General features: G+C 63.3%; 92 protein-coding genes, 1 tRNA gene, 1 pseudogene and 2 riboswitches (2 of these 96 running past the window's edge). Of the genes and pseudogenes, 40 read left to right on the forward strand and 54 right to left on the reverse strand.

Annotation, left to right across the window (positions count from 1 at the left end; genetic code table 11):
* Positions 1 to 362 carry the 5' end (the start) of a D-alanyl-D-alanine endopeptidase gene (gene pbpG, locus KZJ38_RS14240; RefSeq protein ID WP_219796553.1) on the reverse strand. The gene continues 829 nt to the left of window position 1, outside the view, so only the first 362 of its 1,191 coding nucleotides appear in the window; its start codon is at positions 360 to 362; its stop codon lies off the left edge, out of view.
* Between the two features lie 801 nt (positions 363 to 1,163).
* Between pbpG and KZJ38_RS14245 the strand changes: the two genes are divergently transcribed.
* Positions 1,164 to 1,751 carry a phasin family protein gene (locus KZJ38_RS14245; protein WP_219796555.1) on the forward strand — a complete coding sequence of 196 codons (588 nt, stop codon included), beginning with the start codon at positions 1,164 to 1,166 and terminating at the stop codon, positions 1,749 to 1,751.
* 513 nt (positions 1,752 to 2,264) lie between these two features.
* Here KZJ38_RS14245 and lpdA read toward each other — a convergent pair.
* The 3 genes from lpdA to aceE form a co-directional block, all read right to left on the reverse strand.
* Positions 2,265 to 4,082 carry a dihydrolipoyl dehydrogenase gene (gene lpdA, locus KZJ38_RS14250; protein ID WP_219796557.1) on the reverse strand — a complete coding sequence of 606 codons (1,818 nt, stop codon included), beginning with the start codon at positions 4,080 to 4,082 and terminating at the stop codon, positions 2,265 to 2,267.
* Positions 4,083 to 4,300: 218 nt separating this feature from the next.
* Complete coding sequence (gene aceF / locus KZJ38_RS14255) at positions 4,301 to 5,989, reverse strand: dihydrolipoyllysine-residue acetyltransferase (protein ID WP_219796559.1); 1,689 nt, start codon at positions 5,987 to 5,989, stop codon at positions 4,301 to 4,303.
* A gap of 81 nt (positions 5,990 to 6,070) precedes the next feature.
* The gene (gene aceE / locus KZJ38_RS14260; RefSeq protein ID WP_219796561.1) at positions 6,071 to 8,770 is read right to left on the reverse strand and encodes a pyruvate dehydrogenase (acetyl-transferring), homodimeric type; all 2,700 of its coding nucleotides are present in this window, start codon (positions 8,768 to 8,770) and stop codon (positions 6,071 to 6,073) included.
* 275 nt (positions 8,771 to 9,045) lie between these two features.
* On the opposite strand from aceE, the gene fixL reads away from it, so the two are divergent.
* From fixL to KZJ38_RS14290, 6 genes are all read left to right on the forward strand, one after another.
* Positions 9,046 to 11,562, forward strand: coding sequence for an oxygen sensor histidine kinase FixL (gene fixL / locus KZJ38_RS14265; RefSeq protein WP_219796563.1), 2,517 nt, complete (start codon positions 9,046 to 9,048; stop codon positions 11,560 to 11,562).
* The gene (fixJ, locus tag KZJ38_RS14270) at positions 11,559 to 12,203 is read left to right on the forward strand and encodes an oxygen response regulator transcription factor FixJ (protein ID WP_219796565.1); all 645 of its coding nucleotides are present in this window, start codon (positions 11,559 to 11,561) and stop codon (positions 12,201 to 12,203) included. The genes fixL and fixJ overlap by 4 nt, the downstream gene beginning before the upstream one ends.
* 432 nt (positions 12,204 to 12,635) lie before the next feature.
* Positions 12,636 to 14,033, forward strand: coding sequence for a DUF3300 domain-containing protein (locus KZJ38_RS14275; protein ID WP_219796566.1), 1,398 nt, complete (start codon positions 12,636 to 12,638; stop codon positions 14,031 to 14,033).
* A 21-nt stretch (positions 14,034 to 14,054) separates the two neighbouring features.
* Positions 14,055 to 15,026: a DUF2950 domain-containing protein gene (locus KZJ38_RS14280; protein ID WP_219796568.1), complete on the forward strand. Its 972-nt coding sequence runs from the start codon at positions 14,055 to 14,057 to the stop codon at positions 15,024 to 15,026.
* Positions 15,027 to 15,399: 373 nt separating this feature from the next.
* Positions 15,400 to 16,257 (forward strand): bifunctional methylenetetrahydrofolate dehydrogenase/methenyltetrahydrofolate cyclohydrolase FolD, encoded by an 858-nt coding sequence (gene folD, locus KZJ38_RS14285; RefSeq protein WP_219796570.1) that lies wholly within the window; start codon positions 15,400 to 15,402, stop codon positions 16,255 to 16,257.
* Positions 16,258 to 16,639: 382 nt separating this feature from the next.
* Complete coding sequence (locus tag KZJ38_RS14290; protein WP_219796572.1) at positions 16,640 to 18,745, forward strand: M3 family metallopeptidase; 2,106 nt, start codon at positions 16,640 to 16,642, stop codon at positions 18,743 to 18,745.
* Between the two features lie 150 nt (positions 18,746 to 18,895).
* Here KZJ38_RS14290 and dinB read toward each other — a convergent pair whose 3' ends face one another.
* Positions 18,896 to 20,119, reverse strand: a complete 1,224-nt coding sequence (gene dinB, locus KZJ38_RS14295) for a DNA polymerase IV (protein ID WP_219796577.1) — start codon at positions 20,117 to 20,119, stop codon at positions 18,896 to 18,898.
* A gap of 144 nt (positions 20,120 to 20,263) precedes the next feature.
* Here dinB and KZJ38_RS14300 point away from each other — a divergent pair, with 144 nt between their 5' ends.
* Positions 20,264 to 20,962 (forward strand): aspartate/glutamate racemase family protein, encoded by a 699-nt coding sequence (locus tag KZJ38_RS14300; RefSeq protein WP_219796579.1) that lies wholly within the window; start codon positions 20,264 to 20,266, stop codon positions 20,960 to 20,962.
* A 151-nt stretch (positions 20,963 to 21,113) separates the two neighbouring features.
* Complete coding sequence (locus KZJ38_RS14305) at positions 21,114 to 21,485, forward strand: hypothetical protein (RefSeq protein ID WP_219796581.1); 372 nt, start codon at positions 21,114 to 21,116, stop codon at positions 21,483 to 21,485.
* Between the two features lie 65 nt (positions 21,486 to 21,550).
* Here the strand turns inward: KZJ38_RS14305 and KZJ38_RS14310 are convergent, their stop codons facing one another.
* From KZJ38_RS14310 to KZJ38_RS14320, 3 genes are all read right to left on the reverse strand, one after another.
* Complete coding sequence (locus KZJ38_RS14310; protein WP_219796582.1) at positions 21,551 to 22,039, reverse strand: hypothetical protein; 489 nt, start codon at positions 22,037 to 22,039, stop codon at positions 21,551 to 21,553.
* Positions 22,040 to 22,051: 12 nt separating this feature from the next.
* A complete protein-coding gene (locus tag KZJ38_RS14315; protein ID WP_219796584.1) occupies positions 22,052 to 23,089 on the reverse strand; it encodes a hypothetical protein in 1,038 nt (345 codons plus the stop codon).
* 290 nt (positions 23,090 to 23,379) lie between these two features.
* On the reverse strand, positions 23,380 to 24,018 hold the full coding sequence (locus KZJ38_RS14320; protein WP_219796586.1) for a LysE family translocator: 639 nt from the start codon (positions 24,016 to 24,018) through the stop codon (positions 23,380 to 23,382).
* A gap of 101 nt (positions 24,019 to 24,119) precedes the next feature.
* On the opposite strand from KZJ38_RS14320, the gene KZJ38_RS14325 reads away from it, so the two are divergent.
* Positions 24,120 to 24,971 carry a LysR substrate-binding domain-containing protein gene (locus KZJ38_RS14325; RefSeq protein WP_219796587.1) on the forward strand — a complete coding sequence of 284 codons (852 nt, stop codon included), beginning with the start codon at positions 24,120 to 24,122 and terminating at the stop codon, positions 24,969 to 24,971.
* Between the two features lie 100 nt (positions 24,972 to 25,071).
* On the opposite strand, the gene KZJ38_RS14330 is transcribed toward KZJ38_RS14325, so the two are convergent.
* A tRNA-Met gene (locus KZJ38_RS14330) sits at positions 25,072 to 25,148 on the reverse strand.
* Positions 25,149 to 25,431: 283 nt separating this feature from the next.
* Here KZJ38_RS14330 and xth point away from each other — a divergent pair.
* Complete coding sequence (gene xth, locus KZJ38_RS14335; RefSeq protein WP_219796589.1) at positions 25,432 to 26,208, forward strand: exodeoxyribonuclease III; 777 nt, start codon at positions 25,432 to 25,434, stop codon at positions 26,206 to 26,208.
* Positions 26,209 to 26,288: 80 nt separating this feature from the next.
* On the opposite strand, the gene ntrC is transcribed toward xth, so the two are convergent.
* From ntrC to glnA, 3 genes are all read right to left on the reverse strand, one after another.
* Complete coding sequence (gene ntrC, locus KZJ38_RS14340) at positions 26,289 to 27,818, reverse strand: nitrogen regulation protein NR(I) (protein ID WP_219800336.1); 1,530 nt, start codon at positions 27,816 to 27,818, stop codon at positions 26,289 to 26,291.
* A 156-nt stretch (positions 27,819 to 27,974) separates the two neighbouring features.
* Positions 27,975 to 29,117 carry a nitrogen regulation protein NR(II) gene (gene glnL, locus KZJ38_RS14345; RefSeq protein ID WP_219796591.1) on the reverse strand — a complete coding sequence of 381 codons (1,143 nt, stop codon included), beginning with the start codon at positions 29,115 to 29,117 and terminating at the stop codon, positions 27,975 to 27,977.
* 265 nt (positions 29,118 to 29,382) lie between these two features.
* Complete coding sequence (glnA, locus tag KZJ38_RS14350; RefSeq protein WP_219796593.1) at positions 29,383 to 30,798, reverse strand: type I glutamate--ammonia ligase; 1,416 nt, start codon at positions 30,796 to 30,798, stop codon at positions 29,383 to 29,385.
* Between the two features lie 465 nt (positions 30,799 to 31,263).
* Here glnA and KZJ38_RS14355 point away from each other — a divergent pair, with 465 nt between their 5' ends.
* Positions 31,264 to 31,728 carry a rhodanese-like domain-containing protein gene (locus KZJ38_RS14355; protein ID WP_219796594.1) on the forward strand — a complete coding sequence of 155 codons (465 nt, stop codon included), beginning with the start codon at positions 31,264 to 31,266 and terminating at the stop codon, positions 31,726 to 31,728.
* 112 nt (positions 31,729 to 31,840) lie between these two features.
* Here KZJ38_RS14355 and KZJ38_RS14360 read toward each other — a convergent pair whose 3' ends face one another.
* The 4 genes from KZJ38_RS14360 to KZJ38_RS14375 all read right to left on the reverse strand — a co-directional run bounded on the left by KZJ38_RS14360 (position 31,841) and on the right by KZJ38_RS14375 (position 35,892).
* Positions 31,841 to 32,677 (reverse strand): competence/damage-inducible protein A, encoded by an 837-nt coding sequence (locus tag KZJ38_RS14360; RefSeq protein ID WP_219796595.1) that lies wholly within the window; start codon positions 32,675 to 32,677, stop codon positions 31,841 to 31,843.
* 51 nt (positions 32,678 to 32,728) lie between these two features.
* Positions 32,729 to 33,568, reverse strand: a complete 840-nt coding sequence (locus tag KZJ38_RS14365) for an EI24 domain-containing protein (protein ID WP_219796596.1) — start codon at positions 33,566 to 33,568, stop codon at positions 32,729 to 32,731.
* 240 nt (positions 33,569 to 33,808) lie between these two features.
* Positions 33,809 to 34,810, reverse strand: coding sequence for a sterol desaturase family protein (locus KZJ38_RS14370; RefSeq protein WP_219796597.1), 1,002 nt, complete (start codon positions 34,808 to 34,810; stop codon positions 33,809 to 33,811).
* A gap of 68 nt (positions 34,811 to 34,878) precedes the next feature.
* Positions 34,879 to 35,892 carry a YVTN family beta-propeller repeat protein gene (locus KZJ38_RS14375; RefSeq protein ID WP_219796598.1) on the reverse strand — a complete coding sequence of 338 codons (1,014 nt, stop codon included), beginning with the start codon at positions 35,890 to 35,892 and terminating at the stop codon, positions 34,879 to 34,881.
* A 583-nt stretch (positions 35,893 to 36,475) separates the two neighbouring features.
* On the opposite strand from KZJ38_RS14375, the gene KZJ38_RS14380 reads away from it, so the two are divergent.
* Positions 36,476 to 38,680, forward strand: a complete 2,205-nt coding sequence (locus KZJ38_RS14380; RefSeq protein ID WP_219796599.1) for a YadA family autotransporter adhesin — start codon at positions 36,476 to 36,478, stop codon at positions 38,678 to 38,680.
* A 257-nt stretch (positions 38,681 to 38,937) separates the two neighbouring features.
* Here KZJ38_RS14380 and hrpA read toward each other — a convergent pair whose 3' ends face one another.
* Entirely contained in the window at positions 38,938 to 43,071 is a 4,134-nt protein-coding gene (gene hrpA, locus KZJ38_RS14385; RefSeq protein ID WP_246641475.1) for an ATP-dependent RNA helicase HrpA, read from the reverse strand.
* On the opposite strand from hrpA, the gene KZJ38_RS36540 reads away from it, so the two are divergent.
* The 4 genes from KZJ38_RS36540 (at position 43,051) to proP (ending at position 47,425) form a co-directional block, all read left to right on the forward strand.
* The gene (locus KZJ38_RS36540; RefSeq protein WP_246641476.1) at positions 43,051 to 43,428 is read left to right on the forward strand and encodes a hypothetical protein; all 378 of its coding nucleotides are present in this window, start codon (positions 43,051 to 43,053) and stop codon (positions 43,426 to 43,428) included. The genes hrpA and KZJ38_RS36540 overlap by 21 nt on opposite strands.
* A gap of 101 nt (positions 43,429 to 43,529) precedes the next feature.
* On the forward strand, positions 43,530 to 44,909 hold the full coding sequence (gene argA / locus KZJ38_RS14390) for an amino-acid N-acetyltransferase (protein ID WP_219796603.1): 1,380 nt from the start codon (positions 43,530 to 43,532) through the stop codon (positions 44,907 to 44,909).
* A gap of 44 nt (positions 44,910 to 44,953) precedes the next feature.
* Positions 44,954 to 45,229: an oxidative damage protection protein gene (locus tag KZJ38_RS14395; protein WP_134195193.1), complete on the forward strand. Its 276-nt coding sequence runs from the start codon at positions 44,954 to 44,956 to the stop codon at positions 45,227 to 45,229.
* A 726-nt stretch (positions 45,230 to 45,955) separates the two neighbouring features.
* Complete coding sequence (gene proP, locus KZJ38_RS14400; protein WP_219796605.1) at positions 45,956 to 47,425, forward strand: glycine betaine/L-proline transporter ProP; 1,470 nt, start codon at positions 45,956 to 45,958, stop codon at positions 47,423 to 47,425.
* 106 nt (positions 47,426 to 47,531) lie between these two features.
* On the opposite strand, the gene KZJ38_RS14405 is transcribed toward proP, so the two are convergent.
* The 10 genes and pseudogenes from KZJ38_RS14405 to KZJ38_RS14450 form a co-directional block, all read right to left on the reverse strand.
* Positions 47,532 to 47,879, reverse strand: a complete 348-nt coding sequence (locus tag KZJ38_RS14405) for a PRC-barrel domain-containing protein (RefSeq protein WP_219800337.1) — start codon at positions 47,877 to 47,879, stop codon at positions 47,532 to 47,534.
* A gap of 232 nt (positions 47,880 to 48,111) precedes the next feature.
* The gene (locus tag KZJ38_RS14410; protein WP_219796607.1) at positions 48,112 to 48,603 is read right to left on the reverse strand and encodes a metallophosphoesterase family protein; all 492 of its coding nucleotides are present in this window, start codon (positions 48,601 to 48,603) and stop codon (positions 48,112 to 48,114) included.
* A 5-nt stretch (positions 48,604 to 48,608) separates the two neighbouring features.
* Positions 48,609 to 49,184, reverse strand: coding sequence for a TMEM175 family protein (locus KZJ38_RS14415; protein WP_219796609.1), 576 nt, complete (start codon positions 49,182 to 49,184; stop codon positions 48,609 to 48,611).
* A gap of 159 nt (positions 49,185 to 49,343) precedes the next feature.
* A pseudogene (locus tag KZJ38_RS14420) lies at positions 49,344 to 49,691 on the reverse strand (cupin domain-containing protein); the annotation flags it as partial.
* 16 nt (positions 49,692 to 49,707) lie between these two features.
* Complete coding sequence (locus KZJ38_RS14425) at positions 49,708 to 51,108, reverse strand: FAD-containing oxidoreductase (protein ID WP_219796613.1); 1,401 nt, start codon at positions 51,106 to 51,108, stop codon at positions 49,708 to 49,710.
* A gap of 237 nt (positions 51,109 to 51,345) precedes the next feature.
* Positions 51,346 to 51,552 (reverse strand): hypothetical protein, encoded by a 207-nt coding sequence (locus KZJ38_RS14430; protein WP_219796615.1) that lies wholly within the window; start codon positions 51,550 to 51,552, stop codon positions 51,346 to 51,348.
* A 229-nt stretch (positions 51,553 to 51,781) separates the two neighbouring features.
* Positions 51,782 to 52,411: a glutathione S-transferase gene (locus KZJ38_RS14435; protein ID WP_219796617.1), complete on the reverse strand. Its 630-nt coding sequence runs from the start codon at positions 52,409 to 52,411 to the stop codon at positions 51,782 to 51,784.
* Between the two features lie 215 nt (positions 52,412 to 52,626).
* Complete coding sequence (locus tag KZJ38_RS14440) at positions 52,627 to 53,730, reverse strand: hypothetical protein (protein WP_219796619.1); 1,104 nt, start codon at positions 53,728 to 53,730, stop codon at positions 52,627 to 52,629.
* A 159-nt stretch (positions 53,731 to 53,889) separates the two neighbouring features.
* A complete protein-coding gene (locus KZJ38_RS14445; RefSeq protein WP_219796620.1) occupies positions 53,890 to 54,291 on the reverse strand; it encodes a type II toxin-antitoxin system HicB family antitoxin in 402 nt (133 codons plus the stop codon).
* Between the two features lie 65 nt (positions 54,292 to 54,356).
* Positions 54,357 to 54,539 carry a type II toxin-antitoxin system HicA family toxin gene (locus KZJ38_RS14450; RefSeq protein WP_219796622.1) on the reverse strand — a complete coding sequence of 61 codons (183 nt, stop codon included), beginning with the start codon at positions 54,537 to 54,539 and terminating at the stop codon, positions 54,357 to 54,359.
* 693 nt (positions 54,540 to 55,232) lie between these two features.
* On the opposite strand from KZJ38_RS14450, the gene KZJ38_RS14455 reads away from it, so the two are divergent.
* The 7 genes from KZJ38_RS14455 (at position 55,233) to KZJ38_RS14485 (ending at position 62,997) form a co-directional block, all read left to right on the forward strand.
* On the forward strand, positions 55,233 to 56,372 hold the full coding sequence (locus KZJ38_RS14455; RefSeq protein WP_219796624.1) for a LacI family DNA-binding transcriptional regulator: 1,140 nt from the start codon (positions 55,233 to 55,235) through the stop codon (positions 56,370 to 56,372).
* Positions 56,373 to 56,654: 282 nt separating this feature from the next.
* Positions 56,655 to 57,674, forward strand: coding sequence for an ABC transporter substrate-binding protein (locus KZJ38_RS14460; RefSeq protein ID WP_425518358.1), 1,020 nt, complete (start codon positions 56,655 to 56,657; stop codon positions 57,672 to 57,674).
* Positions 57,671 to 58,495, forward strand: coding sequence for an ABC transporter permease (locus KZJ38_RS14465; protein WP_219796626.1), 825 nt, complete (start codon positions 57,671 to 57,673; stop codon positions 58,493 to 58,495). The genes KZJ38_RS14460 and KZJ38_RS14465 overlap by 4 nt, the downstream gene beginning before the upstream one ends.
* Positions 58,496 to 58,527: 32 nt before the next feature.
* Positions 58,528 to 59,538, forward strand: coding sequence for an ABC transporter permease (locus KZJ38_RS14470; protein ID WP_246641477.1), 1,011 nt, complete (start codon positions 58,528 to 58,530; stop codon positions 59,536 to 59,538).
* The gene (locus KZJ38_RS14475) at positions 59,535 to 60,677 is read left to right on the forward strand and encodes an ABC transporter ATP-binding protein (protein ID WP_219796628.1); all 1,143 of its coding nucleotides are present in this window, start codon (positions 59,535 to 59,537) and stop codon (positions 60,675 to 60,677) included. Before KZJ38_RS14470 ends, KZJ38_RS14475 begins: the two co-directional genes overlap by 4 nt.
* A gap of 60 nt (positions 60,678 to 60,737) precedes the next feature.
* Positions 60,738 to 61,565 (forward strand): phosphodiesterase, encoded by an 828-nt coding sequence (locus KZJ38_RS14480; RefSeq protein WP_219796630.1) that lies wholly within the window; start codon positions 60,738 to 60,740, stop codon positions 61,563 to 61,565.
* A gap of 229 nt (positions 61,566 to 61,794) precedes the next feature.
* Positions 61,795 to 62,997, forward strand: a complete 1,203-nt coding sequence (locus KZJ38_RS14485) for an MFS transporter (RefSeq protein ID WP_219796632.1) — start codon at positions 61,795 to 61,797, stop codon at positions 62,995 to 62,997.
* Positions 62,998 to 63,209: 212 nt separating this feature from the next.
* Here KZJ38_RS14485 and KZJ38_RS14490 read toward each other — a convergent pair whose 3' ends face one another.
* The 3 genes from KZJ38_RS14490 to KZJ38_RS14500 all read right to left on the reverse strand — a co-directional run bounded on the left by KZJ38_RS14490 (position 63,210) and on the right by KZJ38_RS14500 (position 64,245).
* The gene (locus KZJ38_RS14490) at positions 63,210 to 63,773 is read right to left on the reverse strand and encodes a ferritin-like domain-containing protein (protein WP_219796634.1); all 564 of its coding nucleotides are present in this window, start codon (positions 63,771 to 63,773) and stop codon (positions 63,210 to 63,212) included.
* A gap of 84 nt (positions 63,774 to 63,857) precedes the next feature.
* Complete coding sequence (locus KZJ38_RS14495) at positions 63,858 to 64,019, reverse strand: DUF1328 domain-containing protein (RefSeq protein ID WP_012400904.1); 162 nt, start codon at positions 64,017 to 64,019, stop codon at positions 63,858 to 63,860.
* Between the two features lie 49 nt (positions 64,020 to 64,068).
* Complete coding sequence (locus KZJ38_RS14500) at positions 64,069 to 64,245, reverse strand: DUF1328 domain-containing protein (protein WP_219796636.1); 177 nt, start codon at positions 64,243 to 64,245, stop codon at positions 64,069 to 64,071.
* A 286-nt stretch (positions 64,246 to 64,531) separates the two neighbouring features.
* Here KZJ38_RS14500 and KZJ38_RS14505 point away from each other — a divergent pair, with 286 nt between their 5' ends.
* A complete protein-coding gene (locus tag KZJ38_RS14505) occupies positions 64,532 to 64,675 on the forward strand; it encodes an entericidin A/B family lipoprotein (RefSeq protein ID WP_219796638.1) in 144 nt (47 codons plus the stop codon).
* A 149-nt stretch (positions 64,676 to 64,824) separates the two neighbouring features.
* On the opposite strand, the gene KZJ38_RS14510 is transcribed toward KZJ38_RS14505, so the two are convergent.
* From KZJ38_RS14510 to KZJ38_RS14530, 5 genes are all read right to left on the reverse strand, one after another.
* Complete coding sequence (locus KZJ38_RS14510; RefSeq protein WP_219796640.1) at positions 64,825 to 65,607, reverse strand: DUF4397 domain-containing protein; 783 nt, start codon at positions 65,605 to 65,607, stop codon at positions 64,825 to 64,827.
* A gap of 469 nt (positions 65,608 to 66,076) precedes the next feature.
* Positions 66,077 to 66,994 (reverse strand): EamA family transporter, encoded by a 918-nt coding sequence (locus KZJ38_RS14515; RefSeq protein ID WP_219796642.1) that lies wholly within the window; start codon positions 66,992 to 66,994, stop codon positions 66,077 to 66,079.
* Positions 66,995 to 67,271: 277 nt separating this feature from the next.
* A complete protein-coding gene (locus KZJ38_RS14520) occupies positions 67,272 to 67,529 on the reverse strand; it encodes a pentapeptide MXKDX repeat protein (protein ID WP_219796644.1) in 258 nt (85 codons plus the stop codon).
* Between the two features lie 99 nt (positions 67,530 to 67,628).
* On the reverse strand, positions 67,629 to 68,405 hold the full coding sequence (locus KZJ38_RS14525; protein WP_219796646.1) for a molybdopterin-dependent oxidoreductase: 777 nt from the start codon (positions 68,403 to 68,405) through the stop codon (positions 67,629 to 67,631).
* A 10-nt stretch (positions 68,406 to 68,415) separates the two neighbouring features.
* On the reverse strand, positions 68,416 to 69,090 hold the full coding sequence (locus KZJ38_RS14530) for a cytochrome b/b6 domain-containing protein (protein ID WP_219796648.1): 675 nt from the start codon (positions 69,088 to 69,090) through the stop codon (positions 68,416 to 68,418).
* 161 nt (positions 69,091 to 69,251) lie between these two features.
* Positions 69,252 to 69,409, forward strand: a riboswitch (TPP riboswitch).
* 91 nt (positions 69,410 to 69,500) lie between these two features.
* On the opposite strand from KZJ38_RS14530, the gene thiC reads away from it, so the two are divergent.
* From thiC to KZJ38_RS14555, 5 genes are all read left to right on the forward strand, one after another.
* A complete protein-coding gene (gene thiC / locus KZJ38_RS14535) occupies positions 69,501 to 71,447 on the forward strand; it encodes a phosphomethylpyrimidine synthase ThiC (protein WP_219796650.1) in 1,947 nt (648 codons plus the stop codon).
* 289 nt (positions 71,448 to 71,736) lie between these two features.
* On the forward strand, positions 71,737 to 71,949 hold the full coding sequence (locus tag KZJ38_RS14540; RefSeq protein ID WP_219796652.1) for a glycine zipper 2TM domain-containing protein: 213 nt from the start codon (positions 71,737 to 71,739) through the stop codon (positions 71,947 to 71,949).
* Positions 71,950 to 72,170: 221 nt separating this feature from the next.
* A complete protein-coding gene (locus KZJ38_RS14545) occupies positions 72,171 to 72,734 on the forward strand; it encodes a hypothetical protein (RefSeq protein WP_219796654.1) in 564 nt (187 codons plus the stop codon).
* 329 nt (positions 72,735 to 73,063) lie between these two features.
* Positions 73,064 to 74,662: an L-lactate permease gene (locus KZJ38_RS14550; protein WP_219796656.1), complete on the forward strand. Its 1,599-nt coding sequence runs from the start codon at positions 73,064 to 73,066 to the stop codon at positions 74,660 to 74,662.
* Between the two features lie 225 nt (positions 74,663 to 74,887).
* The gene (locus KZJ38_RS14555) at positions 74,888 to 75,880 is read left to right on the forward strand and encodes a DMT family transporter (RefSeq protein ID WP_219796658.1); all 993 of its coding nucleotides are present in this window, start codon (positions 74,888 to 74,890) and stop codon (positions 75,878 to 75,880) included.
* 170 nt (positions 75,881 to 76,050) lie between these two features.
* Here KZJ38_RS14555 and bamC read toward each other — a convergent pair whose 3' ends face one another.
* Positions 76,051 to 77,337, reverse strand: coding sequence for an outer membrane protein assembly factor BamC (gene bamC / locus KZJ38_RS14560; protein WP_219796659.1), 1,287 nt, complete (start codon positions 77,335 to 77,337; stop codon positions 76,051 to 76,053).
* A 397-nt stretch (positions 77,338 to 77,734) separates the two neighbouring features.
* On the opposite strand from bamC, the gene KZJ38_RS14565 reads away from it, so the two are divergent.
* Both KZJ38_RS14565 and KZJ38_RS14570 read left to right on the forward strand, forming a co-directional pair.
* A complete protein-coding gene (locus KZJ38_RS14565) occupies positions 77,735 to 78,148 on the forward strand; it encodes a DUF2844 domain-containing protein (protein WP_246641478.1) in 414 nt (137 codons plus the stop codon).
* 126 nt (positions 78,149 to 78,274) lie between these two features.
* A complete protein-coding gene (locus tag KZJ38_RS14570) occupies positions 78,275 to 79,519 on the forward strand; it encodes a DUF3443 domain-containing protein (RefSeq protein WP_219800340.1) in 1,245 nt (414 codons plus the stop codon).
* A 66-nt stretch (positions 79,520 to 79,585) separates the two neighbouring features.
* Here KZJ38_RS14570 and KZJ38_RS14575 read toward each other — a convergent pair whose 3' ends face one another.
* Positions 79,586 to 80,710, reverse strand: a complete 1,125-nt coding sequence (locus tag KZJ38_RS14575; RefSeq protein ID WP_219796661.1) for an OmpA family protein — start codon at positions 80,708 to 80,710, stop codon at positions 79,586 to 79,588.
* 112 nt (positions 80,711 to 80,822) lie between these two features.
* Positions 80,823 to 82,976 (reverse strand): YadA family autotransporter adhesin, encoded by a 2,154-nt coding sequence (locus KZJ38_RS14580; RefSeq protein WP_246641479.1) that lies wholly within the window; start codon positions 82,974 to 82,976, stop codon positions 80,823 to 80,825.
* A gap of 420 nt (positions 82,977 to 83,396) precedes the next feature.
* Here KZJ38_RS14580 and KZJ38_RS14585 point away from each other — a divergent pair, with 420 nt between their 5' ends.
* A complete protein-coding gene (locus KZJ38_RS14585; protein WP_219796662.1) occupies positions 83,397 to 85,292 on the forward strand; it encodes a glycosyl transferase family 1 in 1,896 nt (631 codons plus the stop codon).
* 195 nt (positions 85,293 to 85,487) lie between these two features.
* Here the strand turns inward: KZJ38_RS14585 and KZJ38_RS14590 are convergent, their stop codons facing one another.
* The 5 genes from KZJ38_RS14590 to KZJ38_RS14610 form a co-directional block, all read right to left on the reverse strand.
* Positions 85,488 to 85,718, reverse strand: coding sequence for a hypothetical protein (locus tag KZJ38_RS14590; RefSeq protein ID WP_219796663.1), 231 nt, complete (start codon positions 85,716 to 85,718; stop codon positions 85,488 to 85,490).
* Positions 85,719 to 85,931: 213 nt separating this feature from the next.
* Positions 85,932 to 86,588 (reverse strand): hypothetical protein, encoded by a 657-nt coding sequence (locus KZJ38_RS14595; RefSeq protein WP_219796665.1) that lies wholly within the window; start codon positions 86,586 to 86,588, stop codon positions 85,932 to 85,934.
* A 152-nt stretch (positions 86,589 to 86,740) separates the two neighbouring features.
* A complete protein-coding gene (locus tag KZJ38_RS14600; protein ID WP_219796667.1) occupies positions 86,741 to 87,508 on the reverse strand; it encodes an amino acid ABC transporter ATP-binding protein in 768 nt (255 codons plus the stop codon).
* Positions 87,508 to 88,185, reverse strand: coding sequence for an amino acid ABC transporter permease (locus tag KZJ38_RS14605; RefSeq protein WP_219796669.1), 678 nt, complete (start codon positions 88,183 to 88,185; stop codon positions 87,508 to 87,510). The genes KZJ38_RS14600 and KZJ38_RS14605 overlap by 1 nt, the downstream gene beginning before the upstream one ends.
* An 82-nt stretch (positions 88,186 to 88,267) precedes the next feature.
* Positions 88,268 to 89,047 carry an amino acid ABC transporter substrate-binding protein gene (locus KZJ38_RS14610; RefSeq protein ID WP_219796671.1) on the reverse strand — a complete coding sequence of 260 codons (780 nt, stop codon included), beginning with the start codon at positions 89,045 to 89,047 and terminating at the stop codon, positions 88,268 to 88,270.
* A 312-nt stretch (positions 89,048 to 89,359) separates the two neighbouring features.
* On the opposite strand from KZJ38_RS14610, the gene KZJ38_RS14615 reads away from it, so the two are divergent.
* A complete protein-coding gene (locus KZJ38_RS14615; protein WP_219796673.1) occupies positions 89,360 to 90,226 on the forward strand; it encodes an alpha/beta fold hydrolase in 867 nt (288 codons plus the stop codon).
* A gap of 94 nt (positions 90,227 to 90,320) precedes the next feature.
* Here KZJ38_RS14615 and KZJ38_RS14620 read toward each other — a convergent pair whose 3' ends face one another.
* The 3 genes from KZJ38_RS14620 to KZJ38_RS14630 all read right to left on the reverse strand — a co-directional run bounded on the left by KZJ38_RS14620 (position 90,321) and on the right by KZJ38_RS14630 (position 92,196).
* Positions 90,321 to 90,635 carry a HigA family addiction module antitoxin gene (locus tag KZJ38_RS14620; protein ID WP_219796675.1) on the reverse strand — a complete coding sequence of 105 codons (315 nt, stop codon included), beginning with the start codon at positions 90,633 to 90,635 and terminating at the stop codon, positions 90,321 to 90,323.
* Between the two features lie 71 nt (positions 90,636 to 90,706).
* Entirely contained in the window at positions 90,707 to 90,985 is a 279-nt protein-coding gene (locus KZJ38_RS14625) for a type II toxin-antitoxin system RelE/ParE family toxin (protein WP_219796677.1), read from the reverse strand.
* Positions 90,986 to 91,491: 506 nt separating this feature from the next.
* On the reverse strand, positions 91,492 to 92,196 hold the full coding sequence (locus tag KZJ38_RS14630) for a glutathione S-transferase N-terminal domain-containing protein (RefSeq protein ID WP_219796678.1): 705 nt from the start codon (positions 92,194 to 92,196) through the stop codon (positions 91,492 to 91,494).
* A gap of 389 nt (positions 92,197 to 92,585) precedes the next feature.
* Between KZJ38_RS14630 and KZJ38_RS14635 the strand changes: the two genes are divergently transcribed.
* Genes KZJ38_RS14635 through KZJ38_RS14650 form a run of 4 tightly spaced genes read left to right on the forward strand, consistent with a single transcriptional unit; the run spans position 92,586 to position 97,028 of the window.
* Positions 92,586 to 94,961, forward strand: a complete 2,376-nt coding sequence (locus KZJ38_RS14635; RefSeq protein WP_219796680.1) for a TonB-dependent receptor — start codon at positions 92,586 to 92,588, stop codon at positions 94,959 to 94,961.
* Between the two features lie 27 nt (positions 94,962 to 94,988).
* The gene (locus KZJ38_RS14640) at positions 94,989 to 95,711 is read left to right on the forward strand and encodes a MotA/TolQ/ExbB proton channel family protein (RefSeq protein WP_219796682.1); all 723 of its coding nucleotides are present in this window, start codon (positions 94,989 to 94,991) and stop codon (positions 95,709 to 95,711) included.
* The gene (locus tag KZJ38_RS14645; RefSeq protein WP_219796684.1) at positions 95,708 to 96,109 is read left to right on the forward strand and encodes an ExbD/TolR family protein; all 402 of its coding nucleotides are present in this window, start codon (positions 95,708 to 95,710) and stop codon (positions 96,107 to 96,109) included. Before KZJ38_RS14640 ends, KZJ38_RS14645 begins: the two co-directional genes overlap by 4 nt.
* 13 nt (positions 96,110 to 96,122) lie before the next feature.
* Positions 96,123 to 97,028: an energy transducer TonB gene (locus KZJ38_RS14650; RefSeq protein ID WP_246641480.1), complete on the forward strand. Its 906-nt coding sequence runs from the start codon at positions 96,123 to 96,125 to the stop codon at positions 97,026 to 97,028.
* Positions 97,029 to 97,162: 134 nt separating this feature from the next.
* On the opposite strand, the gene uvrA is transcribed toward KZJ38_RS14650, so the two are convergent.
* Positions 97,163 to 103,093: an excinuclease ABC subunit UvrA gene (gene uvrA, locus KZJ38_RS14655; protein ID WP_219796685.1), complete on the reverse strand. Its 5,931-nt coding sequence runs from the start codon at positions 103,091 to 103,093 to the stop codon at positions 97,163 to 97,165.
* An 876-nt stretch (positions 103,094 to 103,969) separates the two neighbouring features.
* Here uvrA and KZJ38_RS14660 point away from each other — a divergent pair.
* Together KZJ38_RS14660 and KZJ38_RS14665 are read left to right on the forward strand one after the other, a co-directional pair.
* Entirely contained in the window at positions 103,970 to 104,251 is a 282-nt protein-coding gene (locus tag KZJ38_RS14660) for a DUF3303 domain-containing protein (RefSeq protein ID WP_219796687.1), read from the forward strand.
* A 113-nt stretch (positions 104,252 to 104,364) separates the two neighbouring features.
* Positions 104,365 to 104,610: a hypothetical protein gene (locus KZJ38_RS14665; RefSeq protein ID WP_219796689.1), complete on the forward strand. Its 246-nt coding sequence runs from the start codon at positions 104,365 to 104,367 to the stop codon at positions 104,608 to 104,610.
* Positions 104,611 to 104,692: 82 nt separating this feature from the next.
* Here KZJ38_RS14665 and KZJ38_RS14670 read toward each other — a convergent pair whose 3' ends face one another.
* From KZJ38_RS14670 to KZJ38_RS14700, 7 genes are all read right to left on the reverse strand, one after another.
* Positions 104,693 to 105,607, reverse strand: coding sequence for an ABC transporter ATP-binding protein (locus KZJ38_RS14670; RefSeq protein WP_219796691.1), 915 nt, complete (start codon positions 105,605 to 105,607; stop codon positions 104,693 to 104,695).
* Between the two features lie 61 nt (positions 105,608 to 105,668).
* Complete coding sequence (locus tag KZJ38_RS14675; RefSeq protein WP_219796693.1) at positions 105,669 to 106,772, reverse strand: ABC transporter permease; 1,104 nt, start codon at positions 106,770 to 106,772, stop codon at positions 105,669 to 105,671.
* A gap of 76 nt (positions 106,773 to 106,848) precedes the next feature.
* Positions 106,849 to 108,840: an allophanate hydrolase gene (atzF, locus tag KZJ38_RS14680; RefSeq protein WP_219796695.1), complete on the reverse strand. Its 1,992-nt coding sequence runs from the start codon at positions 108,838 to 108,840 to the stop codon at positions 106,849 to 106,851.
* Positions 108,831 to 112,445 (reverse strand): urea carboxylase, encoded by a 3,615-nt coding sequence (gene uca, locus KZJ38_RS14685; RefSeq protein WP_219800346.1) that lies wholly within the window; start codon positions 112,443 to 112,445, stop codon positions 108,831 to 108,833. The genes atzF and uca overlap by 10 nt, the downstream gene beginning before the upstream one ends.
* 8 nt (positions 112,446 to 112,453) lie before the next feature.
* The gene (locus tag KZJ38_RS14690; protein WP_219796697.1) at positions 112,454 to 113,110 is read right to left on the reverse strand and encodes an urea amidolyase associated protein UAAP2; all 657 of its coding nucleotides are present in this window, start codon (positions 113,108 to 113,110) and stop codon (positions 112,454 to 112,456) included.
* Positions 113,111 to 113,121: 11 nt separating this feature from the next.
* On the reverse strand, positions 113,122 to 113,877 hold the full coding sequence (locus tag KZJ38_RS14695) for an urea amidolyase associated protein UAAP1 (protein ID WP_219796699.1): 756 nt from the start codon (positions 113,875 to 113,877) through the stop codon (positions 113,122 to 113,124).
* 57 nt (positions 113,878 to 113,934) lie between these two features.
* Positions 113,935 to 114,067, reverse strand: a riboswitch (guanidine-I (ykkC/yxkD leader).
* Between the two features lie 443 nt (positions 114,068 to 114,510).
* Positions 114,511 to 115,343 carry the 3' portion of an isopenicillin N synthase family dioxygenase gene (locus KZJ38_RS14700; RefSeq protein ID WP_246641481.1) on the reverse strand. The gene runs 232 nt beyond the window's last position, so only the last 833 of its 1,065 coding nucleotides appear in the window; its start codon lies off the right edge, out of view — the gene reads right to left on this strand; it ends in the stop codon at positions 114,511 to 114,513.

Here is a 115,343-nt window from a genome sequence, read left to right on the forward strand (position 1 = left end):
GGCTCGAAGGCGACGCGGCGGACCACCGTGTGGTGACGCCCGTTCATCGTGTAGCTCACGCGCTTTTTCTTCGAGACGGCGCGCGGCGCGTCGTCATCGTCGTCGCGCTTTGCGGCGGCGACTTTCGCGCCCTTTGCCGACGCGCGGCTCGAAACCTTCGCGGCCGGCTCAGCGGCCTTCTTCGATTTCTTCGTCGCCTTGGTGGACTTCTCGGACTTCGCCGACGTGGCGGTCGAGGCGGCAAAGACATCGACCGGCATTGCGGATGCCGCTGCGATGACCATCGAGGCGGCCACCGACAACGCAGTGCTGAGCGCCGCGCCGTGCATCACTTTCAGTGACGAAAACATGTCGGTTTTCATTGGTGTTCTGGGGGTAAGGCGGCAAGGAATTGTCCGCCAGTGTAGTGAATCAACGAAAAATTAGCAAATTTAAGCACTTATCGACACTCTTTAAACTGAGTTGTAAGCCTCGATTGCCAAAAAACAATGACCGGCGCGACTTTCATCGAAAAGATCAATCAACCAAACAAACCGGTGGCGCCGTCACATGCCGGAAACGATTTCCACGCATAACGGCAGATTCACACACGACTTGATCAGGGGAAGTACGGTCGCGCACTCAACAAGTCGAGTACTTCAGACGAAGCGCTCGTGTGTTTCGTAGGCGGCGCGCGGACGCCATATCAGCCTGTCAAGCCACCACTCTTCAGCAACCACTACAGACCGGCGCATCGCGCATTCGACCGGGATGGAGATTTAACGTTCCGCCACAGTTTTGGTTTACGCCGCGATTCTACCGCGACCTCCGAAGGTTGTTAGGTAACTCACGAAACAGGGCATCGTTGCGTCAATCTTCACAGGAATCCGCACTGTCGCGGTGCAATGACTCAATGAGCATGCGAATTTGCAACTCGGCAAACGCTTCATAACGTATTGTTTTCTCGATAAATTGTCAGCATTGTGCGATGCACAAAAAATACTTGACAAGGATAGGCACTGTCCTAAAATGGAACCCATTGTTGCGACGCACAATCACCATCTCCTTGATCAGTGCGGCGTAACGCTTCGATCGGCCTCATTGTTTTGCGGCAGGTTCCGATCCAGAAATCATTAACCCAACTCGGTCCGCGCCAGACGGACCGGTACTTCAGGAGCGTAAACATGACTCTGCTGACCCCTGAGCAATTCGCTGCAGCCCAGAAAGCCAACCTCGAAACCCTCTTCGGTCTCACGAACAAGGCATTTGAAGGCGTGGAGAAGCTGGTCGAACTGAACCTGCAAGTCGTCAAGTCGACGCTCGCGGAAAATCAGGAAAACGCACAGCGCGCACTGTCGGTGAAGGACGCGCAAGAACTGCTCGCGCTGCAAGCGAGCCTCACGCAGCCGGTCGCCGAGAAGGTTCTGTCGTACGGCCGTCACCTGTATGAAATCGCGTCGGCTACGCAGGCTGAATTCGCCCGCGTCGCGGAAGCGCAATACGAAGAGCAGAACCGCAAGGTGCAAGCGCTCGTCGACAACGTCGCGAAGAATGCGCCGGCCGGTTCGGAAACCGCTGTCGCCGTGATCAAGTCGGCGATCACCGCTGCGAACACGACGTACGAGACGGTTCACAAGGCCACCAAGCAAGCCGTCGAAATCGCTGAGAGCAACTTCAACGCGGCTGCTACCGCTGCGTCGAAGGCCGCTTCGCAAGCCGCCGCGCAAGTGTCGCGTCAGGCTTCGGCGACGAAGAAGGCAACCGCTGCTTAAGTTGCTTCATAAGTTGCTTCATAAGTCGTTGCACAAACGCACCGCGAGCAATACTGCTGCGCCTTATCAGTCTTCGGGCGCAGCAGGCTTCAATAGATTCAGAATCGGTTTCAACGCATCGGGCTTCGAATGACGCGCCGGCTGAACAAGGTTCAGCAACACGAAAACAGTCCGGCCGGCGCCGCCGTGAGTCAATGAAGATTCTCTGACTGACAGCAAGCATCAGCGCCGCGCAGACTCCGCTGTCGCGGCGAGACGCTCCGATACGTGAAACAGCGTATCGTTACCCCCGGCTACGGCCGGGATTTTTTTGCCTTCTGTCTCGCGTTTTTCGCAGCCGTGAATGCAAATTACGGCGGCAAAAAATGACGGCGCGCCCTGCTTTCGCAGGTGCGCGCCGTTTGGTTTGTGCTTCACGGTTCGTGCTTCAAAATTCTGACTTCACAGCGTGTTGCACGGCAGGTCTACATCGCCCACGCGCGGACCAGCCGCCACGCGAGCCGACTTCCACCCTTACTTCTTGCGCTGCGGCGGCAAATCCGTGCAGACGCCTTCGTACAGTTCAGCCGCCATGCCGACAGACTCGCCCAGCGTCGGGTGCGGGTGAATCGTCTTGCCGATATCGGTTGCGTCCGCACCCATCTCGACGGCGAGGCACACTTCGCTGATCAGATCGCCCGCATTCAGACCGACGATGCCGCCGCCGATCACGCGATGCGTTTCCTCATCGAAGATCAGCTTCGTGAAGCCTTCGTCGCGGCCATTGGCAATCGCGCGGCCCGACGCGGCCCACGGGAACACCGCCTTGCCGTACTTGATGCCTTCGGCCTTGCACTGGTCTTCGGTCTTGCCGGCCCATGCGACTTCCGGGTCCGTATAAGCCACCGACGGAATCTGCAGCGCGTCGAAGTAGGCCTTTTCGCCGTGCGCGGCTTCAGCCGCCACGTGGCCTTCATGCACCGCCTTGTGCGCGAGCATCGGCTGACCGACGATATCGCCGATCGCATAGATATGCGGCACATTCGTGCGCATCTGCTTGTCGACTTCGATAAAGCCGCGATCCGTTACCGCAACGCCAGCCTTGTCAGCGCCGATCTTCTTGCCGTTCGGGCTGCGGCCGACCGCGACGAGCACGAGGTCGTAACGCTGCGGCTCGGCCGGCGCCTTCTCGCCTTCGAACGTCACGTAGATGCCGTCCTGCTTCGCTTCGGCGGCCGTGGTTTTCGTCTTCAGCATGACGTTCGCGAAACGCTTGCTGTTGAACTTCTCCCACACCTTCACGAGATCGCGGTCCGCGCCCGTCATGAGACCGTCGAGCATTTCGACGACGTCGATCTGCGCGCCGAGCGTCGAATACACGGTCGCCATTTCGAGGCCGATAATGCCGCCGCCGATCACGAGCATGCGCTGCGGAATCTGACGCAATTCGAGCGCGCCCGTCGAATCGATGACACGCGGGTCTTCGGGAATGAACGGCAGCTTCACAGCTTCCGAACCGGCCGCGATGATCGCGTTCTTGAACTTGACGACCTTCTTGCCGCCTTCGGTCTGCACTTCCATATGATGCGGGTCGACGAATGCGCCGACGCCCGTCACCACTTCGACCTTGCGCGCCTTCGCCATGCCGGCGAGGCCGCCGGTCAGCTTCTTGACGACGCCCGACTTGAAATCGCGCAGCTTGTCGAGATCGACTTGCGGCTTCGCAAACGTAATGCCGTGCGCGCCAAGCGCCGCGGCTTCGTCGATCACGAGCGCGGTATGCAAGAGCGCCTTCGACGGAATGCAGCCGACGTTCAGACACACGCCGCCGAGCGTCGCATAACGCTCGACGAGTACCGTCTTCATGCCGAGATCGGCCGCGCGGAACGCAGCCGAGTAACCGCCGGGGCCCGAGCCGAGCACGACCATGTCGCATTCGATATCGGCGGTGCCGGAGAAACTGCCCGCTTGCGGTGCAGCCGCCGCCTGCTTCGGCGCCGCTTGTGCAGCCGATTGCGCGGCGGCCGGTTGCGCCGCAGCCGCAGCAGCGGGCGCCGCCGCTTCCGCCGGCTTCTGCGCGGCCTTCTTCTCTTCCTTCGCCGGCGCAGCTTCGCCCGACGTTTCCACGGTCGCGATCACAGTGCCTTCCGACACCTTGTCGCCGGCCTTCACGCGCACTTCCTTGACGGTGCCCGCGGTGTCGCTCGGCACTTCGATCGATGCCTTGTCGGACTCGAGCGTCATCAGCGCCTGTTCTTTTTCGATGACGTCGCCCGGCTTGATATTGACTTCAATGACATCGACGTCCTTGAAATCGCCGATGTCCGGCACCTTAACTTCGACGAGACTCATAAGTGTCCCCTTCTCTTGTTGCCGTGTTGATGAGGGATTGCGGTGCGGCCATTGAACCGGAGGCGATCAGGCAACGATCAGTCCACTATCACGCAGCGAAAAAAACAGGCGCCGCTCCTGCGTTGGAACGACGCTCGTCAACCTGCGTGGCGCACAAGCCAGGTTCAACGGCGCCGGCGCGAACTCGATAAATAAGCTCACGCCGCGCACCGCAAAAATCAAAGAATGACCCGCCGGAAGTCGCCGAGGATCGAACTCAGATACGCGTTAAAGCGCGCCGCTTCCGCGCCGTCGATGACCCGGTGATCGTACGACAGCGACAACGGCAGCGTGAGGCGCGGCACGAACTGCTTGCCGTCCCACACCGGCTTCATGAAGCTGCGCGACAAACCGAGAATCGCGACTTCGGGTGCGTTGATAATCGGCGTGAAATGCGTGCCGCCGATGCCGCCCAGCGACGAAATCGAGAACGAACCGCCTTGCATCTGCTCGGGCTTCAGCTTTCCGTCGCGCGCGAGCTTCGACAGTTCCGTCATTTCCTTCGCGATATCGACGAGACCCTTCTTGTCCGCATCGCGAATCACCGGCACGACGAGACCGTTCGGCGTATCGGCCGCGAAGCCGATATGGAAATACTGCTTGTAGACGAGATTGTCGCCGTCCAGGCTCGTATTGAAGGTCGGGAATTTCTTCAGTGCCGCGACGACTGCCTTGATCACGAACGCGAGCATCGTGAACTTCACGCCCGCCTTTTCGTTTTCCTTGTTCAGTTGCACGCGCAACGCTTCGAGCTCCGTAATATCCGCTTCGTCGTTGTTCGTGACGTGCGGAATCATCACCCAATTGCGATGCAGGTTCGCGCCCGATATCTTCTTGATGCGCGAGAGCGGCTTCGGGTCGATCGGACCGAACTTCGTGAAATCGATCTTCGGCCACGGCAGCAGATTCAGTTCGCCGCCGCCGGCCGGCGCGCCCGCGGCAGCAGCCGGAGCCGCGCGCTGGCCCGTCATCACGCCCTTGACGAACTGCGTCACGTCATCTTGCGTGATACGGCCTTTCGGGCCCGAGCCCTGCACACGCGCCACATCGACGCCAAGTTCGCGCGCGAACTTGCGCACCGACGGCGACGCGTGACTCGGGCGATACGCACCGCCTTCGCCGGCCGGGATCACCGGCGCCTGCGCAAGCGCAGACGGCTGCGCGGCAGCGGGTGCCGCCGCCGGCTTTTGCGGCGCATCGGACGGCGCTTCCGCCGGCTTCTGCGCGGCTGCGGCGGCAGGCGCAGCCGCCGGTGCCGCCCCAGCGCCCGCGCCTTCGATCAATACGATCACCGTGCCTTCGGACACGTTGTCGCCTACCTTGACCTTGATTTCCTTGACCACGCCGGCGGCCGGGCTCGGCACATCCATCGTCGCCTTGTCCGATTCGAGCGTGATCAGCGACTGTTCCTTCTCGACGCGGTCGCCGACCTTCACGGCGATCTCGATAACCGGCACGTCCTTGTAGTCGCCGATATCGGGCACCTTCACTTCCTGCACGGCGCCACCGCCCGCAGCAGCAGCGGCAGGAGCCGCGGCGGGTGCGGGTGCGGCGGCCGGAGCAGCAGCGGGTGCAGCGGCACCGTTACCCTGCGAAGCAGCCGGCTTCGACGGCGCGGCGCCCGCGCCTTCACCGTCGACGATGACGATCACCGTGCCTTCCGACACGTTATCGCCCACCTTGACCTTGACTTCCTGGACGACGCCGGACACCGAACTCGGCACGTCCATCGTCGCCTTGTCGGATTCCAGCGTCACCAGTGACTGCTCTTTCTCGACGGTATCACCCGCCTTCACCAGCACCTCGATTACAGGAATGTCCTTGTAATCGCCGATGTCCGGCACCTTGACTTCGATCGCTTGGCTCATTTGTTTTGTGTCTCCAGGGCCGAGCGCACCCCGCCCGACATCGAAAGCGGAGTGCGCACGACGTCGCCGGAAGGCGACGAGTTAGACGGTCATCGGGTTGGGTTTGGACGGGTCGAGGTTGTACTTCTTCAGCGCGTCGGCCACGACCTTGCGCTCAATCGTACCCTCATCGGCAAGCGCATTCAGCGCTGCCACGGTGACCCAGTAGCGGTCGACTTCGAAGAAGTGACGCAGCTGTTCGCGCGTATCCGAACGGCCGAAACCGTCGGTGCCGAGCACGACGAAGCGCTGCGGCACGAACGCGCGGATCTGCTCGGTCAGCGCGCGAACATAGTCGGTCGACGCGATCACCGGGCCCTTCGCACCCTTGAGCAGCTTCTCGACGTGCGAGAGCTTCTTTTCTTCAGTCGGATGCAGCAGGTTCCAGCGCTGCACTTCATGGCCTTCGCGCGCGAGTTCGGTGAAGCTCGGCACGCTCCAGAGGTCCGCAGCGACGCCCCAGTCGTTCTTCAGCAGGTCGGCAGCGGCGATCACTTCGTTGAAGATCGTGCCCGCGCCCATCAGTTGCACGCGCGGCGCCTTTGCATCGCCCTCGGCCTTGCGGAACGCGTACATGCCCTTGATGATGTCCGCCGCCACGCCGTCACCCTGCGGAATCGCCGGATGCTCGTAGTTTTCGTTCATCACCGTCAGGTAATAGAACACGTCCTCCTGCTCCTGCACCATCCGGCGCAGGCCGTCCTGAATGATCACCGCGAGCTCGTAGCCGAAGGTCGGGTCGTAGTTGATGCAGTTCGGAATCGACGACGCCCACAGCAGCGAGTGGCCGTCTTCATGCTGCAGACCTTCGCCGTTCAGCGTCGTGCGGCCCGCCGTGCCGCCGAGCAGGAAGCCGCGCGAGCGCATGTCGCCGGCCGCCCACGCGAGGTCGCCGACGCGCTGGAAGCCGAACATCGAGTAGTAGATGTAGAACGGGATCATGATCTCGTTGTGCGTCGAGTACGACGTCGCCGCCGCGATCCAGTCCGACATGCCGCCTGCTTCGTTGATCCCTTCCTGCAGGATCTGGCCGGTTTCCGACTCCTTGTAGAACATCAGCTGGTCGGAATCTTCCGGCACATACTTCTGGCCGTCCTGATTCCAGATGCCGATCTGGCGGAACAGACCTTCCATGCCGAAGGTGCGCGACTCATCAGGCACGATCGGCACCACACGCTTGCCGAGCGCCTTGTCCTTCAACAGGATGTTCAGGATCCGCACGAACGCCATCGTCGTCGAGATTTCGCGGCCTTCGCCGGTGCCCTTCAGCAGCGGCTCGAACACGGCGAGTTCCGGCACCGGCAGCGATTCCGCCTTCTGGCGGCGCGCCGGCAGATAACCGCCGAGTTCCTGGCGGCGGGCACGCATGTACTCGAGTTCCTTCGAGCCTTCCTCGAACTTCAGATAGGGGATGTGCGCAATCTCTTCGTCGGCGATCGGCAGACGGAACTGGTCGCGGAACGCCTTCAGCGCTTCCACCTGCATCTTCTTCTGCTGGTGCGTGATGTTCATCGCCTGGCCGGCTTCGCCCATCCCGTAGCCCTTGATCGTCTTCGCGAGGATCACGGTCGGCTGGTTCTTCGCCTCGGTTGCCGCCTTGTATGCCGCGAAGATCTTGTGCGGGTCGTGGCCGCCGCGGTTCAGATTCCAGATGTCGTCGTCGGACCAGTCCGCGACCAGCGCCTTCAGTTCCGGCGTATTGAAGAAGTGCTCGCGCACGAAGGCGCCCGACTCCGACTTGTACGTCTGATATTCGCCGTCGACGACTTCCATCATGCGGCGCATCAGCGCGCCCGACTTGTCGCGCGCGAAGAGCGCATCCCAGCGGCTGCCCCAGACGACCTTGATCACGTTCCAGCCGGCGCCACGGAATTCGCTTTCGAGTTCCTGGATGATTTTGCCGTTGCCGCGCACCGGACCATCGAGGCGCTGCAGGTTGCAGTTGATCACGAACACGAGGTTGTCCAGACGCTCGCGGCCGGCCATGCCGATCGCGCCGAGCGATTCCGGTTCATCGGTTTCGCCGTCGCCGAGGAAGGCCCAGACCTTGCGGCCTTCAGTCTTCGCGATACCGCGCGCCTGCAGGTACTTCATGAAGCGCGCCTGATAGATGGCCATGATCGGGCCGAGGCCCATCGACACGGTCGGGAACTGCCAGAAGTCCGGCATCAGCCACGGGTGCGGATATGACGAGATGCCCTGGCCGCCGACTTCCTGGCGGAAATTGTCGACCTGCTGGTCCGATAGGCGGCCGAGCAGGAACGCGCGCGAGTAGACGCCCGGCGACGAGTGACCTTGCACGAACACGAGGTCGCCGCCGTGATCGGCGGAAGGCGCATGCCAGAAATGGTTGAAGCCGACGTCGTACAGCGTGGCCGCCGAGGCGAATGAAGCGATATGGCCGCCGACGTTGGTGTCCTTGCCCGCGCGCAGCACCATTGCCATGGCGTTCCAGCGCGTGTACGAGCGGATACGGTGTTCGACATCCTGGTCGCCGGGAATTTTGGCCTGATTGGCGACCGGAATCGTGTTGATGTAGGGGGTATTGGCGGAGAACGGCAGATGTTCGCCATGCACACGCGCGAATTCGATCTGCTTTTCGATCAGGTAGTGAGCACGGTTCGGGCCCACAGCAGAAATCACGCCATCCAGCGCTTCGAGCCATTCAGCCGTTTCTTGCGGATCGCTGTCGTCTTTCGAATCAGCGACATACTTCAGTACTTCGTCGGGTACAGCGGACATGCTCGTCTCCTGGATATAGAGGAACGCTCGTGAGTGGACGACGCGGACGAGACACGGCCGCGGCAGTTTCGGCCGATTTTAATGATGCCCACGAGGTCCACGCAACAAAAATTTTCGAATTGCGAGATGCTTTCTCATAATGCGGAAAATTGTTGCGGCGCACCCTGGTTTGACTGCCCATCTGCTGGTACGTCGAGTAGTTTGCTCCTGTTAATGTGACTTTCGCCGCTTTTCTGCGCGATTTCGCACGGACCTGCTGCGCTACAATGCGGTCCATGTTGACCGATCGGCTTTTCGCACGTTCGGCGCGGCCGTCCGGTTCGCCGGCGGATACGTCGCCGTCCCGCTGGCACCACGGACCGTGGTGGTCGAATTCCTATTTGCTGACGCCACTGCTGTCGATCCTGGTGTTCCTCGTCGTAATGAGCCTCATCTTGTGGAGTCTCAACCGGCGCGAGCAGCAGCAGCAGGAAGACACGCTGTATCGCAATGTCGCGTGGGCGCAGCAGCAGATCCGGCTTTCCATGACAGGCGCGCAGGAACAGATTCAGGCGTTGTCGCGCGATCTCGTCACTGGGCGCGCGGACCCGCATTCCTTCCAGGTTTCCACCGCCGACATCATGCAGGGGCATCCCGAGATCCTCTACATGAACTGGTACACGTCCGAGCTGCAGCCGCGCTGGCCGAACACACCGCTGCCGGTGCTGGGCCAGCGCCTCGCCAAACCGAACGACCAGCAGATGGACGAGGCCGTCAAAGCCGCGTTCAACGAAGCGCGCACGACGCGCAGGCAGGTCTATTCGCCGCTCCTCTACGACGATCTCGGCAACGGCTACATCACACTGCAAACGCCGGTTTATCGCGACCGCGAGTTTCTCGGCAGCATCGCCGCGGTGTTCTCGGTCGAAGGCATGTTGAAGCGCGACATTCCGCCCGAGCTGTCCGCGAAGTACAAGATCTCGATCATCGATATCAACAACCGCGAGCTCGCCACCACGTCGACGCGCCCTCGCCTGCCGCGCGACGCGTACTACGATCTGCCGCTCGACCCGCCGGGCCAGGGCATTTCGGTACGCGTCTACGCCTACCCGCAGATGACGAACTTCACGAACAACACGCTCGTGTGGCTCGTCGCGGGTCTGTCGTGCTTCGTGCTGTGGAGCCTGTGGAGTTTGTGGAAACACACGCGGCAGCGCTTCGAGGCGCAACAGGCGCTCTATGCCGAAGCGTTCTTCCGGCGCGCGATGGAAAACTCGGTGCTGATCGGCATGCGCGTGCTCGATATGCACGGCCGCATCACGCACGTGAACCCGGCGTTTTGCCGCATGACGGGCTGGGACGAAATCGACCTCGTCGGCAAGACCGCGCCGTTCCCGTACTGGCCGCGCGATTCGTATCCGGAGATGCAGCGCCAGCTCGACATGACCTTGCGCGGCAAGGCGCCGTCGTCGGGTTTCGAATTGCGCGTGCGGCGTAAAGACGGGTCGCTGTTTCACGCACGGCTGTATGTATCGCCGCTGATCGATAGCTCCGGGCGTCAGACCGGCTGGATGTCGTCGATGACCGACATCACCGAACCGAAGCGCGCGCGCGAGGAACTCGCTGCCGCGCACGAACGGTTCACCACGGTGCTCGAAAGCCTCGACGCCGCGGTGTCCGTGCTCGCCGCCGACGAAGCCGAACTGCTGTTCGCGAACCGCTACTACCGGCACCTGTTCGGCATCCGCCCGGACGGCCATCTGGAACTGGCGGGCGGCGGCGGCTTCGACAGCTCGCAGGCGTCGTCCGATTCGATCGACATGGTCGACACGTATGCGGGGCTGCCCGCCGCCGCGCTGACCGAAAGCACGGCCGATGCGCAGGAAGTGTATGTGCAAGGCATACAGAAGTGGTTCGAAGTGCGGCGCCAGTACATTCAGTGGGTCGACGGCCATCTTGCGCAGATGCAGATCGCAACCGACATCACCACCCGCAAGCAGGCGCAGGAACTCGCGCGCCAGCAGGACGAGAAACTGCAGTTCACGAGCCGCCTGATGACGATGGGCGAAATGGCGTCGTCGCTGGCGCACGAACTCAACCAGCCGCTCGCCGCGATCAACAACTATTGCTCTGGCGCGGTTGCGCTGGTTAAATCTGGGCGGACAACTCCCGACAATCTGCTGCCGGTGCTGGAAAAGACCGCACAGCAGGCGGTACGGGCCGGCATGATCATCAGGCGGATCCGTGAATTCGTGAAACGCAGCGAACCGAAACGCCAGGCAACCCGCGTCGCCGATATCGTCGCCGATGCGGTCGGGCTGGCCGAACTCGAGGCCCGCAAGCGCCGCATTCGCATCGTCACCGATATCCGCTCGCGGCTGCCCGTCATCTACGTCGATCCGGTGCTGATCGAGCAGGTGCTCGTGAACCTGCTGAAGAACGGCGCCGAAGCGATGCACGATGCGCGGCCCGATGCGGTCGATCCGGTGATTCGCGTGATCGCGCGGCTCGAGGCGGGCAATGTATGCATCAGCGTCGTCGACCAGGGTCCCGGTGTCGACGAAGCGACCGCCGAGCATCTGTTTGAACCGTTTTACAGCACGAAGTCGGACGGCATGGGCATGGGCCTCAATATCTGCCGGTCGATTATCGAGTCTCACCGCGGCCGCCTGTGGGTGGTGAACAACGTCGAAGCGGACGGCCACATCACCGGTGCCACTTTCCACTGCAGTCTGCCCATCGGCGAACCCGACGGCCCGAGCAACGGCGGGCACGAGGCGCCGACACCACAAACCGTTACGGGAGAGCTATGAACACCCCAGTCACCACACAGGAAACCGTGTTTGTCGTCGACGACGACGAGGCGGTGCGAGACTCGCTGCGCTGGCTGCTGGAAGCGAACGGTTATCGCGTTCAGTGCTTTTCGAGCGCCGAGCAGTTTATCGAGGCGTGGCAGCCGCATCAGCATCCGGGGCAGATCGCGTGTCTGATCCTCGACGTGCGCATGTCGGGCATGAGCGGACTTGAATTGCAGGAGCGGCTGATCGCGGACAACACCTTGCTGCCGATCATCTTCGTGACGGGTCACGGCGACGTGCCGATGGCCGTCTCGACGATGAAAAAAGGCGCGTTGGATTTCATCGAGAAGCCGTTCGACGAAGCGGAACTGCGCAAGCTCGTCGAGCGCATGCTCGACAAGGCGCGCAGCGAAAGCACCAGCGTGCAGCAGCAGCGCGCCGCAGCCGAACGTCTCGGCAAGCTCACCGCGCGCGAGCATCAGGTGCTCGAGCGGATTATCGCGGGGCGCCTCAACAAGCAGATCGCCGACGATCTCGGCATCAGCATCAAGACCGTCGAAGCGCACCGGGCGAACATCATGGAAAAGCTCAATGTGAATACGGTCGCTGACCTACTGCGCCTCGCGCTGTCGAACAAGCCGCAGCAGGCGCAGTAACGCCGGCGCCTGAGCGCTAGTTTTTCCTCATTTCTGCGCTGTAACGAAGCGGGCCACAGGCCCGCTTTTCTTTTGCCTCTTCCTTTTCCCTTCTCTCTTGCACTCTTCTTTTTTTCGCTCGCGCCAATTCATTAGCTATCCAAACATACTGCGCATCGCGTCGACACCTTGCTTAACAAATGCGCGATAGATATGAGCAGCGCAGGCGAACGTTTTGGCATATCAGGAGTGGAACGTAAAACTTGGTGCCGTATTCATTGACAGTGCTGCCTTTGGCCCCTAATTTTAAATATTCCCTCATCTTCAGGAATGCCTCATGATTGACCGGCATCATGCCGCAGCACTTCGCTCTGCCGTACCCTGTTCAATTACGCAGCGTCGCCTTCTGCTTCAACGTCCGCTTCTTCGTGACCACGCAAGGAGGACATGAACATGAAACGTTCTGGAACACGTCAACGTGAGCTGCTGATGTGCGCGGCGCTCGCCGGCGCACCACTCTTAACCGGCATCGCCGGCATGACAATGCCCACTACCGCGCTTGCGCAGAACGCGGCAAAAGTCTCGAGCCAGCAACTCGATTCGCTGACCGCACCGATCGCGCTTTACCCCGATGCATTGCTCGCGCAGGTGCTGATGGCCGCGACCTTCCCGCAGCAGGTTGAGGACGCCGCGCAATGGTCGAAGTCCAATCCGCAACAACACGGCGACGACGCCGTCAAGGCAGTCGCATCGGAACCGTGGGACCCGAGCGTGCAGTCGCTCGTCGCGTTCCCTCAGGTGCTCGCAACGATGGCGTCCAAACCCGACTGGGTCACGCAACTGGGCAACGCGTTTCTCGCACAGCCGAACGATGTGATGGATTCGGTGCAGCGCTTGCGCAAACAGGCACAGCAAGCGGGCAATCTGAAAACGACCGAGCAGCAGAAGGTGATCGTCGAGCAGAGCACCATTCAGATCGTGCCGGCCAATCCGCAAGTGGTCTACGTGCCCACGTATAACCCGACCGTCGTATACGGCGCATGGCCCTACCCTGCCTATCCGCCTGTGTATATGCCGCCACCGCCTGGCTATGCGATCGCTACCGGCTTCGCGACGGGCCTTGCCTTCGGCGCCGGCGTCGCGGTCGCGAACTCGCTGTGGGGCGGGTTCAACTGGAACAACCATGACGTGAATATCAACGTCAATCGCTACAACAACATCAACGTCAACAACCGGATCAGCACCAACACATCGACAGCGAACTGGAATCGCAACGAGAGCATCAATCGCACGAACGCGAATTTCAACCGCAACACGAATCTCAACAGCGCAAACATCAACCGAGCGAACGTCAACAACGCGAATCTGTCGGCGCAGCGCGATGCCTATCGCGGACGCGATGCATCGCGCCAGCAAGCCGAGCAGGCCTTGCAGAACCGCACGGGACAAAACCTGAGCGGATCGGCAAGCCAGCGGGTCAACAACATCCGCAGCGGCGGCGAGAACACCGGCAACATTCGCAACAGCGCGCAGAACGTGAATCGCGACAACGCGCTGCGCGGCGCCGGCGACGCGGGCACCGCGCGCTCCGACATGCAACGCGGGCAAGCCAGCCGCGATTCGCTCGCGAATAACAGCGGCGGGCGCATGGGCGCGGGCGGCGCGGGCCAGCAGGCCAACGCGAATCGTCTCGGCGCCGACGGCGGCGGCGAACGCAGCTTCCAGGGCGGTGGCGCACAACGCGGCGGCGCCGGAGGGGGCGGGTTTCAGGGTGGTGGTGGATTTCAAGGTGGCGGAAGGCAAGGCGGTTTCGGAGGCGGCGGTGGAGGCCACTTCGGCCGCGGCCGCTGATCATTCGACATGGAGCCCAATATGACCCGTTATCCCGCATCGCGCCCGCAACGCGCATCGAGCGTCGCGCACAGCGCGACATCACACCGTCACGCCGCTGGACATTTCGCGCGCGGCGCGGCCGCTACGCTGATCACCGCGGCCGCTTTGCTGTGCCTCTCGCCTGCCGCGCGTGCACAGGCCGTTTATCCGACCGCCGAGGCAGCCGCCGAAGCCTTCGCTAACGCGCTCGCCATCAATGATCAAACAGCGATGAAGCACGTGCTCGGCAGCAACTTTCCGCGCTTCATTCCGACCACCGAAATCGGCGAAGACGATATCTACGCGTTTCTCGGCCAGTGGGCGAAAGGCCACAAGATCATCGAAGGTCCTGCCTCGCGCAATGGCCGCCCGAGCGCGCATGTCGAAGTCGGCGACAGCGGCTGGACGCTGCCGATTCCTCTAGAGAAGGTCGCGGGCGGCTGGCGTTTCAATACGCCCGCCGCAACCGACGAAATGCTGACCCGCCGGATTGGCCGCGACGAGCGCTCGGCGATTTTGACGTCGCTCGCCTACGTCGATGCGCAGAACGACTACCGCAATCTCACGCAACACTACGCGCAGAAGTTCATCAGCTCGCCGCGTCAGCATGACGGGCTGTACTGGGACACGACGCCGGGCGAAACGGAAAGCCCGCTGGGCCCGCTCGCCGCTACGATGCAGCGGCATATCGCACCGGGCGAGGCATATCACGGCTATCACTTCCGCATTCTCACGGCGCAAGGCACGCATGCGAACGGCGGCGCGCAAAGCTATCTGCAGGACGGCGTGCTGAAGAACGGCTTCGCGCTCGTCGCATGGCCGGCTGAATACGGCAAGACCGGCGTGATGAGCTTTATCGTCAATCAGGATGGGCGGGTGTATCAGAAGGATCTGGGGCCGCGCACGGCAAGTGCGGTCGATGCGATCCGCTCGTACGATCCCGATTCGTCATGGCAGCCGGCGCAGCCTTGACCGCGCGCCGGCGTTGAGTGGCGCCTTGAACGCCGCCCACCGGGCGGCGCAAAGCAGCGACGGTATAATGGTGCAGTGAAATCGCGGCGCAGTTTCTGCGCCGCGTGCGTTTTTCGTGCGACTGTTTCGGCGCGCTTTGAAGATGCTGTAAGCGATGCCGCCGGCACCAGGTTCATGCGTTCGTTGTCGCGTCGACGATGTGACGACGTAACGACCGGACGCGGCGGCGGCAACGCGCTACGCGCCGCACGCTGACGACGCGATGCGCACTTGCGCAACCGCGCCGCGCGCACCGTGCTCGCAGCCGCGAGCGCTCTGCCGAGTCGACCCATCAGCCGCACCCGCTTTGCAAACTGCCCACTCCCAACCGACCATGACAGCCACTCTGATCGACGGCACCGCCCTTTCGAAGACTTTGCGCGCCGATGTCGCGTCGCGCGCCGCCGCGCTGACCGCGCGAGGCCATCAACCGGGCCTCGCGGTCGTACTCGTCGGCGACAATCCGGCGAGCGAGGTCTATGTTCGCAACAAGGTGAAGGCCTGCGACGACAACGGCTTTCACTCGTCGTACGACCGCTATCCGTCGACGATGTCCGAAGCCGACCTGCTTGCGCGCATCGACGAACTGAACCGCGACCCGAAGATTTACGGCATTCTCGTGCAACTGCCGCTGCCGTCGCATATCGACAGCCACAAGGTGATCGAAGCGATCGCACCGGAAAAGGACGTCGACGGTTTTCACGTCGCGAATGCGGGCGCGCTGATGACGGGCAAGCCGCTCTTCAGGCCGTGCACACCGTACGGCATCATGAAAATGTTCGACGCGTACGGCATTTCGCTGAAGGGCGCGAATGCGGTCGTGATCGGGCGCTCGAATATCGTCGGCAAGCCGATGGCGCTGCTGCTGCTCGACGCCGGCGCGACCGTGACGATCTGCCACAGCAAGACGCGCGATATCGGCGCCCATACGCGTGAAGCCGACGTCGTAGTTGTCGCAACCGGTATCCGCAATATTCTGACGGCTGACATGGTGAAGCCGGGCGCAGCCGTGATCGACGTCGGCATGAATCGTGATGATGCGGGCAAGCTATGCGGCGATGTGGACTTCGCGAGCGTCAAGGAAGTGGCCGGCTACCTTACGCCGGTGCCGGGCGGCGTCGGGCCGATGACGATCACGATGCTGCTGGTCAATACGATCGAAGCGGCCGAGCGCGCGGCGGGCAAGCAGTAACGCGAGCAAGGGTGTTGCGCGGTGAGGCGCATCGGGTGCGGCGTCTGGTACCGCGTCTCGTGCGGCGTCGGACGCGGCGTCGGCCCGGCTGCGCCGCGCACGCGGCCAGCATGCCTCCAATCACCGCAACACCGTGCAGCACCGCACGTAGCGTCGCGACCGCGCCGTCACGTTGCGGCGCAAATATGCGTATCCTTGGGTTTGGTCCGGCGGCAGCGCGGTTCTCTTCCCGCTCTTTCGGATCTTTCTGCTGTTTGTCCGGCAGCTGCGGACTGGAAACGGCAGGCGTCGCCCCCATAGTCGAATAACGGGGCGCGACTGCGCCCTGCAAGCGTCAACGTTTGAGTCTATTCAACACATCACGCGACAGACAGGAAGCACCATGTCCACTACCCAATCGACCTCCGACAATCCGCTCCTCGATTTCACCGATCTGCCGCGTTTCGGCGAGATCCGCCCTGAACATGTGACGCCTGCGCTCGACGTGCTGCTTGCCAACGCAACGGCCGCCGTCGATCGCGCGAGCGAACCTGCGACACCGGCGTCGTGGGCCGACATCGTCGAAACAGTCGAACGCGCGACCGAGCCGCTGTCGCGCGCATGGGGTGTGATCGGCCATCTGAACGCGGTTGCGGATACGCCGGAACTGCGCGCGGTGTACGGCGAAAACCTGCCGCGCGTGACCGAATTCTGGTCGAGTGTCGGGCAAAACCTTGCGCTGTACGAGAAGTACAAGGCGATTGCCGCGAGCGGCGACTACGCGACGCTGACCGGCGAGCGCAAGAAGATTCTCGACAACGCGCTGCGCGATTTCCGTCTGTCGGGCGCCGAGTTGCCCGAAGACCAGAAGCCGCGTTTCGCGGAATTGCAGGAGCGGCAAGCGGGTTTGTCGAAGGCGTTTTCCGACCATGTGCTCGACGCCACGAACGCGTACGCCTACATCACCGAAGCACAGGAAGAACTCGCGGGCCTGCCCGAAGATGTGATCGCCGCGGCACGCGAGGCTGCTGAACGCGACGGCAAGCCCGGCTGGAAATTTACGCTGCACTTCCCGTCGTACTTCCCGGTCATGCAATATGCGGAGCACCGGCCGATGCGCGAAGCGATGTACCGCGCGTATGTGACGCGCGCGTCGGAGCTCGGGCCGCAGTACGGCAAGGGCAATCCGGACTGGGACAACACCGCCAACGTCGCCGAGCACCTGAAGCTGCGCGCCGAAGAAGCGAAGATGCTCGGCTACCGCAACTTCGCGGAAGTGTCGCTTGCGCCGAAAATGGCCGAATCGCCGGCTCAGGTCATGGCCTTCCTCGAAGACCTCGCGACGCGCGCGCGGCCGCATGCAGAGCAGGACTGGAAAGAGCTGCGCGACTTCGCCGCCGGCGAACTCGGCCTCGCCGATATGCAACCGTGGGACATGGCTTTCGCATCCGAACGCCTGCGTCAGAAGCGCTACTCGTTCTCGGAAAACGAGGTCAAGCAATACTTCCCCGAAGACGCCGTGCTCAAGGGCCTGTTTAAGGTCACCGAAACGCTGTTTGGCGTGCGCATCCGGCGCGATGAAGCGGCCGCGTGGCATTCCGACGTGCGCTTCTTCCGTGTCGAAAATTCGGATGGCGGGCTCGTCGCGCAGTTCTATCTCGACCTGTATGCGCGCGAAGGCAAGCGCGGCGGCGCATGGATGGACGATGCGCGTACGCGCCGCAAACCGGTGCGTGGCCCTGTGCAAACGCCGGTCGCCTACCTCACCTGCAATTTCTCGGCGCCCATCGGCGGCAAACCCGCCTGCTTCACGCACGACGAAGTCATCACGCTGTTCCATGAATTCGGCCACGGTCTGCATCACATGTTGACGCGCGTCGACGAACTCGGCGTGTCGGGCATCAACGGCGTCGAGTGGGATGCAGTCGAACTGCCGTCGCAGTTTATGGAAAACTTCTGCTGGGAATGGGACGTGCTGAGCGATATGACGTCGCATGTCGATACCGCTGCTTCGCTGCCGCGCGACCTGTTCGACAAGATGCTCGCCGCGAAGAATTTCCAGAGCGGCCTTGGCACGCTGCGGCAGATCGTGTTCTCGATGTTCGACATGAAGCTGCACGTGGACTTCGATCCGGCCGGTTCGGCGAGCGCGAACGATCTCGCGCGCGCGATCAACGAACAGTTCCATGTGATTCCGCAGGCGTCGTTCTCGCGGTGGCCGAATACGTTCAGCCATATCTTCGCGGGCGGTTACGCAGCCGGGTACTACAGCTACAAGTGGGCTGAAGTGTTGTCGGCCGATGCGTATGCGGCATTCGAAGAAGCGGCACAGGCGACAGACGGCAGCGTGCTCGATGCCGATACCGGTACGCGCTATCGCCGCGAGATTCTCGAAGTGGGCGGCAGCCGGCCCGCGATGGAATCGTTCAAGGCGTTCCGCGGACGCGAGCCGAATATCGACGCGCTGTTGCGTCATAACGGCATGACGGAGCAGCCCGCGGCGCATTGAGTCTGCGCATGCAGGATTGTTGAGTAGTAGAAATCGGGGCATTGCGGTGGTCGGCAATGCCCCGGTTTTTTATGTGCGTCCGCGTCTGCGTTCTACGTTATCGATTCACGCCCGACTCCGCTCCACCGCGTGCGTCGCATTTCGACAGAATCAATCCTGACCAGAATCGGGATGGATATCGGCTTCGAGCGTCTCATCGGCCGGCTGATCGTAACCGTTCATGTCTTCGATGTCGCCCACGGTTTCGTAATCGAACAGATCGAACTGGCCATGCTTCGCGAGGCTCTCTTCCTCAAGGCGAACGCCAACACCAAGCAGGCGCACAGACTTGCTGCGCCGCGCGAAGCCTTTTTCGAGCAAGGCGAGCAACGTCGGCAGATGCGTGACATTGCCGACGCACTCGACAGTCGTGCGCTGGAAATCCGCAAAGCGGATTTTCACGAACAGCTTGCGCACCGCCGCGGCCGCGCCGGCTCGCTCAATGCGCGCATCGAGTTGCCCGGCCAGCTCGCGCAGTTCGTTCGCGCATTCGTCGAGCGTATGCAAGTCGGTCACATACGTGGTTTCGACGCTGATCGACTTGCGTTCCTGATGCGCGTGCACCGGGCGCTCGTCGATGCCGCGCGACAGTTCATACAGACGCTTGCCGAACACGCCGAAATGCCGATGCAAATCGACGAGCGGCCATTCGCGCAACTGCGCGCACGTGGTGAGGCCGAACTTTTCGAGCTTGGCGGCCGTGACCTTGCCGACGCCGAAGATCTTGCGCACCGGCAACGCGGCGACGAACGCATCGACTTCCGATGGGCGCACGACATATAAGCCATCGGGCTTATTCCAGTCCGATGCGATCTTCGCGACGAACTTGTTCGGCGCAACGCCCGCCGACACGGTCACGCCGACCGTCTCGCGCACGCGTTCGCGGATTTCCTCGGCCATCAGCGTCGCACTGCCCTTGCACCGATCGGTGTGCGTGACGTCGAGATACGCTTCGTCAAGCGACAGCGGTTCGACGTCGGCCGTGTAGTCGCGATAGATCGCCATGATCTGCCGCGATGCGATGCGGTACTTCTCCATTGCCGTCGGCAGGATCAGCAGCTCCGGACACTTGCGCAACGCGAGCGCCGACGACATGGCCGAGTGCACACCGAAACGCCGCGCCTCGTAGTTGCACGTTGCGACGACGCCGCGCTGTTCGGGTCGGCCGCCTACCGCGATCGGGCGGCCGCGTAACGATGGATCGTCCCGCATTTCGACCGACGCGTAAAAGCAGTCGCAGTCGCAATGAATGATCTTGCGGACAGACGACACGGGCGACGCAGACGGCAGCGGAGCATCGGGCGGATTCAAAGTGTTGACACTGTACAAAAACACAGTAGTTTAAGCAAGCGATGCGCAGCGAATTTTCCGCCCGGCGTACCGGCGGAAAGCGACCCATCCGTACTGCTGCGATCGCATTGCCGCAGCCTATACTCGCCGCTGATCATCACAACAACGCGCAATCGCGCACAAAAGACGATGAAAACTATTGGCGTGATCGGGGGCATGAGCTGGGAGTCATCGACCGAGTACTACCGGCTGTTGAACCGCCACGCGAAAGCGCGGCTCGGCGGCCACCACAACGCACGCAGCCTGATGCTGACCGTCGATTTCGCTTCGATCGAGGCCGATCAGCGCGCGGGCGCCTGGGACCGGCTCGGCGATCAGATGGCCGATGCCGCGCAACGCCTTGAGCGCGGCGGCGCCGACATCGTGATACTGGCGACGAATACGATGCACCGCGTGTACGAGTCCGTCGAGTCCGCAATCGAGGTGCCCTTCCTGCATATCGCCGATCCGACGGGCGCGGCGCTGCGCGCGGCGGGCATCGAACGCGTCGGCCTGCTCGGCACGCGATACACGATGGAGCAGCCGTTCTACGCGGGGCGGCTGCGCGAGCGGTTCGGCCTCGACACGCTCATTCCCGACGACGATGGACGGCGCGACGTGCATCGAATCATTTACGACGAACTGTGCCACGGCGTGATCGATGCGCAATCGCGCAAGGTCTATCAGCAAGCGATCGACGAGATGGCGTCTCGCGGCGCGCAAGCCGTGATTCTCGGATGCACGGAGATCACGCTGCTGATCAAACAGGAAGACACTTCGCTACCCGTCTTCGATACAACCGCACTGCATGCGCAAGCGGCCGTGGATTGGGCAATACAAAACCGATAGATTCACCGGCGGTTAGGGCTCCATTTTTGCATCGGCTGGTTGATAAGGATCACGTATCGATGCGATATACTGCGTCGGCATGTCGAAGCATGCGCCCTACGCTTATCTAAAGCAGGTAAGCGACTGTATTCCGCCCAAGGAGAATCAGACGATGACGACCGACACATCGCCGCAGGCCGCCACACAAACGCAGCAGGATACCCGCGTTGTGCTTCTCGAGCGTATCGTCGATAGCGCGCTCATTGCCGGACATCGGCATGTCGAGCAATTTACGCGGCTCGCCGCATTGGCTCGCGCAATCGCGAACGAACATATCTCGTCTGAAGACCGAATGACGCTTATCAGAGTAATGGAGAATATCGCCCATCATGCTGAACTCGACGCGACGCTTGATGTGGAATTTTTCGGAGGTGTCCGTGCGGGCCAGGTGATTGGACGGATGGTTCGGATGGCGGCCAAGAAAGACACGGTACAGAATGCTTGCGCGGCTAACGGCGCGGATGCGGGTGTTACGAAGCACTAGGAAGCACTAGGAAGCACTAGGAAGCACCAGGAAGCCTTAGGAACGTCTCGATTTCCCGACCATTCCTAATGTTCTGCGCTACCGTCGCCGGTCGACGCGTTGACATCATCATTGGTTTTCGGGCGTGAAACTGCAGGTGTGGCCATCGTGGCGGACACGATCGCTACACCGAGTGCCGCGAAAAGTCCGAGATAAATAGCCCACAATGCCACCCATACGGCCATTTGAGCGCCGCCTTCGGGAAACCAGATCAGCCCTATGCCGTGACGCAAAGTCAGGCACGATACGATCAGGATTACGAAGACAAAGAAAAACGCGATTCCAATCTTTTGCTGTCTCGCTCTCGAACATGTACTAAGCGCGGCAAACGACGTAAGACAAACCAGCGGCCCGATAATCGACGCGACGATATTCAACGCGGGCTGAAAGAAGTTGCTGACCAGCCCGATGTTCGTCAATTTCTCTTGCCACGGTCCGATAACAGTCGCGAACGACGCGAGACCCCATGCTTGCCATTTGGCGAAGAAATCCTGAGACGTTGGTAGTTGGGCCATGATCTGTCCGTGTCAGTCAGATGATGCCGTCGACATTGCCAATGGCTTATCCGTTGAGATTGGCTCGACGGAATAGTAGCGAATGTCCACGCTAGCCAGAACGGCATCGGAGCCGATCGCCACGATCTCGAGCGTCGAAGTCGAGTGTGTCAAGGTCGATGCCGGGCTCTTTTGCAAGTCTTCCAGACCCTCGAAGCTTTGCGACTTCCCAGGCCAGTTTCTCAATGGCATTGCCTCGGAAGTGTGAAATACCATGCGATGCAATTCAGGATCGCGTATTCGCATTGCAAAGTACATGGATTGCTTGTCGGCAGAAATCTTGCCGAACTGGTAATCGCAGGCGTTCCGTACCGCGATCAAGGCTCCGCTTTGCGCGTCGAATTTCGGAACCGACGAAAACTTCATCGCGAAACCAATCAGAAACTCAGCGTTGTTCTCGACCGACCGCATGATATCTTCGCTTGTCAAATACGTCGGGTCTTTCGATGCCGCATGCGCGACGCGCTCGAGATTCGGCAGAAAAGCCGCCACTTCCGTTTCCAGTTCATCGTTCGAGGACAATGCATGCGGAGCATCTGCAGATGTTGAAGCGACACCGCCTGCGTTCGGCTGCGCGGCATCCGCGGACAGCATTCCCTGCGAATTGAAGACTGTTTGAACGTCGACCTTGTCGGGGACTGCCCCATACCAGAGCGGCACCGCGCGGTGAATCGGACTGCCTTCAGCGGACGTGAAATACGAGTACGCGACCTGATCCGGCGGAATGAACGTGCTCAGTCCGACTTCGCTCCAGTTGATGAACAGCGCACGCTGTGGCGTATTGTTGCGGACGCAATGGCAATACGACCTACCGTGGTCATTCTCAGGATGAGTCCAAGACCACGATTGATATTCGAAGACGTATCCGCCTGAACTGTGTCCACCGCCGGTCAACGGATTGGGACACACGTCCCGCCCGTCCGCCATCGTCGGCGGAAATGCGATTGCAGCGACAAAAAGAACCCATGCCTGAATGCACGCCTTTGTGGCCCGGCCAATTCTGATGCTCATGGCGGTCCCCTCACAGTGCTTACTTCGTGTCGCTTATCGTCGATTGATTCGACTCGATAAGTTGCTTAGTTATACAACATGATTTTCACAATAGCGGCATCCGCAGTGAAACGGCATTGTGGATCTGCGCTTATCGAAAAGGACCATTCCGATGCGTTTAAAGAAAACCCGCAGTGAATGCGAATGATCAGATTAGTTGATTATGCAATCAGCATTTTCGTTTTTTGCGCGCATTCGATGCGCAAAACCATTCAGCGGCATCGCAAGCCGTTTTGCATTTGCAAAGAGATTCACATCGGCGTAGCCCAATGCCACGCATCGATACCCATCTTCACACCGAGCACCAACAGCATCAGCCCCATGACCCAACGCTGCACAAGCAGCCAGCGCGGACGGCTCGCGATCAATCCCGCGACGCTGCCCGACGACACGGCAACCAATGCATTAACCGAAGCAAACGCGATGATGAGCGAACCGCCAAGCGTCAGCGACTGCCGCAGCACACTGCCTGTCTGGTAATCGATAAATTGCGGCAGCAACGACAGAAAAATCAGAGCGAGCTTCGGATTCAACAGACTCGTGGCCGCGCCCATTGCAAACAGACGGTGCGGTCCTTCAATCTGAACCGCCGCGATCTGCAATGGCGAACGGCCACCGGGCTTAAGCGCCTGCCAGGCGAGATAAAGCAGATAAAGCGCACCGCAAGCGGCAAGCACACGACACGCACCGGGAATCGCAACAAAAAGCGCCGTGATCCCGAATGCCGCGCCGAACATATAGCACAGGTAGCCGAGCATGACGCCGCCAAGCGATATCAGCCCTGCCCTCGGACCTTGCCCAACCGAGCGCGACATCACATAGACCATATTGGGGCCGGGCGTCACGGCCAGCATGCCGCCTACGGTCAAGAACTCGGTCATCGTTCCCATTTGATTCTCCACCCTGCCATCGAACCCGATGCCAGTATCCGGCCGACCGGCAGACAAGTAAAACGGATTAAACTGAGTGTATTAATCAGATTTTCTGAATTATGAAAAAACTCGATCTCGATGTACTGGAAATGGTTGTGGCGGTCGCCGATACCGGCTCGTTCGCGCGCGCCGCAGAGTCTGTGAACCGATCGCCGTCGGCGGTAAGCATGCAGATCAAGGCAATCGAAGTGGCGCTCGGCAAGCCGCTCTTTACGCGGACCACGCGCGACGTCGTGCTGACGCAGGAAGGCCGGACGCTGGTGGATTACGGCCGCCAGATGCTCGCGATACGCGAGGAAGCGTGGGCGTCGGTGGTTCGCCCCGAAATGCGCGGCCGCGTGACGATCGGTGTCCCCGATGACTACGCGTCGTCGCTGCTGCCCACCGTTTTGCGGAAGTTCGCAGTGGCGCACCCGCGTGTGGAGATCCGCGTGATCGGTCTGCCGAGCAGCGGGCTCATCCCTTTGATCAAAGACAATACGCTCGACCTCGCCTGTTTTACGAAAGCGCGAGGCGTGTCCGGCGAATTCATCCGTTTCGAGCCGATGGTGTGGGCTGCGGCACGCGGCAAGCAGCAGGTGTGGAAGGAACGGCCGCTGCCGATCGCGGTATTCGAGCAAGGAAGCGCCGCCCGGGCGCATGCAACCGCGGCTTTGCAGCAGGCCGGCATCCGCTTCCGGATGTCCTATGAGAGTCCGAGCCTGCTCGGATTGTTCAGCATGGTCGAAGCAGGTCTTGCGGTCGCGCCGCTCGCGAGGTGCAGCGTGCCGAATTATCTTGTACAACCTGGAGAGGCTGAGGGTCTGCCGCCGCTTCCCGAACTGGAAGTGATACTCGCGCGCAGCGCGCGGTCGGCGCGGCCACCGTGTGATTTTCTGGCGGAGCAGATTTTGACGGACTTGCGAGCTTGAGATCGTTGAACGCGAACGTCGCGCCCGTTCGATGCCGAGCCACAGAACAAAAAACCCGCGCGAGCGGCGGGTTTAGCGGTAGAAGCAATGTAGAAATCGTTGGTTGCGGGGACAGGATTTGAACCTGTGACCTTCGGGTTATGAGCCCGACGAGCTGCCAGACTGCTCCACCCCGCGTCAGAGGAAACGGATTGTATAGAAGGGACCCGCAATCCGTCAAATATATTTCAGACTTTTCGTGTACGCAGGCCCGACGAGCATCGGGCCCTCGCTACCAAACGACGACCTCACTGCCTTCGCATGCCGCGCAACGCGCATCTGTCGCCGACAACGCTATCATTCACATCAAGGCCGATCTGCGCGCACCACACGCGCGGACTTCGCGACATCCGATCCGTTGAACGCACGCGTGCGTCCACCGCATCGGACCTCCAAACTTTTCGCCCAGAAAAACACCACAATGAAAATCGCCACCTGGAACGTGAACTCGCTAAAGGTCCGCCAGCAGCACGTGATCGACTGGCTCGAACTGAGCCAGACCGACGTACTCTGTCTTCAGGAACTCAAGCTGCCCGACGAAAAATTCCCGCGCGCCGAGCTCGAGGAAAAGGGTTATCGCAGCTGGTTCGCCGGCCAGAAGACGTACAACGGTGTCGGCATTCTCGTGCGAAACGGCTTGCAGGTGGACGAAGTCGGCGTGGTGCGGAACATTCCCGGTTTCGAGGATCCGCAGCAGCGCGTGATCGCCGCCACAATCGAAGGCATCCGCATCGTTAGCGCGTACTTCCCGAACGGCCAGGCGCCGGGCACCGACAAATTCGCGTACAAGCTGCGCTGGCTCGAAGCCATGCACGGCTGGCTTGCGAGCGAACTCGCGCAACATCCGAAGCTCGCGCTGCTCGGCGACTACAACATCGCGCCCGAGGACCGTGACGTGCACGACCCGAAAGCGTGGGAAGGCCAGAACCTCGTGTCGCCCGAAGAGCGCGCGGCCTTTGCGCGTCTGATCGAACTGGGCCTCGTCGATTCGTTCCGCCTGTTCGACCAGCCGGAGAAGACCTTCACGTGGTGGGACTACCGGATGCTCGCGTTCCGTCGCAACGCCGGGCTGCGCATCGACCATATCCTGCTGTCGAAGCCGCTCGCCGAAAGCTGCACGCATTGCGACGTCGACAAGACCCCGCGCAAATGGGATCAACCGTCCGATCACGCGCCGGTCGTCGCGCTGACTGAATAAGAAGACGGCTCGGTGGCGTGAGCCATCGAGCCGTCTTCAGTGTCAGTCAGCAATGCAAGCGCGGACACGCCGCGCAACCATCACGGTTCGAGATTCAACTCCTGAATCTTGCGCGTAATCGTATTGCGGCCGATACCCAACCGCTCCGCCGCTTCCACTTTGCGCCCACGCGTGAAGTCGAGCGCTTCGCGAATCACCGCGGCTTCGAAGCGGCGCGATAGCTCGTCCATCACATCGGGCGAGTTCTCACGCAGCAACCGCGCGACTTCAGTACGCAGCCCGCCTTCCCATGCGCTCGCCGCCTGCTGCACAGCCGCTGCGACGCCGGTCGCAAGCACCACACCGCCGGCCGGCAGCGCGGCACCGTTTGAACCGACACCGTTGATCGCGGCGATATCCGCAACGCCTCCAGTCGCAGTCGCGACCGCGCTCGTGGCATCGACCGGCGCCTGTTGCGTCGACACGAGATCCGGCGGCAAATCCTTGATCTCGATCGTTTGCGCGGGCGCCATCACGGTCAGCCAGTTCGCGAGATTCTCGAGCTGCCGCACGTTGCCCGGAAACGGCAGCGACGTCATATAAGCAAGCGCCTCGTCCGATACGCGCTTCGGCTCGACACCGAGATCGCGCGCACTCTTCTGCAGGAAATGCCGCGTCAGAAGCGGAATGTCTTCGCTGCGCTCGCGCAATGCCGGCAACCGCAGCCGGATCACGTTGAGCCGGTGGTACAAGTCCTCGCGGAACAGCCCTTGCCGCACGCGCGCTTCGAGATTCTGATGAGTCGCCGCAATCACGCGCACATTCGCGCGCAACGGGTTATGCCCGCCGACGCGATAGAACTGCCCGTCCGACAACACACGCAACAGCCGCGTCTGCAGATCGAACGGCATATCGCCGATTTCGTCGAGAAAGAGCGTGCCATTCTCGGCCTGCTCGAAGCGCCCCTGGCGCATCGCCTGCGCACCCGTGAATGCGCCGCGCTCGTGGCCGAATAGTTCGGATTCCAGCAGATCTTTTGGAATGGCCGCCGTGTTCAATGCGATAAACGGTCCGCTCGCGCGTGGGCTATGTCGGTGCAAGGCACGCGCGACAAGTTCCTTGCCGGTGCCTGATTCGCCGGTAATGAGCACGGTCGCCGCCGAATGCGACAGACGGCCGATCGCGCGAAACATATCCTGCATCGCCGGCGCCTGGCCCAGCATCTCCGGCGTCTCGGTCACGCGCTCGTCCCACGTCTGCTCGCCGCGCATACTTTCGTCGACGGCGCGCCGGATCAGCTCGACCGCCTTGTCGACGTCGAACGGCTTCGCCAGATACTCGAACGCGCCGCCCTGAAACGCGGCTACCGCGCTGTCGAGATCCGAAAACGCCGTCATGATGATGACCGGCAGACCAGGCACGCGGTCCCGCACGGTTTGCAGCAGTTCGAGTCCGGAGCCGCCCGGCATCCGGATATCGGAAACGAGCACTTGAGGACTGTCGTGCTCGAGTGCGCCCGCCGCCTCGCGCACATTCGCAAAGCTGCGCGTCGCGAAGTTTTCGCGCGCGAGCGCTTTTTCAAGCACCCAGCGGATCGATTGATCGTCGTCTACTATCCAGATCGGCTTCATATAGGTCGTCAGAAGTCTCGTGATGCGCGCCACATTCAGTATCGCCTGGAGATCCGCTTAAGCATCCTGCTTAGGGACACTTAAGCATCGCTTAAGCATGCGCTTGTGGCGCTGCGTGTGGTACCGCGTGTGGCGCTGCGTTTGGCACATTAAGGGTTAGCAGTCGAGCGGCAGCAAAATCTGAAACTCGGTATGGCCCGGGCGGCTTTCCACTTCGATCAGCCCTTCATGCTGCTGCACGAAAGTCTGCGCGAGCGTCAATCCAAGACCGCTGCCGTCCTCGCGCCCCGACACGAGCGGATAGAAAATGCGGTCTCGAATGTCTTCGGGAATGCCTGGCCCGTTGTCCACGATATGCAAGTCCAGTGCCAACTTGCACAGCCGTTTCGCAATCGTTACCTTTCGCGCGATGCGCGTGCGCAATTCGATGCGCGCGTCGCCTTGCGAGATGCGTTCGTGCAGCGCTTGTGCCGCGTTGCGCACGATGTTGAGCACCGCCTGGATCAGTTGTTCCTTGTCGCCGCGCAGGTCCGGCACGCTGACGTCGTAGTCGCGCACCACTGTCAGGCCGCGCGGAAACTCCGCGAGGATCACCGCGCGCACGCGCTCGCACACCTCGTGAATATTGACGTCGCCGACAATATGCGGATGCCGGTGCGGTTCGAGCAACCGGTCGACGAGCGTCTGCAGCCGGTCCGACTCCTTGATCACGACCTGCGTGTACTCGCGCAATTCGTCGCGCTCGCGCGCGCCGAGCTCGAACTCAAGCAGCTGCGCGGCGCCGCGGATGCCGCCGAGCGGATTCTTGATCTCGTGCGCGAGATTGCGGATCAGCTGCTTGTTCACCGACGTCAGATCGTGAATACGCTCTTCGCGATCGGTGCGCAAATGCCGCTCGTTTTCGAACAGCTCCAGCAACACGTACTCCTGCGCGCTTTCGAGAAAGCCGACCACCGCATGCACATGCAGCGGCTCGTGCCCCGGCCGCTCGAGCACGGCGTCGAGATGCGTCGCGTTGAAGCGATGGTCCGCAATCGCCGCGATCGTCTCCATCAGTTCGTCGGCATTCGTAAACACATCGTGCCAGGCCATCTGCGTGAGCTGCCGGCGCGACAGCTCGAGCATCGACTCCGCCGATGGATTCGCAAACGCGACGCGCAGCGTGCGTTTTTCCAATACCAGCACGACGGTCGGCAAGGCTTCGAAGCCCGGCAGCAAGCCGGATTCGACAAGCTGCGCATCGTCCGACAACGGCTCGCCGTGTCCTTTTCTTGCCTTGATCAGATTCTTCAGTACCATCTTGCAGTCCGGCGATGATGAGACGATGAGAAAGCGCACGCCTCGTGCGCCGCGAACGTTGCGCGTGGTCCAGCGGTGTAGCGGGTCAAACTACCCGGGTCAAACTACCCGGGTCAAACTACTCGGGTCAAACACCAACAGGTGAAACAACAACGGGTCCAACAACAACGGCCCAACAAAAAAGGGACGGCGGTGCCGTCCCTTGGGTCCTTCGAATCGCGAACGAGGGACGCGCGCTTCGCCTCACGGCGAAGCGCATCGCCGCTTACAGCGAGTAGTACAGTTCGAATTCGACCGGGTGCGTGGTCATACGCACGCGCTGCAGTTCGCCTTCCTTCAGTTCGAGGTAAGCGTCGAGCATTGCGTCCGTGAACACGCCACCGCGCGTCAGGAACTCGCGATCCTTGTCGAGTGCTTCCAGCGCCTGATCGAGGCCGGCACACACGGTCGGGATCTTTGCATCTTCTTCCGGCGGCAGGTCGTACAGGTTCTTGTCGGCAGCTTCGCCCGGATGGATCTTGTTCTGCACGCCGTCGAGACCCGCCATCATCAGTGCCGAGAAGCACAGGTACGGGTTCGCGAGCGGATCCGGGAAGCGCGTTTCGATACGGCGGCCCTTCGGATTCGCGACGTGCGGAATACGGATCGATGCCGAACGGTTGCGTGCCGAGTAAGCGAGCTTGACCGGTGCTTCGAAGTGCGGCACGAGACGCTTGTACGAGTTCGTACCCGGGTTCGTGATCGCGTTCAGCGCGCGTGCGTGCTTGATGATGCCGCCGATGTAGAACAGCGCGAATTCCGACAGGCCGGCGTAGCCGTTGCCCGCGAACATGTTCTGACCGTCCTTCCAGATCGACTGGTGCACGTGCATGCCCGAGCCGTTATCGCCGACCACCGGCTTCGGCATGAACGTCGCCGTCTTGCCGTACGTGTGCGCGACGTTGTGGACGATGTACTTCAGTTGCTGCGTCCAGTCGGCGCGCTGCACGAGCGTCGAGAACTTCGTGCCGATTTCGTTCTGGCCTTGACCGGCCACTTCGTGGTGGTGCACTTCGACCGGAATGCCGATCTGCTCGAGCAGCAGACACATTTCCGAGCGGATGTCCTGGAACGTATCGACCGGTGCGACCGGGAAATAGCCGCCCTTCGTGCCCGGACGGTGACCGGTGTTGCCGCCTTCGAATTCCTTCGCCGACGACCACGGTGCTTCTTCCGAGCCGATCTTGACGAAGCAGCCCGACTGGTCCGCGCTCCACTGGACCGAGTCGAAAATGAAGAATTCCGGTTCCGGACCGAAGAAGGCCGTGTCGCCGAGGCCCGTGCTCTTCAGGTACGCTTCGGCGCGCTTCGCGAGCGAGCGCGGATCGCGTTCATAGCCCTTGCCGTCCGACGGCTCGATCACGTCGCAGGTCAGCACGAGCGTCGATTCTTCGTAGAACGGGTCGATGAACGCGGTGTCCGGATCCGGCACGAGCAGCATGTCCGATGCTTCGATGCCCTTCCAGCCGGCAATCGAGGAACCGTCGAACGCATGGCCGCTCTCGAACTTGTCGTCGTCGAATGCCGACACCGGCACCGAGACGTGCTGTTCCTTGCCGCGCGTGTCGGTAAAGCGGAAGTCGACAAACTTGACGTCCTCGTCCTTGACGAGTTGCATGACGTCGGCCACGGATTTACTCATAACCTATCTCCTGATTAACGAATTCGGCGGGTTTTAGCCGCCGCCCAATCTAGCTGACCCGCTCCCCCGCGTCTACAGGGTTGGTGCGCTTTAATTCGAGATGCGCCCGGGTCGAACGGGACCGATAAAAGCAGCTTCCATGCCACCTTCGCTCCGGTGGCATGCGGAATACGTTTGCCCGTACTGCTGCCGTGAATCGTCGCACGTTTTGCGGGAACTGAGATGACGCTTCGCTTCGGGGCATGCACCATTTGCGTGCAGTCCCGATATCAGCACCCGATCAACGCCTCAATTTGGTGCAATGGTGCAATTTTGCACCTTTATGGAGCGTCTGTTGTGATCGGTGTGGATAAGGGTGTGGCGCAGATGGACAACACTCGGCCTGCAGGTCGATAACGGGCAAACACATGCGCGCGATACACGGCGCGCTAGAATGATCCTTTGGTCCAAAGGAGACTTGCTGTCATGACCACGCTTGAGCAGTTATACGCGCAGGCCGAAAAGCGCCGTATCGACAATCAGTTGGCCTATGCGGGCGCGTTATCGCCCGCCGAGGCGTTCGAGCTCCTCGAACTGGACCCGCGCACACGCCTCGTCGACGTGCGCACGCGCGCCGAACTCGATTGGGTCGGCCGTCCGCTCGTCGGCGACGGCCAGTATGCGCATATCGAATGGACGCGCTATCCGGGCGGCGTGCCGAACGCAGAGTTTCTCGATCAGTTGCGCCAGGTCGCGACGCTCGATACGCCGGTACTGCTGCTGTGCCGCAGCGCCGCGCGCTCGAAGCTCGCCGCCGTTGCGGCCACGCAGGCCGGCTTTACGAAGGCGATGGATCTGCTCGAAGGATTCGAAGGCGACAAAGATAGCCAGGGGCACAGAAAGACCGTGTCGGGATGGTGTTTCCGCGGCTTGCCGTGGATCGGCGCTTGAGGCCCGGTTTCGCGAAGCGATGCCGATGTAGATGCTGATGTTGATATTGATGCGCCTCAAAAACGCATCGCAAGCGTGTGAGTCGATTCACCTCACACGCTTGCCTTGAAGTTCACCGCTGCGGCTTCGCCGACCCGGCAGCCGTGTCTGGTTCGACGATATCCCCACCCAGCAGATGCACGCCTTCGCGCAGCTTGACGAAGGCTGCTGCGACCGCTTCGGGCTCGCCCTTTACCCCCAGATCGATATGGCGCCGCGCATAGACGCCGCCGCGCTCCGCATCGCCGACGCTCGGCAAGCTGAACACGCGTACGCCGGAGAAGTCGTGCTCGATCTTCTCCATCAGCGGTGTCAGCGTCGACTCCGGCAACTCGAACACAAGCAGCGACTTCTCCGCGTGCGGTGTCGCGTGATGCAGATGCGCGTACTTCGTGTCGAGCACCCATTCGATCATCGGCCACGCCATCACCGGGAAGCCCGGCACGAAATGATGGTCGCGAATCGAAAAGCCCGGAATCTTGTTGTAGCCGTTCGGAATGATCGATGCACCGCGCGGATACGTGCCCATATTGAGCCGGTGCAGATTTTCGGGCGAGTCGTAGTCGACGGGCTGCGGCGCATCGGCCGGATGCATTTCGCGAATGCGCTCGCGGATCAGGTCGGCAGCCTCCGGGTGCAGCTCGAGCGGCACCGCGAGCGCCGCAGCCGCGCACTGGCGGGTGTGGTCGTCGGGCGTCGCGCCGATACCGCCGGTCGAAAAGACCACGTCGCCGCTCGCGAAGGTACGGCGCAATGTCGCGGTAATGCGCTCGGGGTCGTCGCCGACATACTCAGCCCAGCCAAGCGACAGACCGCGCGCCTTCAGGAGTTCGATGACCTTCGGCAGATGTTTATCGACCCGTCTGCCCGACAGGATTTCGTCGCCGATGATGATCACGCCAAATGCCATTGCCGCCTCGCGAAAATGAAATGCCCGAATTGAATTGCAGCGCCGGGAACGTCAGCCACGTAAGTAAGGGACTGGCGCCGTGCCGTGCGGCCCCTGCTCTTCCGCGCGCAGACGCTGCAGCGCGCGCAGACAGTAGTAGCCGAACCACAGCGCCGAAAACACAAGAATGAACGCGTAAATCCAGATGGTCGCCGCGGTCATGACCGGAAACAGCACGATGAGCCATACCGACGATGCCCACAACAGCGTCGGCAGCGACCCGAGCAGACCGCTCGCGACGCCGATCAGGAGCAGCGGCAAGCGGTGCCGCCGCACGAGAATCCGCCGTTCGTCGCTGCTCGCGTGCATCGCGAGCGCATCGTAGGTCATCACGCGATAGGTGAGCCAGCCCCACAGCAGCGGCGGAATCAGCGCGAAAAACGGCGGAATCAGCCATAGCGGCAACGTAACGATCAGCACGACGAGACAGACGAACGTGGTCCACAGCGCATGCATGAGGCTGCCGTACCAGGTGCCGCCGTGCCGCATTTCAAGGCTCGCGAACTGCCGCGCGGACAGATACTTGATAACGGCCGGCATCGACAGCGTCGCGATCAGCAGCAGCACCGTGACGACAATCAGCGGAATCGCGATCGCAATCACGATAAACGGCGCGACTGCCGCATGCAGCGATGAAAAGCCGACCCAGTCGAACAGATGGTAGAGCGTGGTCGTAAAGGACCAGGTGTCGAGCCAGCCGCGCGTCGCGCCAATCAGCGTCTGCCACGAAAACCACAGGATCGCGCCCCAGACCACGGCCGCTCCGAGGAACGGCGCCAGCGTCAGCCAGAGCATGCGCGGGTGGAGCACGCTTGTGAGCGCGCGTCCGAACGAGCGCAACAGGTCATTCATGCGAGCGGGTGCCGGTGAAAGAAATGTTGGGGAAAAATGGTGCGAGCGACAACGCGAACGCACAACGCAAAAGCGGTGCAAACGTGGACAGGATAAACCACGCGGTGGGTCGGCGGTAACTGTCGGTGCCGGAACGCGTCCGGCGAGGATGGCGGCGACGACGTACGCTGACGGCGGCACCAGGCGTGTATTGGGAGCCGGGCAGCTCCCCGCGGTCTAGTTTGGAAGAGAACGAAATGCTCAGAGCGCCGCGGCGTCGTTGCCCGACGATGCGCGCCGCTTCGGCGCGAGACGCCTGGCGATGCGCACGAACGCGAGCCAATGCTGCGTGACAAAACCATCGCCGTAGCGGTGACCGTCGAGCTGGTCGCGAATACCGGTCGGCTCCATTTCGCGGTTCCATGACGCGCTGCCGAACAGCATGTCCCACCACGGAAACAGCACGCCGAAGTTGCAGCCGTACTTGAGCCCTTCGTGACCGTAGCCGATCGCATGATGGCGGCGATGGAACGTCGGGCTAACCAGCAGGCGCTCGCCGAGCCAGCCGAAGTACAGCCGAATATTCGCGTGCTGCACGCTTTGCGCGAGATTCGTGATCGCGACGAGCACGACGAATTGCGACGGCGGCACGCCGATAAACAGTGCGATCAGCGCGAAGAAGCACGCCTGCAGAAGATCGTCGAGCAGATGGTTGCGGTCGTCGGACCAGAGCGACATCTGGCGCTGGCTGTGATGCACCGCATGCAGCTCCCACCAGACGCCGATACGATGTTCCCAACGGTGATACCAGTAGCCCGCCAAGTCGAGAACCAGCAGATAAATCACGAACGTGACGATCGGAATGGTCGTGACACCGGGCCACAGATTGTCGATTTCGAGGTTCGCGATATTGTGCAGCCGCAGCCACCCTTGCACTGCGTCGAACATCGGCTGCAGCGCGAAGAAGAAAAACAGGTTCAGGATGCCGAGCTTCGCGATCCACGTGTACAGCACGTCGACGCGCACCGCCTTGCGGTTTTCCCACTTCTCGACCGGACGCAACGCTTCGAGCGGCCGCAGCACCGCGTACATCGCGAGCACCTCGAACACACCGACGATGACCCAGTACAGGCTGTCGTACGTATCTTCGTCGTAATCCATCAGGCCGAAGTGAAACAGCAACGGCTGCACGACGCTTTCGTACAGCGCGGTCTGCAGCGTCGACACTGCGTTATCGAGCGTGGAGAAGATCAGATGGAACATGGTGCTCGCTGTTCGTCAAACCCGTTGTACCGTTGCTGTAACCTGCGCCGCGCGCTGCACACCCCGCACTACGCGCCGTTCGGCGCGGTGACCGGCGCGCGGTCGAAGAAATAGATGCCGTGCGGAGAACGTCCGACGGCGATCGTCTGAATCAGTTTACGCTGTGTCAGATCGATGATGCCGACGTGCTTCGCAAAGCGGAACGTTACCCACAGATAGCGTTTGTCCGAGGAAAGTTCCATGTCGTCGGGACCCGGCAGCAGGCCCGTGATGTCGCCGACGTTCGTCAGTGATTCCTCGTCAATGATGCTGATCGTATTCGCGACGCGGTTCGACACCGCCACATGCCGGCCGTCCGCGAGCGAGCGGAAGTTATGCGCGCCCTTGCCCGTGGGAATGGTCTTCACCACCTTCTGGTTCTTCCAGTCGACCACGGCGACGTAATCGGCGCCCGTCATGCCGATCAGCAGGTACTTGTCGCCGGGCGTCATCCAGAGACCGGCCGGTACCTTGCCGACTTTCATTTTCCACTTCACCGTCTGCGTGGCCAGATCGACCGCGGCGAGTTCGCCCGACACCTGCAGCGTGACGAACACCGTCTTGCTATCGGCCGAGAACGCCATATGGCTCGGCATGACCGCAAGCGGAAGACGCTGCGCGAGCGCGAGGTTATGACCGTCGTAGTGATAGATGTCGAGCCGGTCCAGACGCAGCCCCGTCGTGACGAGCCACTTACGGTCCGGCGAGAAGCCGATCTGGTAGGGATCTTCAATACCTTCGATCCAGCGCTGCACCTTGCCCGACTTCGGATCGACGAACAGCAGGTTGTTCGACACCGAGTTCGCGACGATCAGCGATGAATTGTCCGGCGTCGCCATCAGGTGGTGCGGCTCCTTGCCGGTCGGCACGGTATCGACGACCTGGCGCGTCGCCTCGTCGATCAGGCTCAGCGTCGCTTCGCCGGAATTGAGCACGATGACGTTATTCGCGTGGACTGCCGGGGAGAAGAGGACTGCTGCCGCGGCGAGCGCCGCGCCTGCCGGGAACGTGCTGATCAGGCCGGAGAAGGAAAATTTGCGCATGAAGGTTCACTACTGAAGACAGCCGTCATTGTAGAACGTTTGCGTGTTGAAACGGTTGACGGAGCGCAGGAATTTCCGATTGCGGCGCATGGCCGCAACACCTTGCCCGAAGCGGCTGAAACAGAGAAACGCTGAGTTTCGCCTGCGGATTTCCGAATCGAATCTGTTGTCTGCCGTAAATTCCGATCTTTAAATCGGATTTCATTTAGCTGCATTCGGTGAATCGATAATCATCCTAAATTCCCGACCATAATCTGAAAATTAAAAGGACTGTCTTATTACTTTCGGCCAAACCGGTTTTAAGAGTTTACTCATATCGCGCGCCGCGTGGATTACCCGAAAACCGCTTTCCGATGACCCGTCAGTTCAGGCACAAGCACACAGCGGCGCAAGCCGTTTGCGTGCTGGCCGAACACATCCTGGCGTTTTTGGAGGCGCGAACAATATGCGTAAATCAAGTTTGAACAGCTATATAAAAAGCCGGTACCCGTCTTTAATCCGATCGCCGGAAACCGCACGCGCGTACCGATGCGCGCCCGGCATTCTCATCTTTGCTCAATTGGCGCTCGTGGGTCTCGTTGCCATGACCGCCGCACCCGTTGCGCGCGCCAGCATCCCGGCCGCGCAGTACTACTTCGATGCCGACGGGCTGCAGAGCCCGAGCGATGCGGTCACCGTGCGCTTCGGCACGAAGGCGGTCGCGGCCGGCGCGGGCGCGCACGCGCTCGGCCAGCAGTCGGTCGCGATCGGTTACGGCGCCGGGGTCGCGGACAGCGGCGGGGTCGCGATCGGCAGCAGCGCCAACACATTTGGCCCCGACACGATGGCGCTCGGCAACCAGGCAGTCGCGAACGGCCTGGGCGCGATTGCCGGCGGCATGCAGGCGCGTGCCGAACTGTTATCGACCGCCCTCGGCGCCTACTCGGCTGCAACAGGCGAGACGTCATCGGCCTTCGGTGTGTCATCGAGGGCCGATGGCATCGGCGCCGTTGCGCTCGGCGGCGGCGCGAGCGCAACGAATGGCGATGCACTCGCGGCCGGCCATCTGTCGAGCGCGGCGGGACGCGAGGCGGTCGCGCTCGGCGGCCGCGCCGCGGCGTCGGGTGAACGGGCAATCGCGCTCGGCACCGGTGCGCAAGCCGCCGGCGACCGCGCACTGGCGGCGGGCGCGTCCGCCAGTGCGAGCGAAGACGCCACCGCGTTCGGCACGTCCGCGGCGGCCACGCAAGCGGGCGCGACGGCATTCGGCATGAATGCCGCCGCAAACGGCGTGCATGCCATGGCGCTGGGCAATTTCGCGGGCGCTGCGGGCAACGACAGCCTCGCCGTTGGGGCGTTGTCGCATGCGGAAAATCAGGCAGTCGCGCTCGGCGCGTATGCAAGCGCGAATGCGCGAGCATCGCTCGCATTCGGCCTGAACGCGAGCGCGACGCACGAAAACAGCATCGCGCTCGGCGCCGGTTCCGCGACGACGGTCGGTGCGCGCGCCGGCTATCTGGCGTATGGGCTGTCCGTACCGCAAACATCGGCCGGCGAACTCAATATCGGCACGCGCACGATCAGCGGCGTAGCCGCCGGCGCGACGGATCTCGATGCGGTCAACGTCGCACAGCTCAAGGCGCTCGACAGCAAGATCGACGCCGCGGCCGCGCAACTCGCGAGCACGCTCAGCTATGGGTCCAATGCGGACGGGTCGGTCGATCGCAATAGCGTCGCGCTGGCCGGCGATCCTGCCGGCGGCGGCACGCAGATCCATAACGTCGCTGACGCGCTCGACACGCACGATGCCGTCAACCTGGGCCAGCTTTCGGCGATGCTCGCCGATGCGATCGCCAACGCGCCGGTGAATGGCGGCAACGCGGCAGACAATCCGCTCTTCGCCGCAGCAGGCGACGCCGCAAGCGAAACAGCTCATGCCGGCGGCGCGCATTCGGTCGCGGTGGGAGCGAGCGCCGAGGCGCCATCAGCGCAATCCATTGCGATCGGTGCGAGCAGCCGTGCGAGTGGAACGAACGCGCTCGGAATCGGCGCAAACGCACAGGCGAGCAATGCGGATGCGATTGCGCTCGGCGCGAATGCGCAGGCGAGCGGTACGGACGCGATCGCAGTCGGCGCGAACACGCAGGCGAGCGGTGCGGACGCTCTCGCAGTCGGCGCAAACGCACACGCGAGCGGTACGGACGCCATCGCAGTCGGCGCAAACACGCAGGCTAGCGGTGCGCATGCGGCCGCGTTCGGCTCGAATGCGCAGGCAAGCGGCACCCACTCGGCCGCGCTCGGCGCCAATGCGCTCGCATCCGGCAACCGCGCGCTCGCGCTCGGCGCAACATCTCGCGCGACTGCCGACAACTCGATTGCGCTCGGCTACGGCTCGGTTGCGGACCGCGCAAACAGCGTCTCGATCGGCACCGACGGCAACGAGCGGCATATCACGCACGTCGCGCCCGCCATAGAAGGCACCGATGCGGTCAACCTGAACCAGCTGAATCAGTCGATGAACGGCTCACTCGCGGCGGCCAACCGCTACACCGACGACAAGCTCCGTTCGGCACGGCGCGACGCATACGGCGGCGCGGCGGCTGCCCTCGCGGTCGCTGCCCTACCGCGCGCCGTTTTGCCGGGCCGCGGCATGGTTGCGATGGCGGGTGGTTCGTACGGCGGACAGTCCGCGTTGGCATTCGGCGTATCGCAGCTGTCGGAGACCGGCCAGTGGGCGTACAGCGTGCAAGGCACGGCAAGCTCGCGCGGCGAGGTGGGAGCCGCGCTCGGCGCAGGCACGCATTTTTAGGCGCGTCCCTGCGCCCGGAATTGAATTGATTTGAATTGGTGGGACGGATGCAGGCATGTCCCCATGTGCCTGCATTCTTTGGCGCGATGCCGATGTCGGGATCCATCGGTTTCGCGTCCTTTTTGCGTCCGAATCGGCCTGCCGGTCTTGCGTCGGTCGTGCACCCAACTTGCGCCGGGCTTTGCGAACCTTGCCATAACCGTCTCACCGCAAGCCCCGGCCATGTCGTCTATCGCGAACGCGACATCAGCCGCCCGTCACCGCTGCATCGATTCCCAAACCTTATACAGCCGCTTCACCGAAACCGGCATTGGCGTACGCAATTCCTGCGCGAACAGCGACACGCGCAGTTCTTCGAGCAACCAGCGGAACTCCGCGAGCCGCGCATCCATGACGCCGCCGCGTTGCGCAAGCGCGCGCTGATAGTGTTGCGCGAGTGGCGCGAATTCTGCGAACTGCCGCGCATCGCGCGCCGGATCAGCCTTCAGCTTGTCGATACGTAAGCCGATCCCTTTCAGGTAGCGCGGGAAATGCGTCAACTGTGTGTACGGCGTGTCGACCACAAACCGTTTGCCGATCAGCGCATCGAGCTGGTTCTGCATATCCGCATACGCAGCCGCGAACGGCTTCGCCTGCGCGAGCTTTTTCAGCACCGTCGCGTACTCGCCGAGAATCTGGCCGATAAGCCGCGAGATTTCCTGGGCCAGCAATGTGAGCCGGCTGCGGCCTTCGTCGCGACGCGCGTGGAAGCTCGCATCGTCGTCGGGCAGCGGGTCTTGCAGACATGCGCGGTCGAGCGCGGTGTCGATCAGCTGATCGCGCAGTTCTTCCTGCGTTGCGCGCGCCATAAACTGCATCGCCATTTCGCGCAGGCCCGGCAGATTCTTTTCGAGGTATTTGATCGGCTCGCGCAACTGCAGCGCGAACAGGCGGCGCAAGCCAGCACGATGAATGCGCGCCGCTTCGTCGGGCGAATCGAATACTTCGACGTCGCAATGCGTACCGCGGTCGACAAGCGCCGGATAGCCGAACAGCGTCTGCCCGCGACGACGTACCTCGAGCAGCTCGGGCAGCTTGCCGAAGTTCCACGTCGTCAGGTTTTCGTAGAGCGCGGTGGCAGGCGCGGCAGCGCCGCCGCCGGCAGGCGCCGTGTGCGGCGCGGAACCCGCGCCACTGCCGGCACCACCCGCACCGCCGCGTGCCGCAGCCGATACACCGGGACCCGCCGGCCCAGCGCCCGCCCCGCCGCCGGCGCGGGCACCCGCCCCACGTGCATCCCCACCCCGCCCCAGCGCATCGCCGGCCTGATCGACCAGCGTCGCGCTCGCCGCCAGCTTCTGAAACTGCTGCTGCGCTTCACCACCAAGCTCAGCACGCAACTGCGCGAGATTGCGTCCCATCGCGAGCTGCCGCCCATGCTCGTCGATGATCTTGAAGTTCATGAACAGATGCGCGGGCAAGGTCTCGAGCTTGAAGTCCGACTGCTTCAACGCGACCTGCGTCTCGCCGCGCACGTCGGCAATCAGCGCATCGACGAGGCCACCCGCGCCGAAGCGCGCGCCGTCGCTCGTGCGCTCGGCAAAACCCGCCGCATACTGCGGCAACGGCACGACATGACGGCGCAGCTTCTGCGGCAGCGACTTCAGCAGCAGTTGTGCCTTCTCCTTCACCATGCCGCGCACGAGCCACTCGGCGCGCCGCGCATCGACCTGATTCAGCGCATACAGCGGCACCGCGAGCGTCACGCCGTCGCGCGGCGAACCGGGCTCGAAGTGATACGTGAGCGCCATTTCGATACCGGCCATCGTCAGCCGCTTCGGGAACAGCTCCGTCGTCACGCCCGCCGCTTCATGGCGCATCAGATCGTCGCGCGACAGATACAGGAGGCGCAGCTTGTCTTCGGCCTGTCCGCTCCGGTTCACCTCGTCGCGGTACCAGCGCTCGAATGCGGCGCCGGTATAGATGCCCTGCGGAATCACCTCGTCGTAGAACCCGAAGATCAGTTCGTCGTCGACGAGCACGTCCTGGCGGCGCGACTTGTGTTCGAGCTGTTCGATCTCGGCGAGCAGCTTGCGGTTATGCGCGAAGAACGCAAGCTTCGTCTCGAACTCGCCTTCGACGAACGCGCCGCGGATAAACAGCTCCCGCGCACGCGCCGGATCCTGCTTGCCGAAACTCACGCGCCGCCGGTGGTAAATCGTGAGCCCATACAGCATGGCGCGCTCGAACGCGCTGACCTGCGCCGCGCGTTTCTCCCAATGCGGCTCGGACAACGACTTCTTCAGCAGATGCGCGCCGATTTTCTCGACCCACTCGGGCTCGATCTTCGCGATGCCGCGCGCGTAAAGCCGGCTCGTTTCGACGAGTTCCGCGGCCATCACCCAGCGCCCCGCTTTCTTCGCGAGCGCGGAACCTGGCCACAGATAAAACTTGATGCCGCGCGCGCCGAGGTAATACGGTTCGTCGTCGGCTTTCATGCCGATGTTGCCGAGCAGGCCTGTGAGCAGCGCGAGATGGATCTGCTCGAAGGTCGCGTCCGATTCGTTCAGGCGCCAGCCGTGCTCGCGCACGACGGTCAGCAATTGCGAGTGCACATCGCGCCATTCGCGCAGGCGCAGATGCGATAGGTAGTTCGCGCGACACGCGTCCGCGAGCTGCCGGTTCGATTTCTTGTGCGCGATCGCTTCGTCGAACCACGCCCAGATCTTCGGCCACTGCAGAAACTCGGAACGCTCGTCGGCAAAGCGGCGATGCGCCTGGTCGGCCTGCTCCTGCGCCTCGATCGGCCGGTCGCGCGGATCCTGCACCGACAGCGCGCTCGCGATGATCAACACTTCGCGCAGCGCCTGCTGGTCGCGCGCGGCAAGAATCATGCGGCCCACGCGCGGGTCGAGCGGCAGCCGCGCGAGCTCGCGGCCAAGCGGCGTCAGCGCATTATCGTCGTCGACGGCGCCGAGTTCGTTCAGCAGCTGATAGCCGTCGGCGATCGCGCGTCCGGGCGGCGGCTCGATAAACGGAAACGTCTCGATCGCGGTCAGATGCAGCGACTTCATCCGCAGAATCACCGCCGCGAGCGACGAGCGCAGAATCTCCGGGTCCGTGAAACGCGGGCGCGCGGCGTAGTCGGTTTCCTCGTACAGACGTATACAGATGCCGTCCGCGACACGCCCGCAGCGGCCCGCGCGCTGGTTCGCGGCCGCTTGCGAGATCGACTCGACCTGCAGCTGCTCAACCTTGTTGCGATACGAATAGCGCTTCACGCGCGCAAGGCCCGTATCGATCACATAGCGGATGCCGGGCACCGTCAGCGACGTTTCGGCGACGTTGGTCGCGAGCACGATGCGGCGCGCATTGGACGGCCGGAACACGCGCTCCTGCTCGGCTGCGGAAAGCCGCGCGAACAGCGGCAGGATCTCGGTGTGCGGCGGATGGTGCTTGCGCAGCGCCTCGGCCGCGTCACGAATCTCGCGCTCGCCGGGCAGGAACACGAGCACGTCGCCCGGGCCTTCGCGGCATAGTTCGTCGGCTGCATCGACGATCGCGTCGATCAGATCGCGATCGGTCTCGCGCTGCGATTTCGGGCGCTCGCCACGTTCGGAACGATCGCCGCGCAACGGCGTGCCTTGCGCCGACTTGACCGCCGCGCTTTCCTCGACGACCGGCCGATAACGCATCTCAACCGGATAGAGGCGACCGCTGACCTCGATCACCGGCGCCGGCTTCTCGTCGCTGCCAAAGTGGCGCGCGAAACGCTCCGCATCGATCGTCGCAGAGGTGACGATCAACTTCAGGTCTGGCCGCTTCGGCAGGATTTCCTTCAGATAGCCAAGCAGGAAATCGATGTTGAGGCTGCGCTCGTGCGCCTCGTCGATGATCAGCGTGTCGTACGCCTTGAGCAGCGGGTCGGTCTGCGTCTCGGCGAGCAGGATGCCGTCCGTCATCAGTTTGACCGACGCGCCCGGCGCGAGATTGTCGGTGAAGCGCACCTTGTAGCCGACCACTTCGCCGAACGGCGTGCCGAGTTCCTCGGCAATGCGCCGGCCCGTCGCCGACGCCGCGATGCGGCGCGGCTGCGTGTGACCGATCAGCCCGCTGCCGCCCGCACCGAGACCGCGCCCGAGCGTAAGACAGATTTTTGGCAGCTGCGTCGTCTTGCCCGAGCCGGTCTCGCCGCTCACGATCACCACCTGATGGCCGGCGATCGCGCGCGCGATCTCGTCACGCCGGCCCGAGACGGGCAACGCTTCGGGGAACGTAACCGGCGGGATCGGATTCGGTGCGACGACGCGCGGCTCGCGCGGTGGACGTTGCGGGCGCGGCTGTTGTGACTCGCGGGAATCGTTGGGTGGACGTGGCGACTGCGGCGTGCGTTGCTGCTGCGGCTTGCGCAATTGTTGCTGTTCCGGTGCACGCGGCGGCTGCTGTTCCGGTGCACGCGGCGGCTGCTGTTCCGGCGCGCGCTGCTGCTCCGGTGCGCGCTGCTGTTCCGGCGTGCGCTGCTGTTCCGGTGCGCGCCGTTGCTGCTGCTCCGACGCATGCCGCTGCTGCTCCGGCGCGCGCCGCGACCGCTGGTCCGAACCGCGCCGCTGCTGCTGCGGGCGCGCATCGTCGCGCCGCGCCTCTTCCCGCCCGGCACCGCCGCCACGCGCTGTTTCACGACCGGCTTCGCCGCCGGCTTTGCCAGCGCCTCTGCCAGCGCTTTCGCCAGTGCTTTTGCCAGCGCTTTGACCTGCGCTTTTGCCAGGTGAGTCAGGCAACTTCTCACGTCCCCGCTCAGCCGTGGTTTTCACGTCATCAGCGGCAGGAGTTTTGGGTACATTCGACATGGGGGCGCATTATAATCCCGGGCATGAATTCCCAAACCGACCTCATCCCCGCATCCGCGAGCGCACCGGTCGCCACCGGCGGCGCGATCGCAAGTCCCGCGCAGCACGCGCAATTCGTCGACTGGATGCGCTCGGTAGCCCCCTATATTCACCGGTTCAACAACAAAACGTTCGTTGTCGGCTTCGGCGGCGAAGTGGTGCATCAGGGGCTGCTCAACGCGCTGGTGTCCGATATCGCGCTGCTGCAGGCGATGGGCATTCAGATCGTGCTCGTCCACGGCTCGCGCCCGCAGGTCGAGGAGCAGATGAGTCTGCACGGCGTGCAATCCGAATTCTCGCAGGGTATGCGCATCACCGACGCGCGCGCCCTCGAGTCGGCAAAAGAAGCCGCCGGCGAAGTGCGCCTCGATATCGAAGCCGCGATCAGCCAGGGCTTGCCGAACACGCCGATGGCGCACGCGCACATCAGCGTCGTGTCGGGCAATTTTGTGACCGCGCGGCCGGTCGGCATTCTCGATGGCGTCGATTTCCAGCATACGGGCGTCGTGCGCAAGATCGATGCCGAGTCGATCCGCCATTCGCTCGCAAGCCGTAAGCTCGTCCTGCTGTCGCCGCTCGGCTTCTCGCCGACCGGCGAAGCGTTCAACCTCGCGATGGAAGACGTCGCCTCCGCCGCGGCAATCGCGCTGCGCGCCGACAAGCTCGTGTTTCTGACTGAGACCGACGGCCTCGCCGAAGGCGGCGAACTGATCCGCGAACTGTCGCTCGACGACGCATACAAGCTGCAGGAAAGCGGCGAGGTGCAAGGCGACGCAGGCTTTTATCTGAAGCACTCTATCCGTGCATGCCGCGGCGGCGTCGCGCGCGCACACATCATTCCCTACGCGCTCGACGGCAGCCTGCTGCTCGAACTGTTCCTGCACGACGGCGTCGGCACGATGATCTCGTACGAGAACCTCGAGAGCTTGCGCGAGGCGTCGCCGGACGACGTCGGCGGCATCCTCACGCTGATCGAGCCGCTCGAGACCGACGGCACGCTCGTGCGGCGCGGCCGGCATCAGATCGAGCGCGACATCGACCACTTCTCGGTGATCGAGCACGATGGCGTGCTGTTCGGTTGCGCGGCGCTCTACCCGTACACGCAGGAGCGCATCGGCGAAATGGCGTGCCTGACGGTCTCGCCCGAGGCGCAAAACTCCGGCGACGGCGAACGGCTTTTGCGGCGCATCGAGCAGCGCGCGCGGGCGCGCGGCCTCACACGCATCTTCGTGCTCACCACGCGCACCGAACATTGGTTCCTGAAGCGCGGCTTCGTGAAGGCAACTGTCGACGACCTGCCGGAAGACCGCCGCCGCCTCTACAACTGGCAACGCAAGTCGCTCGTGCTGATGAAGCAGCTCTGAGCGCGGCCTCGACCGCCACCCCTATTTCTCAGGAGAAGCACAGTATGGCTCGCATGGTTCAATGCACGAAGCTCGGCAAGGAAGCCGAAGGCCTCGATTTCCCGCCGCTGCCGGGCGAACTCGGCAAGCGGATTTATGAGAGCGTGTCGAAGGAAGCGTGGCAGGCATGGCTCAAGCAGCAGACGATGCTGATCAACGAAAACCGCCTCAATATGGCCGACCCGCGCGCGCGCCAGTATCTGATGAAGCAGACCGAGAAGTTTTTCTTCGGCGAAGGCGCCGATCAGGCATCGGGCTACGTGCCGCCGTCGCAGGGATAACACAAGGGCCAATACAAGGCCCACTACAAGAACAACACGACGGCTAGCACCAGAGCCAACAGAACGCTAAAAATCACACGCTGCAAGCCCAAAAATCCGCGCGTTTTCGCGCGGATTTTTTTTATTTTTTTACGCCGGACCCCGTACGCTGGCGTGGTTCGTGCGAGGTCTCGAAAAAAAGCCGTATCCCCCGCCCAGCAAGGGATACAGCGCTTCGGTCAGAGCCTTGCCGGACGAGGGGTTTGCACGATCCTCTGCCATCGTGCTAACATGTTCATCGTTTTAACAGCAACTCACCTGCATTTCGCCGTTCGCCCCGGATTAGTAGGATCATTTGCGCGCCCACTCGCCGCACTGTCCGTCTCCGGTATCGAATCGTTTTCATCCGAAGGCTAAGCCTCACCGCTGGCCCTTCAACCGGCGCAAGCAATCGCGGCAAAGCCGCCAGATTGCCCACGCCATCCTGCATCTGCGCCCGCTACGCGGGTTCGCGGCTCCACCGCGAAGCGGATGCAAACCTGCAGCAGTACCTGACCGAGTGCAATTTCGCGACGACCCGCGACGCACAGGGCGCATTGTTTTCTGCGTTCGCCGCGTATGAGGCCCGGATGGATCCAGGGCTTCGCTGGAACCGGTCCCAGGCCGGCCGTCGACGAAACCGCACTTCCCCCAGCACCCGTGGCTCAACGCATCGGCGTTTGGCCGCAGTCATTGGAGATTGACACCTTGACCGCTTCCAGCAACGGCTTCTGGCGAAATAACAATAACGACAATCGTCTTTCGCTCAACGACATCACGATCGTCGACAACAGCCTTCTCAAACGCGCCGTCGGCGCCATGGCGCTCGGCAACGCCATGGAATGGTTCGACTTCGGCGTGTACAGCTATATCGCCGTGACGCTCGGCAAAGTCTTCTTTCCGTCCAGCAGCCCCTCTGCGCAGCTCATCGCCACCTTCGGCACATTCGCGGCCGCGTTCCTCGTGCGCCCGATCGGCGGCATGGTGTTCGGTCCTCTGGGCGACCGCATCGGTCGCCAGCGCGTGCTCGCAATGACGATGATCATGATGGCGGTCGGCACCTTCGCGATCGGCCTGATTCCGAGCTATTCGTCGATCGGCGTCATGGCGCCCGTGTTGCTGCTCGTCGCGCGTCTCGTGCAGGGCTTTTCGACGGGCGGCGAATACGGCGGCGCGGCCACCTTCATCGCCGAGTTTTCGACCGACCGGCGGCGCGGCTTCATGGGCAGCTTCCTCGAATTCGGCACGCTGGTCGGCTATATCTTCGGCGCGGGTACTGTCGCCGTGCTGACTGCGACGCTGTCGCAGGACGCGTTGCTGTCGTGGGGCTGGCGCGTGCCGTTCATGATCGCGGGGCCGCTGGGTCTCGTGGGCCTCTATATCCGTCTGAAGCTCGAAGAAACGCCGGCGTTCAAGAAGGAAGCCGAAGCGCGTGAAGCGGAAGAGAAGTCGCGTCCGAAACAGACGCTCGGCGAACTGCTCGCGCAGCAATGGAAGCCGCTGCTGCTGTGCGTGGGCCTCGTGCTGATCTTCAACGTGACCGACTATATGGCGCTGTCTTACCTGCCGAGCTATCTGTCGGCGACGCTGCACTTCAACGAAACGCACGGCCTCTTCCTCGTGCTGCTCGTGATGGTGCTGATGATGCCGATGACGCTCTTCGCCGGCCGCCTGTCGGATACGATCGGCCGCAGGCCCGTGATGCTGTTCGGTTGCGTCGGTCTTTTCGTGCTGGCTGTGCCCGCGCTGCTGCTGATCCGAATGGGCACGGTGCTGCCGGTGTTTGCCGGCCTGCTGATTCTCGGCGCGCTGCTCTCGACGTTCACCGGCGTAATGCCGTCGGCGCTGCCCGCGCTGTTCCCGACGAAGATCCGCTACGGCGCGCTGGCAATCGGCTTCAACGTATCGGTATCGCTGTTCGGCGGCACGACGCCGCTCGTCGCCGCGTGGCTCGTCGAGCACACGGGCAATCTGATGATGCCCGCGTACTACCTGATGGGCGCGTCGCTGATCGGCATCGTGTCGGTGGTGGCGTTGCGCGAGACCGCGAAGAAACCGCTGCTCGGCTCGGCGCCTTGCGTGGCGACGCGTGCCGAAGCACATGCGGTGCTGCGCGGTCAGCGTGAGGCGGAAGAACTCGAAGAAGCGTATGCGGCAACGGCCGCGGTGCGCGCTTAAGCGACATTGCACCCAGCGCGGTCAGGCGACATCGATCCTGATGTCCTGACCGCGCATTCACTTCGACCGCACATTCACTTCGGTCACGCGCCGGCGATCAGCCCGATCAGTCCGTCGCGTACTTGAATTCGGGCAGCGCTTCGATCGACTGCTTCGTCGCGTCGGGCATCAGCACCTGCTTGTCGCTGATCTGCAGACTGCTGAACGGTACCGCGACGTAGTGCTTGCCCATCCCAAGAAAGCCGCCGACCGACAGAATCGCGAACGCATTGCGATCCGCAGGCGAAAGGATCAGGTCGTCGATCGTGCCGATGCGCTCCTTGTCGCGGTTGTATACGGTCGCGCCGGCGAGCTTCGAGGCGCGAAAACCCTGCCCCGTCTGAACGACGTCGACGCGCCTTTCGGTCACCGACTGCGGCGCGCCTTGCGCGATGGCGTTTGCCGTCACGCTCATCGTCGCGCTTGCCACGACGAGTCCGGCCACAAACAGAGAAATGGGTCGCTGAATCACGGCTCCTCCCTTTGCGCTTTTGCCTGCCGATGCGGGACAAGCCGCGCACTTGTTAAATGAAACCCGCAAAGCGCATGCGCGCGACGCGCAGGCGTCGCGCTATCTGATGCGCGATTACAACGGATTTAGCAAGGGTCGTGCCGCGGATGGCAGCACCTGAACCTGATCATGCAAGTCACGCGATCAACGTATGCAGCGTCGCATGAACCTGCGCGCCATCGATCAGCAACATGCCCGCGGAGATCGGCAGCCTGAAGCGCCTCGGCCCGGCGCTTCCCGGGTTCACATACAGCACGCCGTCGCGCTCGTCGATCAGCGGCTTGTGCGAATGCCCGGTGACAACAACGCGTACGCCATCGCGCTGTACGTTCTTGCCGACATCGGCGATATCGTGGACGACGAGAATCGTCACATCCTGCACGGTCAGTGTGGCGTGCGTCGGCAAGGCCGCGGCCCATGCGCCGATATCGTTGTTGCCGCGCACCGCGGTGAGCGGCGCGATCTCGCGCAATGCGTCGAGCACCGCCGGCTCGCATATGTCACCGGCATGAACGATGGCATCGCACCCTTCGAGATGCTGAAGCGCTTCGGGCCGCACGAGATTATGCGTATCGGAAATCAAACCGATGCGAGCCGCTTTCGAACCGGCCGAAGATGTCGAACCCATCACCTTCACTCCTTGAGCACACGCTCGATGCGCCGATCCGGCACAAGCCAGATCGCCGCGGTGAACGTGTACAGCGCGACCGACACCGATGGCATCACGAACCCGAACACGACACCGGCCAGATACAGTACGAGGGAAAGCTTTCCCTTCCGGTCGCGCCCGAGTGCGCGAGCCAGCGTCGAGTCGGGACCGTGCTGGCGAATCATCACGTGGGCAAGAATGAAATACGCGATCGCCGCCATAAACAGCACGACGCCGTAGAGTGCCGTCGGCCACGCGGCCAGATGGCTCTCGCCGAGCCAGTGCGTGACCGCGGGCAGCAGCGACAGCCAGAACAGCAAATGCAGATTGGCCCAGAGCGTCGCGCCGTTGACCTTCTGCACGGTATGGAACATATGGTGATGGTTGTTCCAGTAGATACCGACGTAGATAAAGCTCAGCACATACGCGCAGAACACCGGTGCAACGGGCCGCAGCGACTCGAGATCGAAACCTTCGGGCACCTTGAGCTCGAGCACCATGATCGTGATGATGATCGCGATCACGCCATCGCTGAACGCTTCGATTCGCCCTTTGCCCATCTGCCCGCTTCCTTTTTTTGATCGATTCGATGACGACGGTGCGCGCGCGGCAAGCAGGCGCGCTGCGGCCGATTATCAGCGATCATCCGGCGACTTGTCGACCTCGGCATTTGGTTTGAATTCGGGCTTGAACTCGGGCCCGGACTCCATCGCGGCACGGTAGTGAATGGCCAGCCACACGGAAGGCTGATCCGGATGCGTCCACGCAACGCGATGCCGGCGATGCGCTTCGATGCGGATATAGTCGCCGGGCCGCATTTCGTGCAGCGCTTCGCCATGCTCGAACTCGAGCGCGGCCGCGCCGCTTAGCAGCACGACCCACTCGTCGCGTGGGCTGTCGTACCAGAAGTCCGGCGCACTGGCATGTGCCATCGACACGATGCGCTCGACCGTCAGATCGCCGCGCTCGACCAGCGTGTCGACATGCTCGAGCGGACCAAGTTCGACAGCGCTGAACAGATTGCCGGCATCTTCGGCGAATGGCGATTTCCTTGCGCCGGATGTCATTTAAACGTGCGTCCCGCTACTCGAGCGGCTTCAAACCGTCGAGCAGCGTCGGCACGAGTTCGCTGATCGTCGGATGGATATGGACCGCATATTGCAGCGTCGGATACGGTGCGCGCGCCGTCATGATGTCGATGATCGTGTGGATCGCCTCGTCGCCTTCGATGCCGAGAATCGTCGCACCGAGAATCTGCTTCGTTTGCGCATCGACGAGCACCTTCATAAAGCCGTCGGTCTCGCCACGCTCGCGTGCGCGGCCGACGCGCGTCATCGGCATCGTCGAGATCAGCGCGGCGCGGCCCGATTGGCGAACGTCCGTTTCCGATAAGCCGACGCGCGCGAGCGGCGGGTCGACGAACACCGCGTACGCCATGATGCGGTCGTCCACGCTGCGCTTGCCGTTATCGAGCAAGTTCGCCGCGACGATCTGGAAATCGTCGTATGACGTGTGCGTGAACGCGCCGCGTCCGTTGACGTCGCCGATTGCCCAGATGCCGGGCACATTGGTGCGCAACTGGCCGTCGACCGGAATCGTGCCGTGCGCATCAACCTGCACACCGGCGGCATCGAGACCGAGATCGTCGGTGTTCGGCCTGCGGCCGGTCGCGAACAGCAGATGCGATCCTTCCACGGGAATGCCGGAGGCGCACGACACGCGCGCAGCGGTCGAGCCTTCGCCGTTCAGCGGCTCGATGCGCACCGGTGCCGAGTTGAAACGAAACGCAATGCCCTCGCGCGCAAGCACCTTTTGCACGGCGTCCGAGAAGTCCGCGTCTTCGCGGCCCAGCACACGTTCGCCGCGCGAGAGCACCGTGACTCGGCTGCCGAAGCGGCGGAACACCTGCGCGAATTCGAGCGCGATATAGCTTGCGCCGACAATCACCAGATGCTCGGGGAGCTCGGTCAGATCGAGCAGCGATGAGTTCGTGAAGTGGCGGATCCGCTCGAGACCGTCGATCTTCGGGATGACCGGGCGCGTGCCGGTGTTCAGGAAGAATTCGTCGGCGCTCAGTTCGTCGACGATGCGGCCTTCGTGGTCGGTGATCGAGATTCGATGCGGGCCGATAAAGCGCGCGTGGCCCGTGAACACCGACACATTCTGCGCCGTGCGCAGCCACTTCTCCACGCCGGTGCGCGACTGGCCGATGATGCGGTCCTTGCGCGCCTTCACTTCGGCGAGATCGACGGTCACGTCGCCGCTCACGTGCACGCCGTATTCGGCGGCGTGGCGCGCCACATGCGCCGTACGCGCGCTCGCGACATAGGCTTTAGTCGGCGTGCAGCCGACGTTTACGCAGGTTCCGCCGAACAGCTCGCGCTCGACAACGGCCGTTTTGCGGCCGCTTTTGCCGAGCCGTACCGCGAGCGGCGAGCCGCCTTGCCCTGTACCGATCACGATTGCGTCGAAGTGCTGTGGCATAGCCGATCTCCCAAAGCGCGGTCGAGGATCGGTCATCTTACGCCAGCCTGGCGATTGAAGCCTTGGCAGCAAGGCGAAGCCCCATGCCAAAAGCGTGCGACAAAAAGAAAACCGGGCGACGTGCGCCCGGTTTGATCGGCAGCCGCGTGCTAAAGGCGCGCGCCACCCTGTTTCTTTGTTGCGATCTAAGCGATGAGTCTTGAAGTGGCCTTTGCGACTAACTCGTACGTCGCCGCCTTAATGTGCCCGTTCTTCGTCGCCATGGCAAACCATCTGGCACATCAACTCGCGCGAGCGCTGCAGCGCGGCGCGTGCGCCGTTGGTCGCGACCAGCACGCCGACTTGCCCGAGATTGAAGTCGGTGGACACCATCATTTGCATCAGCGACAGCATCGGCAGCACCACTGCCGGATGATAGATCTGCCGCTCGATCAACGATTTCATAACTGCTCCCAATGCGCGGCGCCTCGTCATGCGGGGTGTGCCGCCAACCTACGTTTCCATGGAAGCAATTTTAGAGATAGGTGCCCTGTGGATAAATGCCGTCAGGACGAAGTCACTTGTCAATCAGAGACAACAATCCCGGCATGCGGCCGCAGGCGCAGTCACGGCCGGTCACGCCCCCGCCCCAGCCGCCGCAGTGAGCGCTGCACGGCTGCGCGGCGGATTGTGGCTACTCGAGCGGCGTATCGATAAACACGGGCAACGCCTCGGCACGCGCGGAAAACGCGACGAGCGCCGGATAACGTGCCGGATCGACGACGCCCGGCAACATGTACTGCGTGAAGCGCCACGCAATCGCGACCGTGATATCAGGCTGCATCATCCGCTCGCCGATCAGCCACGCATCGCGTTTCGTCGCGTGATGCATGGCCAGCGCCGTTTCCAACTGATCATATGCGCCGTGCAACTGACGCTGGACGCGCTCGAGCCACGGATCATGCCGTTTCTCCTCCGGCCGCAGCAGGTTCTCGTAGACGGTGTGCATGGTCTTTTCGCACGCGGCGAGCGCGAAGCCGATCAGATGCAGCGCTTTGCCGCGCGTGCCGAGGTCTTCGGGCATCAGCCGCCGCTCAGGAGCGGCCATGCGCTCGAGGTAGTCGAGGATTAGCGTCGAGTCGGTCAGGGTCGTGCCGTCGTCGGTGACGAGCGTCGGCGCCTTGACGGCCGGGTTCGTTTTCGAGAATTCGTCGAAGTGACGAAACACCGATAGCGCACAGTGCTCGTACGGAATGCCGTACATCGCCAGCGAGATCGCGACGCGACGCACGAACGGGGAATCGAGCATGCCGATCAGTTGCATGGTTTGCGCTCCTCCATTGGGATTATTTTTCGGCCGATCGTGCGCGTGACCGACCCGATGGGCACGATCGAGCGGCTACTTTAGACGAATGGGGAGCGAGTGGCGAGCGGCAGTCGCACACGTTGCGGCGCGTGTGCAACTGCCGCGATCGAAGGCTTCTATGAATGTTGGGCGCACAGCGCGAGCACAAAGCGCCCGCGCCGCGCGTGTCGTGCTTAAGCCGCGACGACGTGCGTCGGCTCGAACGACATCGCGCCCGTGTTGCCGTCCGGGCGCCGGAAGATCGTCGTGCCGTGACCGTTCAGATCGAGCAGCGAGATCGACAGGGTCTGCGTGAAGCCGATCGTTACGGAGATGGCTTCGTCAGCGGATTGATCCGACGACGACGCGACATTGTTCGTGTTATCTGCACTGTCCGCGCCGTCCACACCGTCCGTACTGCCTGATCCCGAGTCCTTGCCTTTGTTCGCCTGGCTCAACCGGTTCGAGGCTTCGTCCGTGCCGTGCAGCGTCGGACGCGCGAGCGCGGCGAGCAGCTGGCTCAATACCTGGGCTGCATCGTTGGCCGAAATCGTGTTGCTGTTGGACCCGGCAGGCAGCGCGTTGGGATTCTGATCGTTCGTTGCGTCCTTGCCGTCGCCGTTATCGCGTCCAGCCTGACCGGGCAGCAGATTCAGCAGACCGTTTGGCGTTTGCAGTGCGAGGATCGGCAGCGCCGCGGCACCCGGACCCGAAATCTCGGTGACCGACGTGACCGAGCTGATCTGCTGTTCCTTCAGCGAAATCGACAATTTGCCGCTGGTCGGATCGAAGTCGATCGAGACCGAGCCCGAGCGCTCGTTGACCGCCACCGACGACGCCGACATCGTCGTCGAGCCGTAGCTGGAGGACATCGCTGTCGCGACCGTCGTCGATTCGTCGAAGCTTGTGTTCAGGTCGACCGGGCCGCCCTTTTGCAGCTGCTCGACGAAGCTTTGGCTGGCCGCGTCGGCTTGCTGCTGGCTGAAGCCGTTTTGCACGAGGAACTGGTCGAGCGCCGAGCCCAGCTGGGCGCTCGACGTCGCCGATATTTCGCGCAGGCCGGTCGACGGGTCGACGGACGAAGCGCCTTGCGCGGCCTGCCCGAACGCCTGTGTGAGCTGACCCAGGCTGGCTGCCGCCTGCATCGCGGCGGCCAGCGCCGCGGCCGCCAGCGACCCGGCGTCTGACGTCGTGCCCGCCTGGCTGGTTTTGGTCCGGTTTGCGTTCGCGGACTGGTCCTGAGGATTGAGTGCGCCCAGCAACCCGGCGACGGTACTGCCGCTGATAGGAGTCGACATGTAAGGTGATCGGAGGGTGGTTTCCGGATACCGCGGGCCGCCACGGTGGCAGACCCGCTGGTGCTTGACTGACAATATCGGCAGATTGGGGGCGCGGCTTGAGGGGGTGCGTGAAATGAAAAAGCCCGCCGAAGCGGGCCCGGGTCCGGCATCAGCCTGCTATGCGTGCGCTAACGCCTCGAGTGCAGCGCGCGCGAGAAAGCCACTTCGCGTTTCGTGACGCGCCGTCACATAAGCGTCGATCTTACGCAGCACAAACCGCGGCAGGCTGACGTTGATCCGCTCCGGCTTCGAATCGAGCTGGGTCAGATCGACATCGACCAACGCCCATACCGCGCCTACGTACTCGGGCTTTGCGACCAGTTCTTCCACGGTCGAACACGTGAAGCCGACGTCCTCGCCGAGTTCAACCAGCGTCGAAACGTGACCGACAATCGCCTCCTTTGTGTTTCTGATCGCATCATCGATGGTGTCGCCCCACGAGTGAACGCCCGGGATGTCCGGAACGATCACGCCGTAGGCGCTCCCATCGTCCTTATGAACTGCGATGGGAAATTCCATGGTCAACTTCCTTCAGGTCAGTGAATGACTGTTGGCATCCTTTGCCGCGAAAGACCGCCGGATTGTTAATTCAGGCCGGCGGCTTTCAGGATGCTCTTTGACGTCCCGATCGGCAGATCCTTCTTTGGGTGAGGCACCGTCACAAGGCCCCGCTTCCCGGTGTGTTTGAAGTGGTGATGGCTGCCGGTGACCCGGACCAACCTCCAGCCATCCTCCTCGAGCATCCGGATAAGTTGTGATGAATTCATCAGCACCTCCGGCCGCCTCGTGTGTAATGATACACACTTTATCAATATGTGTGTAGTAGTGTGTATTTCACGTGGGGCGTAGCGTCATGAGATGACGTGCGCAGCAGAGGAAGTCGCTCGCGACTACCTGCGTTCGAACACGCGAAAGCGATGAAAAGCGATGGGGGAATAAAACTCGAGCGTTGCAAGCAGCTGGTGCCGGGGACCGGACTCGAACCGGCAAGCCGTTAAGCGGCGGATTTTCTTCACACCACGTCTTTCGACGCCGGCTCATACCGGGCGGTATTGCCGTTCGTGCGCTGGACTATGCCTTCGCCATCGCCGCGAGCCGCAGCATCGCGCTGCGCGCCGCCTTAGGCGCCCCCCGTCTAGTCTCTACACCTTCCGCGCGTTCGCCTCGTGAGCGGCGGCGGGCTTGGCTCGGCGTTGCCGCGGCAGCTCATGCGCGATGAGCCATCAGGGGTTTCGCCGAATTTGAGGGGTTCTGCACCGGCCGTTTCCGACCAGGCACTCAATCATTTAAGTCCGCTATGTTTACCAATTTCATCACCCCGGCAAGGGCGGACCGGATTCTACCATCGCCCGGCGAGCCGCACCAAAACGGCGTGTCAGCCTTCTGTACGTCACGGTTCCGTCATATTCGTTGTCGATAATTCGCGCGACGAAAACGTTTACACGAACGGGGCCGACACGATGACTCCCACCATCAAGGATGTCGCTGCGCACGCGGGCTTTTCGATCGCGACGGTTTCGCGCGCCATCAATGCGCCACACACCGTCAACCCGGTGACGCTCGAAAAAGTCCGCCAGTCGATCGATGCGCTCGACTTTCGCCCGAGCCCGCTCGGCCGCCAGCTGCGCGGCGAACGCAGCCGCCTGATCGGCGTCGTGCTGCCGACGCTCGCGAACCCCGTGTTCGCCGAGTGTCTGCAAGGCATCGACGAGCTCGCCGCCGCACAAGGCTACCGGCTCATGCTGATGACCACCCAATACGACGCCGAACGCGAACGCCACGCGATCGAGACGCTGCGCGAGCAGCGCGTCGAAGGGCTGATCCTGACCGTCGCCGACGCCGACACCCACCCGCTGCTCGACGAACTCGACCGCTCCGGCATGCTCTACGTGCTGATGCACAACGACACGGTGCGCCGTCCGTCGGTGTCGGTCGATAACCGGCTCGCCGCGTTCGAAGGCGTGCGCATGCTGATCGCGCACGGCCACCGCCGCATTCTGATGCTGGCCGGCACGCTCGCCGCCTCGGACCGCGCGCGGCTGCGCCATGTCGGCTACACGCAAGCGATGCAGCAGGCCGGCCTCACGCCGGCGCCGGCCCTGGAAATCGATTTCAACGCGGACCAGCTCGCGCCGTCGGTGCTCGCGCATCTGACCGGCGCCCAGCGCCCGACCGCCCTCTTCTGCAGCAACGATCTGCTCGCGATGGTCGTGATGCGCGGCTTGCGCAGCGCACGCTTCGAGGTGCCGCGCGATATGTCGATTCTCGGCTTCGACGGCCTCGCGATGGGCGAACTGCTCGCGCCGCCGCTTGCAAGCATCGGCTCACCGAATCGCGAGATCGGCTGCTCCGCGTGGCGGCGCCTGATCGGGCGTATCGACGGCACCTACACGGACGCGTCGCTTTCGCTGACCTTGCCGCACACGCTGCGCGAAGGCGCGACGATCACTGCGATTCCGAACAGCGCGGACACGGTCTCGATGATGCGCACGCATGACGCGACGCAGCCCGCGGGTCCGCAGGGTGGCGGCGCGCCGCGGGCGGGCTCGCATGCGATCGTGCGTCCGCTAGCTCACTCGACTGCAACGTCAACGGAATAGCGTCGCTTACCGCCGCTAATCACCGCGTACCGTCGCTTGCGCACGAGCATGTGCGCAACGCGCCTTCGATGCGGAAGAAACCACGCGAGTCCACTCCGTGCGCCCGACACATCTGCTTCACCTGACATAACCGACCGCGATCAGGCCGCCCGCCGCTTCGCCCCGACTCCTTTCTCACCGCCCTGGAGAAACGCCGTGAATTCGCATCGCCGCACGATCATCGCCACGCTGCTCCGCCCCATCGCCCGGCGACGCCGTGCCGTCTCTGCGTTCACGGCGAGCATCGCGGCCGCCTCGTCCCTGGCCGCGCTCACCGCACTCACTGCGTTCGGCACACTCGGTGCAGCCCAACCCGCGCACGCGGAAGAAACCGCAGTCTGCTACAACTGCCCGCCGGAATGGGCCGACTGGGCCAGCCAGATCAAAGCGATCCAGCAACAGACCGGCATCCGCGTGCCGTTCGACAACAAGAACTCGGGCCAAGCCATCGCGCAACTGATCGCCGAACAAAAGAGCCCGGTCGCGGACGTCGTCTATCTCGGGGTGTCGTCGGCCTTCCAGGCGAAGGACAAGGACGTGATCCAGCCATACAAGCCCGCGCACTGGAACGACATCCCGGCGAACATGAAAGACCCGCAAGGCTACTGGTTCGCGATCCACTCGGGCACGCTCGGCTTTTTCGTCAACAAGGACGCGCTCGAAGGCAAGCCCGTGCCGCGCTCGTGGGCCGATCTGCTGAAACCTGAATACAAAGGAATGATCGGTTATCTCGATCCGTCAAGCGCGTTCGTCGGTTATGCGGGTGCGGTCGCGGTGAACCAGGCGCTCGGCGGCAGCTTCGACAACTTCAAGCCCGGCCTCGACTGGTTCCGCAAGCTCAAGGCCAACGACCCGATCGTGCCCAAGCAGACCGCCTATGCACGCGTGCTGTCCGGCGAAATTCCGATTCTGCTCGACTACGACTTCGACGCGTATCGCGCGAAGTACAAGGATCACGCCAACGTCGAGTTCGTGATTCCGCAGGAAGGCACGATCTCCGTACCGTACGTGATGAGCCTCGTGAAGCATGCGCCGCACGATGCCAACGGCAGGAAGGTACTCGACTTCGTGCTGTCCGATGAAGGCCAGAAACTGTGGGCGAACGCGTATCTGCGCCCGGTGCGAGCGAACGAAATAAGCGCGGACGCAGCGAGCAAATTCCTGCCCGCCAGCGACTACGCGCGCGCCAAAGCCGTCGACTTCGCGAAGATGGCCGGCAAGCAGCAAAGCTTCGGCGAGCAATATCTGCAGGTGATGCATTGAACGACATCACGTTCCCGCGGCATTGGCGCATTGCGTTCGTTGCACCCGCGCTGTCGGTGTTTATCGCGTTCTGGCTGCTGCCGATCGCCGCGCTCGTGCAGGTGAGCGGCGACGGCCATCCGTTTGCAACCTACAAGGCGCTGCTGACCAACGCGCGCTATATGCAAAGCCTCGGCGAGACCGTGCTTCTCTCCGCGGCCGTGACCGTCACCACACTCGTGTTGTCGGTCATCGCCGGCCTGCTGCTCGCGCGCCGCGATTTCGCCGGCAAGCGCACGCTGCTCGCGCTGCTGACGTTTCCGCTCGCGTTTCCGGGCGTCGTGGTCGGCTTTATGGTGATCATGCTCGCGGGACGGCAAGGCCTGATCGGCACGCTGTCGATGAAGCTGACCGGCGACCGCTGGGTGTTCGCCTATTCGATGGCGGGCCTGTTTATCGGTTACCTGTACTTTTCGATTCCACGTGTGATCGTCACCGTCATGGCGTCGGCGACGAAGCTCGATGCTTCGCTCGAAGAAGCCGCGCGCGCGCTCGGCGCATCGCCGTGGCGGATCCTGTGCGATATCGTGCTGCCCGCGCTCGCGCCGGGTCTGATCGCGGCAGGCGCCGTGTGCTTCGCGACCTCGATGGGCGCATTCGGCACGGCCTTCACGCTCGCCACCGACATCGACGTGCTGCCGATGACCATCTACACGCAATTCACGCTGGGCGCGAACATGGTGACGGCCGCGGGCCTGTCGATCGTTCTCGGTATCGTCACGTGGGCAGTGCTCGCCGCGGCACGCAGCGCGACTGGCTCGGCCGTCGCGGCCACCGCATGATGGCGCGCACGCACGACGATGAGCGCAAGCGAATGACTACCGCTTTCGATTCTCGACAAGACGCACAGCAAGGCACGCAAAACCCTCAGAACGCACGGAACGAACCCGCGCGGTCGCGCCGCCGCGCGCTCGCATGGCCGTCGCTGCGCGGCTGGCTCGCCGCCGGCCAATGGTTCGTCACGCTCGGACTGTGCGCATTCCTGATCGTGCCGATCGTGATGTCGATCGTCGCAGGGCTGACCGTCAATTACTTTCGCGGTGTCGCGAGCGGACTCACGCTGCGCTGGCTCGGCGAGGTATGGACGCAGTATCACGCGTCGGTGTTCCTGTCGCTCGAAGTCGCGGCGGCCACGCTCGTCGTAACGCTGATCACCGGCGTGCCGGCCGGTTATGCACTCGCGCGCAGCAATACGCGCTTTGCGCGCGTCGTCGAAGAACTGCTCGTGCTGCCCGTGGCGTTGCCGGGACTAGCGTCGGCGCTCGCGCTGCTCGTCGTCTATGGTGGCTTCACGGCGTTTCGCATGAGCGCGGCCTTTATCGTCGTCGGCCATGTCGTGTTTACGCTGCCGTTTATGGTGCGCGCGGTCGCGGCCGTCTGTTCGAGCGCCGGCCTGCGCACGCTCGAGGAAGGCGCGGCGAGCCTCGGCGCCACCTTCACGCAGCGCTTCGTGACGATCGTGCTGCCGAATATCCGGCCCGGCATCGTCGCGGGCGCGCTCGCCGTGCTCACGTTGTCGATCGGCGAATTCAACCTCACGTGGATGCTGCATACGCCCGACACGAAAACGCTGCCGGTCGGCCTCGCCGATACCTATGCGTCGATGCGTATCGAAGTCGGCAGCGCCTACACCATTCTGTTTTTCATCATGACGATGCCGCTGCTCGTCGCCATGCAATGGCTCGGCGTCGACGCGACCGGCCAGCGCCGTGCAACGCGTACGACGAAAGCGGCAGCGGCAGCCGCATCCGCAATCGAAACCGCACCCGCATCTGCAACGCGCTCATCGCTTTCCGTTTCCGCAGACGACGTCACCCCATCATGAAGCTCACTCCCGTCTCCATCACTCTGTCGAACTGCGCGAAGACGTTCCGCGGCACGCGCGTGCTCGAGCCGCTCGAATTGCAGATCGGCACGGGCGAGACGCTCGTGCTGCTCGGCCCGTCCGGCTGCGGCAAGACCACCACCTTAAGGCTGATCGCCGGGCTCGAAACGCCTGACCCAGGCGGCCGGGTTCGCTTCGGCGACGACGACGTCACCTCGCTGCCGATCGAAAAGCGCGCGGTCGGCATGGTGTTCCAGAACTACGCGCTGTTTCCGAATCTGACCGTGCGCGGCAACGTCGGCTATGGGCTGCGGATCCGGCGTGTCGGCGCAGAGGAAACGCGCCGCCGCGTCGACGAACTGCTCGCGATGATGCGGCTCACCGATCACGCGGACAAACCCGTCGACCAGCTTTCCGGCGGCCAGCGCCAGCGCGTCGCGCTCGCGCGCGCGCTCGCGCCGCAGCCGCGCGTGCTGCTGCTCGACGAGCCGCTGACCGCGCTCGATGCGCGGCTGCGCGATACGCTGCGCGGCGAGATGAATGCGCTGTTGCGTGAGCTCGGCATCACGACCGTTTATGTGACGCACGACCAGGCCGAAGCGATGGAACTCGGCGACCGCATCGTCGTGATGAGCGCAGGACGCATCGAACAGATCGGTGCGCCGCGCGACATCTACTATCGTCCGGCCAATCGCGCGGTCGCGCAGTTTATCGGCACGATCAACCGGCTGGCCGGCGCATGGCGCGACGGGATGCTGACAACCCTCGGCGGCGCGGTGCCGGCGCCGGAGCCGCGGGCGGCCAGGCGCGAATCGCTCGATAGGCGCGATCGAAACAACGCGCGCGGTTCGCAGACCGCACAGACCGCGCGCAACAGTCATGCAACGGAAGCAACGCTCGCAAGCGAGACGCACGAAGTGTTCTTCCGCCCTGAAGACGCATGGCTCGCCGATCCGTCGACGGCGCAGTTGCGCGGCACCGTCGAGCACGCGGCGTTTCTCGGCGAACGCACGCGGCTCACGATCCGCGATGCGGCGCCCGATGCATTGATCGTCGACGTCGCGGGCCGCGTCGAGCTGGCGCGCGGCACGGCCGTCGGCATCTCGATCGCGCAGGACGCGCTAATTGCGCTATCGTGAATAACACGCCCCGCCCGCCGCGACGACCCTCGCCCCTTTTCTGAACCGCCCGAGACCTTCATGCTGCTAGCCCAGATCAGCGACCTGCATATCAAACGCCCCGGCGCGCTCGCCTACCGCCGCGTCGACACCGCCGCGTATTTCAGCCGCTGCGTCGCGGCGCTCAACGCGCTCGAGCCGCGCCCGGACGCGGTGATCGTGACCGGCGACCTCGTCGATCAGGGCGACGTCGAACAATACGAGCACCTGAAGACGCTGCTCGCACCGCTGCAGATTCCGCACTACCTGCTGGTCGGCAATCACGACGACCGCGCGGCATTGCGCACCGTCTTCAGCGATCGGAAAGAACTGTTCGACGGCGGCGACTTCGTGCAGTACGCCGTCGATATCGGCGAGCTGCGCGTGCTTGCGCTCGATTCGATCGTGCCCGGCGCAAGCGGCGGCACGCTATGCGCCGCGCGCCTCGCTTGGCTCGAACAGCAGCTCGACGCGGCGCGCGGCAAACCGGTGATCGTCGCGCTTCATCATCCGCCGTTCGCGTCCGGTATCGGCCATATGGACAGCGTGCGTCTCGACCCTGCCGCCGCGCGTGAATTCGAAACGCTGATCGCGCGCCATCCGAACGTCGAGCGCGTGTTGTGCGGGCATGTGCACCGGCCGATGTTCACGCGCTTTGCCGGCACGATCGCGTCGGCGGTGCCCGCGCCTGCGCATCAGGTCGCGCTCGATCTGCGCGACGACGCGCCGTCGGCATTCCGTATGGAAGCGCCGGCCTTCGCGCTGCATCGGTACGACCCGGCGACGGGGCTCGTCACGCATCATGCGTACGTGGATGCGGGTGATGGCCCGTATCCGTTCTATGAGCCCGCGGGTGCGCTGATCGACTGAAGACGCGTGCGGATATGGCGCGCGTCGAAGCACCGGGTGTCGATATGCCGGGCGTCGACACCCGAGCACGGTACGCCGGGCCTGCAAACGCCCCTTGCCGGTGCGCGATCGGCGTCCGTCCGGTATCATCGGGCACGCCACGCACGGCCCGCGCACGTCACGATCAGGCAAGTGCGACCGAGGCGCCTCGCCACGAGGCGCGCCGCCGTTTCAACCATCAGCCGCACCCATGTCCACTTCCGAAAGCTCCGCGCCATCCGATCGTTCGCTCAGCGGCTTGCTGCTGCTCCTCGCGACCATCGCCGGTATCTCGGTCGCGAACATCTACTACAACCAGCCTCTGCTCGACGATTTCCGCAAGTCATATCCGCATAGCGCTGAATGGGTCGGCGTCGTGCCGGCCTCGACGCAGCTCGGCTATGCGGCCGGCATGCTGCTGCTCGCCCCGCTCGGCGACCGCTTCGACCGCCGCGCGCTGATCCTGCTGCAAACGGCCGGCATGTGTATCGCGCTGCTCTTCGTGACCTTCGCGCCAACGCTATCGATACTCGCGGCTGCCAGCCTCGCGATCGGCATCCTCGCGACGATCGCGCAGCAGGCCGTGCCGTTCGCGGCCGAAATCGCATCGCCGTCGCAACGTGGCCACGCGGTCGGCATCGTGATGAGCGGGCTGTTGCTCGGCATCCTGCTGGCGCGTACGGCAGCGGGTTTTATCGCCGAATACTTCGGCTGGCGCGCGGTATTCGGCGTATCGATCGTCGTACTGATCGTGCTCGCCGTCGTAATCGTCATGCGGCTGCCGCACAGCAAACCAACCTCAACGCTGCCGTATGGCCAGTTGCTCGCATCGATGTGGCATCTGACCGTCGAATTGCGCGGGCTGCGCGAAGCGGCAATCACGGGCGCGTCATTGTTCGCGGGCTTCAGCGCGTTCTGGTCGACGCTCGCGCTGCTGCTCGCCGGGCCGCCGTTCCATCTCGGGCCGCAGGCCGCAGGTCTGTTCGGCATTGTCGGCGCAGCCGGCGCGCTCGCCGCGCCGCTCGCCGGCAAATCGGCGGACCGTCGCGGTCCACGCGCCGTCGTCACCCTGTCGATCGCGCTTTGCGCGATATCGTTCATCGTGTTCGCGCTGTCGGGCTCGAGTCTCGTCGGCCTCGTGATCGGCGTCATCGTGCTCGATATCGGCGTGCAGGCGGCGCAGATCTCGAACCAGTCGCGCATCTATGCGTTAAAGCCCGAGGCGCGCAGCCGCGTGAATACCGTCTATATGGTCGGCTATTTCATCGGCGGCGCGCTCGGCTCGCTGGTGGCCGCGCTCGTGTGGCCGCGCTTCGGCTGGGTCGGCGTCAGCATCGCGGGCCTGCTCTTCTCGTGCATCGCAGCGTGGAATCATCTGCGTACCGCGCGCAGCGCGGTCGCAGCGTCGCAATAGGCGTGGGCTGCGAGCGGGCAAGGAGCGAGCAACAATGCGGGCAACAAGCGCGGGCTAATTAGCGCCCGCACAAGAAGCGCCGTCAACTAGCGCCCGGGCAATAAGCGCCACCAACAAGCGCGCGCAACAAGCAAATCGTTGCGACATCAGCAGACGCAACGCAAGCGCAAGTACGTCGATCACGCGCTAAACGTTGCGTCTGCAACGGCCCTTCAGCGGCTCGAGAGCAGGTCCGCCATATCATCCGCGTGCTCTTCTTCGACCGCGAGAATTTCCTCGAAAATGCGACGGGTCGTCGTATCCGAATCGCCGAGGTAGCGCACGATCTCGCGATAGGTGTCGATCGCGATCCGCTCAGCGACGAGATTCTCGCGAATCATATCTTTGAGGTCGGCGCCTTCCTTGTATTCCGAATGCGAGCGCGCAGTCAGGCTGTCCGGCGCGAAATCCGGCTCGCCGCCCAGTTGCACGATGCGCGCGGCAAGTTGATCCGCGTGCTGTTGCTCTTCGGCGGCGTGCTCGAGAAATTCCTGCGCGACCCCTTCCGAGTTGATGCCCTTCGCCATGAAATAGTGGCGCTTGTAGCGCAGCGTGCAGACGATTTCCGTCGCAAGCGCGCCGTTCAACAGCTTGAGCACCGTTTCGCGGTCTGCCTTGTAGGTTTGCGTGACGGGTCCATCGTCCATGTCCTGGCGCGCCTGCGCGCGGATTTTTTCGAGGTCCATCACGAATGGGCCTTTCATTGCGGTGCCCTGCGCTTCTGATGACTTCGACATTTAACGGCTCCTTGTGCGATAGGTGGGGATTGCGGCAGCACGCGCATGTCACGCGCCGCCGGATTTATAGGAAAGATGCCCTGGCTACGTTCGGAACACGCCCAGCAACAGCGTGACGACGAACACCACCAGAAAGATGTAGAACAGAATTTTGGCGATTTCAGCCGCGCCGGCCGCAATGCCGGTAAAACCGAACACCGCGGCGATGATCGCGATCACGAAGAATACGAGTGCGTAATGCAGCATGGCGACGCTCCCTTTTCAACGATGCGTGCTTGTTTCCAGTCGGCTGTCGCTAGTCGACGATCTTCTTCGTCACGACGAAGCCAAGTACGAGAAACACGACGCACAGAATCACGAACACGATGAACAGGATTTTCGCGATTGCCGCCGCGCCCGCCGCGACACCGGTAAAGCCCAGCAATCCGGCGATCACGGCAACGATGGCGAAGAACAGCGCCCACTTCAGCATGATGACTTCCTCCTCTATGTCGATTTACACCAAGGTCGATAGCACGGAACGGGCCTGCATCCTTTGCGGCGCGCACGAGCCCCACGCACCTTCCTCAGTGCCAGAAATTTCACCGCGTGCGCGTGCACGCCGTCGGTCGTTCGCATTGCCGATCGAGGCAGGTACGCGGCTTGCTGGCGAGGTAAATCAGACCGGATCGGTTGGCGCAGCCAGCCGGGTCGAAGGAACGCGATCCATGCCAGCGGATCGCGAGAATCCATCTGCATCCTTGATAAGGGGAAGACTCATGGCTCGACTCATCGCTTTGCTTCTGTTCGTGGCCGCAGGCACGGCCACGCTCTCTGCTTGCAATACGGTCTCCGGCGCCGGCCAGGATATTTCGGCAGGCGGCCACGCCATCACCAACTCGGCCGACAAGGCGAAGGAGTAAATCCAGTCGCCCAGCGGCGCGCGCCTGCCAACCTGGTCGGGCGGGCGCGCGCCGCACGTTTGCGAGCTGCAGGCTCGACATAACAGGCTCAAAAAAAACGGCCCGCGCGATGCGGGCCGCTACAACAGCTCCTCCCTGAAGCCGCGTCGTTATTGTCCGGTCAACGTATTGGTCAGCAACACACCCGGCTGAGCGGTATTGCCGCCCTGCGCGACCAGCACATCGATCTGGTTCGGCAGCAGCTGACTCAGCACGCCGGCGACGGGCACCGTGGTCAGCAGCCAGTCCGCGTTGTTCGAGAGCGAGAACGGGTTGGACTGGAAGATGATCGTCTTCGTGTTGGCGGTCGTCGCAACCAGCACATACGTGCCGCCGTTCATGTAGACCGAATCCTGGCCGGACGGGGGCACCGCGTTCTTGAACGACACAGCCGACAGCGTCGGGCCCACCGCGTTGATGTCCGTTCCTTGCGGGACAATGTAGATGTCGAGGTTCTGCGCATTCACCGTGGCGTTGTACGCGCGCACCCGTGCGCTGTTGGACAGAATGCCTTTGTCGAACGGGTCGTCGATCAGACCGATATCGGGCGCGGTCAATCCGGGCACCGCGAGCACCGTGTACTCATGCCCTTTCGCGACGTCGGGGAATGTGCCGCTCGCAAGCGCGGTCGTGGTTCCCGTCGCTGCATACGCGACCACAGTCTGGCCGGTATTGACGTTGGCAAAATTGGTGACGCCCTGGTAACCGATATTCGTCTGCAACGCGGCGCCATTGACGATGAAATCGACCGTGGGGCCACCTGCAATCGCATGCACGAAACGCATCTCCGGATTCGTCAAACCGAGTTCCTTGCCGGCGTCGCTGCCCCCGCCGCAAGCCGTCAACAAGGACGCCGCACTCACCAGCGCCGCAACTGTACGGATGAGCTTCATTTCCCACCTCACTGATATCGGGCATGCCCTCGCCCATTGATATGCGGCTTGCCGCAGACACGCCGCGCGTCCGGTTGTTGTTGTCGAATGCGCAGCGGGCCTTCCAAACGGCGGCACGCCTTTCCTGTCCCTGGGTCGCGGGCGGCGGCGAACGAGGTTCGGTCGTTCGTCGCTGTCCGCGTCGTTTGGACGGTGCGCATTCAGCAAACCGTGTGCCGCACGAAAGCAATACGGACTGCAAACGTCAAAGATGACCTGTCAGATAAAGGACTCCGATGTTTAGAGGTCTTCATCGAAGCCGCTTGCGGAGAGGCAGTGCGATGCGCAAGCGCCGGCTACGAACGGCCGGCGTTACATGCGCGTGTACTGCGGTTACCGCGTGGGCGCGGCACTCACGTAGCGCGGATCAGTGGAGTGGAGCGGAGCTGAAGCGGATAGCGAACGGATGACGTTTTGCGCGGCGACGCATTCACGCTCGCGGGCGCCGCCGGTAGTCGAACCAGAACGATAGCCCGACGCTCGACAAAATAACGACCGTCGCGATCACCGTCGAACGCGTGACGGGCTCCGCCAGCAGCAGCGCGCCGAGCGCGACCGCGACGAGCGGATTCACATACATGCAACTGCTCGCGATGATCGGACTCGTGTGGCGGATCAAATAGCCGTACGCGACATACGCGGCCATCGTGCCGATCAGCATCAGGTAAAGAAACGCGACGACTGGCAGAAAGTGCAGTTCGAGCATCCGCTCGCCGGACGCGCACGCAACGAGCGTCGAGATCGCGCCGCCAAGACCGATCTGCAATGCAGTCGACAGAAACAGATCGGACGGCAGCGACAGGCGCCCGGCCAGATGCGCCCCGCCTGCCCAGAAGAGCGCCCCGCAGAGAATCGCGAGACTGCCGCCGGCGGAGCCCGGCGCCGTATCGCCGTGACTCAGGATCATGATGCCGATCAGCCCGAGTCCGACCGCGAACCACTCGCCGCGCGCGATGTGCCGGCCGGCCACCGCCGCGATCACGGTGGCGAAGAGCGGCACTGTCGCGACCATCACGGCCGCGGTGCCGGTGCCGACCGTGCGCATTCCGTACGCGAGCATGCCGCTCGACAGGCCGACGAGCATGGTGCCGACGAGCGCCGCATTGCGCACCTGCTCGAGGCTCGGCATCGTCGGACGCCGGCGAATGGCAAAGATAAACAGGCCGACGCCGGCGAAGAAGTTTCGCAGGCCCGACATCAGCAGCGGCGGGAACGAGCCGAGCGCGACGTGCACGCACAGATAGGTCGAGCCCCAGACCAGATAGACGACCGCCAGCGCGAGCACGATGCGCCCGCCCGTCGATTCGGGCAACCGGAACGGGAAACGCGCAGGCAGATTTACGCGCATGGGCGCCGCCTGCCGCTGCCCCTCGACGCTCGCGCCGGACCACGACGGTCAGGCGGCAACACGGCGGGGCACGCCGCGCAAAGGGGCGCGGCGGCGGCAAAACGGACTGGGCGGAAACGCATGGCAGTGGAACGGTAGATAGGCGCTGTAAAACGACGCCCTGCAATTATGCAGTAACCGTTCCGCCTGCCGTCGAAATAACGGCGACGCAATCGTAACGAAACGTTCGCGCGCCGTGCCGCCGCCGACGCGCTACCCTGGCTCGATCGCCTGCCGTTTAGTGGCTCATCGCGCCCGACGCTTCGTGACTCATGCCCATCGCGTCGTCGCCCTTCTTCATGCTGTCGTGCTTCATTTTGTCCTTCGAGCCCGACTTCGACATGCTGTCGTGAGACATGTTGTCGTGGGACATCGCACCGCCCTTTGCGTCATGCGACATCGCGTCGTTCGACATCGCGCCGCTTGCCTGTGCGAACGCGGCCGTGCCCGTTGCGAGGAATGCCACTGCCATTGCTGCCATTGCGAGTTTCTTCATGATTGACTCCGTGTGTGTATGTGTTGCCTCTATGTACCGGCGGTGCCGGGTGCCTTCCGAGGCTGCTGCTGCAAGCCATCGCGCGAGCAATGACGCACATCAGCTGCCTCCGAACCAGTTGTATCCCTGATCGCTCCAGTAGCCGCCGGGATACTTATTCGTGACGAAAATCTCGACGATGTGCTTCGGATTCTTGTAGCCGAGCTTGGTCGGCATCCGCAGCTTCATCGGGAAGCCGTATTTCGCGGGCAGACGCTCGCCGTCGTAATCGAATGCGAGCAGCGTCTGCGGATGCAGCGCCGTGGCCATGTCGATGCTTTCGTAGTAGTCGTCCGCGCATTTGAAGCCGACGTACTTCGCGCTCGTATCGGCGCCGACGCGCTTCAGGAAATCGCCGAACCGCGTGCCGCCCCAGCGGCCGACCGCACTCCAGCCTTCGACGCAGATATGCCGCGTGATCTGTTCCTCGTGCGGCAGCGCGACGAGTTCGGGCAGCGTCCATGTCCGCTTGCCCGTGACGAGGCCGCTCAGCTGCAGACGGTACGAAGCTTCATCGACATGCGGCACCTGGTCGATGCCGTAATACGCGTTGAACGGGAACGGGCGCGTGATCTGCGCTTCCGTATAAGTCGGCGCGAGCTGCGTCGGGCTGAACAGCAACGCCTGCGCGCTGTCGTTGAGCCGCGATACCGCGGTGAGAAACTTGTTGACCGATTCGTCGTCGGTCAGCGAACAGCCGGTCAGCATCGACAGACCGCCCAAGGTCAGCAACTGCTTGCCGAAGAGGCGCCGCGACGGCATGGCGAGTTCGCGCTGCGCGTCCTGCAGGATCGATTGACGGTCGAGTTTATGGGCCGGTTTGAGTTTGTCGTTCATCGCGTTCTCCTTACCGGCCACGCAGCATGGCGATCAGCGAGCGCGGCACGAGCGCCACCATCGCGAGGTGCACGGCGATAAACGCCGCCATCAGCGCCATCGCACAGAAGTGCACGACGCGTGCGTTGTCGTAGCCGCCCATCAGTTCGCGCAACAGCGGAAACTGCACCGACTTCCAGATTGCGAGGCCCGACAGCACGAGCACGATCAGATCGCAGATCACGAACAGATACGCGAACTTCTGCACCGCGTTGTAATGCGAGAGGTCCGCGTGCGACAGCTTGCCGGTCAGCGCCGCGAAAAAGTCACGCAGAATCGCGCGCGGCGACAGCGGAAAGAACTTGCGAGCGAAGCGCCCGCTTGCGAGGTTCAGCGCGAGATAGACGATGCCGTTGAACACGAGCAGCCACATCCCCGCGAAATGCCATTGCAGCGCACCGCCGAGCCAGCCGCCCAAGGTGAGGTTCGGCGGAATCTCGAAGCCGTGAAACACCGGCGACGCGTCGTAGATGCGCCAGCCCGACAGCATCATGACGATCGCGGCGATCGCATTGAGCCAGTGCCCGACCCGCACCCAGAGCGGATGAATCGTGCGCGAACCGGCAGCAGGCGGCGGCGCGGCGTGGCTATCGCCTTGGGGATGCGTGTCGCCGGGGCGGACGACAAGCTTCGCGTAAGGTTGCATGGCAGACTCCGTTATTCAGATCTGCACGTTTGTCGCCACCCCGCCGCCGATATGACAGCCGCATCCATAATTTTTTTGCCGACAAATTCCTGTCAAAGAAATTTGCCCAAAGCGGTGCCAAAAGCTTTGCCAAACGAGGCCAAGCCAGGTTATCTTGTCCGCTGCTAACGCGGGGGTCCTGCGTTACGCATCGTTGTCCGCCGATTTCAGATCGAGCCTGCTCGACGGTCGGCAGCCAATATCGCGTAGCGTGGGTGAGAAATACCCTTTGAACCTGATCTGGATAATGCCAGCGCAGGGAAGCGTTCGGGTTCCGCCACATTAAGCTGCAAGCCTCTCGCGAACCCGTCCCACTTCCTCTCGTCTCCCGTGTAGCGCAACCAGAAAGCGGTCCGCCACAGGAGAGCCACGTGAACGCCAACCCGAAGTTCATTTCCGCCGAAGCGCATGTCGATGCAGCTGCCGTCGAGCCGCTGCCGAATTCGCGCAAGGTTTACGTCACCGGGTCGCAGCCCGATATTCGCGTGCCGATGCGCGAGATCACGCAAGCCGATACGCCGACCGGCTTCGGCGGCGAGAAGAATCCGCCGATCTATGTCTACGACACGTCGGGCCCGTACACGGACCCCGACGCGCGCATCGATATCCGCGCCGGCCTGCCCGCGCTGCGCCAGCGCTGGATCGAAGCGCGCGGCGACACCGTGTCGCTCGACGGCCTGTCGAGCGATTACGGTCGCGAACGCGCAGCCGACCCGGCCACCGCGCAATTGCGCTTCCCGGGCCTGCACCGCACGCCGCGCCGCGCCGTAGCCGGCGCGAACGTGTCGCAAATGCACTATGCGAAGAAAGGCATTGTCACGCCCGAAATGGAGTACATCGCGATTCGCGAAAACCAGCGGCGTGCCGAATACCTCGAAAGCCTGCGCACGAGCGGCCCGAACGGGGCCAAGCTCGCCGCGATGATGGGCCGCCAGCATCCGGGCCAGGCGTTCGGCGCAACCGCATTCGGCGCAGCGGCGCCCGGCGCAAATGCGCTGAAGGAAATCACGCCCGAGTTTGTGCGCGAGGAAGTCGCGCGCGGCCGCGCAATCATTCCAGCCAACATCAATCACCCGGAAAGCGAGCCGATGATCATCGGCCGCAACTTCCTTGTGAAGATCAACGCGAACATCGGCAATTCGGCCGTCACGTCGTCGATCGGCGAGGAAGTCGACAAGATGACCTGGGCGATCCGCTGGGGCGGCGACACGGTCATGGACCTGTCGACCGGCAAGCACATTCATGAAACGCGTGAATGGATCATCCGCAATAGCCCGGTGCCGATCGGCACGGTACCGATCTATCAGGCCCTCGAGAAGGTGAACGGCAAAGCCGAGGATCTGACGTGGGAAATTTTCCGCGACACGCTGATCGAGCAGGCCGAACAGGGCGTCGACTACTTCACGATTCACGCGGGCGTGCGCCTGCAATACGTGCCGCTCACCGCGAACCGGATGACGGGCATCGTGTCGCGCGGCGGCTCGATCATGGCGAAGTGGTGTCTCGCGCATCATCGCGAGTCGTTCCTCTATGAGCACTTCGAGGACATCTGCGAAATCATGAAGGCGTACGACGTGAGCTTCTCGCTCGGCGACGGCCTGCGTCCCGGCTCGATCTACGACGCCAACGACGAAGCGCAACTCGGCGAACTGAAGACGCTCGGCGAGCTCACCCAGATCGCGTGGAAGCACGACGTGCAAGTGATGATCGAAGGCCCGGGCCATGTGCCGATGCAGTTGATCAAGGAGAATATGGACCTGCAGCTGGAATGGTGCGACGAAGCGCCGTTCTACACGCTCGGGCCGCTCACGACCGACATCGCGCCGGGCTACGATCACATCACGTCGGGTATCGGCGCCGCGATGATCGGCTGGTTCGGCACCGCGATGCTCTGCTACGTGACGCCGAAGGAACACCTCGGCTTGCCGAACAAGGACGACGTGAAGGAAGGCATCATCACGTACAAGCTTGCGGCGCACGCGGCCGATCTGGCAAAGGGTCATCCGGGCGCGCAGGTGCGCGATAACGCGCTCTCGAAGGCGCGCTTCGAATTCCGCTGGGAAGATCAGTTCAACCTCGGCCTCGATCCGGACAAGGCGCGCGAATTCCACGACGAAACGCTGCCGAAAGATTCCGCCAAAGTTGCACACTTCTGCTCGATGTGCGGACCGCACTTCTGCTCGATGAAAATCACGCAGGACGTGCGTGAGTTCGCCGCGCAACAGGGTGTGAGCGACGACGAAGCGCTGCGCAAAGGCATGGAAGTGAAGGCCGTCGAGTTTGTGAAGAGCGGCGCCGAGATTTATCAGCGGCAGTAAAAAGCACCTCTTTCAGGCCTTAACGCATTCGCGTGCGCAATCTTTGCGTGACGCGGTGCGATACAAAGCCCGCCGTTCGATTGGACGCGCGGGCTTTTTGTCGAGTATGCACTCGCGCCTGCGAAGCGCCGCAAGAATCGGGCCGCAATGAAACATTTCATTACCGAACAGACGCTTTGCTGACAAGCTCACACAAATCGAAACCGCACCCGGCGATACCATGATCCGTAAGGGTTGAAGGGCTGCGGACGGATCGCACTCTGCCCGTTCAAGAATAAGGAGCGAGATCATGAAATCGTTGAAGCGAATCGGAGCGTGTGCAGCAATGGCGATCTTCGTCGCGGGTCTCTCGGCGTGCGGTGACATGTCGCGTCAAGGGCGCGATACAGCGGTTGGCGCAGGTGTCGGCGCGGCGGCCGGCGCGGCGATCGGCGGCACGGGTCTGTCGACGGTGGGTGGCGCCGCGGCGGGCGGTCTTATCGGTCATGAGGTTGGCAAGTAGTTGGCACGTGAGGTCGCAAACGACACAAACGAGCCGCATACGAAAATCGCGAGCGCGCATAAGACGTGCGATGCGTCTCACGCGCCGCGATCTTTTGCAACGCTGTGAAATATGCAGTAACCACTTTGCAACGCGTGCATTGCACTGCTGACGTAAGCTCGTCGCATCAATGAATGCGCGCCACGGCAGCATGGCGTCGCGACCCGTATCAGGAGCACGTCATGAAACCGTTTCCCGCCGCGGCTCGCGTGAGCGGCGCTGCCGCTTTTACCCTTGCGCTATCCGGCTGCTACTACGTCGGGCCTTATCCCTACGGTTACTACGGCGCAGCGCCGTATCCGTCTCCTTACGCGACGACCGGCGTCACACCGGGTGCAACGCAAGGGCCAACGCAAGGGCCAACGCAAGGGCCAACGCAAGGCTTGACCCAAGGCCCAATCCAAGGCCCACCGCAAGGCGACGAAACAAACGGTCAATACGCTGCGCCCGCCGGCGCCGATGACGAACCGGAAGATGCCGATCCGAACGCAAATGCGGCGAACGGCTATGCGGTACCGCCCCCTGGCGCGCAAGCCCAACAGGGACCGCAAGCGGCACCGCCCGCTGGCGTCTATGCACCGGCGCCGGTCGCCGTCGCGCCTGCCTACTATCCTGCTTATCCGGCGTATTACCCGCCCTACTACGGCGGCTACGGGCCAGGCTGGTGGGGGCCCGGCGTCGCGCTCAACTTCGGCTTCTATGGTCACTATGGCCACTACGGTCATTACGGCTATCACCATCACTGATCGATGGCGGCACACTGCCAACGCATTACAAATTCAGTGGTAACCATTTCATTTTCATTACACCGGAATAGAGGCCGACAAGAAGTGTTGACCCCTTCTGGTGGACTTCGCGAGCCGAGCGCGCGTTTCAAGGTTGTTTCCCTATTGACTGCATTCGCGCGCGCTCTATCCTTGCGGTTGCCACTGCTACGCCTGCTTAAAAAAGAGGAGCCGCGCTTTTCAGCATTGCGCGCGGCGCCATCGTCATCCGTACTGCTCCCCCTCGACTCGCCATGTCATGCGCGAAGGTGCAGAACCATGTCGATTCGAATTACAAAGAAGGAGACGTGATGTTTCACCAGCTGTTGACGCCTATCGGTAACTCGCTGTTCCCGTCGTTCATCGTTGCCGCTTTACCCATCATCGTGGTACTCATCCTGCTCGGCTGGGCTCGTCGGCCCGCGTGGCAGGCCTCGCTTGCGGGCCTGATCGTCGGCCTTATCGTCGCGATCTTCGTGTGGCAGTTCCCGGTCGGACTCGCGATCAACTCAGTCGTCGCGGGCGCGGTGTTCGCAGTCTGGCCCGTGATGTGGATCGTGGTGACCGCGATCCTGCTGTACAACATCTCGGTGCGCTCGGGCCGCTTCGCCGCCTTCCGGATGTGGTTGATCGACCACCTGCCTAACGACAGGCGCATCGTGCTCGTCGTGGTCGGCTTCTCGTTCGGCGCACTGCTCGAAGGCATCTCGGGCTTCGGCACGCCGATCGCGATCACGAGTTCGCTGCTCATCATGATGGGCTTCCCGACGCTCGAAGCACTGACCTTCACGCTGATCTTCAACACCGCGCCCGTTGCGTTCGGCGCGCTCGGTGTGCCGATCACGGTGCTCGGCGCAGTCACGCACCTGCCTGCCGACACGCTCGGCAAGATGGTCGGCCGCCAGTTGCCGTTCTTCGCGTTCCTGCTGCCGTTCTATGTGATGGCCGTGTATGCGGGCTTCCGCAAGATGGCGGCGATCTGGCCGGTGCTGTTGGTGTCGGGCGGCAGCTTTGCGTTGACGCAGTTCATTACGTCGAACTACATCAACTACAGCCTGACCGACGTGCTGTCGTCGCTCGTGTCGCTCGTCGTCACGATCCTGTTCCTGCGCGTGTGGCGCCCCGCCCCCGATCCGGAATTCGCGATCAACATCGATCGCGCGAACGAAGTGCGCAGCGAGATCAGCGGCGTCCAGGGCTGGTATCCGTGGCTGATCGTATCGGCGGTCGTGATCATCTGGACCGTCGCGAAGATCTTCCTGATCGGCGATGTCAAGGTGCCGTGGCCGGGCCTCGACAAAGCGGTCTTCATCACGCTCTATAACCAGCCGTACGGCGCGATCTGGGACTTCCAGCCGCTTGCGACCGGCACTGCGATTCTCGTCGCCGCGATCATCACGTCGTTCGTCGTCGGCCTGAAGCCGTCGGAGTTCGGCCGCGCGGTGGTCGATACGTGGGTGCAGACGCGTATCGCGATCTTCACGGTCGCGACGATCGTCGGCCTCGCGTACCTGATGAACTACTCGGGTCTCAACTACACGCTGGGTCTCGGCGTGGCATCGGTCGGCGCATTCTTCCCGCTCGTGTCCGCGTTCCTCGGCTGGGTCGCGGTGTTCCTGTCGGGCAGCGATACGTCTGGCAATGCGCTGTTCGGCAACCTGCAGGTGGTCGCCGCGAATCAGCTGGGTCTGCATCCGGTGCTGATGGCCGCGACCAACTCGTCGGGCGGTGTGATGGGCAAGATGATCTCGCCGCAAAACATCTCGACCGGTGTCGCGACGACGGAACTGAAGGGCAAGGAAGGCGTCGTGTTCGCGAAGACCTTCAAGCACTCGATCTTCCTCACGATCGTGCTCGGCGTTCTTGTGTGGCTGCAGCAGAACTACCTGCAAGGGATGATCCCGCATTGATCGCAGCAGACCGCGCTCCGTGCGCGGTTTGGTGCGCGATTTGATGCGCGCGATTTGATGTGCGGTTTGGTAATCAGATCGCCCCGTACGGGCGGCGCTTTTGAAGCGCCGCCCGTTTTCATTTGCGCCGCGCCCACCGCGTTTCACGCATCTCCTTTCATTTACCCTCCCGTTTATTGCTATTTCATTCCAGCGTGAACCGTCACGCTTACAGCCGGTGATACCATGCGTGCGCGTCCCGACTCAACTGCGCGTGACGTCCCGCCCATGACTCCAGTCAATATCGTTCAGCTGACAATTCTCGCCGCGCTCTGGGGCGCTTCGTTTCTCTTTATCCGCATCGGCGTGAGCGACTTCGACGTCGCGCCGTTGATGGCGCTGCGCGTCGGCATCGGTGCGCTGTTTCTTCTCGTCGTGCTGATTATCCGGCGGCCGTTGCGCGAGTCGATCGATACGCTCAAGCGGCGCGCGTGGCCGCTCGTGGTTGTAGGCGTGCTGAATTCGGCCGCGCCGTTTTGCCTCTTTGCCTATGCGGAGCTCACGCTGTCGGCCGGTGTGACGTCGGTGATCAACGCGACCACGCCGCTGTGGGGCGCGCTCGTCGCGTTCGTATGGCTGAAGGACCGTTTGAGCACGCTGCGCAGCATCGGCCTCGCGATCGGCTTCGCCGGCGTGCTGATGCTGGTCTGGGATCAGATCGTCGCGCCGAGCTCGGGCACCGTCGCCACGCCCGCGACGACGGCGCTCGCGGCCGCCGCGGCGCTTGGCGCAACGCTGCTGTACGGCATCGCGGCGAGCTATACGAAGCGGCATCTGATGGGCGTCGACGCATTGACGGTCGCAACCGGCACGATGATCGGCGCGACCGTCGTGCTGCTGCCGCTCGCCATCGCACAATGGCCGGCGGCGCCGATCTCGCTGCACGCGTGGACATCGGTGCTCGGCCTCGGCATTGGCTGCACCGGCATCGCGTATATGCTGTACTTCCATCTGATCGCGGTCGCCGGTCCCGCGCGAGCCATGACCGTGACGTTTGTGATTCCTCTGTTCGGCATTCTGTGGGGCGCGCTGTTTCTTGGCGAACGCGTGTCGGCCGGCATGCTCGCGGGCTGCGCGGTGATTCTCGTCGGCACCGCGCTCTCGACCGGCGTTGTCAAGCGCCTTCCTGGGTTCGGTGCCCGCGGTGGCGCGACCGCCGCCGCAGCCGATAAACGTTGATTTGATGCAGCGGCGCTGAAAACCGGCGCTAACCATCACCCGCAACAAAGAAAAAGCCGCGAGACGATCGTCGTCTCGCGGCTTTATGCTTTTGGCTCAGGGCTTTCGGCTTGGTACGTTCCAAAGGCCGCTGTCACGCGGCGGCCACTGCCGATACCTAATCGCGGCGGTCAGTGCAGCTGATCGATCATCAGCGACATGATCTGCGTCGCCTGCGGCGACTTATCGACCGAGCCCTTGTCGTCGATGATGGCAACCCGCGTCTGGTTCGGCGTGATCGCACGCACGTTCACGCGATATTGCTTCGCGACTTTCTCCTTGCGGCCGTGGAAGACCTGGCTCCAGAAGCCCTGTTCGGCAGAGGTCATGTCTTTCGGATCGACGTAACGGACGAAGTAGATACCCTTCGTACGGTCGCGATCGTCAACCGTGAAGTTGCTGCGATCGAGCGCGAGCCCCACGCGCAGCCACGCGCGATCGTACGGTTCGCCGAGCATCAGCTCGTCGTTCGAGTACTGCGCGCTCGGGCCGGCGTTGACGGCGCTGCCGTTGACGGCCCGCTCGTCAGCCGTCGGCGTCTGCGCGGCGAGCGCGACGTTTTGCGCGGCCGTGGCGGCAGCGGCGGAATTCGCACCGGTGGCGCCTGCGCCTGCACCTGCACCTGCAGCCACATTCGGCGCCGTTTGCGCGCCCGCCGGCGACAGCGCGACGTTCTGGATATCTCCTCCCGTCGTGCCGGACGGGTTCGCGCGCGCCTGCGCCTGCGCGATCGACGCCATCAGGCGCTTCAGATATTCGGCTTCGAGTGCCGGATCGTTCGGCTTGACCGCCCAGGTGCTCGAATCGTTGTTCGCGCCGGTCAGCTGTTCGCGCAGCCCCTTCTGGCTCACGAACACATACGTGCCGCCGTTCGGCGCCGCCTCGAGACGCGTGCGGTACTTGTTGCGCTCGGCCGTCACGTACGAATTGCCCAGCGCCTTCGTCAGCGTGCTGCGGATCAGACCGTCGTTGATGGCCGGATGCGTTTCGTTCCAGTCCGTTTCCATCACATTCCGCTTACGGTCGTCGACGACCAGCAGGAAGCCCTGTTCCTGCCAGAAGCGGCGCACCTGGGGCCACACCTGGTCCGGCGACTCGCTGTCGACGACGAGCCAGCTTTCGGTGCCGTCGCGCTGGATATGCATGCCGGACACCGACGGCACCACGGGCGTGTCGGTCGGCGCCGTGCTCTGCACCTGCTGCAGCGCGGAGAGGGACGTCTGACCGCCCTGCGGCGGCAGCGAACGCTGATCGGCGGTCTCGTCGATCATGTTCGGCGGAATGGCAAGCGACACTTCCTTCGATTTCTGGTCGCTTTTGTAGTCGATTTTGGTCGGCGACGACGTGCCGCAGCCGGCGACCAGCCCGCCAGCCATCAGCAATGCTGCGAACCGCTTGGTGAGACGAAGATCAGTCATGTTCGGGGAATCCTTCCGCTACGCCACGGCAGTATCCGTGGATCAACCCGGTATTTTACCGGTCCGGCGACCCCGATGGCAAAAACCGGGGTGGCAGGCTCACATTGCGCGCACACGCGCACCGAAATTTAACACTTGGCAAGGTTTTCACAGCCGTTCGAGCAAACCATCGAATTCGGGATAAGTCTATTGTTTTGTCTGGAAATTCCGGACTCGCTGCACACCTAATTTTGAGATTGAAATCGCCCGCTATCTCTCGCAGTTGATGGGCCGGACAAACGCGGTGCTATCTTGAATTAACGATCTCAAAAAAGTTAGGAAACCTAGTGAAATGAATTTAACGATAACCCCACACATTATGCGCTTGGCCGTTGCGCTCGCGGCCGGCGTGTCTGCCATGCTGATCGCGTCGACGGCCTGCGCGCAACTCGGCGGCACGATGCCTGCCACGCCGCGCGCCGGGAGCGCGGCCGTCGCGAATCACATGGCCGACGCCAGCATCCGGATCCGCGCGTGGACCGACGAAGGCGGCACGAAGATTCACGAATACGCGACCGGCGACGGACTGATATTCGCCTACACGTGGGAAGGCCCGACGATGCCCAACCTCGACGGGCTGCTGGGCCGGTACAGCGCGTCTTATCGCGCGAAAGCGGCCGAGCTTGCCGGCGCACGAAACAGCCTGCATGCGTCGCGCGTCGCGCAGCCCGACCTGATTGTCGATTCCGGTGGACAGATGCGCAGTTACGTGGGCCGCGCATGGCTGCCGACGGTGATACCGCCCGGCATTTCGCCCGCGGACTTGCAATGACGGAGAACTCTCGTGGACACGCGAATCGCTCTTCTTCACCCCGGTGCTGTCCTCCACACTTTGCAGGCCCAATACGCGAAACTCGCGCTCGCGGCCGGACTGGCCAGCCACACAGTCGCGGTGGCGATGGTCCTCGTTTCGGTAGCGGCACTGACCGGATGCGGCGGCGGCAGGGGCGCCGAACAGCCGCCCATCGCGGCCGGCCCCGCGAATCCGCCCAGCGACGAACCGCCCGCGCCCCCCTCCCCTTCATCGCCGTCCGTCCCGCAGTCGAGCACGCCGAACGTGCAACCGATTGCCGTCAACGCATTGCCGAGCCGCGTGCGCAACATGCTGACGACGAGCGTCACGGTCTGCGCGCCCTCGACCAGCGAGTGCGCGACGATCGACAATGTGCAGGTCGATACCGGATCGAGCGGGCTGCGCATTCTTGCATCCGCGCTGCCGGCCTCGCTTGAATTGCCAGCGGTGGCCGGCGCCGGCGCCGGCGGTGCGGCAGGCGTCGGCACCATCAGCGGCGCATGCGGTGTGTTCGGCAGCGGGTACACGTGGGGCGCGGTGCGAACCGCCGACGTGCGCATGGCCGGGCAGATCGCCGCGGCGCTGCCGATTCAGGTAATCGCCGACCCGTCCTTGCCGACCGTCCCCAGCGACTGCGCGAGTTCAGGCCCACCGATGATGTCGCCGGCGACGCTGCGTGTGAACGGCATTCTCGGTGTCGGCCTTTTCGCCACCGACTGCGGCAGCGCATGCACACGCAACGCGCTGCCGCGCTGGTACTACACCTGCGTGTCCGGCGGGGCATGCACGTCGGGTTCGCAGCCGCTCGCCTCGCAAATCGGCAATCCGGTCGCCGACTTCGCGGAGAACAACAACGGCGTGATCATCGAGTTGCCGGCGATTCCGGACACCGGCGTGCAATCCATCACGGGCCAGCTGATTTTCGGTATCGGCACGCAGGCGAACAACACGCTCGGCGGCGCGACCGTGATCAGAACGAATACGCAGACCGGCCGCATCGTAACGAAGGCGGATGGGCTGACGTGGCCGAACAGCTTTATCGACAGCGGCTCGAACGGCATATTCTTTGCCGCGACGCTGAACCAGTGCGGCGTGTGGTACTGCCCGCCGTCCAGCGCGACGCAAACGGCCACGATGACCGGCACGGACGGCGCCGCTGTCACGCTCTCGTTTCCGGTCGGCAACGCGCAGACGCTGTTCGCCAGTGCGAACAACGCATTCGACAACCTCGCGGGGCCGTCGAACACGATGTTCGACTGGGGACTGCCGTTTTTCTTCGGACGGCGTGTCTATACCGCGATCGAGACGCGCGCGACCGCCGCGGGCAACGGGCCGTACTACGCGTTCTGAATCGCGGCGCAGCGCGTGGCAAGCCGGCTAGCCGGCTTGCTGCCCTTCCAGCCGTTCCAGCGCCCGCTACCCCTTCGACCGCGCGCCAACGACACGAATCTCGACGCGCCGGTCGCCCGCCAGGCAATCAATCAAGGCCGCGCGATCGCGCATCGCACACGCACTGCCCGGCTGTGCCTTGCCGAGACCACGCGCATCGATCGGCACGCTCACGCCGCTGTCCGCCAGATAGCGCCGCACAGTATCGGCGCGCAGCCACGACAGACGCAGGTTGTAGCCGTCCGACCCGAGCCTGTCCGTGTAGCCCGATACGACAAGCCGCTCGATGGCGTCGAGCGCGTGCAGGCGCACCGCAATGCGGTCGAGCTGCCGGCGCCCTTCGTCGCTGATCGCCGCGAGATCGCCGCGACCAAACTCGAACAGCGCATCGGCCGACAGCGAAATGACCTCCGGCTCCTGCGGAACCGGTCGCTCGACCGTACAGGCGGCGAGCGCCTGTTCAGCTTCGCGCAACGGCGTCTGCAGGTGTTCGGTGCGCTGCTGCGCGGTCGAGAACGCGCGCGTCCATGCATCGTGCCCTGCGCGCGTCAGTTCGACTTCAGCGCATGCGGCCCGCTTCTGAGCCGGTGGACATGCGGCGAAACGACTGTCGGCTTTGAGCGCATTCAGTTGCGCCCATAAATCCGGCCGCACGGGTACCGATGTGCGCAAGCGTGACGCTTCGGCGGTCTTTCGATGATCGGCACTGACGTCCGATACGGGCACTGCGTCGACGGCACCCGCGCCTCCCGTCGCGCTATAGCTGGCGCTCATGCCCGATTCGAGCCCGTCGATCAGCGCCGTTGCCTCGCCGATCGATTCCTCGACGAAGCCCCACTCATCACGCGCCGCAAAGGCCGCCCGACCGGTGTCGATCCAGCATTGCGCCTTCGCGCCCACATACGAATCTCTCTTCGGCCCGAACTGGTCGAGCCTTGCCTGCAACGCATCGAGCGTCGCACCGCGGCGCTTGATCGGCGTGTACGTGTCGGTCCATTGCTTCACTGCCGCGCCCGCTGCTGCGTCCTGCGGCGTACCAAATCCGCGCTGCGTGACCGACGGATCGCGGATATCGAGTTTCTCGCGCGCCACCTCGCTTGCGCACCCCGAAAAGGTGGCGAGCGCGGCCGCGACGACGACCCATTGCTTCATTTCGTTCCCTCGCGCATGCGCGCCGCGCGTGCATGCGATGACACTCCGCACGCACGGCGCTCGTTCACTGCTTCTGTGGTTTTGCTTCGACGCTCAAACTGGGCGCGGTGCGTCAGTCTCCGATGACGAAGCCGACTCCCGCGCGGACGATCGTGCTGTTGCCGCCTGACGATGCGACGCCCGCGTTGACGTTGAACGTGCCCTTCTCGCTCCAGCGCGACACGCCGAGCGCAAGCGCCGCCTGGCCGCGATAGGCCGCGACACCGGCGTTGAGCGTGGTGCGCCCCGGCAGATACGGCGTGACGATCTGCAGCGCGGAGGCCGAGGCGATGCCTTTGCGCGTGCTGCGGTCGAGATCGTTGAGAGCCTGATTCGTCTGGTTGAACGCGGCATTCAACTGATCGAGGTTGACGGCGTCGGTGCCACGCGTGCCCGCCGCGACATTCGTGATTTGCCGCTCGGCGCCGGCACTGCCGACCGACACCGCGTTCGCCCGATCGGCAACCGAACCGGCACCGAGCGCCACCGCGCCATCCGCGGTGGCGGCGGCGTTCCAGCCGAACGCCGATGCACCGTTCCCTTTCGCGACGGCCTGAGCCCCAATTGCGCTTGCCGTGTCGCCGGCCGCGCTCGCATTCGCACCGAGCGCGAGCGCCGCCGCGCCATTTGCCGATGCATTGGCGCCGAGCGCGGCCGCGTGCGTGCCGCTTGCCTGCGCAGCCTCGCTCGCGGCATTGCCGTTCACGACGATGAACGGGCTCGGCGCGCGCGGCAAATCGTTGATGATCGCCTGACTGATCGCACTGTTCAGCTGGCCCAGGTTGACCGCATCGGAATCGGCCGCGCCATTCGCCACGTTGTGAATCTGCGTGCCGCCGGCGCGGCCCTGACCAAGTGTGACGCTGCCGTAGTCGACACGGCCATCGATGTTGTCGTAGGTCACCGCGCTGGTCGCGTGGCCGTTGCCATCGATCAGACCTGCGTCCTTCAATTGACGCACGTTGACCGCGTCGGTATCAGCAACGCCCGCTGCGACGTTCGCGATCTGACGCTCGTACCCGGCGGCACCGACCGATACGACGTTCTCGCGGTCCGCAACCGAGTTCGCCCCGAGCGCAATCGAATTCGCCGCCGTCGCGCGCGCATTGCCGCCGATCGCTACCGCCTCGGCGCCTGTTGCCGCCGCATCGCTCAACACCGAGTTCGCGCGGAAGTATCGGACCACCGTCGTCGTGCCGCCCGAGATGTTGTTGATCACGTTGGTCAGATCGTCGATGCGGATCGTATTCGCGCTTACGCGCCCATCGAGATTCGTCAACGCATCGCCGACGTTGTGATACAGATCACCGCCAATCGTGTATGCCGGGGCCAGCACGCTGCCATCGGCCCCGACCGCCGCGCCGCCGCCGAGCGCTGCCGTGACGCCCTTTAATTGCGCGACGTTGACGACATCGGTATCAAAGGTGCCTGCCGCCACGTTGATGATTTGCCGCTGCAGATCCGCATTGCCGATCGACACCGCGTTCTGCCGGCTCGCGATCGAGTTCGCGCCTAGCGCGACGCTGCCCGCGCCGGTTGCTAGCGTGTCCGCGCCTAGCGCAAGCGCACGCGCCGCGTCCGCACCGGTCGCCGCGTTCGAGCCCAGCGCGACCGACTCCGCACCCGACGCAGTCGACTCCGCACCCATCGCAAGCGTCGCGGCGCCGTCAGCTCGCGCCAGATAGCCGATCGCAACGGCACTGTCCGATTCGAAGCCTGTGGTCGCGCCCGTGCCGATCGCGGTCGTGCGCAACCCCAGCGCTCCCGCACCCGACCCGACTGCAGTCGAATAGTTGCGCGCCGCGAATGCGCCGGCGCCGACTGCGCTCGCGTTGATACCCGAAGCGGCCGATGTTGGGCCGACCGCCATCGCATTGAGATCGGCGGATGCATGAGTCGGCACGCCCGGCGTGGTGTTCGGGCTCACCGCGATGTAATCGGTGACGAGCGCCGCGGCAAGCACGGTCGCCGGCAACGGCAGCGCGGATGGTTGAGTCAGGATCTGCTGCATCATCTGAAGCGGCACGCGGTCCGCTTCGGCCGTCTCAATCGCATCGGCCGCCCGCGCAGCATGCGCGAACGAGGCCGCGCCGACTCCGACCGCAAGCACCGCAAGCCGCGCCTTTCCCGCCGGCGGCCGCAGCAGCCATCGCCGCGCACTGCGCTCAGCCCCCACCACCGATGCATATTGGTCGCGCGCACGCGTGACATATCGTCTGTTCTTCATCTCTAGCCCGTAACCCGTAAATGACCGACTGAATCAGGCGAACTCCGGCCTCCCGGCTTCAGTAGCCGGGACAGCACATCCTCGCCGCTTTTTAATATGGATATCGAATTAAATTGAGGAAACCTGCAACTTCACGATTTACTCTCCTGGCTGCTTTGCCACACCACACCCCGTATCGAACCGTCAGCGTCCGGGATCCGGTCGCGTTGAGCCCCGCTTTGAACCGCGCGTTGGCGGTTGCACTGACGGACCCGCGATGCTGCACGACAAGTTTTCTTACGTCGACAGCAGGCGAATCCTACAAAGATTCGGAATGGTCCGATACAAGAAAACTCCCAAAATGCTGGCGCACGCCGATTTAATACGGTTTCCTGATCGTCTTTCCATACAATTGGCGTTTCGCATTTTTATAAGACGTTCATGCACACCTCCTTCCTGCTCGATCATTTCGAGAACCTGGTCTATACGCGCAAGCACGATGAGGCCGTCGAGCAATTGGCAACGTTGCTTGCCCTGCTCCAGCAAAAGCGCGGCGAACTGGATGGCGATTTCGGTGCATCCGGCATTGCGGAGCTGCCGCCCGAAGCGCAGCGGGAACGTTTTTTCCTGCGCGCGACGGCTGCGCTTACGACACTTTTCGCCGATCCGGACTTTCGTCCCGGTGCCGCAGTCTTCAGTACGCTGATGTCGATGCACGCGTGGATTGGTGCGCTGTTCGCCGCCACGCCGCTCGGCCACACCGATCACATCGTGCGCTGTCTTCGCCCGGAGCCGGTCGGCGACCCGTCTTTTGAAACCGCGCAAGGTTCATTGGAAAAGCTGTGTCTGCTCTATTCGGGCGAATCGGATCTGACGCTCGAGCTGAGCGATATCTGGGCACGCAAGCCGTCCGTTGCCGCGAGTCTTGCGTTGGCGCTGCTGTCCGCTGAGTTTCATGGATCCGTAAGCGCACACGGCAAACGCGAGACCTTGCTCGAATGGCTGCCGGGCAGGCTCGCGCAGATCGGCGACCTCGATGCGCTACCGACCGGCGTCCTGCACAACGCCTACATGTATTGCAGCTATGCCGATACGCCGCGCCGTCATGCGATCAAGGCGGACATCAATGTGCTCGTGCGGCGCAAGCTCGATGAACTGGGTCTTTACGACCTGGAATGTTTCGCCACTAAGCCGGCGTGCGGCGCCGCCCGCACCACGCGACACAAGCGCAAGAAAAAGCCGCTAATGATCGTCGTGCTCGAGTGGTTCGGCAGCGCGCATTCGATCTACCGGACTCACTCGCGCACGCTTGCTGCTGCGCGGGCCCATTTCGAAGTGGTCGGATTCGGCTTCGGCTATGCGGTCGACGAAACCGGCCGTGCGCTGTTCGATCGGTTTATCGAACTGGAGGAGCCGGACTATATCGGGGAGTGCCTGAAGACGGTGCGCGACTTCGCACAAGCGGAAGAAGCCGATGTGCTCTATATGCCGAGCGTCGGCATGTTCGCGCTGACCATTTTCATGTCGAATTTGCGCGTGACGCCGCTGCAGATCGCGGCGCTTGGTCATCCGGCGACCACGCATTCGGAACGGATCGACTATGTGAGCGTCGAGGAAGACTATGTCGGCGACCCGGCCTGCTTCAGCGAAAAGCTGCTGACGTTGCCGCGCGACGGTCAACCGTACGTCGCATCGAGTGCGCTGCCGCCGATTGCGCCCGCCGTGCCGGCGCGGCGCGACACGCTAGAGATTGTCGTCACAGCGAGCCAGATGAAGCTCAATCCGCGATTCTTCGACGCCTGCCGTCAGATTCAGCAGCGCGCTCGAACGCCCGTGCAATTTCATCTGATGACGGGTGTGCGGCACGGCCTGCAACTCGAGCATATGCGCCGCGTTATCGCGCTCGCGCTGCCTGGCGCGAGCGTGCACGGCTTTCACGCCTATGCGGACTATCTCGCGCGGATTCATCACGCCGATATGTTCCTGAGCCCGTTCCCGTTCGGCAATACGAACGGCATCGTCGATGCGCTCACGCTCGGTGTGCCGGGCGTCTGCATGATGGGACAGGAAGTGTTCGAGCGCATCGACGGCGCGCTCTTCGCGCGTGCGGGCATGCCGCCGTGGACGATCACCGCATCTATCGAAGACTACGTGAACGCTGCCGTCAGGATGATCGATAGGCACGGCGAGCGCGAAGCGCTGCGCGCGCGGCTGATTGAAACGAAAGCGGTCGAACGGTTCTTCGAAGGCGATCCGTTGGTGTTCGGCGAGCGCGTGTTGCGATTGGTGGAAGCGCGTCGGGTGGAAGCGCTGCGGGCCGAAGCGCTGCCGGGTTGATGCGCTGCCGGTGGAAGCACTGCGGGTAGAAGCACTGCAGGTGGAAGCGCCCCGGGTTGAAGCGCTGCCGGTGGAAGCGCCCTCGGTTGAAGCGCTGCCGGTGGAAGCACTGCAGACAGGCGCTCGCGCTGGCGGGACGAGCGAAGCGCTAACGTAGCGAGCAGCGAGCGCGACGCTGCGTGGCCTGGCGCTGCGCTATCCATTGCCGCGCGCCAGCACCTTTTCAAGCGCCATCGATCTCGCCGCCTCTTCAGCCGCCGCGGCCGTGTTGAATACGGAGCCGGACACATGCACCTGGTGCCATTCCGGCTCGTCCGACGCATCGCGGAAAATCCGGAAGCGTGCACAGAAGCCATGCGGCTTGACGGGCACGACGTCGATGTCGACCGATGCGCCTTCTATCTGGTGTCTGATGTAGCCATCCATGCTGACCTCCTGCTTCGCGACACAGGAAATCGTAGCACCGGACGGCGCGCGTGCACGCAAACCATGCCGATACGCATGTTGCGATGCGATAGGGACGGGTGGTGATGAACGGAACGGAGTGTCGGTTGTCGAGTGCGGCTTGGCGAGTGCTTTACGACTGCTACGAGGCGGTTGAGTCGGTTGGGCTCGTCCTGGTCCCGTCACTCGGTCCCATTACTGGGTCGATTGACCCTTATCGTCATCGGTATGACTGACGAATCTTCCCGGCGAGAGCCATCGAAACGACGTCAGACTCAGGCCGTCGAATCGGCATTCGATCGCGGCCGGAATGGCGAGCTTGACCGGCTTCTTCGACGCTCGCGTCGCCTTCTGAGTGGCCTCCGGCGTTTCGTCCTGCGTGGATGCGAACGTCGGGGCAAGAACGCCAGCCATGCCTGTCGATGCGGATGTCGACATCGGAGTGGAAGGTTGCGTCTCCGCCGACGTCTGCGGTGCGGCCTCGGTTACCGCCCTTGGTGCCGAAGCAGTTGACCGCGCTGCGGCCGCTGCCGAAGGCTTCGAGGTATTGGCGGCAGGCTCGGACTCGGAGACCGCTGAAGCATCCGACGCCGGGGGCCTCGCCCATGCCGCCGTGATCGCCGCCACCGACGAAGCCGGCACCGTGCTCTCGAACGCACCTTCGACCACCACGCGGGTGCCGTGAATACCGGCGCCCGTATGGCTGATCTTCAACGTTTCCGACGCCGCGCGATCGGCGGCCGCGCTACGCATCGTGTCTGCGCAGGTCGCGGAATTCTTGTAGACGGTGCAACCGGCGAACAGCGCAAGCGCCGCAGCAGACGAAACAAGGGTGAAAACGCGGGTGTTCATAACTCGTCCGTTCTTGATCTGCCGGGCATTGTAGCCTGGAGCCGGCCGGACATCCGGTACGGGGGCGCGATGCGGCGGCGCATGGCTGTTGCTCGCGCCGACCGGTGGTTGGTCGCTTAGTTGGGCGCTCAGTCAGCTGCTTAGACCGCCGCTCAATTCGCCCACGCGTCGGGCAAGCTCTGCGTCAACGTCGAGACGAAGTTTGCCGTTTCCTTCTCGCGCGGCCGCGTGAAGATGTCGCGCGACGGGCCCTGTTCGACGACTACACCGTTGCTCAGAAACAGCACATCGCGCGAAATCGATGCGGCAAGGCGCAGATCATGCGTGGCCATCAGCATCGTCATCCCTTCCTGCGCGAGCTGACGCAGCACTTCGACCACTTCCCCCGCAAGACCGGGATCGAGCGCCGATGTCGGCTCATCGCACAACAACACGTCGGGCGACGGCGCGAGCGCGCGAGCAATTGCGACGCGCTGCTGCTGACCGCCCGATAGCGTGGTCGGCCACGCGTCCGCCTTGTGGGCGATGCCGACTTTCGCGAGCAGTTCCTGCGCCCGCGCACGCGCGCGTTCGACGTCCCATTTCTGCACCGTCACGAGCCCTTCCATCACGTTCTCGAGCACAGTCCGGTGCGGAAACAGCTGGAAGTTCTGGAACACCATGCCAGTGCGGCGGCGAATCTCCAGCACCGTGTCGCGCGGCGGCTTCGTCGTGCGGCTGAATTCGACGCGCAGTTCGCCCAGCTCGAGCGTGCCTGCCTCCGGAATTTCGAGCAGGTTCACACAGCGCAGTAAAGTGCTTTTGCCGCTGCCCGAGGGGCCAATCAGCGCCGTGACGCTGCCCGGTTCGAGCGCGAGGTCGACGGCGGAGAGCACACGATGGCTGCCGAAGTACTTGTCGATTTTCTCGAGACGAATCATCAGCTGCTCGACTGGAAAAGCGCATGCCGCGCGAACCTGCGTTCGAGCCGCACTTGCGCGGAAGACAGCACGGAGCTGAACACCAGGTAAATCAGCGCGGCTTCCGTATAAAGGATCAGCGGCTCATAGGTGACCGATGCGATCCGTTGTGCAGCCTGGAAGATCTCCGGCACCGTCAGCACGGCCGCGAGCGACGTATCTTTGACAAGCGAGATAAACGAGTTCGAGAGCGGCGGCAGCGCAACGCGCGCCGCCTGCGGCAGAATCACGCGCCACAATGCCTGGCCACGCGTCATACCGATCGAATACGACGCTTCCCACTGCCCTTTCGGAATCGACTCGATGACGCCGCGGATCACTTCCGAATTGTACGCGCCGACATTGAGCGAAAAGCCGATGATCGCCGCGGTCAACGGATCGAGCACGATGCCGACGTTCGGCAAACCGTAGAAGATCACGAACAGTTGCACGAGCAGCGGCGACCCGCGGATCAGCCACACGTAAAAGCGCACGATGGCGACCGCCCACGGCGGCCCGAACAGGCGCACCAACGCGACGATAAACGCGAGCGCCAGCCCGAGCGCGAACGAGATAAGCGTCAGCGGCACGGTGAAGACGAGGCCCGCGTACAGGAGGGGCCACAAGGACTGCCCCATCAGTTGCAGCCAGGCAGGCATGATCAGGCTCGCGTGATTCGTGTTGTTAATCGGGCTTCAATGCGGGGGGCTCCAATGCAGCGCAGCGCGTGCACAGTCGCGCTCATTGCGAGACGTCTTTGCCGAAGTATTTATCGGAAATCTTCGCGTACGTGCCGTCCGCCTTCATATCGTGCAGCGCCTTGTCGATGGCCGCTTTCAATTCAGGGTTGCCCTTGCGAATCAGCACGGCGGATTTGTCGCTCTGGTCACTCGTGTCGATCGCGGCAATCTTCACCTTCGCGTCCGGCTTGTGCTTCTTGAAGTCGAGGAACGACAGCGAATCGTTGACGGTCGCATCGACGCGTCCCGACGTCAGCAGGTCGATCGACTCGTTGAAGCCTTGCACCGGCACCACTTCCGCACCATGCGCCGCCGCGAGCTTGCCGAAGTTGCTCGTCAGCGTGTTGGCCGACTTCTTGCCCTTCAGGTCGTCGAACGACTTGATCGTCGTGTTGTCCGAACGGACGATCAGCGCTGCGTGCGACACGATATACGGGTCGGAGAAGTCATATTTGGCCTTGCGCGCATCGGTAATCGCCACTTCGTTGATCACGGCGTCGTAGCGGTTCACGTCGAGGCCGGCAATCAGGCCGTCCCACTTTCCTTCGATGAACTCGGGCTTCACGCCCAGACGCTTCGCGATTTCGCGGCCGATCTCGACATCGAAGCCCGTCAGTTGCCCGGACGCGTCGTGAAACGAGAACGGCGCATAGGTGCCTTCTGTACCAATCTTGAACACGCCGGCGGATTTGACCTGCGCGAGGCCGTCCGCTGCGAAGGCGGCGGTTGCGGTCGCAACCTGCAGCAGGCCGATGAGCAGAAGAGATCGAATCGACTTCATGAGTGAGCTCCGTAGATTGTTTTATCCGTCAAGGCGATGCCTGCAGCATCAAGCATGCCGCAGAGTGCGCGGACTGTAGCAAACGGCTTATATTTCAGCAACGCATTTCGCGCTTTAACTATATGCGGTGGCGGAATAAGCTAGACCGAAACCGCGCATTTGGCAATGCGCACGTCTACGGGGCAAACCGCGTCGCGCGGCGGATTGCACGCCGGGTTGCGCGTCCTTAAAGACGCGCATGGCGGAATGCCGTGACAGGTAAGATGAGACGCTGGAGCCCGAAAAACGCCGCCCGCGAAGGCCTCAGACGCAATGCACAGCCCACCGAACCCCGATTCCACCGCCGCTGCACGCCGCCACCCGGCGGAGTCTGCCAGCGCATTTGCGGCACTGCCCGCCCGCGCGGGGCGGGCGGCGCTCTCGATCGAGTACCGGTGGCTGAACCCGCATCTGCGCGAAGCGCCGCTTGCCGTGTTCCTGCACGAAGGGCTCGGCTCGGTCGCAATGTGGAAGGACTGGCCGCTGTCGCTGTGCGATCGCCTCGGCATGCGTGGCCTCATCTACTCGCGGCCCGGCTATGGATGTTCAACGCCACGCCCGCATGACACGCCCCTTCCGTTCGACTACCTGTCGACGCAGGCGCACGATGTATTGCCCGCGCTGCTTGACGGTCTGAATGTCGCCGCGCATGAACGCGAGCGCATGTGGATCGTCGGCCATAGCGACGGCGGCTCGATTGCACTGCTCTATGCAAGCGCATGTCCGAATGCGCTCGCGGGCGCCGTGGTAATTGCGCCGCATATTTTCGTCGAAGACCTGTCGGTTGCGGGTGTGGCGGAGACGACGATTGCCTATAAGCAAAAAGACCTGCGCGACAAGCTCGCCCGTTACCATGCGGATGTCGACTCGGCCTTCTATGGCTGGAGCGATATCTGGCTGAGCCCCGCGTTCAGAACATGGAACATCGTTGATCAGTTGCACGCGATTCGGTGCCCGTTACTCGCCGTGCAAGGCCACGACGATCACTACGCGACGATGGTGCAAATCGAGGGAATTGCCGACAAGGTACCGCACGCGCGGCTCGTCAAGCTCGATCACTGCGGGCATTCGCCGCACATTGAAGCGCCGCAGGCGCTTGACGACGCGATTGCGGCGTTCGTCGCGGCGTCGACACCCTGACGCCATTCGCCTTGCTAACGGCATCGCGGCAACACATCGCAACGACGCCATACCTCAGGCATTCCTCACTGCGGCATGGCGTACTGCATGTGCATCAGGCGGCGGCGGGCTCGGGCATCGGCGCCGGCTTGACCTTCTTCGGCGCATGCTTACGCGCCTGCCACAGATCGTAGTCGACCTGCAGCGCGAGCCACAAATCGGCGCGACCGCCGCGATCGACGCCAAGCCATGCTTCGATGCGCAACGCCATTTCCGGCGTGACACTGGCGCGCTCGTTCAACACCCGCGACAGCATCACACGCGACACACCCAACTGGCTTGCGGCCTCCGTCACGCTCAACTGCAGCGCGGGCAACACATCCTCGCGCAAGATCGTGCCAGGATGCGGAGGATTAAACATCTTAGCCATAGAACCTCTCCAGGAAAACTAATACAACACTTTCTAAACCAGGAAGCAAACCCGAGAAAGACACGTACACCTTAGTGATAATCCTCGTAGTCGACGAGCTCCGCATGACCTTCGTCGAATTCGAACGTCAACCGCCAGTTACCGTTGACCTGAACCGACCAGCAGTCTTTCCGCTTGCCCCGCAACGCATGCCACCCCCAGCCGAACTGGTTCATGTCGGCTGGCAATTTGGCGTTGTTCAACACGCCAAGCTGACGGCTCAATTTCTGTGCGTGGCACGCCTGAATACCCTTTTCGCAACCCGTCAGAAAAAAACGTTCGAGGCCTTTGTGCTTGAATGATTGGATCATCTTCGATTTCCCGGACCGCGCCTGCCTCACGGCGTTGTCACATCCCCGCACGAACACCACTATAGACTGTAAAGCGACGATTTACAATCGTACGGAATGAGGCAGATTCATTCCGCGCCGCCGTACACGTCGCCCACGTGTCGAAGCGTCGAGCCTCGACATCAACTACTCGCGACGGAATACGGCAAGCGATGTCTTACTGCGACGCCTTTTCTCCGCGATTCAATGAGAAAAGCGGACAGGCGAGCACAGCAATCACGCGATGACACCGCGATCGATACGGGTACCTAATTAACGGGATAAGACGATCGCAGAAAGGGACGACCGCCTGTACCGCAGCGGTCTATCTTCTTAGAGCGCGGCATCCGCCGCAATATGCCGTTTGGCCAGTTTTTGTCGGGTTTTTTGGCGCTCGGGGTTAAGCTCGCGAAGAGGTGTGCGAGGGTATGCGAGCGACGCGGCGCACTGGCCGATCAGGCCGCGCGCTCGGGAGTCGAACTCGCGATTCAATCCGGCTGCGGAATATTCAATCCGCGCGCAACGGCAGGACGCACAACGAATGCATCGAGCGCACGCGTAACCTCGGTAAAGTCCGTGATGCCAACCAGTTCGCCCGCTTCGTAGAAGCCGGTCAGATTGCGCACCCATGGAAAAACAGCGATGTCGGCGATCGTGAAGGCATCGCCCATGATCCATTCGCGGCCCGTAAGCCGCTCGTTAAGCACATCGAGCAACCGCCGCGCTTCAGTGACATACCGGTCACGCGGCCGCTTGTCTTCATAGTCTTTGCCGGCAAACTTGTTGAAGAACCCGACTTGTCCGAACATCGGCCCAATACCTCCCATCTGGAACATCAGCCACTGAATCGTTTCGTAGCGGCCAGCGGGCTTTTGCGGAATGAACTGGCCGGTCTTGTCCGCGAGATAGACAAGGATCGCGCCTGACTCGAACAACGCGAGCGGAGCGCCTTCCGGCCCGTTTGGATCGATGATGGCCGGGATCTTTGCGTTCGGATTGACCGATCGAAATTCACGCGACTTCTGATCGCCGCTGTCGAAGCTCACGCGATGCGGCTCATACGGCAAACCGGTCTCTTCGAGCATGATCGAGATCTTCACGCCATTTGGCGTGGGTAGCGAATACAGCTGAATCCGGTCGGGGTGCCGGGCGGGCCACCGGGTTGTGATCGGGAACGCGGAAAGATCGGCCATCGAGTGTCTCCTTGTGGGCGGGCGAATCGGTATTAGCGCGCTTGCGCGCCGTCCGGCATCACGCCATGTAATGAGTGACGATTTTATTCGAGCGTTGCATGCGTCGCACCGAGCCGTCAACACACCCCCATCAAACCATCCCTGTCAATCCACCCTCCATCAACACATCCGTCACGCGGCCTCTCGTAAATATTTAATGCGGCGTTGAAATGTTATGTTATATCATTCGCACGCTGCGCCTGGATGGATGCATGCATGAGCCGGGGTCACCGGCCGCGATGACTGGCGCGCATCGACGGAAGTCCGCTGCCTGATGACCACAGGCGAAGGGCCACGCGCCCGGCGCGGAACCAGAAAAAAAGATCAACAACTCAAATCACTTGTCCGGAATGAAATCTCGCACACACATTGCGCAAGCCGCCGTGCTGCTGTTCACGGCATTTGCAGGCAGTCAGACATGGGCGGCCGACGCGGCCACGAACGGCGCCACGCGCGCGGCCACCACACTGAGCGGCACAGTTGAAGATGCGAACGGCAAGCCGATCGCCAATGCGCAGGTGAGCTTGAAAACCTCGAGCGGCGGCGACGCCGGCCATGCCAATACCGATGCCAAGGGCCAGTTCGAGCTGAACGATGTCGCGCCCGGCGCATACGCGGTCGCCGTTACCGCGACGGGCTTCGAGGCAACCACGAAGCTCGCCGATACGACAAACGGAACCGCGGCGCCGCTCGCGCTCAAGCTGAAGAAGGACGACACGCTCGATGTGAACGTCTACGCGAAGCGCCTCGATCAGGCACGCAACGGGCTCTCGCCGGAAACCGGCAGCAGCATTTACCGCATCACGAACGCCGACATCCAGGCGATGCCGTTAGGCGAAAACACGCCGTTGAATCAGGTGCTGCTGCAGGCACCCGGCGTCGCTAACGACTCATTTGGCCAGGTGCACGTGCGCGGCGATCACGCTGATCTGCAATACCGGATCAACGGCATCCAGATTCCGGAGCCAATCAGCGGCTTCGGTCAATCGCTCGATACGCGCATCATCGATCAGGTCAATCTGCTGACGGGCGCCCTGCCCGCGCAATACGGCAACCGCACGGCCGGTATCGTCGATATCCATACGAAGAACGGCGACGCCGGCGACGGCGGCTCGATCGACGTATTCGGCGGCAGCCATCAGACGCTGCGCACGAGCGCCGACGTGTATGGCAGCAAGGGCGACTTCAGCTACTTCTTCACCGGCTCGCTCGGCGTGAACAACCTCGGCATCGAGGCGCCGACCGCGAGTCCTTCGCCGATTCACGATCACACGCGCCAGGGCGACGCGTTCGGCTACATGTCGTATCTGATCAACCCGTTGACGCGCGTCTCCGTGATGCTCGGCACCGCGGCCAACCAGTTCGAGATTCCGAACACGCCGGGCCTGCCGCAGGTGTTCACGCTGGCCGGCACGCCGACGTTCAACTCGGCGAATCTGAACGAGACGCAGTCGGAGCTCAACAACTTCGCGGTCGTTGCGCTGCAGGGCACGAACGGCGGCGACTTCGACTATCAGGTCGCGCTGTCCACACGCTATACGCGCACGCAGTTCAACCCGGATCCGGTCGGCGATCTGATCTTCAATGGTGTCGCGTCGAACGACTTCCACAACGACACCGCAAACTCGCTGCAGGCCGACACGACATGGCGCCTCAACAGCAAGCACACGCTGCGCGGTGGTATCCAACTGACGCAGGAACATGCCCAGTTCAGCGACACGGTGTCGGTATTTCCGACCGACGCCGACGGCAATCAGGCATCGGACGTGCCGATGACGCTGCAGGATTCGAGCAGCAAGACCGGCTACCTCTACAGCGCGTATCTGCAGGACGAGTGGAAGATCACGCAGAAGCTGACGTTGAACTACGGCTTGCGCTACGACGGCATGAACGAGTTCGTGACCGCGCATCAGTTGAGCCCGCGCATCGGGGCCGTCTACCAGCTGACACCGGCGACGACGGTGCATGCCGGTTACGCGCGCTACTTCACGCCGCCGTCGTTCGAGCTCGTGTCGAGCGGCACCATCGGCCGCTTCGCCGGCACGACGAACGCGCCCGAAGTCACGCAAAACGACCCTGTGCAGCCCGAGCGCGACGACTACTACGACGTCGGCGTGACGCAGCGTCTCGGTTCGGATGTGACGATCGGGCTCGATGCGTACTACAAGAAGGCGCACAACCTGCTCGACGAAGGTCAGTTCGGCACCGCGCTGATCTTCGCGCCGTTCAACTATCAGTACGGGCGCGTCTACGGTGTCGAATTCACCGCGAACTACAAGCACGAGAACATCTCCGCGTACCTGAACGTGGCGTATAGCCGCGCGCAGGGCAAGAACATCGACTCGGCGCAGTTCAACTTCGGCGCCGACGAACTCGCGTTCATTTCGAATCACTTCGTGTTTCTCGATCACGACCAGCGTGTGACCGCGTCGTTCGGCGGCTCGTACACATGGCACACGACCACGTTTACCGCGGACGGCACGGTCGGCAGCGGTTTGCGCTCGGGCTTTGCTAACACCGAAAAGCTGCCGCTCTATGCGCAGATCAATCTCGGCGTGATCGAGCACATCAATGCGCCGTTAGTCGGCAAGGTCGACGTGCGCGGAGCGGTCGTGAACGCGTTCGGCCGCGTCTACGAGCTGCGCGACGGTTCTGGCATTGGCGTCGGCGCGCCGCAATTTGGTCCGTATCGCGCGTTCTATGCGGGCGTCACGAAGTATTTCTAATCGCGTCAGACTCTCGAGGAAGGTTCGATGCAAGACTGGACAGGTATCGTGGAAGCAGCACGCGTCGCGGGGTGGATCATCTACCCGCTCACGCTGCTTGCGCTCGCCGCGCTTTTTATCATCCTCGACCGGCTGTATGTGTTCTGGCGCTTCGCGCGCGTGCCCGATATTGCGTCGTACGGCGGCGATATCAGCGCGCTGCTCGCGACGCTTGCGCCGCAACACGCGTTGCGCCGGCTTCTGACGCCGCTCGTCGGCGAGTTCACAAAGCCTGTCTGGTGGATCGAGGAACGCGCGAGTGCCCTCGCGCTCGATGTGCAGCGCGAGATCTCGCGCGGTCTGTGGGTGCTCGAGACGATCGTCACAGCGGCGCCGCTCGTCGGCCTGCTCGGGACGATCGTCGGCATGATGCACGCGTTCCGGCTGATCGGCGGCGACGGGCTCGTCAATCCGACCGGCGTAACCGGCGGCGTCGCGCAGGCGCTCGTGGCAACGGCGCTTGGCCTTGTGATCGCGCTCGTCGCGCTGTTCGCGTTCAACTACTTTTCGCGCCGCATCGACCGGCTCGTCGAGGAACTCGAGACCTTCACGAGCGCGTGGCTGGCCGATATCAGGCTTGCGCGTGAGCACGCTTCCGCTTCGTCCGCCGCCGACTCTGCCGCTTCAGCGCCGGTGTCCACGGCTACCGCGGCATCAGGCGCTGCCGCGGTCAGGATGGGCGCGTCCAGAACGGTCGGCGCGAAGCCATGAAACTGCGGCGTTCACGCACCGCGAAACGCGGACGCATCGAGATCATTCCGATGATCGACGTGATGTTTTTTCTGCTCGTGACGTTCATGCTGACGTCGCTGTCGATGCAGCGGCTCGACGCGATCCGGCTGACGCTGCCGCAAGGGCATGCGGAGGCGCTCGCGAGCGATCAGCCGCTCACGCTTGCGATCGCGCGCGACGGACACATCGAGATCAACCGGCAGCGCGTGACGCTCGACCAGATCGCGGCGACGATCAGGCGGCTCGTCGGTCCGCAAGGCAACGTCGTGATCGCGGCAGATGAAGCGGCCGCGAACGGGATCGTCGTTCAGGCAATGCTGCGCGCACGCGAAGGCGGCGCCGAGCATTTTCTCGTGGCCGTTCAGCGTGATCAGTAAGGTGACTGCCGGGGTGGCCGATAAGCGTGGCAAGCGTGGTCGCACGGATAGCGTGTTCGATGCGCGTGGGCCGCGGGCGCTCGTATGCGTGTTTGCCGCGGTTGCGATCTGGATGGGGTTTTCTGTCGGATTCGTGCGCGGGCTATGGGATGCCGGCGATAAAACGAATGTGACGAAGCCGGCTGCGCTCGATGTACGGCTCGTGCGCTTGCCGCCGCCTGAGCCGGCGCAGGCGCCTCAGGCGACACAACCGTCGCAGCGGACGAGCGCGCGGGCGGGTGAGCCGGCGGCCCGCGTACTGCCCACACCGGAGGCACCCGCCACGCAGACAAAGCCTGCGCGAACGACGCGTCACAGCGTTGCGCCGACGACTCCGCCGCAAACACACGACGTGCCGCGCCCCGCTGCGGTGCCGGTTACTACGCCTGCTATACCGCCCGTCGTCGAAGGCAACGAGCGTACTCGGCCTACGGCGCTGCCAGCACCGTCGACGCCGTCGGATGCGGCAACCACAAACGCCGCGCCGCAGGCCACCGCGGCGCCAGCGGCATCCGCACACCAGAACGCGCCCCAACCCAATGGCCCTGTAACGTCGGCAACATCATCAGCACCGGCAAACTCCACAACCGAAGGCACGTCGACAAGCGCCGGCAACGGTCCTGCACACGTGATCCTGCAACCGTTGCCATCTTTGCCCGACGATTTGCGCGAAGACGCGTTTCAAGCCGTCGCGACCGCGCGCTTTTCAGTGCATCGCGACGGCTCGGTCGACGTCGAACTGATCAAACCGACGCATAACCCGAGGCTCAATCAGTTACTGCTCGACGCGCTCAAGAAGTGGCGGTTCTTCCCGGCGATGAAAAACGGCGCGGCAGTAGAAAGCACGCAGGACATCCGCGTGCATTTCAATGTCGATTAAACGCGCGGTGTGAGTGCGTCCGCGCGCGTCTGCATATCGCACCGTTCGCCCGTGGCCGGCTGATCTCTCACCATTCGCCACTCCCCCCGTGCGTAGCAGCCGCGGCGACAGCGGGGCAAATCCATCAAGCCCCATCACGCCGCCCCAACCTGCCCCGCTTCGACCGATTCCCGCAGCACCGCGCCACCTCGCGCCAGCACCGGCGCGAGCGCCTGCCCCGTATGGCTTGCCCGCACCTTGACGAGCCCTTCGGGGTCCGTCGCCGCCACAATCGTCCCACCGCCGACACCACCTTCCGGACCGAGATCGATAATCCAGTCCGCCTCAGCGATCACATCGAGATCGTGCTCGATCACGACCACGCTATGCCCGCCATCGGCGAGCCGGTGCAGCACGCGAATCAGCTTCGCGACATCGGCCATATGCAGGCCAACCGTCGGTTCGTCGAGCACATACAGCGTATGCGGCGCCTTCTGGCCGCGCCGCGTGATGTCGTCGCGCACCTTCGAGAGTTCGGTGACGAGCTTGATACGCTGCGCCTCGCCGCCCGATAGCGTCGGCGACGGCTGGCCGAGCGTCAGGTAGCCGAGCCCAACATCCTTCATCAGTTGCAGCGGATGCGCGATGTTCGACATCGATGCGAAGAATTCGACTGCTTCGTCGATCTCCATCGTCAGCACGTCGCCGATGTTCTTGCCGCGCCATGTGACCGCCAACGTCTCCGGATTGAAGCGCTGGCCGTGACAAACGTCGCACGGCACCTTCACGTCCGGCAGGAAGCTCATGCCGATCGTGCGCACGCCCTGCCCTTCGCACGCGGGGCAGCGGCCGTCGCCGGTGTTGAACGAAAAGCGCGAGGCGGTGTAGCCGCGCGCACGCGCTTCGAGCGTATCGGCAAAAAGCCGCCGGATCGTGTCCCATACGCCGATATAGGTGGCCGGACACGAACGCGGCGTCTTGCCGATCGGCGTCTGATCGACTTCGAGCACGCGATCGATCGCTTCCCAACCGGTGATCGATTCACAACCCTGCCACGCGTGCGTGACGTTCAGCGCCGGCCGCGGCGCGCTGCGCGCGAGCACGCTCGCACGCCGGTTCGTCTGCGGCTCGTCCGCCTGCGCGGCCTTGCGCGCACGACGCGTGGCCGGCGACGACAGCACCGAGCGGCCGACCGCATCGAGCAGGTTGGTCATCAGCACATCGCGCGCGAGCGTGGACTTGCCGGAGCCGCTCACGCCCGTCACCGCGACGAGGCGTCCGAGCGGAATGCCGACCGTCACGCCGCGCAGGTTGTGCAGCTTGCCGCCATGCACGGTGAGCCATTGCTCGGGCACCGCGGCCGTGGCCGCGCGCTTGCCCGATGCCGCAGCCGGAGCCACGACGGGCCGCCGCGCCTGCAGCGGATGCGGAATCGGCTGGGCGAGAAAACGGCCGGTCAGCGAATCGGGCCGCGCCGAAAGATCGCTCACGCCGCCTTGCGCCACCAAAGTACCGCCACGCTTGCCCGCGCCCGGCCCGATATCGATGATGTGATCCGCGCGCCGGATCGTATCTTCATCGTGTTCGACGACAACCAGCGTATTGCCCTTGTCGCCGAGCTTGCGCAGCGCGTTCAGCAGAATCTGGTTGTCGCGCGGATGCAGGCCGATAGTCGGTTCGTCGAGCACATAGCAGACGCCCTGCAGGTTGCTGCCCAGTTGCGCGGCAAGACGGATCCGCTGCGCTTCCCCGCCCGACAGACTCGGCGCCGCGCGATCGAGACTCAGATAGCCGAGCCCGACTTCCTCGAGAAACTGCAGCCGGCTCGCAATCTCGCTGACGACGTCGCGCGCGATCTCCGCCTCGCGCCCCTTGAGTCGCAGCCCATCGATCCAGCGCCGCGTATCCGACACCGTCCACTGCGCGACATCGACGATCGGCTGCGCGTCGAACGTCACCGCGCGCGCCGTCGGGTTCAGCCGCGTGCCATGGCAATCCGGACACGGTTCGTCGCCGACACCTTCGGGCTCCTGCTCGTCGGACGGCAGCGTCTGCTCGCGGCCACGGTTGTCGTCGACGAGCACCGTGTCGTCGTAAGCGGCGCGCTGCTCGCGCGTCAGCGCAAGCCCGGTGCCGACGCAAGTCGTACACCAACCGTGCTTGCTGTTGTACGAGAACATGCGCGGATCGAGTTCGGGGTAACTGGTGCCGCACACCGGGCAGGCGCGTTTGGTCGACAGCACCTTGATCTCGCCGACTCGCGCCGTGCCGCCGTTGCCCATCGCCCGCTGCAATCCGTCGAGCGGCGCGAGCAGATGCATCACGCCCTTGCCCGCTTCGAGTGTCTGTTCGAGCAGACGCCGCAGTTCCGCCTCGTTATCGGCCGACACAACGAGATCGCCGACCGGCAGTTCGATCGTATGTTCGCGGAAGCGATCGAGCTTCGGCCACGGGTCGACCGGCACGAACTCGCCGTCGACGCGCAAGTGCGTATTGCCGCGCGCCTTCGCCCACTTCGCGAGGTCGGTATAAACGCCCTTGCGGTTCACGACGAGCGGCGCCAGCATGCCGACGTGCTGCCCCTTGTGATCGCGCAGCAATTGCGCCGCAATCGACTCGATGCTTTGCGAGGTGACCGGCGTGCCATCGTGAATGCAATGCTGCAAACCGAGCTTCACATACAGCAGACGCAGGAAGTGCCAAACCTCGGACGTGGTCGCGACGGTGCTTTTGCGGCCGCCGCGCGAGAGCCGCTGCTCGATCGCGACAGTCGGCGGAATGCCATACACCGCGTCCACTTCAGGGCGCCCCGCCGGTTGCACGATCGAGCGCGCGTAGGCGTTCAGCGATTCGAGGTAACGGCGCTGCCCCTCGTGGAACAGGATGTCGAACGCGAGCGTCGATTTTCCGGAGCCCGACACGCCGGTAATCACATTGAAGCGCCCATGCGGAATATCGACGTCGAGCGCCTTCAAATTGTGCTCGCGCGCATTGACGATACGCACGACGTCCTCGCCCTCGACCGCTCGGCGCGCGCGTGCGGCGGCGAGCGTCGCCTGCAGCGGCACGCCTTCGGTTGCCGCTTCGGCCGGCTCGATCGCGCGCCCCATCGCCGCGTCGTACTGCACGAGCGCCGCGCCCGTGTGCGAGCCCGCGCATTGTTTCACGTCTTCCGGCGTACCCGCGCACAGCACGAGGCCGCCGCCGTCCCCGCCCTCGGGGCCGAGATCGATCAGCCAGTCGGCCGCGCGAATCACATCGAGGTTGTGCTCGATTACGATCAGCGAGTGGCCGCCCGCGAGCAGCTTGCCGAAGGCCTGCATCAGCTTCGCGATATCGTCGAAATGCAGGCCCGTGGTCGGCTCGTCGAACATGAAAAGACGCTTCGCGCCCGTGTCCTTTTTATTGCGTGCGCTGCCCGACTGCGCGGTTTCCGCGAGAAAGCCCGCCAGCTTCAGACGCTGCGCTTCACCGCCCGACAGGGTCGGCACCGGCTGGCCGAGCTTCACGTATTCAAGGCCGACGTCGACGATCGGCTGTAATACACGTAGCACTTCGGCATCAGCGGAGAAGAACTCGACCGCTTCGTTGACCGTCAGCTCGAGCACATCGGCCACGCTCAACGCGCGCGCGCCGCGCTCGATCTTCACTTCGAGGATCTCGGGCCGGTAACGCCGGCCATCGCAATCGGGACAACGCAGATAAACGTCGCTCAGGAACTGCATTTCGATATGCTCGAAGCCCGAGCCGCCGCAGGTCGGGCAACGGCCGTCGCCCGAGTTGAAGCTGAACACGCCCGCTCCATAACCGCGCTGTGCGGCGAGCGGCGCCTTCGCGAACAGCTTGCGGATCTCGTCGAACGCGCCGACGTAGCTGGCCGGATTCGAACGCGTGGTCTTGCCGATCGGCGATTGATCGACGAACACCGCGTCGCTGATCTGCTCCGCGCCCGACAGGGAACGATGCGCGCCCGGCGTTTCGGTCGCCTTGCCGAGATAGCGCGCGAGCGCCGGATACAGCACGTCCTGCACGAGGGTCGACTTGCCGGAGCCCGACACGCCCGTCACGCAGACAAGCCGCTGCAACGGTATTTCCACATCGACGTCGCGCAGATTGTGCTCGCGCGCGCCTTCGAGCACGATGCGCGGCGTGCTCGCATCAACGGGCCGGCGCGACCAGTGCGCGGCATCGGCCACGTGCTTGCGGCCACCGAGGTACTCGCCGGTCAGCGTGCCGGCTGAACGGATGGCCTGCGGCGCACCATCGAAAATAATCGAACCACCACGCTCGCCGGGCCCCGGGCCCATATCGATCAGGCGGTCCGCCGCGAGCATCACCGACGGATCGTGCTCGACCACGACGAGCGTATTGCCTGCGTCGCGCAAGCGCTGCATCGCTTCGACGATGCGATTGAGGTCGCGCGGATGCAGGCCGATGCTCGGCTCGTCGAGCACGAACAAGGTCTTGGTGAGCGATGTGCCGAGCGCCGTGGTCAGGTTGATCCGCTGCACTTCGCCGCCGGACAGCGTGCGGCTTTGCCGGTCGAGCGTCAGGTAGCCGAGGCCGACGTCGCACAGGTATTTGAGACGCGTGCGCACTTCGGCGAGCAGCAGCTTCAGGGCATCGTCGAGCAGCGCGCTCGGCAGCGTGATTTCGTCGAAGAAACGGCGAATGCGCTCGATCGGCAGCAGCATCAGGTCGTGCACCGTGAGGCCCGGCAGCGCCTCGAGCTGTGCGCGCGTCCAGGTGGCGCCGCGCGGCATGAAACGCTGCGCCGGGTCGAGCACGGCGTCGGCATTCGGCTTCGTGCCGAGCCGCCACAACAACGATTCGAGCTTCAGACGCGCGCCGCCGCAGGTCTCGCACGGTGTGTAGCTGCGGTACTTCGACAGCAGCACGCGGATGTGCATCTTGTACGCCTTCGATTCGAGATACCCGAAAAAGCGTTTGACGCCGTACCACTGACGCTGCCACTCGCCGTCCCAGTCCGGCGAGCCGTTGATGACCCAGTCGCGCTCTTCATCAGTGAGCTCGGACCAGCGCGTGTCGCGGCGGATATTCGCCTTCGCCGCATAGCGCATCAGATCGTCCTGGCACTCTTTCCAGGCGGGCGTCTGCATCGGCTTGATCGCGCCGCCGCGCAGCGTCTTGCGTTCGTCGGGAATCACGAGGCCGAGATCGACGCCGATCACGCGGCCAAAACCGCGGCAGGTGTCGCACGCGCCGTACGCGGAATTGAACGAGAACAGCGCCGGCTGCGGATCCGCGTAGCGCAGGTCGCTATCGGGATTGTGCAGGCCGGTGGAGAAGCGCCAGATTTGCGGCGCCGGCGCTTCAGCCGCGCCGCCGTTCGCCTCCTGTGCCTCCTTCGCTTCGTTCAGCACATAGATGCTCACGCGGCCGCCGCCGCGCTTGAGCGACGCTTCGATCGCTTCGACGACGCGTGCTTTGTCGACCTGATGCAAGCGAAACCGGTCCGCGACGACATCGAGCACCTTGCGCGGTCCCGTCGCCGACTCGACCTCGCGCTGAGCCTGCACGCGCGTATAGCCGCTCGCGGACAACCATTGCTCGACTTCCGTCTCGCTCGCGCTTTCCGGCAGTTCGACCGGAAACGTGACGACGACGCGCGGATCGTCGCCTTCCGTGCGCGCGGCAAGTTCGGCGTAGATCGTTTCCGGCGTATCGTGCCGCACCTGCTGCGCGGTCTTGCGGTCGAACAGTTCCGCCGCGCGCGCGTACAGCAGCTTCAGGTGGTCGTTCAGCTCGGTCATCGTGCCGACCGTCGAGCGCGAGCTGCGCACGGGATTCGTCTGATCGATCGCAATGGCCGGCGGCACGCCGTCGACGCGATCGACCTGCGGCCGGTCCATCCGATCGAGGAACTGGCGCGCGTAGGCGCTAAAGGTTTCGACGTAGCGGCGCTGGCCTTCGGCGTACAGCGTGTCGAATACGAGGCTCGACTTGCCCGACCCGGACGGCCCGGTCACGACCGTCATCTCTCCGGTGCGCAGGTCGAGGTCGACGTTTTTGAGGTTGTGCTGACGGGCTCCGCGAATGCGGATCGTTGTTCCGTGAGATGCCAATTTGCTATCCGTGCAGTGAGCAGTGAGCGTCAGGTGAGCGTCCGATCGTCAGCAAGTGAGGGTCCAGAATCCTCAATTGACCCTCAGTCAACCCTCAGTCAACCCTCAGTTGACCTTCAGGCAACCCTCAGCCGACCTTCAGCGACGCTTGAAACAGACGAAGCAGTGAATGTACGCCTGATCGGCGAAGCCGGTTGGCGCGCCGGAAAAGCGAAATGCGACGGATACTATACTGTATGTTTATACAGTTTTCCACGCCCGCCGTTGCTGCCAGGGCGCGCGCCAAACCGCATCGAAAATTGCCTGAGCAAGAAAAAACCCGGCGGAGAGCCGGGTTCTGAAGGTCGCTGCCGGCCCGTTGCAAGCCGGATAGCAGCCAGTACCGCCGCCATCTTTACCTTTCGGCAGCCGACGGAGAGTCGACGATGGTCTTCGTTCACCACCCCCCGGTAGTTCACGAAAGCGGTCGCCAAGGGCGGGCATCGAGCCCGCGACTTGCGCGGCGCGTATCAATGTAGAAGCGAACTCTTAACCGAACCTTAAAGCGCACACCTGACGATTCCGAATGCAACATGCGATTTGCGTCGCAAAAAATCGGGGCTTTATCAGCAAAACTGGCGCGCGAGGGTTTCGTCAGTGGTTTGATCGACGGCTGAGCGGGCGAGCACAATCACGCGCGCGCCTGCCTATCATGCTTAAAGCGATGGACACAGAGACGCGTTGAGCGCCTCGCGGCCGGCGCGACCGCGGATTACCCAAGACGCACGCCGCGATCGATGTCGGGGCGCCGGTGCGCCGTGGCGGGAAGCGCCGCGGCGTGCGCGGCGGTGACGGCAGCCGCGTGCCGGCATCGCCCGTATCGAGAGGAGATCTGCGATGAAATTCCTCGTTCAATGGAACGGCCCGCCGGCCGCTCAACAGCCCGCAATCGAACGCTTCATGAAAACGCGCGGATTGCCGCCGGACGGCATCAAGCTGCTCGGCCGCTGGCATACGATCGGCGAGCTTTCAGGCTGTGCGATCGCCGAATCGGACGACACTGCGGCGATGGCCGCATGGATGATCGAATGGGGCGACGTGTTTTCGTTCAAGGTCACGCCGGCGATCACCGATGATGAACTCGGCGCCGCGCTGGCAGCCGCGCAGCAGGCAAAATAATCAACAGGGCGGCGCGCAGCAGCGCCGCCGCCGCACTGCCCGCACTGCCCGCATTGCCCGCATTCCTCGGCATTGCTTCGATTCAGCCGGCAGAAAGGGACCGGAGGACATCCATGCAGAACCCTGCCCTGTTTCACGTACTGCTCGACCATCTCGAGGCGATCGGCGCGCCGCCGCCCGATATCGAGCGTTACGTCGACCGCTGGCACCGGCTCAGGTCGCACGAAGCGTTTCCGTGCCCGGTCTGCTTTCTGGCCGGCGAAGAGCAGCCGCTCGTCCTGCATGCGGCGCGGGATGAAATCATGCCAGTCGAATGCCCGGGTTGCGGGACACGCTTCGAAGTGCCGATTGAGGACTAAAAGCGAGCACTAAATGCGGAAGACTAAAGGCTGAAGACTAGAAGCGGAGAACTAAAAGCAGAAGACCAAAGATCAGCCGCAGTCATTCAACGTTGTCCGATACATCGGTCATCCGAATCATATGCGGCTTCACGCCGTCGTCTTCCGCGTCGCCCGCGGCCACCGGCGGATGAATCAGCGCTTCGAGCCGCGCCTTCGTCGCGATAAATTCGGCGGACATCGATTGCGCGTAGTCGCGGGGCCGCGGCACCGGCACTTCGATCAGCTCCTGCACTTCGCCGGGGTTGGCCTTCAGCACGAGAATCCGGTCCGCGAGAAAGATCGCTTCGTCGAGATCGTGCGTGATGAACAGCACGGTCACATCGATGTTGCGCCAGATATCGAGCAGATGCGTCTGCATTTTCGCGCGCGTTTGCGCATCGAGTGCGCCGAACGGCTCGTCCATCAGCAGAATGCGCGGCCGGTTCGCCAGTGCGCGCGCGATCGCGACGCGCTGTTTCATGCCGCCCGACAGCTGGTGCGGATACACGTCGGCGAATTTCGTGAGACCGACGAGATCGAGCCATTGCAGTGCCTCGCGCTCGGCCTGCGTACGGCCGAGCCCGTTCATCTTCAGGCCGAACATCACATTCTTCTTGACCGTAAGCCACGGAAACAGCGTGTAGCCCTGGAACACCATGCCACGGTCGGCGCCGGGCCCGTCGACGGGCTTTCCATCGATCAGCACGTCACCGCTCGTTTGCCGCTCGAGGCCGGCAAGAATGCGGATCAAGGTCGACTTGCCGCAGCCCGACGGCCCGATCACACAAACGAACTCGCGCCGGTGCGTCTGGAAGTTGATATTGTCGAGCGCGACATGCTCGCCGTGCGCCGTCGGGAAACGCTTGCCGAGATCGCGCACGTCGAGAATCACTTCGCGCGCCTTGAGACGCTCGAAACGCGTGCGCACTGCCTCGGACTGCAGCAGGTAGGACGGAACCGGTTGCGGATTCAACATGATTGACACCTGTGACGAAGCATTGGAACGGACACCTTGCGACACTGATCAAGCCTTGCCGTTACGCTTTGAGCGTGCGGTCCCACGGAAACAGCTTGCGGCCGAAATACGCGAGCACGATGTCCGTGCCGAGCCCGATAATGCCGATCATCATGATCGCCGCGTACACGTTGTCGAAGTGTTCGTAGCGTGCCTGCTGGGTGATGTACCACGTGATGCCCGAACTCGTGCCGACCAGTTCCGCGACAATCAGATAGGTCCACGCCCAACCGAGCAGAATGCGCTGATCGCGATACAGGTCCGGCAGGATGCCCGGAATCACCACATGCGTGAGCAGCTTCAGCTTCTTTGTGCCGAGCGTCATCGCGGCTTCGAAGAGCGCGTAGTCGAGCTTGCGGGTCGTGTTCGCCACAATCAGCACCTGCTGGAAGAACGTGCCGATCACGATGATTGCGATTTTCGGCCCGTCATAGATGCCGAGCACCGCGACCATCAGCGCGCCGAACGCGGGTGCCGGCAGATAGCGGAAGAACTCGATAAACGGCTCCTGCAGCCGCGCGAGCGCGCTATACGTGCCGCACACGATGCCAAGCGGCACGCCGATCGCCGACGAGATCACGAAGCCCCAGAAAATCACCTGGATGCTGTGCCATAGGCTTTCGTGCAGCCACGGGCCGTCGCGCGATGCGGGCGGCGTCGTGAATGCCGTGTAGAACGCGCGCAGCACTTCATGCGGCGCCGGCAGATAGACGGGATTCACCGCGATGCCCGTCGGCAGGGCAGCATGTTTCGCGCGCGCGGTTTGCAGTTCGTCGTTGAAGGTCGCCTTGTCGATGCGCATGCCCGGCTGAAAATAGTCGACGCTGCCGGGGTTCTCGATCAGCATCTGCGGATGCCAGACGAACGGCACATAGCTGACGATGCACCAGACCAGAAGCGGCAGCACAAACGAGCCGATGCCGAGCGTCCAGCGGCTTTTCGTCGACAGTTCGCGGCGCACCGCGAACCAGTCGGTGCCGGAGCGGCGCTTGGTAGCTGAGCTGGCAACTGAGCTGCCACCCCGCTTTGCAGCTGAGGCCGCAACCGACGTTGCGGCGGCGTGTGCATCGGCGCTTGCAACCGCGCTCGCATTATTGGGTGCGGCGGCATGTGCATCGGCTGTCATCCGATTCTCCTTGCGGGGCTCGATGGATTGATCCGGTTCGAGCGAGGAAGGACCGCGCGCGTGGCGCGGAACGTGTTCATCGTGTGGCGAGGCTCGCGCGATACGCACGCCAGCCGCCGAACGACGTGATGTCATCTGCGCCTTCAAGTGCGATCGTCTCACACAGAAAGCCCTGCACCGTGCTGCCGTCCGCGAGCGTCAGCGTGCCGATGCCAAGCGGCGCTGGCACGAGCGCGACGAAACTGCCGTATGCGGCAAGCGGCATGTCCCATACTTCGACGGCGATCGGCGCACCGCCATCGCGTACGCGAACAAGCCCCGGCTTCGCAACGCCGCCGCTTGCCGCAGCGGGCAGCGCATAGAGCCGGTAGGCCGGCGCAGTGGTCGTCGCCTCGATGAGGTGCGCGCCGCGTTCCGTGAGTTGCGCATTGAGCGGCTCGCCGCGCAGATGCGCGCCGACGACGGCGACGCGAATCGAGTCGGGCGATCGCGCCGCAGAAACAGATGCGGACGACTCAGACGACATCGAAGCCGATGACGAAGACGCAGACGCTGCGGGCGATTCCGAGACCGCCGCTGAAGGTGCCAGGTCTGCCGACACCGAAACCGGCGCCAAAGACACTTTCGACTCAACCTCTTCGCCAAGCCATGCATACGCAAGCCGCAGCAACCCGGCGTCCTCATGCGCACGGCCGACGAACGTCACACCGAACGGCAGCCCGCTGTGCGTGCCGATCGTACAAACGCCGGCCGGCACCGCGAGCGCGGACAGATCGAGCAGATTCACAAAGTTCGTGTAGTAACCGAAGCGCGAATTGACCCGAATCGGATCGGCCTCGAGTTCGTCGACCGTTGCCGTCGTCGCGGATGTCGGCATAAAGATCGCGTCGATCTGCTGCCACACCGGATCGGCTCGCATGCGCAGTTCGGCGAGCCTGTCCTGCGCCGCGAACAGGTCCGCTGCACTCCACTTCGCCGCACCGCCGACAATCGTGCGGATCACCGGATGCAACGCGTCCGCATGCTGCTCGAAGAACGGCTTGATTGCCGCAAGCCGCTCGGCGACGAACGGTCCTTCATAGAGCAGACGCGCAGCGTCGAGAAACGGTTCGAAGTCGATCTCGACCACCTGCGCGCCGGCATCGCGCAAGCGCGCCAACGCCGCTTCGAAAGCCTGCGCGTACGACGTGTCGCCGAAGAATTCGAGTTGCGCTGGGCGCGGCACGCCGAAGCGCACACCGCGCAGCGTCGGCGTATCGTCACGTTGCGTGAGCGGCGCCTGCGCCGGCTGTGCAGCCGACGATGAAGATAGCGACACCGGCGGCGTCCACGCACGCGCATACGGATCGCCGTCCGCGATACCGCGCGCGACCTCGAACACGTGCTCTGCGTCATGCGCCGTATGCGCGAAGATCGACACGCAATCGAGCGACTTGCAGGCGGGCACGACACCGAGCGTGCTCAGCACGCCCTTGGTCGGCTTCAAACCGACGAGCCCATGAAACGCCGCCGGCACCCGGCCCGAGCCTGCCGTATCGGTGCCGAGCGAAAACGCCGCAAGCCCGAGCGCCACCGCTACCGCGGAGCCGGAACTCGATCCGCCCGATGCATAGCGCGGATCGAGCGCGTTACGGCATGCGCCGTGCGGCGAGCGCTGTCCGGACAGGCCCGTCGCGAACTGATCGAGATTGGTCTTGCCGACCGGAATCGCGCCGGCCGCGATCAGCCGTTGGACCACCGCCGCGCTTTTCTGCGGCGTGTACGCGTATGCCGGGCAACCGGCAGTGGTTGGCACACCGGCCAGATCGATGTTGTCCTTGATCGCGAACGGAATGCCGTAGAGCGGCAGCGATCCCGGATCCTTGTCCGCCAGCGCTTCGACGTAGCGCATCATCTCGTCGCGCGAAAGCGGACGGATCCAGACATGATGCGGATCGTCGCCGGCCGTGCGCGCGGCGATCATCTCGACCAGTTGCGCCGGCGTCAGCGTGCGCGCGCGATATTGCGCCCGCAGCGATGCGACCGTCAGCGGCGCTTGCGGTACAGCGGGTTGAGCGGTTACTTGCACACGACCTCCTCGATAGCATCGGCCACGACGTCGCTCTTCACTGTCATCAGCCGCTGTCCTGCCACGACCGCCGCGCCTTCCGCACAATCGATCGTTTCGATCACGCCGTCGTCGGCGGCTTCGACCGACACTTCCATTTTCATCGACTCGACGATCGCCACGACCTGGCCCGCCATCACGCGTTCGCCTTTGCTCACTAGCAGTTTCCAGACGCTGCCCGACACGTCGGCGACGATGCCGCGCACGCCGTCCGCAAGTGCATCCGCGGCACCCGCCGCACCGCCCGCGCCGCTCCCGCCTTGCGCGTCGCCGCCGCCCGGCTCGCCCACATACTCGGCCGTGCCTGCCGCGCGCCAACGCTCGCGCTCCGCTTCGAAAGCGGCCTGCTGCGACGTCTTGAACGCGGCGATCGATTCGGCCTCGTCGCGCAGAAAGCCGTTATAGGCGCCGAGATCGAAGGTCGACTCCTCGATCTTCAGGCTCGCGCGCCCCGCGACGAAATCCGCGCGCAGTTCGGTCAGTTCCGCTTCGCTGACTTCGTAGAAGCGGATCTCGTCGAAGAAGCGCAGCAGCCACGGCTTGCCCGCCGTGAACTCGCGCGTGGTCCGATAGCGGTTCCACATCTGCACGGTACGGCCGACAAACTGATAGCCGCCCGGCCCTTCCATGCCGTACACGCACAGATACGCGCCGCCGATGCCGACTGCGTTCTCCGGCGTCCAGGTGCGCGCCGGGTTGTACTTCGTCGTAACGAGCCGATGACGCGGGTCGAGCGGCGTCGCGACCGGCGCGCCGAGATAGACGTCGCCGAGACCCATCACGAGATAGCGCGCGTCGAACACAATGCGCTTCACGTCGTCGATGCTCGCGAGGCCGTTGATGCGGCGAATAAACTCGATATTGCTCGGGCACCACGGCGCATCGGGGCGCACCGACTGCATATAGCGTTCGATGGCGATACGCGTCGACGGGTCGTCCCACGACAGCGGCAAATGGACGATGCGGTTCGGCACGCGCATCCCGTCGATCGCGGGCAGTGCCGTTTCCGCGCGCTGCAAATGGTCGAGCAGCCTGGTGCGCGGCAAGACGCGCGGATCGAAATGCACCTGCAGCGAGCGGATGCCCGGCGTCAGGTCGACGATACCGGGCAAGCGGTGTTCTTCGAGCCAGTGCATCAGCGCATGCACGCGAAAACGCAGATTCAGGTCGAGCACGAGGGGGCCGTATTCGATCAGCACGTTGCGATCGCCCGACTGGCGGTAGACCACGCCAATGCCGTCGCCGGCCGATGGGTCGCGATGGAGTACGCAGGCGTCCGCGTAAGTCACGGCCGGCGATGCGAGGGATGCCACCGACCTTTCAGCAGGCGCAAAGCGCACCGTGTCGCCGGGCCGCAGTTGCCCGAGCTTCCATAACTCGTCGGCGACCACCGTCACCGGGCAAACGAAGCCGCCGAGGCTCGGACCATCGGGTCCGAGAATCACCGGCATATCGCCGGTGAAATCGACCGCGCCGATCGCGTAGGCGTTGTCGTGAATATTCGACGGATGCAGGCCCGCTTCGCCGCCATCGCGGCGCGCCCATTTCGGCGCGGGACCGACAAGCCTGACTCCCGTGCGGCTCGAGTTGTAGTGCACGGTCCAACTCGTGCCGTACAGCATCGCGATATCGTCGGGCGTGAAGAAATCGGGCGCGCCGTGCGGACCATTCAGTACGCCCAGCGTCCACTCGTGTGTCAGCGCGGGCGTACGCGCAATATCGAGCGTCGCGCCCGGCACACCCTCGCCCGCGTCGTCCGCCAGATGCAGCACATCGCCCTTGCGCAACGCGCGGCCCGCATGTCCGCCGAACTGGCCCAGCGTGAAGGTCGCCTTGCTGCCGAGATAATCGGGCACCTGCAGCCCGCCTTTGATCGCAAGACACGCGCGCACGCCGGCGCCGGTCACGCCGCCGAGCTTCAGCACCGCGCCCGGCGTCGCGCGCAGCACGCGCCAGAACGGCGCCGGTGCGCCATCGAGCGTCGCGGCAAGCGCCGCGCCGCCGAGCACAAACAACGCCGCCGTATTGAAGCGCAGCGTCGCGCCGACCATCGTGAATTCGAGGCCTGCCGCATCGGGCGCATTGCCGAGCAGTTCGTTCGCCAGCGAAAACGACAGATCGTCCATCGGGCCCGACGGCGGCACGCCGATATCCCAGTAGCCAAGCCGCCCCGGCAATTGCTGCACCGTCGTCTGCACGCCGCCGTCGAGCACGTCGATCGTATGCGGCGCGAACATGAAGCGCGACAGGAACGCGGTGGTCTGCGCGCCGCGCGCGAACGTGTCGGAGCCGACCACCGCGCGCAGATAGTCGAGATTCGTCTCGATGCCGTACAGCTGCGTGCATTCGAGCGCGTCGCCGAGCGTGGCGAGCGCAGCCTCGCGCGTCGCGCCTTTGACGATCAGCTTCGCAAGCAGCGGATCGTAGAACGCGCTGACTTCGGTCCCTGCATCGACCCATGTATCGACGCGTGCGTCTTTCGCGAATTCGACGTGCGTCAGCGTCCCTGCGCTCGGCTGGAACTGCTTGTGCGGGTCCTCCGCATAGAGGCGCACCTGAATGCTCGCGCCGCTTGCAGTCGGTGCGATCGATGCAAGCGCGGGCAACGCCCCCTCCGCCTGACGGATCATCCATTCAACGAGATCGACACCGGTCACTTCCTCGGTCACGCAATGCTCGACCTGCAGCCGCGTGTTCACTTCGAGAAAGTAGAAGCGGCGCGCGTGCGCATCGAACACGAATTCGACCGTGCCGGCCGATTCGTAGCTCACCGCTTGCGCGAGCCGCACGGCGCTTGCCTGCAACATGGCGCGCTCGTCGTCGCTGAGTCCCGGCGCAGGCGTCTCCTCGATCACCTTCTGATTGCGCCGCTGCACCGAGCAGTCGCGCTCGCCCCATGCGATCACATTGCCACGGCCGTCGCCGAAAATCTGCACTTCGATATGGCGCGCGTGCTCGACGAACTTCTCGACATACACGCCGGCGTTCGCGAAGTTCGCCTGGCCAAGACGCACGACCGACGCAAACGCCGCTTCGAGTTCCGACGCGCTGCGGCACAGCGACATGCCGATGCCGCCGCCGCCCGCGGTGCTCTTCAGCATCACCGGATAGCCGATCGAGGCGGCTTCGGTCAGCGCGGTCTCGACATCGGGCAGCAAACCGGTGCCCGGCAGCAGCGCCACGTCGTTCGCTTGCGCAAGCTCGCGCGCCGTATGCTTGAGACCGAACGCGCGCATCTGTTCGGCACGTGGACCGATAAAGCGGATGCCCGCGTCATCGCACGCCTGGGCGAACGCGGCGTTTTCGGAGAGGAAGCCATAGCCCGGATGCACCGCTTGCGCGCCGGTTGCGCGCGCGGCATCGAGTATCGCGTCGACATTCAGATAGCTGGCCGACGCCGCGGCCGGGCCGATGCACACCGCTTCATCGGCCAGCTTCACATGCATCGCGTGACGGTCGGCTTCCGAGTACACGGCGACCGATGCGATATTCAAGCGCTTGAGCGTGCGAATCACGCGGCACGCAATTTCGCCGCGATTCGCGACGAGCACCTTCGAGAAGCGCAACGGCTCACTCATCGCGCCTCCCAGATCGAGAGCCGCACGGGCGTCGGGTTATAGCCGTTGCACGGGTTGTTCAATTGCGGGCAGTTCGAGATCAGCACCGTTACGTCCATCTCCGCGCGCATCTCGACATACTTGCCCGGCGCCGAAATGCCGTCTTCGAAGGTCAGCTTCCCAAGCGGCGTGACCGGCACGTTCATGAAGAAGTTGACATTGCCGACGATGTCGCGCTTCGTCAGATGCGTGCCGACGCCGCACGTGCAATGCGTGATCGCATGCAGGAAGCTGTCGCGGCAGCTGTGCATATGACGCTTGTCGAGTGCGTAACGCACGGTGTTGCTTTCGGCTGCGCAGGCGCCGCCGAGCGTGTCGTGCCGGCCGCAGGTGTCGGCGACGATCGTCAGCATCGGATTGCCGACGTTCGACATCAGCACGCTGCCCGCGCCCAGATAAAGGTTCAGCTGCTGGCGGATCGTGTCCTGCGCGCTGTAGCGTTCGAGCGGATCGGCGCTGTTATAGAACAGCGTATCGACGGCCTGATTGCCCTCGAGGTCGAGAATCCGGAAGATCTGTCCGCGCTTCACTTCGTGCAGCCACGGCTCGCCGGCCGGCAGCGTGAAATCGTAGAGCGCGTCGCGCGTATCGAGTGTGCTTTCGATGATGGTCATGGCGGCGCTCCTTATACGAAAAGTCGTTCGGTGTTGATAAAGCCCCGCTCGTTTTCCGCGCATTGCGCGCGGCACGGGTCATCGGACGGCACGACGGCATCGCCCGGATACGCGCGATACGCGATCAGCTTCACCGCTTTCGGCCGGTATTCGGGCGCCGGATCGAGCGGATGCGGCGCGTTCGAAAACGCGGCAAGCGTGTTCATCTCGAAGCGCAGATCGAAGGCGTCGCCAGCGCGCGAGTGGTTCGCGACGAAGCTCAGCGAGCCGTCGTCACCGGTCGCCAGCTTGCTGAAGAAATTGACGTTCGCGACAAGATCGCGCGTGCCGAGCCCGTGCTTCGCGAGCTCAAGCAGCAGGCTGTCGCGGCCGTTGCGGTACATCGCGTTGCGATGCTCCTGATAACGCGCGACGCCGTATTTGCGCGCGAACAGCTGCGCATCGCCGACGCCGCCGAACGGGTCATGCCAGCCGAGCGTATCGGCGGTGATCGACGCGAGCACACGGCCCATGTCCGAATACAGCACATGGCCGCGCGTCAGGTGCGCCGTGTGTTGCGCCTTCAGCGTGTCGGCCATGTTGTAGCGCTCGAGCGGGTCTTCCTGGCGATAGAACACGGCCGAAAGATTGGCGCCGCCTTCGGTATCGACGATGCGCAACGCGATGCCGCGGCGCAGGACACCGGACCAGTGCGTGCCGGCAGGGATCACGGTTTCCCACAGCGGATACGGGACCGGCGCGAGGTCGACGGGAGGATTCGACGGCATGGAGGCTCCTTTGAATCGAAAGGGATAGACGTGAGAGGGGCGACAAACGACATCGCGACCTCCCGGGCTTTTATCCCTCCGTGGAGCCTCGCCCGCGCCTTTGTGCAAGGCGGGCGGCAAGACCGGATTGCTCTCGGACCAGGCATCGCGCGGCGCTTGCCGCACGACCGGAACCCTAGCGATCCTGAAGATGATGCAAATTGCTTCGCACCTCTCGGCGTGCATTTAAGCGAGTACCGTGCCAACGGCTCATCAGCTGTTGAGAAATTTGCATGCGCGCTATCGCGACGGTATCCGGGCGGTGTGCGCGGATACGGCCTGTTTGTACGCGACGATGCACGACGGCGCGCTGCGCGCCCTGACGCGGGGCGCTTGCGCACCAATCGAAGGCGTGCAAGCGCCATCCTCGAGCGCGCGGAATCCACGCGTCATCGCTCGACGCGGGTTGCAGCGCGCTTACAGGAATGGCATGACCGTTGCTGTGATAAAGGCTCACACGCCCTCTTCCAGTGCCCGCCATGCCTCTTCTGATTTCCGTTCGCCGTGCGCTCTATACGCTCTTTTCAGTGCGCTTCATCGAGATGCAAAAGAAGCGCGCGACGCTCCGCTAGGCGCGCGCCTACCGTATCGCGACTACACGGCGTTACGCGCTTCCTGTCCGAAGCTCGACAACTGCATCGAACCGTCGGGTAATGCCAGTTCGCCGCGTTCGAGGCGCCGCTTCAGATAGGTGAAGCTCAGCGCGGTCTGCGCAAAGAGATGCTCGCCTGCTGCCAGAGGCGGATACTTCGCGCACGCCTCCGGCGTCGCGAACTGCGGCAGCGGCGCAACCACGGTACGGTAGTCGCAGGCGAAAAACAGCGGAAACGAGTAGCGCTCCTGTGTCACCTTGCGCACGCGGTGCGATGTCGCGACATAGTTGCCACCGGTCCACACCTCGAGCATGTCGCCGATGTTGACGATAAACGCGCCTTCGATCGGCGGCGCGTCGATCCACCTGCCGTCGCCGTTCATCACCTCGAGGCCCGGCGCGGTCGGCAGCAGGATCGTGAAGCATTCGTAGTCGGTATGCGCGCCGATGCCGGGGGCGTCCTCGGCCGATGCATCGAACGGGTAGTGAACCAGCCGCAACTGGCTCGGCGGCTTGTGCAGGTAGGCGTCGAAGTGCGTCTCCGGCAAGCCAAGCGCGAGCGAGAAGCCGCGAAAGAGGCGCCGTCCCAGATCGAACGCCGCGTCGTAGTAGCCGCTGATCGCTTCGCGAAAGCCCGCTTGATCCGGCCACACGTTCGGACCGAGCATCGGCGTCCCTGCCTTGACGTCGGGGTCGTCGAGCGGAAGGTCGCGGCCGGTGTCGAACGCTTCTTTCCTGTCGTGCTTCCCTCCGGCGAATACCTCCTCGCCCTCCGGCACGTAACCGCGGTGCGCGGTCGAATGGCCGATGTAATAGCGCATCTTCCACGCTTGCG

This window comes from Paraburkholderia edwinii, assembly GCF_019428685.1.
In the GTDB taxonomy this organism is placed as follows: domain Bacteria; phylum Pseudomonadota; class Gammaproteobacteria; order Burkholderiales; family Burkholderiaceae; genus Paraburkholderia; species Paraburkholderia edwinii.

Excerpts from the sequence above, each read along its gene's own strand:
- KZJ38_RS14300 (WP_219796579.1), top strand. The coding sequence starts at position 20,264 with ATGAAAACTATTGGCGTGATCGGGGGCATGAGCTGGGAGTCATCGACC.
- KZJ38_RS14490 (WP_219796634.1), bottom strand. The coding sequence starts at position 63,773 with ATGTCGAAGTCATCAGAAGCGCAGGGCACCGCAATGAAAGGCCCATTC.
- KZJ38_RS14575 (WP_219796661.1), bottom strand. The coding sequence starts at position 80,710 with ATGAAGCAATGGGTCGTCGTCGCGGCCGCGCTCGCCACCTTTTCGGGG.
- KZJ38_RS14670 (WP_219796691.1), bottom strand. The coding sequence starts at position 105,607 with ATGTTGAATCCGCAACCGGTTCCGTCCTACCTGCTGCAGTCCGAGGCA.
- KZJ38_RS14510 (WP_219796640.1), bottom strand. The coding sequence starts at position 65,607 with ATGAAGCTCATCCGTACAGTTGCGGCGCTGGTGAGTGCGGCGTCCTTG.
- KZJ38_RS14505 (WP_219796638.1), top strand. The coding sequence starts at position 64,532 with ATGGCTCGACTCATCGCTTTGCTTCTGTTCGTGGCCGCAGGCACGGCC.
- aceE (WP_219796561.1), bottom strand. The coding sequence starts at position 8,770 with ATGTCCGCTGTACCCGACGAAGTACTGAAGTATGTCGCTGATTCGAAA.
- KZJ38_RS14525 (WP_219796646.1), bottom strand. The coding sequence starts at position 68,405 with ATGAACGACAAACTCAAACCGGCCCATAAACTCGACCGTCAATCGATC.
- KZJ38_RS14290 (WP_219796572.1), top strand. The coding sequence starts at position 16,640 with ATGTCCACTACCCAATCGACCTCCGACAATCCGCTCCTCGATTTCACC.
- KZJ38_RS14665 (WP_219796689.1), top strand. The coding sequence starts at position 104,365 with ATGCAGAACCCTGCCCTGTTTCACGTACTGCTCGACCATCTCGAGGCG.
- KZJ38_RS14425 (WP_219796613.1), bottom strand. The coding sequence starts at position 51,108 with ATGCCACAGCACTTCGACGCAATCGTGATCGGTACAGGGCAAGGCGGC.
- KZJ38_RS14415 (WP_219796609.1), bottom strand. The coding sequence starts at position 49,184 with ATGGGCAAAGGGCGAATCGAAGCGTTCAGCGATGGCGTGATCGCGATC.
- KZJ38_RS14315 (WP_219796584.1), bottom strand. The coding sequence starts at position 23,089 with ATGAGCATCAGAATTGGCCGGGCCACAAAGGCGTGCATTCAGGCATGG.
- glnA (WP_219796593.1), bottom strand. The coding sequence starts at position 30,798 with ATGAGTAAATCCGTGGCCGACGTCATGCAACTCGTCAAGGACGAGGAC.
- lpdA (WP_219796557.1), bottom strand. The coding sequence starts at position 4,082 with ATGAGTCTCGTCGAAGTTAAGGTGCCGGACATCGGCGATTTCAAGGAC.
- KZJ38_RS14640 (WP_219796682.1), top strand. The coding sequence starts at position 94,989 with ATGCAAGACTGGACAGGTATCGTGGAAGCAGCACGCGTCGCGGGGTGG.
- KZJ38_RS14320 (WP_219796586.1), bottom strand. The coding sequence starts at position 24,018 with ATGGGAACGATGACCGAGTTCTTGACCGTAGGCGGCATGCTGGCCGTG.
- KZJ38_RS14430 (WP_219796615.1), bottom strand. The coding sequence starts at position 51,552 with ATGAAATCGTTGATCGAGCGGCAGATCTATCATCCGGCAGTGGTGCTG.
- KZJ38_RS14610 (WP_219796671.1), bottom strand. The coding sequence starts at position 89,047 with ATGAAGTCGATTCGATCTCTTCTGCTCATCGGCCTGCTGCAGGTTGCG.
- ntrC (WP_219800336.1), bottom strand. The coding sequence starts at position 27,818 with ATGAAGCCGATCTGGATAGTAGACGACGATCAATCGATCCGCTGGGTG.
- KZJ38_RS14645 (WP_219796684.1), top strand. The coding sequence starts at position 95,708 with ATGAAACTGCGGCGTTCACGCACCGCGAAACGCGGACGCATCGAGATC.
- KZJ38_RS14275 (WP_219796566.1), top strand. The coding sequence starts at position 12,636 with ATGAAACGTTCTGGAACACGTCAACGTGAGCTGCTGATGTGCGCGGCG.
- KZJ38_RS14635 (WP_219796680.1), top strand. The coding sequence starts at position 92,586 with ATGAAATCTCGCACACACATTGCGCAAGCCGCCGTGCTGCTGTTCACG.
- KZJ38_RS14485 (WP_219796632.1), top strand. The coding sequence starts at position 61,795 with ATGTCCACTTCCGAAAGCTCCGCGCCATCCGATCGTTCGCTCAGCGGC.
- KZJ38_RS14475 (WP_219796628.1), top strand. The coding sequence starts at position 59,535 with ATGAAGCTCACTCCCGTCTCCATCACTCTGTCGAACTGCGCGAAGACG.
- KZJ38_RS14435 (WP_219796617.1), bottom strand. The coding sequence starts at position 52,411 with ATGCAACTGATCGGCATGCTCGATTCCCCGTTCGTGCGTCGCGTCGCG.
- argA (WP_219796603.1), top strand. The coding sequence starts at position 43,530 with ATGAATTCCCAAACCGACCTCATCCCCGCATCCGCGAGCGCACCGGTC.
- KZJ38_RS14520 (WP_219796644.1), bottom strand. The coding sequence starts at position 67,529 with ATGAAGAAACTCGCAATGGCAGCAATGGCAGTGGCATTCCTCGCAACG.
- KZJ38_RS14545 (WP_219796654.1), top strand. The coding sequence starts at position 72,171 with ATGAAACCGTTTCCCGCCGCGGCTCGCGTGAGCGGCGCTGCCGCTTTT.
- KZJ38_RS14245 (WP_219796555.1), top strand. The coding sequence starts at position 1,164 with ATGACTCTGCTGACCCCTGAGCAATTCGCTGCAGCCCAGAAAGCCAAC.
- KZJ38_RS14540 (WP_219796652.1), top strand. The coding sequence starts at position 71,737 with ATGAAATCGTTGAAGCGAATCGGAGCGTGTGCAGCAATGGCGATCTTC.
- KZJ38_RS14450 (WP_219796622.1), bottom strand. The coding sequence starts at position 54,539 with ATGAATTCATCACAACTTATCCGGATGCTCGAGGAGGATGGCTGGAGG.
- KZJ38_RS14550 (WP_219796656.1), top strand. The coding sequence starts at position 73,064 with ATGTTTCACCAGCTGTTGACGCCTATCGGTAACTCGCTGTTCCCGTCG.
- KZJ38_RS14565 (WP_246641478.1), top strand. The coding sequence starts at position 77,735 with ATGCTGATCGCGTCGACGGCCTGCGCGCAACTCGGCGGCACGATGCCT.
- KZJ38_RS14405 (WP_219800337.1), bottom strand. The coding sequence starts at position 47,879 with ATGAGCGTGACGGCAAACGCCATCGCGCAAGGCGCGCCGCAGTCGGTG.
- KZJ38_RS14585 (WP_219796662.1), top strand. The coding sequence starts at position 83,397 with ATGCACACCTCCTTCCTGCTCGATCATTTCGAGAACCTGGTCTATACG.
- KZJ38_RS14280 (WP_219796568.1), top strand. The coding sequence starts at position 14,055 with ATGACCCGTTATCCCGCATCGCGCCCGCAACGCGCATCGAGCGTCGCG.
- KZJ38_RS14305 (WP_219796581.1), top strand. The coding sequence starts at position 21,114 with ATGACGACCGACACATCGCCGCAGGCCGCCACACAAACGCAGCAGGAT.
- KZJ38_RS14620 (WP_219796675.1), bottom strand. The coding sequence starts at position 90,635 with ATGGCTAAGATGTTTAATCCTCCGCATCCTGGCACGATCTTGCGCGAG.
- KZJ38_RS14365 (WP_219796596.1), bottom strand. The coding sequence starts at position 33,568 with ATGAATGACCTGTTGCGCTCGTTCGGACGCGCGCTCACAAGCGTGCTC.
- KZJ38_RS14675 (WP_219796693.1), bottom strand. The coding sequence starts at position 106,772 with ATGACAGCCGATGCACATGCCGCCGCACCCAATAATGCGAGCGCGGTT.
- KZJ38_RS14530 (WP_219796648.1), bottom strand. The coding sequence starts at position 69,090 with ATGCAACCTTACGCGAAGCTTGTCGTCCGCCCCGGCGACACGCATCCC.
- KZJ38_RS14555 (WP_219796658.1), top strand. The coding sequence starts at position 74,888 with ATGCGTGCGCGTCCCGACTCAACTGCGCGTGACGTCCCGCCCATGACT.
- KZJ38_RS14600 (WP_219796667.1), bottom strand. The coding sequence starts at position 87,508 with ATGATTCGTCTCGAGAAAATCGACAAGTACTTCGGCAGCCATCGTGTG.
- KZJ38_RS14375 (WP_219796598.1), bottom strand. The coding sequence starts at position 35,892 with ATGCGCAAATTTTCCTTCTCCGGCCTGATCAGCACGTTCCCGGCAGGC.
- KZJ38_RS14325 (WP_219796587.1), top strand. The coding sequence starts at position 24,120 with ATGAAAAAACTCGATCTCGATGTACTGGAAATGGTTGTGGCGGTCGCC.
- KZJ38_RS14355 (WP_219796594.1), top strand. The coding sequence starts at position 31,264 with ATGACCACGCTTGAGCAGTTATACGCGCAGGCCGAAAAGCGCCGTATC.
- KZJ38_RS14370 (WP_219796597.1), bottom strand. The coding sequence starts at position 34,810 with ATGTTCCATCTGATCTTCTCCACGCTCGATAACGCAGTGTCGACGCTG.
- KZJ38_RS14615 (WP_219796673.1), top strand. The coding sequence starts at position 89,360 with ATGCACAGCCCACCGAACCCCGATTCCACCGCCGCTGCACGCCGCCAC.
- xth (WP_219796589.1), top strand. The coding sequence starts at position 25,432 with ATGAAAATCGCCACCTGGAACGTGAACTCGCTAAAGGTCCGCCAGCAG.
- KZJ38_RS14695 (WP_219796699.1), bottom strand. The coding sequence starts at position 113,877 with ATGCCGTCGAATCCTCCCGTCGACCTCGCGCCGGTCCCGTATCCGCTG.
- aceF (WP_219796559.1), bottom strand. The coding sequence starts at position 5,989 with ATGAGCCAAGCGATCGAAGTCAAGGTGCCGGACATCGGCGATTACAAG.
- KZJ38_RS14495 (WP_012400904.1), bottom strand. The coding sequence starts at position 64,019 with ATGCTGCATTACGCACTCGTATTCTTCGTGATCGCGATCATCGCCGCG.
- KZJ38_RS14605 (WP_219796669.1), bottom strand. The coding sequence starts at position 88,185 with ATGCCTGCCTGGCTGCAACTGATGGGGCAGTCCTTGTGGCCCCTCCTG.
- KZJ38_RS14515 (WP_219796642.1), bottom strand. The coding sequence starts at position 66,994 with ATGCGCGTAAATCTGCCTGCGCGTTTCCCGTTCCGGTTGCCCGAATCG.
- KZJ38_RS14580 (WP_246641479.1), bottom strand. The coding sequence starts at position 82,976 with ATGAAGAACAGACGATATGTCACGCGTGCGCGCGACCAATATGCATCG.
- bamC (WP_219796659.1), bottom strand. The coding sequence starts at position 77,337 with ATGACTGATCTTCGTCTCACCAAGCGGTTCGCAGCATTGCTGATGGCT.
- KZJ38_RS14310 (WP_219796582.1), bottom strand. The coding sequence starts at position 22,039 with ATGGCCCAACTACCAACGTCTCAGGATTTCTTCGCCAAATGGCAAGCA.
- KZJ38_RS14480 (WP_219796630.1), top strand. The coding sequence starts at position 60,738 with ATGCTGCTAGCCCAGATCAGCGACCTGCATATCAAACGCCCCGGCGCG.
- KZJ38_RS14470 (WP_246641477.1), top strand. The coding sequence starts at position 58,528 with ATGACTACCGCTTTCGATTCTCGACAAGACGCACAGCAAGGCACGCAA.
- KZJ38_RS14500 (WP_219796636.1), bottom strand. The coding sequence starts at position 64,245 with ATGCTGAAGTGGGCGCTGTTCTTCGCCATCGTTGCCGTGATCGCCGGA.
- KZJ38_RS14380 (WP_219796599.1), top strand. The coding sequence starts at position 36,476 with ATGACCGCCGCACCCGTTGCGCGCGCCAGCATCCCGGCCGCGCAGTAC.
- KZJ38_RS14395 (WP_134195193.1), top strand. The coding sequence starts at position 44,954 with ATGGCTCGCATGGTTCAATGCACGAAGCTCGGCAAGGAAGCCGAAGGC.
- KZJ38_RS14410 (WP_219796607.1), bottom strand. The coding sequence starts at position 48,603 with ATGGGTTCGACATCTTCGGCCGGTTCGAAAGCGGCTCGCATCGGTTTG.
- KZJ38_RS14440 (WP_219796619.1), bottom strand. The coding sequence starts at position 53,730 with ATGTCGACTCCTATCAGCGGCAGTACCGTCGCCGGGTTGCTGGGCGCA.
- KZJ38_RS14625 (WP_219796677.1), bottom strand. The coding sequence starts at position 90,985 with ATGATCCAATCATTCAAGCACAAAGGCCTCGAACGTTTTTTTCTGACG.
- KZJ38_RS14630 (WP_219796678.1), bottom strand. The coding sequence starts at position 92,196 with ATGGCCGATCTTTCCGCGTTCCCGATCACAACCCGGTGGCCCGCCCGG.
- KZJ38_RS14445 (WP_219796620.1), bottom strand. The coding sequence starts at position 54,291 with ATGGAATTTCCCATCGCAGTTCATAAGGACGATGGGAGCGCCTACGGC.
- KZJ38_RS14590 (WP_219796663.1), bottom strand. The coding sequence starts at position 85,718 with ATGGATGGCTACATCAGACACCAGATAGAAGGCGCATCGGTCGACATC.
- KZJ38_RS14595 (WP_219796665.1), bottom strand. The coding sequence starts at position 86,588 with ATGAACACCCGCGTTTTCACCCTTGTTTCGTCTGCTGCGGCGCTTGCG.
- KZJ38_RS14360 (WP_219796595.1), bottom strand. The coding sequence starts at position 32,677 with ATGGCATTTGGCGTGATCATCATCGGCGACGAAATCCTGTCGGGCAGA.
- KZJ38_RS14660 (WP_219796687.1), top strand. The coding sequence starts at position 103,970 with ATGAAATTCCTCGTTCAATGGAACGGCCCGCCGGCCGCTCAACAGCCC.
- folD (WP_219796570.1), top strand. The coding sequence starts at position 15,400 with ATGACAGCCACTCTGATCGACGGCACCGCCCTTTCGAAGACTTTGCGC.
- glnL (WP_219796591.1), bottom strand. The coding sequence starts at position 29,117 with ATGGTACTGAAGAATCTGATCAAGGCAAGAAAAGGACACGGCGAGCCG.
- KZJ38_RS14455 (WP_219796624.1), top strand. The coding sequence starts at position 55,233 with ATGACTCCCACCATCAAGGATGTCGCTGCGCACGCGGGCTTTTCGATC.
- fixJ (WP_219796565.1), top strand. The coding sequence starts at position 11,559 with ATGAACACCCCAGTCACCACACAGGAAACCGTGTTTGTCGTCGACGAC.
- KZJ38_RS14570 (WP_219800340.1), top strand. The coding sequence starts at position 78,275 with ATGGTCCTCGTTTCGGTAGCGGCACTGACCGGATGCGGCGGCGGCAGG.
- KZJ38_RS14690 (WP_219796697.1), bottom strand. The coding sequence starts at position 113,110 with ATGACCATCATCGAAAGCACACTCGATACGCGCGACGCGCTCTACGAT.
- fixL (WP_219796563.1), top strand. The coding sequence starts at position 9,046 with ATGTTGACCGATCGGCTTTTCGCACGTTCGGCGCGGCCGTCCGGTTCG.